The 115343-nt window shown below is 68.4% G+C and carries 65 protein-coding genes and 1 pseudogene (2 of these 66 only partly in view); 37 read left to right on the plus strand and 29 right to left on the minus strand.

Annotated features, from left to right (window positions below):
- The 4 genes from ACWEVR_RS07225 to sucC all read right to left on the minus strand — a co-directional run.
- Positions 1–137 carry the 5' portion of an RNA-guided endonuclease InsQ/TnpB family protein gene (locus tag ACWEVR_RS07225; protein ID WP_452466190.1) on the minus strand. It extends 970 nt beyond the left edge of the window, so the window shows 137 of its 1107 coding nt (coding positions 1–137); it begins with the start codon at positions 135–137; the stop codon falls past the left edge of the window.
- A gap of 189 nt (positions 138–326) precedes the next feature.
- Positions 327–1361, minus strand: coding sequence for a DUF5336 domain-containing protein (locus ACWEVR_RS07230; protein ID WP_452466191.1), 1035 nt, complete (start codon positions 1359–1361; stop codon positions 327–329).
- A 277-nt stretch (positions 1362–1638) separates the two neighbouring features.
- Positions 1639–2556 carry a succinate--CoA ligase subunit alpha gene (gene sucD / locus ACWEVR_RS07235; protein WP_067485390.1) on the minus strand — a complete coding sequence of 306 codons (918 nt, stop codon included), beginning with the start codon at positions 2554–2556 and terminating at the stop codon, positions 1639–1641.
- A gap of 11 nt (positions 2557–2567) precedes the next feature.
- Positions 2568–3734, minus strand: coding sequence for an ADP-forming succinate--CoA ligase subunit beta (gene sucC / locus ACWEVR_RS07240; protein ID WP_067485387.1), 1167 nt, complete (start codon positions 3732–3734; stop codon positions 2568–2570).
- A gap of 514 nt (positions 3735–4248) precedes the next feature.
- Here sucC and ACWEVR_RS07245 point away from each other — a divergent pair.
- Positions 4249–5316: a M23 family metallopeptidase gene (locus ACWEVR_RS07245; protein ID WP_452466192.1), complete on the plus strand. Its 1068-nt coding sequence runs from the start codon at positions 4249–4251 to the stop codon at positions 5314–5316.
- Positions 5317–5372: 56 nt separating this feature from the next.
- Positions 5373–6752, plus strand: coding sequence for a DUF1731 domain-containing protein (locus ACWEVR_RS07250; RefSeq protein WP_452466193.1), 1380 nt, complete (start codon positions 5373–5375; stop codon positions 6750–6752).
- Here ACWEVR_RS07250 and pcrA read toward each other — a convergent pair.
- Positions 6749–9346 carry a DNA helicase PcrA gene (gene pcrA / locus ACWEVR_RS07255; RefSeq protein ID WP_439266859.1) on the minus strand — a complete coding sequence of 866 codons (2598 nt, stop codon included), beginning with the start codon at positions 9344–9346 and terminating at the stop codon, positions 6749–6751. The two genes, ACWEVR_RS07250 and pcrA, sit on opposite strands and share 4 nt — an antisense overlap.
- A 335-nt stretch (positions 9347–9681) precedes the next feature.
- On the opposite strand from pcrA, the gene ACWEVR_RS07260 reads away from it, so the two are divergent.
- Entirely contained in the window at positions 9682–9975 is a 294-nt protein-coding gene (locus tag ACWEVR_RS07260) for a chorismate mutase (protein ID WP_133733847.1), read from the plus strand.
- Positions 9976–10068: 93 nt separating this feature from the next.
- Here the strand turns inward: ACWEVR_RS07260 and ACWEVR_RS07265 are convergent, their stop codons facing one another.
- Positions 10069–11526 carry an NAD-dependent succinate-semialdehyde dehydrogenase gene (locus tag ACWEVR_RS07265; RefSeq protein WP_357148218.1) on the minus strand — a complete coding sequence of 486 codons (1458 nt, stop codon included), beginning with the start codon at positions 11524–11526 and terminating at the stop codon, positions 10069–10071.
- A gap of 303 nt (positions 11527–11829) precedes the next feature.
- Here ACWEVR_RS07265 and pgi point away from each other — a divergent pair, with 303 nt between their 5' ends.
- Positions 11830–13470: a glucose-6-phosphate isomerase gene (pgi, locus tag ACWEVR_RS07270; protein ID WP_067641789.1), complete on the plus strand. Its 1641-nt coding sequence runs from the start codon at positions 11830–11832 to the stop codon at positions 13468–13470.
- Here pgi and ACWEVR_RS07275 read toward each other — a convergent pair.
- The 4 genes from ACWEVR_RS07275 to ACWEVR_RS07290 all read right to left on the minus strand — a co-directional run bounded on the left by ACWEVR_RS07275 (position 13439) and on the right by ACWEVR_RS07290 (position 17229).
- The gene (locus ACWEVR_RS07275; protein ID WP_067641790.1) at positions 13439–13987 is read right to left on the minus strand and encodes a potassium channel family protein; all 549 of its coding nucleotides are present in this window, start codon (positions 13985–13987) and stop codon (positions 13439–13441) included. The genes pgi and ACWEVR_RS07275 overlap by 32 nt on opposite strands.
- Positions 13988–14081: 94 nt before the next feature.
- Positions 14082–14741 carry a nucleoside/nucleotide kinase family protein gene (locus ACWEVR_RS07280; protein WP_452466194.1) on the minus strand — a complete coding sequence of 220 codons (660 nt, stop codon included), beginning with the start codon at positions 14739–14741 and terminating at the stop codon, positions 14082–14084.
- A gap of 236 nt (positions 14742–14977) precedes the next feature.
- Positions 14978–16606, minus strand: a complete 1629-nt coding sequence (locus ACWEVR_RS07285; protein WP_452466195.1) for an acyl-CoA dehydrogenase family protein — start codon at positions 16604–16606, stop codon at positions 14978–14980.
- A gap of 17 nt (positions 16607–16623) precedes the next feature.
- Positions 16624–17229: a TetR/AcrR family transcriptional regulator gene (locus tag ACWEVR_RS07290; protein WP_452466196.1), complete on the minus strand. Its 606-nt coding sequence runs from the start codon at positions 17227–17229 to the stop codon at positions 16624–16626.
- Positions 17230–17293: 64 nt separating this feature from the next.
- Between ACWEVR_RS07290 and ACWEVR_RS07295 the strand changes: the two genes are divergently transcribed.
- A complete protein-coding gene (locus ACWEVR_RS07295; RefSeq protein ID WP_452466197.1) occupies positions 17294–18082 on the plus strand; it encodes a crotonase/enoyl-CoA hydratase family protein in 789 nt (262 codons plus the stop codon).
- Entirely contained in the window at positions 18082–19362 is a 1281-nt protein-coding gene (locus ACWEVR_RS07300) for a hypothetical protein (protein ID WP_452466198.1), read from the plus strand. The genes ACWEVR_RS07295 and ACWEVR_RS07300 overlap by 1 nt, the downstream gene beginning before the upstream one ends.
- Before the next feature lie 28 nt (positions 19363–19390).
- On the opposite strand, the gene ACWEVR_RS07305 is transcribed toward ACWEVR_RS07300, so the two are convergent.
- On the minus strand, positions 19391–20080 hold the full coding sequence (locus ACWEVR_RS07305; protein ID WP_452466199.1) for a TetR/AcrR family transcriptional regulator: 690 nt from the start codon (positions 20078–20080) through the stop codon (positions 19391–19393).
- Between the two features lie 93 nt (positions 20081–20173).
- Positions 20174–20908, minus strand: a complete 735-nt coding sequence (locus ACWEVR_RS07310) for a pyridoxamine 5'-phosphate oxidase family protein (RefSeq protein ID WP_452466200.1) — start codon at positions 20906–20908, stop codon at positions 20174–20176.
- 79 nt (positions 20909–20987) lie between these two features.
- Between ACWEVR_RS07310 and pdxR the strand changes: the two genes are divergently transcribed.
- From pdxR to ACWEVR_RS07325, 3 genes are all read left to right on the plus strand, one after another.
- Complete coding sequence (gene pdxR, locus ACWEVR_RS07315) at positions 20988–22370, plus strand: MocR-like pyridoxine biosynthesis transcription factor PdxR (protein ID WP_452466201.1); 1383 nt, start codon at positions 20988–20990, stop codon at positions 22368–22370.
- A gap of 71 nt (positions 22371–22441) precedes the next feature.
- A complete protein-coding gene (locus ACWEVR_RS07320) occupies positions 22442–22687 on the plus strand; it encodes a DUF2630 family protein (protein WP_452466202.1) in 246 nt (81 codons plus the stop codon).
- Positions 22684–24117 (plus strand): dihydrolipoyl dehydrogenase family protein, encoded by a 1434-nt coding sequence (locus ACWEVR_RS07325; RefSeq protein ID WP_452466203.1) that lies wholly within the window; start codon positions 22684–22686, stop codon positions 24115–24117. The genes ACWEVR_RS07320 and ACWEVR_RS07325 overlap by 4 nt, the downstream gene beginning before the upstream one ends.
- Here the strand turns inward: ACWEVR_RS07325 and ACWEVR_RS07330 are convergent, their stop codons facing one another.
- Both ACWEVR_RS07330 and cobF read right to left on the minus strand, forming a co-directional pair.
- Positions 24118–24987: an Fpg/Nei family DNA glycosylase gene (locus ACWEVR_RS07330; RefSeq protein ID WP_452466204.1), complete on the minus strand. Its 870-nt coding sequence runs from the start codon at positions 24985–24987 to the stop codon at positions 24118–24120.
- A gap of 14 nt (positions 24988–25001) precedes the next feature.
- Positions 25002–25742: a precorrin-6A synthase (deacetylating) gene (gene cobF, locus ACWEVR_RS07335; RefSeq protein ID WP_452466205.1), complete on the minus strand. Its 741-nt coding sequence runs from the start codon at positions 25740–25742 to the stop codon at positions 25002–25004.
- Between the two features lie 45 nt (positions 25743–25787).
- Here cobF and ACWEVR_RS07340 point away from each other — a divergent pair, with 45 nt between their 5' ends.
- The 6 genes from ACWEVR_RS07340 (at position 25788) to ACWEVR_RS07365 (ending at position 29990) form a co-directional block, all read left to right on the plus strand.
- Positions 25788–26591 carry a thymidylate synthase gene (locus tag ACWEVR_RS07340; RefSeq protein ID WP_452466206.1) on the plus strand — a complete coding sequence of 268 codons (804 nt, stop codon included), beginning with the start codon at positions 25788–25790 and terminating at the stop codon, positions 26589–26591.
- Positions 26588–27079 carry a dihydrofolate reductase gene (locus ACWEVR_RS07345; protein ID WP_452466207.1) on the plus strand — a complete coding sequence of 164 codons (492 nt, stop codon included), beginning with the start codon at positions 26588–26590 and terminating at the stop codon, positions 27077–27079. The genes ACWEVR_RS07340 and ACWEVR_RS07345 overlap by 4 nt, the downstream gene beginning before the upstream one ends.
- A 107-nt stretch (positions 27080–27186) precedes the next feature.
- A complete protein-coding gene (locus ACWEVR_RS07350) occupies positions 27187–27513 on the plus strand; it encodes a cupin domain-containing protein (RefSeq protein WP_067485336.1) in 327 nt (108 codons plus the stop codon).
- Positions 27514–27547: 34 nt separating this feature from the next.
- Entirely contained in the window at positions 27548–28597 is a 1050-nt protein-coding gene (locus ACWEVR_RS07355) for a Dyp-type peroxidase (protein WP_452466208.1), read from the plus strand.
- Positions 28598–28611: 14 nt separating this feature from the next.
- A complete protein-coding gene (locus ACWEVR_RS07360; RefSeq protein ID WP_452466209.1) occupies positions 28612–29409 on the plus strand; it encodes a family 1 encapsulin nanocompartment shell protein in 798 nt (265 codons plus the stop codon).
- A 56-nt stretch (positions 29410–29465) separates the two neighbouring features.
- Complete coding sequence (locus ACWEVR_RS07365) at positions 29466–29990, plus strand: PH domain-containing protein (protein WP_452466210.1); 525 nt, start codon at positions 29466–29468, stop codon at positions 29988–29990.
- Position 29991: 1 nt separating this feature from the next.
- Here ACWEVR_RS07365 and ACWEVR_RS07370 read toward each other — a convergent pair whose 3' ends face one another.
- Positions 29992–30990 carry a GlxA family transcriptional regulator gene (locus tag ACWEVR_RS07370; protein ID WP_452466211.1) on the minus strand — a complete coding sequence of 333 codons (999 nt, stop codon included), beginning with the start codon at positions 30988–30990 and terminating at the stop codon, positions 29992–29994.
- 121 nt (positions 30991–31111) lie between these two features.
- Between ACWEVR_RS07370 and ACWEVR_RS07375 the strand changes: the two genes are divergently transcribed.
- Positions 31112–31933: an alpha/beta fold hydrolase gene (locus ACWEVR_RS07375; protein WP_452466212.1), complete on the plus strand. Its 822-nt coding sequence runs from the start codon at positions 31112–31114 to the stop codon at positions 31931–31933.
- A gap of 36 nt (positions 31934–31969) precedes the next feature.
- On the opposite strand, the gene ACWEVR_RS07380 is transcribed toward ACWEVR_RS07375, so the two are convergent.
- On the minus strand, positions 31970–32629 hold the full coding sequence (locus ACWEVR_RS07380; protein ID WP_452466213.1) for a TetR/AcrR family transcriptional regulator: 660 nt from the start codon (positions 32627–32629) through the stop codon (positions 31970–31972).
- Between the two features lie 216 nt (positions 32630–32845).
- Here ACWEVR_RS07380 and ACWEVR_RS07385 point away from each other — a divergent pair, with 216 nt between their 5' ends.
- The 4 genes from ACWEVR_RS07385 (at position 32846) to ACWEVR_RS07400 (ending at position 38143) form a co-directional block, all read left to right on the plus strand.
- A complete protein-coding gene (locus ACWEVR_RS07385; protein WP_452466214.1) occupies positions 32846–34375 on the plus strand; it encodes an amino acid permease in 1530 nt (509 codons plus the stop codon).
- A gap of 284 nt (positions 34376–34659) precedes the next feature.
- On the plus strand, positions 34660–35394 hold the full coding sequence (locus tag ACWEVR_RS07390) for a DUF1989 domain-containing protein (RefSeq protein ID WP_452466523.1): 735 nt from the start codon (positions 34660–34662) through the stop codon (positions 35392–35394).
- Positions 35391–36008, plus strand: a complete 618-nt coding sequence (locus ACWEVR_RS07395; protein WP_067485316.1) for an urea amidolyase associated protein UAAP2 — start codon at positions 35391–35393, stop codon at positions 36006–36008. The genes ACWEVR_RS07390 and ACWEVR_RS07395 overlap by 4 nt, the downstream gene beginning before the upstream one ends.
- Complete coding sequence (locus ACWEVR_RS07400) at positions 36005–38143, plus strand: 5-oxoprolinase/urea amidolyase family protein (protein ID WP_452466215.1); 2139 nt, start codon at positions 36005–36007, stop codon at positions 38141–38143. Before ACWEVR_RS07395 ends, ACWEVR_RS07400 begins: the two co-directional genes overlap by 4 nt.
- 9 nt (positions 38144–38152) lie before the next feature.
- Here the strand turns inward: ACWEVR_RS07400 and ACWEVR_RS07405 are convergent, their stop codons facing one another.
- Positions 38153–38320 (minus strand): hypothetical protein, encoded by a 168-nt coding sequence (locus ACWEVR_RS07405; protein ID WP_452466216.1) that lies wholly within the window; start codon positions 38318–38320, stop codon positions 38153–38155.
- Positions 38321–38534: 214 nt separating this feature from the next.
- Here ACWEVR_RS07405 and ACWEVR_RS07410 point away from each other — a divergent pair, with 214 nt between their 5' ends.
- From ACWEVR_RS07410 to ACWEVR_RS07425, 4 genes are read left to right on the plus strand one after another with little or no spacing between them, the layout of a single operon-like run.
- A complete protein-coding gene (locus tag ACWEVR_RS07410) occupies positions 38535–38936 on the plus strand; it encodes a hypothetical protein (RefSeq protein WP_452466217.1) in 402 nt (133 codons plus the stop codon).
- Positions 38936–39556, plus strand: coding sequence for a hypothetical protein (locus tag ACWEVR_RS07415; RefSeq protein ID WP_452466218.1), 621 nt, complete (start codon positions 38936–38938; stop codon positions 39554–39556). The genes ACWEVR_RS07410 and ACWEVR_RS07415 overlap by 1 nt, the downstream gene beginning before the upstream one ends.
- Positions 39557–39558: 2 nt before the next feature.
- On the plus strand, positions 39559–45036 hold the full coding sequence (locus ACWEVR_RS07420) for a putative T7SS-secreted protein (protein ID WP_452466219.1): 5478 nt from the start codon (positions 39559–39561) through the stop codon (positions 45034–45036).
- 36 nt (positions 45037–45072) lie between these two features.
- On the plus strand, positions 45073–45405 hold the full coding sequence (locus ACWEVR_RS07425; protein WP_452466220.1) for a hypothetical protein: 333 nt from the start codon (positions 45073–45075) through the stop codon (positions 45403–45405).
- 87 nt (positions 45406–45492) lie between these two features.
- Here the strand turns inward: ACWEVR_RS07425 and ACWEVR_RS07430 are convergent, their stop codons facing one another.
- Entirely contained in the window at positions 45493–45960 is a 468-nt protein-coding gene (locus ACWEVR_RS07430; RefSeq protein ID WP_439269001.1) for a MarR family transcriptional regulator, read from the minus strand.
- Between the two features lie 107 nt (positions 45961–46067).
- Here ACWEVR_RS07430 and ACWEVR_RS07435 point away from each other — a divergent pair, with 107 nt between their 5' ends.
- On the plus strand, positions 46068–47207 hold the full coding sequence (locus ACWEVR_RS07435; RefSeq protein WP_452466221.1) for a GDSL-type esterase/lipase family protein: 1140 nt from the start codon (positions 46068–46070) through the stop codon (positions 47205–47207).
- Here ACWEVR_RS07435 and ACWEVR_RS07440 read toward each other — a convergent pair.
- Positions 47204–48202 (minus strand): NAD(P)-dependent alcohol dehydrogenase, encoded by a 999-nt coding sequence (locus ACWEVR_RS07440; RefSeq protein WP_452466222.1) that lies wholly within the window; start codon positions 48200–48202, stop codon positions 47204–47206. The genes ACWEVR_RS07435 and ACWEVR_RS07440 overlap by 4 nt on opposite strands.
- Positions 48203–48286: 84 nt before the next feature.
- Between ACWEVR_RS07440 and ACWEVR_RS07445 the strand changes: the two genes are divergently transcribed.
- Positions 48287–48928, plus strand: a complete 642-nt coding sequence (locus ACWEVR_RS07445; protein WP_452466223.1) for a TetR/AcrR family transcriptional regulator C-terminal domain-containing protein — start codon at positions 48287–48289, stop codon at positions 48926–48928.
- A 44-nt stretch (positions 48929–48972) separates the two neighbouring features.
- Here ACWEVR_RS07445 and ACWEVR_RS07450 read toward each other — a convergent pair whose 3' ends face one another.
- The gene (locus ACWEVR_RS07450; RefSeq protein ID WP_452466224.1) at positions 48973–49458 is read right to left on the minus strand and encodes a pyridoxamine 5'-phosphate oxidase family protein; all 486 of its coding nucleotides are present in this window, start codon (positions 49456–49458) and stop codon (positions 48973–48975) included.
- Entirely contained in the window at positions 49455–50861 is a 1407-nt protein-coding gene (locus ACWEVR_RS07455; protein WP_452466225.1) for an MFS transporter, read from the minus strand. The genes ACWEVR_RS07450 and ACWEVR_RS07455 overlap by 4 nt, the downstream gene beginning before the upstream one ends.
- Positions 50862–50997: 136 nt before the next feature.
- Here ACWEVR_RS07455 and ACWEVR_RS07460 point away from each other — a divergent pair, with 136 nt between their 5' ends.
- The gene (locus ACWEVR_RS07460) at positions 50998–51927 is read left to right on the plus strand and encodes a LysR family transcriptional regulator (protein ID WP_452466226.1); all 930 of its coding nucleotides are present in this window, start codon (positions 50998–51000) and stop codon (positions 51925–51927) included.
- Here the strand turns inward: ACWEVR_RS07460 and ACWEVR_RS07465 are convergent.
- The 4 genes from ACWEVR_RS07465 to ACWEVR_RS07480 all read right to left on the minus strand — a co-directional run bounded on the left by ACWEVR_RS07465 (position 51893) and on the right by ACWEVR_RS07480 (position 101344).
- A complete protein-coding gene (locus ACWEVR_RS07465; protein ID WP_452466227.1) occupies positions 51893–52609 on the minus strand; it encodes a Uma2 family endonuclease in 717 nt (238 codons plus the stop codon). The genes ACWEVR_RS07460 and ACWEVR_RS07465 overlap by 35 nt on opposite strands.
- Complete coding sequence (locus tag ACWEVR_RS07470) at positions 52610–96694, minus strand: non-ribosomal peptide synthase/polyketide synthase (RefSeq protein ID WP_452466228.1); 44085 nt, start codon at positions 96692–96694, stop codon at positions 52610–52612.
- A 404-nt stretch (positions 96695–97098) separates the two neighbouring features.
- Positions 97099–97848 (minus strand): precorrin-4 C(11)-methyltransferase, encoded by a 750-nt coding sequence (cobM, locus tag ACWEVR_RS07475; RefSeq protein ID WP_452466229.1) that lies wholly within the window; start codon positions 97846–97848, stop codon positions 97099–97101.
- Between the two features lie 28 nt (positions 97849–97876).
- Positions 97877–101344 carry an Ig-like domain-containing protein gene (locus ACWEVR_RS07480; protein ID WP_452466230.1) on the minus strand — a complete coding sequence of 1156 codons (3468 nt, stop codon included), beginning with the start codon at positions 101342–101344 and terminating at the stop codon, positions 97877–97879.
- A gap of 245 nt (positions 101345–101589) precedes the next feature.
- Between ACWEVR_RS07480 and ACWEVR_RS07485 the strand changes: the two genes are divergently transcribed.
- Positions 101590–102795, plus strand: a complete 1206-nt coding sequence (locus ACWEVR_RS07485; RefSeq protein ID WP_452466231.1) for a TerD family protein — start codon at positions 101590–101592, stop codon at positions 102793–102795.
- Between the two features lie 92 nt (positions 102796–102887).
- Positions 102888–103592: a DUF3105 domain-containing protein gene (locus ACWEVR_RS07490; protein ID WP_452466232.1), complete on the plus strand. Its 705-nt coding sequence runs from the start codon at positions 102888–102890 to the stop codon at positions 103590–103592.
- Position 103593: 1 nt separating this feature from the next.
- Here ACWEVR_RS07490 and ACWEVR_RS07495 read toward each other — a convergent pair whose 3' ends face one another.
- Entirely contained in the window at positions 103594–104019 is a 426-nt protein-coding gene (locus ACWEVR_RS07495) for a PPOX class F420-dependent oxidoreductase (protein WP_067485274.1), read from the minus strand.
- An 84-nt stretch (positions 104020–104103) separates the two neighbouring features.
- Here ACWEVR_RS07495 and ACWEVR_RS07500 point away from each other — a divergent pair.
- Positions 104104–104457, plus strand: a pseudogene (locus ACWEVR_RS07500) (hypothetical protein); the annotation flags it as partial.
- Positions 104458–104603: 146 nt separating this feature from the next.
- On the opposite strand, the gene ACWEVR_RS07505 reads toward ACWEVR_RS07500, so the two are convergent.
- The 3 genes from ACWEVR_RS07505 to ACWEVR_RS07515 all read right to left on the minus strand — a co-directional run bounded on the left by ACWEVR_RS07505 (position 104604) and on the right by ACWEVR_RS07515 (position 105979).
- Positions 104604–105038 (minus strand): type II toxin-antitoxin system VapC family toxin, encoded by a 435-nt coding sequence (locus ACWEVR_RS07505; protein WP_452466233.1) that lies wholly within the window; start codon positions 105036–105038, stop codon positions 104604–104606.
- The gene (locus ACWEVR_RS07510) at positions 105035–105289 is read right to left on the minus strand and encodes a type II toxin-antitoxin system Phd/YefM family antitoxin (RefSeq protein ID WP_452466234.1); all 255 of its coding nucleotides are present in this window, start codon (positions 105287–105289) and stop codon (positions 105035–105037) included. Before ACWEVR_RS07510 ends, ACWEVR_RS07505 begins: the two co-directional genes overlap by 4 nt.
- A gap of 96 nt (positions 105290–105385) precedes the next feature.
- Complete coding sequence (locus tag ACWEVR_RS07515) at positions 105386–105979, minus strand: SACE_7040 family transcriptional regulator (protein ID WP_452466235.1); 594 nt, start codon at positions 105977–105979, stop codon at positions 105386–105388.
- A 90-nt stretch (positions 105980–106069) separates the two neighbouring features.
- On the opposite strand from ACWEVR_RS07515, the gene ACWEVR_RS07520 reads away from it, so the two are divergent.
- The 7 genes in view from ACWEVR_RS07520 to ACWEVR_RS07550 are tightly spaced (at most 19 nt apart) and all read left to right on the plus strand, a layout consistent with a single transcriptional unit that may run on beyond the window.
- Positions 106070–107677, plus strand: a complete 1608-nt coding sequence (locus ACWEVR_RS07520) for a carboxyl transferase domain-containing protein (RefSeq protein WP_357148330.1) — start codon at positions 106070–106072, stop codon at positions 107675–107677.
- A gap of 5 nt (positions 107678–107682) precedes the next feature.
- Positions 107683–109875: an ATP-binding protein gene (locus tag ACWEVR_RS07525; RefSeq protein ID WP_452466236.1), complete on the plus strand. Its 2193-nt coding sequence runs from the start codon at positions 107683–107685 to the stop codon at positions 109873–109875.
- Positions 109872–111032 carry an acyl-CoA dehydrogenase family protein gene (locus ACWEVR_RS07530; protein WP_452466237.1) on the plus strand — a complete coding sequence of 387 codons (1161 nt, stop codon included), beginning with the start codon at positions 109872–109874 and terminating at the stop codon, positions 111030–111032. Before ACWEVR_RS07525 ends, ACWEVR_RS07530 begins: the two co-directional genes overlap by 4 nt.
- Positions 111029–111508 carry a MaoC family dehydratase gene (locus ACWEVR_RS07535; RefSeq protein ID WP_452466238.1) on the plus strand — a complete coding sequence of 160 codons (480 nt, stop codon included), beginning with the start codon at positions 111029–111031 and terminating at the stop codon, positions 111506–111508. Before ACWEVR_RS07530 ends, ACWEVR_RS07535 begins: the two co-directional genes overlap by 4 nt.
- Positions 111505–112320 carry an HpcH/HpaI aldolase/citrate lyase family protein gene (locus tag ACWEVR_RS07540; protein WP_452466239.1) on the plus strand — a complete coding sequence of 272 codons (816 nt, stop codon included), beginning with the start codon at positions 111505–111507 and terminating at the stop codon, positions 112318–112320. The genes ACWEVR_RS07535 and ACWEVR_RS07540 overlap by 4 nt, the downstream gene beginning before the upstream one ends.
- Before the next feature lie 19 nt (positions 112321–112339).
- Positions 112340–114283 carry an acetoacetate--CoA ligase gene (locus tag ACWEVR_RS07545; protein WP_452466240.1) on the plus strand — a complete coding sequence of 648 codons (1944 nt, stop codon included), beginning with the start codon at positions 112340–112342 and terminating at the stop codon, positions 114281–114283.
- Positions 114284–114295: 12 nt separating this feature from the next.
- Positions 114296–115343 carry the 5' portion of a TetR/AcrR family transcriptional regulator gene (locus ACWEVR_RS07550; protein WP_452466241.1) on the plus strand. The gene runs 164 nt beyond the window's last position, so the window shows 1048 of its 1212 coding nt (coding positions 1–1048); the start codon lies at positions 114296–114298; its stop codon lies off the right edge, out of view.

A 115343-nucleotide genomic window follows, 5' to 3' on the forward strand; every position in this document is an offset into this window, starting at 1 on the left:
GCGTAACGACGCTGCCGCGCATCCAATGCTCTGTTCCAGACCAGGCGAACACATCCGAACGTGCGCGACAGCTCCGCGGCTTGTGCACCGGACGGGTAGAAGCGGAACTTGTAGGCCCGCTTCACCACCTGCGACATGGCTTACAAATTAGCACATCAGAATGTAAGAGACGGGCACGGAATTGCCGTGTCTCCGCGCGATATGGCCGACGTCAATTCAGCGTGGCAGCTTCCCCGGCGAGCGCGGGTCAGGCGCGCCGCGAGCCCACAGGCACACCTGTGGGCTCGCGATCGGAACCTGGGGCCACAACCAGCCGTCGGTTTTTCCTACTTCTGGTCGTCGCTGGGACGGAACGCGGTGGTCGCGTCGGCCGCCGGGTCGGCGTTCTGCTCGCCACCGAACGGCTGACTCTGCCCGGGCTGCGGGGCCGAACCCTGCTGCACGCCACCGTAATTGGGCGCACCGAACGGCTGAGCGCCCGGCTGACCGGTCGGCTGGCCACCGAAGGTCTGGGTGGCACTCTCATCGGGACGCGGCTGCGCCTGCGGGGCACCACCGTAAGGCTGCTGCTGCGGCGCGGCGCCGTACTGCTGGCCGTAGGGCGACTGCTGCTGCGGCTGACCGTAACCCTGCTGCTGACCCGGCTGACCGTAGGACGGCTGCTGCGCCTGCGGCATCGACGGCGAACTCTGCTGGCCGTAGGGCGACTGCGTGGGGTACTGCCCACCGGTCGAGGCCTGACCGTAGCCACCCTGACCGAAGGACTGCTGCTGACCCGGCTGGCCGTATCCCTGCTGCCCGTAACCCTGCTGGCCGTACTGCCCGTACTGACCCGGCTGCTGCGGCTGCGCGGGCTTGGGCGCAGGCGGCTTGATGATGCCGAGCTGGAACAGCAGCGCGACCACGAGCAACACGGTGACGACGAACGCGAAGACCGAGACGACGAAGGCGCCCCACTGCAGTTCCGCGCTCTCGATGCTGATGAGCGCCACCACGATGCCCACGAATCCGGCCGCGGCGAGAGCGACGGCCACGGGGAGGTTGTTCAGCTTGGGCAGCAGCGACAGACCGGCCACGATCGCGGCGGCCAGGATCAGCGCCGCGTAACCGCCAGCACTGGAATCGAACATGCTGCTGGTCTCGGTCTTCGCCCCGAGGGAGAAGCCGATGAACGGCGCGAAGCCGAGCAGGAAGGTGACAACACCGAGTCCGGCGCCCGCGGCGGTGAGAATGAAGGGCAGCCCCTTGGCGCCACCGTCGTCCACGGACGCAGCCGCGGCGGCTCCGGTGCTCGGGCCCTGGGTGGGCGCGGCGGGTGTCGCGGGTGCGTTGTACCCGGAGCCCCCTGTCGGGTAGGACATGTCGTCGTCTCCTTGTCGAGTCGTGCGCATCGGTCGCGTCGAACTGACTGGTGCCTGATCCGATACCTGACGCTACTGCACGCCACGCCCGCGGTCATCACCTACCGATGCAGGCTGTGGATAAACCACCGCCTGTGGATGAATCGACGAAGGCCGCCCAGGCTAAACCTGAAAGCGGCCTTCGACAGTGTGATTTGCGGGTCAGGCAGTGTTTGATTCGCCTGCCCCGGAGGCCCTGCGTGGTTACGCAAGCTACCGCCTCCGGGCCTTGACCGGGTCAGGCAGAGGCGATGGACGCCTTCTCCAGGATCTCGCGAGCGAGCGCGGCGGTGGCGGACGGCGTCTTGCCGACCTTCACACCCGCTGCCTCGAGCGCTTCCTGCTTGGCCTGCGCGGTGCCACCACCACTGGACACGATCGCGCCCGCGTGGCCCATGGTCTTGCCCTCGGGGGCAGTGAAGCCCGCGACGTAGCCGACGACCGGCTTGGTCACGTTGGCCTTGATGTAGGCCGCGGCGCGCTCTTCGGCGTCGCCACCGATCTCGCCGATCATCACGATGATCTTGGTCTCGGGGTCCTTCTCGAACGCCTCGATGGCGTCGATGTGGGTGGTGCCGATGACCGGGTCGCCGCCGATGCCGATCGCGGTGGAGAAACCGAAATCGCGCAGCTCATACATCATCTGGTAGGTCAGGGTGCCCGACTTCGACACCAGGCCGATCGGACCCTTGCCGGTGATGTTGTTCGGGGTGATGCCGACCAGCGCCTCGCCGGGGGTGATGATGCCGGGGCAGTTCGGGCCGATGATGCGGGTCTTCTCGCCCTTTTCGACGTTGTAGGCCCACGCATAGGCGGAGTCCTGCACCGGGATGCCCTCGGTGATGACCACGAGCAGCGGGATCTCCGCGTCGATGGCCTCGATGATGGCGTCCTTCGAGAAGGCCGGGGGCACGAACGCGATGGAGGTGTCGGCGCCGGTCTTCTCCATGGCCTCGGCCACGGAAGCGAACACGGGCAGCTCGATCTCGTTGCCGTCTTTGTCGGTGTGCTTGACCGTGGTGCCGGCCTTGCGCGCGTTGACGCCACCGACGACGTTGGTGCCCGCCTTCAGCATCAGCGCGGTGTGCTTGGTGCCCTCGCCGCCGGTGATGCCCTGGACGATGACCTTGTTGTCCTTGTTCAGGAAGATGGACATGTTCGCGTTCCTTACTTCGCTGCGGCGAGTTCGGCAGCCTTGTCGGCGCCCTCGTCCATGGTCTGGGCCAGCGTCACCAGCGGGTGGTTGGCCTCGGCGAGGATGCGACGACCCTCTTCGACGTTGTTGCCGTCCAGGCGAACGACCAGCGGCTTGGTGGCCGCGTCACCGAGCACCTCGAGCGCGCCCACGATGCCGTTGGCAACGGCGTCGCACGCGGTGATGCCACCGAAGACGTTGACGAACACGCTCTTGACCTGCGCGTCACCGAGGATCACGTCCAGACCCGCGGCCATCACGGAAGCCGAAGCGCCGCCGCCGATGTCGAGGAAGTTGGCCGGCTTCACGCCGCCGTGGTTCTCGCCCGCATAGGCGACGACGTCCAGGGTCGACATGACCAGACCGGCGCCGTTGCCGATGATGCCGACCTCGCCGTCGAGCTTGACGTAGTTGAGGTCGTTCTCCTTGGCCTTGAGCTCGAGCGGGTCGGTCGCGTCGACGTCGGCGAACTCGAGGTGGCCGGGCTGGCGGAACTCGGCGTTCTCGTCCAGGGTGACCTTGCCGTCGAGGGCGAGGATCTCGTCGTTCGGGGTGCGCACCAGCGGGTTGACCTCGACCAGGGTGGTGTCTTCCTTGGTGAAGACCTCCCACAGCTTCTGGATGGTCACGGCCGCGGCGTCGAGCACCTCGGCGGGCAGGTGGCCCTTCTCCGCGATCTCGCGCGCGAAGGTCAGGTCGACACCCTTCACGGCGTCGACGGGGATCTTGGCCAGACGCTCGGGGGTCTTCTCGGCGACCTCTTCGATCTCCATGCCGCCCTCGACCGAACACATGGCCAGGTAGGTGCGGTTGGAACGGTCGAGCAGGAAGGAGATGTAGTACTCCTCCGCGATGTCCTTGGCCTCGGCGACCAGGAGCTTCTTGACGATGTGGCCCTTGATGTCGAGGCCGAGGATGTTCTGCGCGTGGGTGAACGCGTCTTCCGGGGTGGCGGCGTACTTCACGCCACCCGCCTTGCCGCGACCGCCTACCTTGACCTGCGCCTTGACCATGACCGGCTTGCCGATTTCCTCGGCAATGGCGCGTGCTTCTTCGGCCGTGTCGCAAACACGACCCTCGGACGAAGGCACTCCGTGCTTAACGAAGAGCTCCTTCGCCTGATATTCGAAGAGATCCATGTACTCACCGTCTCGTCTGCGTTGCTATGACAACGTCTTTGTTGGCGGCCCGACTTGCCGTAGCGACTGGTTGCAGGTCGCTCGAGGGGTCAGCTAGCGGGTCGGTCGGACTCTAACTAGTCACGGGGAGGGCTAAACGACCACATTCATCCTAAGTGGCGCAGGTCACGACGGGTGCGGGGAGGTCACCAAAACCGCTGGCCAAGGCTACTGGCGAGTAGTTTTTCGGTGCCGTGGCAGGTCGGAACACCTAAAGGGGGAACGCCCCGCCATCTACTACGTTATGTCGTCGATCGACCTCACCCGAAGTGTCGCGAATCGGTGAGTTATTCTGCAGCATTACGGTGACGAATCTCACAGACAAGTGTAGGTTCTCGACCAGCGCTTGCCACTCTGCAATCGCTTCGTTACCGTCAATGCGGTCGATGTCACAACCAGGTCACGACAACCAGGTCACGACTGGCAGGTCAGGACTGAGGAGGACGACAAGCTTGAGGAACGTCAGGCGTAGCCGATGAACCACCGCTCCACCTTCCCAGTTGAAGATCGCAACAGCTCAGGCCACCGTTACCGGTACGCCGACGAGTTCACCTCGCACCCGCGAAGCCCCCGCGCCGCCGCGCCACAGCCGCAGCAGCCTGCCTGGCCGAGCACCGATTCCTGGCACACCGAGAACTCCTGGTCCGGGAACGACGCCTGGTCCGACAACGCCGCGTGGACGCCCGCCGAGGACGAATGGACCGCCGACGAGTCGGGCTCCTACGACTCCGGCACCTACGAAACAGACTGGGCGCCCGCCGAACCCGAGACCCCGGCACCCGAACCGCGTCGCGCCGAGCGGCGTGGCGGTGCCCACCGCGTGCCCGCACCGCCCACCGCGCTGAAGGGCCGCGCCGCCGTCATCGCCGTCGCCGCCGGCGCGGTCGTCGCGGCCGGCCAGGCCGCGATGGCCTCTCCGCAGCAGCCCGACACGGGTGTCGACTACGAAGCCGCGGGCCAGATCCACGAGATCGCCGCCCAGTCGATGAGCACCACCGAGGTCGCCGACCACGTCACCGGCTCGTCGCCGCAGGTACTCGACGCCACCACCGTGGCCGACCGGAGCCACTTCGACGACATCCTCGCCAAGGGCCAGAAGTTCGCCGAAGACCTGGCCGCCCAGGAGTCCGCCAAGCTGCGGCCCCTGTTCGCCAAATTCACCACCGGTAACTACACCTCCGGGTTCGGCGCCCGTTGGGGTGTGCAGCACCTCGGCATCGACGTGGCCGGTCCGATCGGCACCCCGATCTACGCGGTCGCCGACGGCACCGTCATCGAAGCGGGCCCCGCCTCCGGTTTCGGCATGTGGGTACGCATCCTGCACGACGACGGCACCGTCACCATCTACGGTCACATCGACACCGCGACGGTCTCGCAGGGTGAACGCGTGATGGCAGGCGACCAGATCGCCACCATGGGCAACCGCGGCTTCTCCACCGGCCCGCACGTGCACTTCGAGGTGTGGCAGAACGGCACCGACAAGATCGACCCCATCCCGTGGCTCGCCACCCGCGGCATCAGTCTGGGCGCCCAGCGCGACTGAGTACGGGTGACCAGCAGCACGGTTCCGCTTTCCCGTTAGCGGGGTAGCGTTTTCGTATGGCTGGTACGACGAAGTACACGCAGTTCATTGCCCTGCCACCGGAATCGGTGTGGGCGGTGCTGGGGGATCTCACGCAATGGCCCGAATGGAATCCGGGTGTGCGTGCGGTGCGGATGCACGGGCCTGTCGCCGTCGGGGCGACCGGTGACTATGTGCCCAACGGGAAACTCGCCTCCCGTGTGCACGAGCGGTTCGGCGCCCCGTTCACCGTGACAACTCTTGTGCCCGAACGTGAACTGACCATCGAGCAGCCCGAACCCGCCGGGACCATGGTGCTCACCTGGCGGCTCGAACCGCGCGCGGGCGGAACAGAGGTCACTCAGGAACTGCGCTTCAGCGGTGTTTCCGCAGCGGCGATGCGGGCGGCGGCCGGACCGTTCATCGAAACCGGTGCCCGCGTGAACTTCTCGCGCCTGGCCCGGCTCGCCGGCCTCGTCCCGGCCGACGACGCCTTGAACGTGGTGATCGCCGGTGGCACCGGAGCGCTCGGCGTGCAGATCGCCGCCGACCTCACCTGCCGCGGTCAGCGCGTCACCCTGCTCACCCGGCGCCGTAACCCCGGAATACCGTTCCGGCAGACCGAATGGGACGGCCGCTCGGTCGGCGCCTGGGCCGCCGAACTCCGCGAACCCGGCCGGATCGCGGTCGTCAACCTGGCGGGCAAACTCGTCGACTGCAGGCCGACCGAACGCAATATCGCCGAACTGCGCAGCAGCCGCGTCGATTCCACCACCGCGCTGGTCGCCGCCGCCCGCACGCGTGACACCCCGGTCGACTACTGGGTACAGGCCAGCACCACCGCCATCTGGTCGGACGCCGGCGAAACGCGCTGCACGGAAACAACACCCGTGCCCGAAGGACTGCCGCAGATGACCGGCGTCGCCGAGCCGTGGGAGCAGGCATTCGACCCGGCCCAGGCCGAGCACTGGACCATCCTGCGCACATCGATCGTGCTCGACCCGGACGCCCCGGCGCTCAAACGCCTGAGCCAGCTCACCAAGGCGGGGCTCGGCGGACGGGTCGGCCCCGGCGACCAATGGTTCAGCTGGATCCACATCGAGGACTGGCTGCGCATCGTGCGGGCCTGTCTCGGACTCGATCCCGAGGTGAGCATCCCCGACGGCATCCTGGTCGCCGCCACCGAGAACCCGGTCCGCAACACCGAACTCATGGCGACGCTGCGCCGAACCCTGCATCGCCCGGCGGCCCCGCCCACGCCGAAAGCGATCCTGTCGGTGGGCGCGGTCGTGCTGCGCTCGGATCCGGCACTCGGTCTCACCGGCCGTCACGCCACCTCGGAGGTACTGCCGAAAACCGGCTTCACGTTCCGCTACCCCACCCTGGACAAAGCCCTAACCGACCTGCTGCCGAATTAGAGCTTGACGATGGTCCGGCTGAATTGGGGAATCAGCCGGATCTTTCCGGCGGTGCCGAAGTCGATGGTGACGGTCGCCAGTGGGCCGACGCCGTCGGCGGCGACCACTCGGCCCAGGCCGTACTTGTCGTCGGTGACCCGGTCGCCCACGGCGAGAACGAGGTCGGTGTTGTTGCGCTTCACCGCACCGCCGGGCGCCGGCCTGCGGGTGCCGGTGCCGCCGCGCACGCCCGGCCGCTGGTCCCAGCCGTCGCCGCGCGTCCAGTCCCGGTCGAACCCGCTGTCCTCCCCGCGCCTGCGACCACGTTGTACCGGCGACACCACCGGTTCGAGCCTGCGCCAATCCAGCAGATGCTGCGGAATCTCCTGCAGGAACCGCGATTCCGGGTTCGACACCGGCTGTCCCCAGCCCGACCGGACCACGGCTCGCGACAGGTACAGCCGCTGCCGGGCGCGGGTGATGCCCACGTACGCCAGCCTGCGTTCCTCGGCCAGCTCGTTCGGATCGCCGAGCGCCCGCATGTGCGGGAACTGCCCGTCCTCCCAGCCGGTCACGAAAACGACCGGGAACTCCAGGCCCTTGGCGGTGTGCAGGGTCATCATGGTGACCACTCCGGAGCCCTCGTCCGGGATCTGATCGGTATCGGCGACCAGCGACACCCGTTCGAGGAACGCCGCGAGCGAACCGGGTTCGGGTTCACCGTCGCCCACCTCGGGCAGCAGGCCCTCCTCGCGCGCGGCCTCGGCGTTGTTGAACGCCTCCGAACTGAATTCGCGGGCGACGCTCACCAATTCGTTGAGGTTGTCCAGCCGCGCGCCGTCCTGCGGGTCGTCGGAGGCCTCGAGTTCGGCGCGGTAGCCGGTGCGGTCGAGCACCGCGTCCACCACATTGCCCACATCGGGGTACTCGCTGTCGGCGCGCTGTCCGGCCGCCCGGATCTCGTCGAGCAGGTCGAGGAAACCGGCGATGGCCCGCTGCGCGCGGGTATTGAGCAGCGCGACCTTGCCGTCGGCCGCGTCGCGCAGGGCCGCCGCGAAACCGATGTCGCGCTGCTCGGCGTGCACCGCGACACAGGCCTCGGCGCGGTCACCGATGCCACGGCGCGGGGTGTTGAGAATGCGGCGCAGGCTCACGGCGTCGTCGGGGTTCTCCAGCACGCGCAGGTAGGCCACCACATCGCGCACTTCCTTGCGCTCGTAGAAGCGGACACCGCCGACCACCTTGTACGGCAGCCCCATGCGGATGAAGATCTCTTCCAGCGCACGCGAATTGTTGTTGGTGCGGTAGAACACCGCCACATCGCCGTAGGTGGCCTCACCCGCGTCGACCAACCGGTCGATTTCCTTCGCGACGAACGACGCCTCGTCGTGTTCGTTGTCGGCGACGTAGCCGGTGATGAGCTCGCCCTCACCGGAATCGGTCCACAGCTTCTTCTCACGCCTGCCCTCGTTGCGGGCGATCACGGCGTTGGCCGCCGACAGGATGTGCTGGGTGGAGCGGTAGTTCTGTTCCAGCAGAATGGTTTCGGCATCGGGGAAATCGCGTTCGAATTCCTCGATATTGCGGATGGTCGCGCCGCGGAAGGCGTAGATGGACTGGTCGGCGTCGCCGACGACGCACAGCTCGCTGGGCGGCACCTGCTCGTCGCCGGAATCGCCGTGGTGGCCGACGAGTTCGCGCACCAGCACGTACTGGGCGTGGTTGGTGTCCTGGTACTCGTCGACGAGGACGTGCCGGAACCGACGCCGGTAGTACTCGGCCACCTGCGGGTGGTTCTGCAGCAGCGCGACCGTCTCACCGATCAGGTCGTCGAAATCGAGGGCATTGGCCGCGCGCAGCCGCTTCTGGTATTCGCCGTACACGCGGGCGACCAGCGCGGGCAGTTCGGTGTCGTCGGCCTCGGCGTCGCGGGCGGCTTGTTCGGGCCCGATCAATTCGTTCTTCAAATTGGAGATGGCCGTCGACAGCAACCGCGCCGAATATTTTTTGGTGTCGATGTCGAAATCGCGGCTGATCATCGTGAGCAATCGGCGCGAATCGTCGGCATCGTAGATGGAGAAATTCGAATTCAGACCCGGCAGCAAAGCCGCCTGCATACGGAGAATACGCACACAGCTGGAATGGAAAGTCGACACCCACATGCTCGCGGCGCGCGGACCGACGAGCCCGGCCACCCGCTCCCGCATCTCGGCAGCAGCCTTGTTGGTGAACGTGATCGCCAGGATCTGTCCGGTCTGCACTCCGCGTGCGGCGAGCAGGTAGGCGATGCGGCGGGTGAGCACGGCCGTTTTGCCCGAGCCCGCTCCCGCCACGATCAGCAGCGGCGAACCGGCGTGCACCACGGCGGCGCGCTGCTGCGGGTTGAGCCCGTCGAGCAGCCGCTCGGTTTCCTCGGCGCGACGCTGTTCGCGCTCCTTGCGGCGCTGTTCCTGTTCGGCGCTGTGCCGGGCAGCCGCCTCGGCAAGACCGCTGCGAGCCGCACCACCGCCACCGCCGTCACCCTGCGGTGCGGCGGTGCTGTCTGGTGCCGCGACCGGGGTGTTCGGCGCGGTGGACGACGTTTCGTCTGCGGAGGGAGCGACCGTGATATCCATCGTCTGTCCACGCTACCGGCGGGCACCGACAAGCGGCCAACCGCCGTCGGCGCGGCCACCGGCGGGCAAACCGCGAGTGAACCGGACGACGACCGGTGTCGTAGCCACCCGTGTGAATGTTCTCAGCGGATTCACAAACACAACTGTTTTGCATACCTACCGACCCGTGGCAGACTGGGCCGCGTGGTCAGCGCCGCTTCGCCTGTCCGGATCGGCAATCGATCCGATATCGTGGCGGCAGGCGCCCAGCCGGAAAGTTTTTCAGGGTGAAGGAACAGATCGGTAACACGACGTCCGTATCGACCGATCCCAGTTCTGACACGAGGAGATGAATGATGAGCACCCCTGCTACAACCGCCGGGTCAGAGGCGGCACTGCCGCAATCTGAGGCGGAGATCGAGAAGCTTCGCCTCGAAATCGACGAACTCGACGCCACCATCCTCGCCGCGATCAAACGCCGGAGCGAAATTTCGCGGATCATCGGGCGCACCCGGATGGCCTCTGGGGGTCCCCGGCTGGTGCACAGCCGTGAGATGAAAGTGCTCGAACGCTTCAGTGAGCTCGGCCAGGAGGGTCACACCCTCGCCATGCTCCTGCTCCGCCTCGGTCGCGGACGTCTCGGCCGCTAGGCGGAACTCGAACCACGCGGCGGTCGTCCAGATCGCCGCTCACGAAAAGCCGCCCCGGGTGCGACAACATCCCCGGGGCGGTTATTTTTTCGCTCAGGTGAGGGCGATGTACTTCGTGTCCAGGTATTCCTCGATGCCCTCGGTCCCGCCCTCGCGGCCGAAGCCCGACTCCTTGACGCCGCCGAAGGGCGCGGCCGGGTCGGAGATGACACCCCGGTTCACGCCGACCATGCCCGTCTCCATCGCCTCCGACACCCGAAGCGCACGGTCCAGGTCGCGGGTGTAGACGTAGCTGACCAGGCCGTATTGCGTGTCGTTGGCGGCGGCGACGCCCTCCTCCTCGGTGTCGAAGGCGACGATCGGCGCGACCGGACCGAACACCTCCTCGCGCAGGATGCGGGCGGCGGGCGGCACGTCGGCGAGCACGGTGGCCGGGTAGAACCAGCCCGGCCCGTCGGGAGTCTCCCCGCCGAGCAGCAGCTTCGCGCCGGTGCTCACCGCGTCGTCGACGAGTTCGGCGACGGTCTCGCGCTGCTCGGCGCTCACCAGCGGGCCGAGCGTCGTCGAGGCGTCCGTTCCCGGCCCGAGCACCACCGATTCGGTCATCGCCGCCACCAGCTTCTCGGTGAATTCCGCGACGACACCGCGCTGCACGTGGAACCGGTTGGCGGCCGTGCACGCCTCCCCCCCGTTGCGCAGTTTCGCCTGCATGGCACCGGCCACCGCGCTGTCGATGTCGGCGTCGTCGAACACCACGAAGGGCGCGTTGCCGCCCAGTTCCATCGAGGTGCGCAGCAGCCGGTTCGCCGACGACGAGACCAGCTTCTTGCCCACCTCGGTCGACCCGGTGAAGGTGAGCTTGCGCAAGCGCGGATCGTCGATCAGCGGGCCCGTGACGGCACCGGAACGGCTGGTTGTGACAACCGACAGCACACCGTCGGGCAGTCCGGCCTCGCTGCACAGGCGGGCCAGCGCGAGCATGGTCAGCGGCGTCGCCGAAGCGGGCTTGACGATCATCGTGCAGCCGGCGGCCAGCGCCGGACCGATCTTGCGGGTGCCCATGGCCAGCGGGAAATTCCACGGCGTGATCGCCAGGCACGGCCCGACCGGTTGCTTGGCGACCATGATCCGCCCCGTGCCCGACGGCGCGTGCAGATACCGCCCGTGCACACGCACCGCTTCCTCGCTGAACCACCGGAAGAACTCGGCGCCGTAGCGCACCTCGTTGCGGCTCTCCCCGAGCGCCTTGCCCATCTCGAGCGTCATCAGCAACGCGAACTCCTCGGCCCGCGCCGTGAGCTCGGTGAACACCGCCCGCAGGATCTCACCGCGTTCCCGCGACGGCGTTTCCGCCCACTCCCGCCCGGCCGCCACCGCCGCGTCGAGCGCCCGCATCGCGTCCTCGGGCGTCGCGTCGGCGACCTCGGTGATCACCGACCCGTCGGCCGGATTGTGCACAGGAAATGTGGCCCCACCGGTAGCCTCCACCGGCCCCGACCCGATCCACAAACCCTTTGGTACGAACTCGATCACGTCCCGTTCAGAAACCATGCCCCCACCCTATGCCGACCCCCCGTCCGAGAAGCCGCCAAACGCCAGACGAATAACCCGAAGGACCACCCCGAACCCGCCCTCGGCCGCCAACTCGAATGCCGCCATAACCGCATCCCCAGCCCCGTACATCCCGACCTCGAGGAGGGATCGCCGACGACGTCGGCGGTTCGCGGCCGTCCCGACGATCAGGTGCCGTTGCGTACGCGACGAAGGAGCAAGCAACGGCGCCTGATCGTCGGGACCGGCGGGGCCGCGAACTCGAGCGCGCCAGCGCTCCGACAACCCAGTACTCTCGGGCGGGTGAGCAGCGACATCACCGCGTCGGCGGCCTGGCAGGCACTGCAAACCAATCACCGCACTGTCGCACCTCTGCATCTGCGGCAGTTGTTCGCCGAGGATCCGGCGCGCGGCCGGGAGTTGACCGTGCAGGTCGCCGATCTACACATCGACTACAGCAAACATCGTGTGACCCGCGAAACCTTGCGTCTGCTGGTGGATCTCGCGCGCGCGGCCGGGGTGCCGCAGCGACGCGACGAGATGTATTCCGGCAAGCACATCAACACCTCCGAGGACCGCGCGGTGGGGCACATCGCGTTGCGTCTGCCGGTGGGCGAGCAGCTCGACATCGACGGCACCGACGCCGATGCCGCCGTGCACGACGTGCTGCGCCGGATGGGTGAGTTCGCCGATTCGGTGCGCTCGGGTGCGTGGCGCGGGGCGACCGGTGAGCGCATCACCACGGTGGTCAATATCGGTATCGGCGGCTCGGATCTGGGGCCGGACATGGTGTATCGCGCGTTGCGCCACTATGCCGATCCGGAGATCGAGGCCCGGTTCGTGTCGAATGTCGACCCGGCCGATCTGGTGTCCAAGCTGGCGGGTCTCGATCCGGCGCGCACGTTGTTCATCGTCGCGTCGAAGACGTTCTCCACCTTGGAAACCCTCACCAATGCGACGGCGGCGCGGCGCTGGCTGGTCGCGGCGCTCGGTGAGGACGCGGTAGCCAAGCATTTCGTCGCGGTGTCGACGAACGCGGAGCGGGTGGCGGCTTTCGGTATCGACACCGCGCACATGTTCGGTTTCTGGGATTGGGTCGGCGGCCGCTACTCCGTGGATTCGGCGATCGGTCTCTCGGTGATGGTGACCATCGGCAAGGAACGGTTCGGCGAGTTCCTCAGCGGAATGCACGCCGTGGACCGGCATTTCGCGTCGGAGCCGTTGGAGTCGAACGGTCCGGTGCTGCTGGCGATGCTCGGCGTCTGGTATTCGAACTTCTTCGGCGCGGAATCACGTGTGGTGCTGCCGTATTCGAACGATATGGCGCGGTTCCCCGCGTATCTGCAGCAGTTGACGATGGAGTCCAACGGCAAGTCGGTGCGCGCCGACGGTACTCCGGTCACGTCGTCGACGGGTGAGATCTTCTGGGGTGAGCCGGGTACCAACGGCCAGCACGCCTTCTATCAGCTGCTGCACCAGGGCACCCGGCTGATTCCGGCCGATTTCGTCGGTTTCGCCCGGTCGACCGACGACCTGCCGACTCGCGACGGCACCGGCAGCATGCAGGACATCCTGATGAGCAACCTGTTGGCGCAGACCAAGGTGCTCGCGTTCGGCAAGACCGCCGAGGAGATCGCGGCCGAGGGCACCGATCCGAAGCTGGTGCCGCACAAGGTGATGCCCGGCAACCGGCCGAGTACCACGATCATGGCGCCGGAGCTCACGCCGTCGACGATGGGTCAGCTGATCGCGCTGTACGAGCACCAGGTGTTCGTCGAAGGCATCATCTGGGGCATCGACAGTTTCGATCAGTGGGGTGTGGAGCTGGGCAAACAGCAGGCGCTGGCCCTGATGCCGTTGCTCAGCGGGTCGGAAAACCCTGAGTCGGTGGGTGACTCGTCGACCGACGCGCTCATCGAGTGGTATCGCGCGCGGCGGCGCTGACCTCGTTCGCGGCGCGGATCCGGCTGGTGACGCTGGTGGTGACGATGGCGAGCAGGGTGCCGAGCACCACCAGGTCGAACACGATCTGCACCATGGTCACGATGCGGGCGGCCTGGCCGGTGGCGTGGATGTCGCCGTAACCGATGGTGCCGAGGGTGACCAGCGTGTAGTACAGCGCGTCGGTCCTGGTCTCGAGCCCGGTGAACTGGTTCGGGTGTAGCTGCTGCATGCGGTAGTAGACGAGCGCGAACACCACGCACACGATGCACAGCACGAGCAGCACCCCGTCGACCCGCTCCCCCAACGCGGTCGACTCCTCGAGGAGGTGCTCGATCCGCTGCCAGACGAGCCAGCCGAGTCCGGCGACGCTCGCGACGAAGGCGACGACCCCGACGACCTGCCCCGGCCACGCGTCGAGTTCGAACACCCATCCCACCGGGACGCTGTAGTACAGCAGCAGCGCGCAGACCGCTGCCGCGCCGTTGCGGACCGCGTGCACGGGGACTCGTCGCTTCATCAGTCCATGATTGCGCCGAGTCCGCCGCTTTCCGCGCGACACACGCCCGGCGTGCCGCGGCCGGCAACCGATGCCGCGCGGCGAAGGAAGGCGGTCAGGCCAGCGCGTAGCCGCGGCCCGTCGCGAGCAGGACGCGATCCGCGCGGCTTCGGGTGGCGGCGATGAGGTCGGCATTGCGCAGGTCGCTGTCCCTCACTTTCACCCGCGCCTCATCCGGGGTGCGCCCGCCCGCGGTGTGCCGGTCGAGCAGGCGTTCGGTGAGCACCTGCCGTGGCGCGTCGAGATACCAGCATTCGTCGAGCAGTCCGCGTACCGGCGCCCAATCCGGTACATCGGTGAGCAACAGGTAGTTCCCCTCGACGACGACCACGCGCTCGTCGCGCACCACCACACCGCCCTCGGTCGGTTCGTCGACGGCCCGGTCGAACAGCGGCCACGGCACCGGTTCGCCGACGGGTGTCTCCCGCAGCAGGCGAAGATCGGCGACGAACGCGTCCGCGTCGAAGGTGTCGGGCGCGCCTTTGCGGGCCAGCGCGCCCCTGGCTCGCAACACGTCGTTGCGCAGGTGATAGCCGTCCATCGGCGCGACGACCGCACTGCGCCCGAGACGATTCAGCTCGTGGCAAAGACGCTGCGCGAGCGTCGATTTACCGGCACCCGGCGGGCCCGCGATGCCGAGGAGAAACCGGTCCGCGCGCGCCGGCACCAGCCCGGCGAGGTCCCCTACCGTCAACACATCGTCCGCTCGAGCCACGCGGTCACGGTACCGCCGGCCCGGCCATGCGAAGGATCGGCCGGGCCACACCGCTGTCCCCGGGCAGCACTGGCGGATACCTCTCGACCACACTCTGCCGGTTCGTGAATCGGGCGAGCTCGAGCAGTTCCCGCAGCGGCAAGATGCGTGCACCAGCGGCTGGGTGCGGGCACCCGCCGGACCGCCCGCGATGAAGCGCGCTCAGGTCAGGATGACCGGCACTGCGCGGCGCCGCCTCAGTGCGTATCGACGAACCCTCGTTCGAGAATCGCACCGGTATCGACACCCACCGGCAAGGTGCCGTAAGCGATCCCCCAGTCGCCGCTCAGCCGGGTCGCGCAGAACGCATCGGCGACGGCCGGATGACCGTGGCGTACCAACTGCGCACCCTGCAACACCAGCGCCATCAACTCGACCACCCGGCGCGCCCGGTACTCGATATCGGACAGGTCGGTGAGTTCCTTGCCGACCCGGTCGATGGCGTCGTCGAGCCGCGGATCCGCGCCACGAGCCAGGCCGACCTCGGCGAAGTAGGCCTCGACCGTCTCCGGCTGACGTCCCATGGCGCGCAGGGCATCCAGCGCCGCCACATTGCCCGACCCCTCCCAGATCGACATGAGCGGTGCCTCCCGGTACAGGCGCGGCATCCCCGATTCCTCGGCATACCCGTTGCCGCCGAGGCATTCCAGCGCTTCGGCGGCGTGCGCGGGCGCCCGCTTGCACACCCAGTACTTGGTGATGGCCAGCGCGATCCGGCGCAGCGCCGCCTCGGCCGGGTCGCCGCCCGCGCGGTCGGTGGCCCCGGCCAGACGCATCATCACCGTGGTCGCCGCGTCGGATTCGACGATCAGGTCGGCGAGCACGTTGCGCATGGCGGGCTGGTCGATCAGCTTCGCGCCGAACGCTTCTCGATGCCTGGCGTGATGCACGGCGGTGACCGCACCGACCCGCATGCCGGTGGCCGAGCCGATCACGCAGTCGAGGCGGGTCATATTGACCATCTCGATGATCGTCTTCACCCCGGCACCCTCGGCGCCGACGAGCCACCCGGTGGCGTTCTCGTATTCGATCTCCGAGGAGGCGTTCGACTTGTTGCCGAGCTTGTCCTTGAGCCGCTGGATCCGGATCGGGTTGCGGGTGCCGTCGGGCAGCACGCGCGGCAGCAGGAAGCACGACAGCCCGCCCGGCGCCTGCGCGAGGGTGAGGAACATGTCCGACATGGGCGCCGAGGTGAACCACTTGTGCCCGACGATGCGGTACGACCCGTCCGGTTGCGGTGTGGCGGTGGTGGTGTTGGCGCGCACGTCCGAGCCGCCCTGCTTCTCGGTCATCGACATGCCCGCGATCAACCCGGCTTTCGTCGAGGGCTCACGCAATCCGAAATCGTAAGTGCGCGAGCCGAGCAGCGGCTCGAAGCGGGCGGCGAGTTCGGGGTTGTGACGCAGCGCGGGCACCACCGCGTAGGTCATCGAGATGGGACACATGTGCCCGGCGTCGGCCACACCCCAGGTGTAGAACTTGGCCGCGCGGGCGGTGTGCGCACCGGGGCGCTCGTCGAGCCACGGGGAGCCGTGCAGGCCGTGCGTGACCGCCACATTCATCAGGTCGTGCCAGTGCGGATGGAACTCGACCTCGTCGACGCGATGTCCCCACCGGTCGTGGGTGTGCAGCACCGGCGGGTACTCGTTGGCCAGCCTGCCCCACTCCTGTGCGGCGAAACCGCCTGCGAGAGCACCGAGCTCACGCACCTCGGCCTCGGCCCAGCCCGCACCTTCCCGGTGCAGGCCCTCGATGAGCGCGGGATTGCGCGAGGCGTCGAAGGGGACGAGCGGTGGTACCTGATTGAACACGTCATGGGTGATCACGGCGGAACTCCTTAGGGCTACAACGATTCCGGGCGCGCACCGAGCGCGCGAACGGCGAAAGCGACCAGCTCGGGAACGACGGACTCGGCGGGCGGGGCCGTGGCGAGGGGACCGACGAGCACCTCGCCGATGGCGCCGACGAGCGCGGCGGCGGACAGATGCGAATCCTGCGGTGGCAGTGCGCCTTCGGCGACGCCGTGGGTGATGGCGGCTTCGAACGAGGCGGTGAAGGCGCGGCGGAATTCCAGGCGTTGCACGTCGACGGCGGCGTCGACGGGTTCGGCCAGCAATACGTAGGCGAGTCTCGGGTTCTTGAGCGCACGCCCGGCGAAGGTCTCCACGGCCGCGCTGACCCGCTGCACCACGTCGCCCTCGGCGACCGCCGCGCGCACCGCGGCGACCTCGCGGGCGACCACCTTCTCGAACACGGCCGACACCAGCGCGGCCTTGTTCTCGAACTGCTTGTACACCGTGCCGGTGGCGATACCCGCCTCGGCGGCCACCGCGGCCATCGACAAGCCGGCGAACCCGTCGCGCGAGAGCACGGCCGTCGCGCCCTGCACGATCAGCGCACGTTGCGCGTCGAGCCGGGCCTGCACGGCGGGCGTCCTCCGGTACACCATACGAAGAAGTGAACCACTGATTCACCTCTTCACACAAGGGTGGGTTTCGTCGTATGGTCGAGCTATGAGCTCAGGTCCCGCGTCCGATCCGGTGCGTGTCGAGAAGGCGGGGCCGGTCACCACGGTGATCCTGAACCGTCCCCACGCGCGCAACGCCGTCGACGGGCCGACGGCCCGCGCCTTGGCCGAGGCTTTCCGCGCGTTCGACGCCGACCCGACCGCCTCGGTGGCGGTGCTGTGGGGCGAGCACGGCACGTTCTGCGCGGGTGCCGACCTGAAATCGCTCGGCACCGATCGCAGCAACCAGGCGACGCCCGACGGTGACGGACCGATGGGCCCGACCAGGATGCGGCTGTCCAAACCGGTGATCGCCGCGGTGTCCGGGCACGCGGTAGCCGGTGGGCTCGAGCTGGCGCTGTGGTGCGACCTGCGGGTGGCCGAGCAGGACGCCGTGTTCGGCGTGTTCTGCCGCCGCTGGGGTGTGCCGCTCATCGACGGCGGCACGGTGCGTCTGCCGCGCATCGTCGGCGAGGGGCGGGCGCTGGACATGATTCTCACCGGTCGGCCGGTGAGCGCGCCCGAAGCATTGCAGATGGGGCTGGTCACCCGGGTGGTTCCCACCGGGGATGCGCGCCGGGTGGCCGAGGAGCTGGCCGGGCAACTCGCGGCGCTCCCGCAGACCTGCCTGCGTTCCGACCGCGAATCCGTGTACGACCAGGTCGGTCATTCCGAGGACGAGGCGCTGCGCATCGAATTCGCGCACGGCGTCAAGGCTCTCGCCGACGGTGCGTTGGAGGGTGCGGCCCGCTTCGCCGCGGGCGCGGGCAGGCACGGCGCCGCCTCCACGTCGTAATGGACCGCCTGACCGTCGTCGACGAGATCTTCCTGCGTACCCATCGAGGAATGGGCACGCCGATCGCCCTGCAGGGACTGTGGCGAACGCCGGACACGATGGATCCGGCTCTGCTGCGACAGATCCACCACGAGCTGAGTCGTGGTCCGCTGGGCCGCAGAGTCGTCCGCGCCCGCGTCCCCGGCGCCCGCCGTACCTGGCAGCCCACCGTCCGCGCCCACCCGCTCGACTACGTCGCGGCCGATGCCCACCGTGAGCCCCTGCGTGCGGTGGAAATCCTGCCGTGGGCCGATACGCTCGGCACCGACCTCGATCCCGAGTTCTTCCCCGGTTGGCGGTTGTCGGCGGCGCCTCTGGCAGACGGCGGAACCGTTGTCGCCCTGACCTGTTCGCACGCCCTTGCCGACGCACGCGGACTGATCCACGCCGTCGCACTGGCCTTGCGATCGCTCAACGGCGCACCTACGGAAGATGCGTCGACTGCGGTCGCCTCCATCTCACGACACCAGCGCCGCGAACGGTCCGCGGACGAGGCCCGTTCGGACTGGGCCGATGCTCGGACGCAGTGGGCAACGGTGCTCGGCGGGACTGCGCGAGCACTGCGCAACGGGGTTCCCCGACCGCCCGAGACCATCGTTCCCTCGGCAGCTCCAGGTCGCACCGTCCGCAGCTCCCTGCTGGCTTTCGATGCGGCACAATGGGATTCCGTCGCGGCGGAAGCGGGTGGCACGCCGAACAGCCTGTTCATCCACCTGGTCGCGAGCATTCTGTGGGAGAACGGCTTCGGTGACGACACCATCACCGCGAGCCTGCCGGTGGACACCCGGGACGAACCACGCGTGGACAACGACCTCGCCGTGACCGAGATCCGGATCGACCACGCCGACACCCCGGAGACGATCCGCGTCAAAGCCCGCGACGCCTATCTACGCCGCATGTCGGCGCCCGCCGGGCTGCCCGAGGAAATCCTGCAGGTACTCCCTGATCGCTTGGCGTACAAGCTCAGCAAAGGTGCTGGTGAGCGCGACATCCTGTGCTCGAATATCGGCACAATGCCCGACGCCCTGAGTACCGTCGGCCCGCACGAATGCACTCGCGTGGCCGCCCGCGCGATCCATCCGGGCATCACGGATTTTCCACGTACTCGCCTCTCGGGTTACCTCTCGCGCCTCGCCGACACCTACACGCTGGCGCTGGTCAGCTTGGATACACACGAATCACTCACCGCGGCTGCGGATCGCGTGCTGTCGAAGGCCGGGTTGCCCGCCGAGACCTGGTGAGATCGCATGGCCTCCGGGTTGCGGGAACTCATTTCGCCGTCATACCCACGAGCAAAACCCTCAGCCCCCAGACGAATTGGTCGACGGATGTCCACGCCGCGATCTCGTCCACATGCGCGGCGGTACGCGTCCAGCGATCCACGTCCAGGTCCCTGAGCTGCTCGCGGCGCCGCGCGATCCGTTCCGAATCAGTTGGCAGCGGCGGTATTCCGTCGGTCTCCGCGATATCGAGCGCCGTGGAACCGAGGACATAGACGAGCACCGCGTACACGCCGTGTGCCCGCATCTGCGTATGCAGACCGCCGCGCGCGAAGCAGGCGAACAACGCCTCCTCGATATCGCGTGCGGCGGGCCCGTCCGCCGCCGGACCGTCGTGCGGACCCGACATCATCAGCACCGCGACCGCCGGATGCTCCCACAGCCGCGACCGCATACTCAGCGCCAACTGGATCACCGCCGAGACCCACTCGACACCCCGGTCGTAGAGCGGCCCGAGCCGCACCTTCGAGAGCACGCGTTCGATGGCTGCCCGTTCCAGCCCGCTCCGATCGCAGGCCAGCGCGGCCGGGTCGACGCCGAGGCGCGCGGCCACCGCCTCGACCGTGAGCGCACCCGCCCCACCCTCGTCGAGCACTGCCAGGGCCGCGTCCACCACCCGATCCTCGGTGCACGACAACTGTTCGGGCGGCTCGCCCCCGCTGAGCGGACTCGACGGCATAGGCCGGACTGTACCGAGCGCGCGCCCGCCCACCGAGGTGCCACGACGAGCGAATCGCACGACTCCATCGCCGCACTGCGCGACCTGATCGAATCACCGACGTCCCGCCGCAGCGGCCTGTGGAACGTCGACACCTTCCCTACCGAAGCGCGACCGGCTCGCCGAATCCACGCGGTCGGCGACTCCGGCGGGCACCTCGATCCCAGGCTCCAGGTCCGCCGACGGCACCGGCGCACCCCACACCTGCCGCAGCGGTAGCTCCCCGGCCCATACCCCACCTGCGGCGATGTCGTCCTCGTCGTCCTTCGGCCCGCCGGTCCGGACTTTCACCGACGCCTCGGTGAGGTCGAGGGCCAGCACCATCGTGGCCGCCATCTCCTTGCGGCTGGGTGGGCGGACACGGTCCCAGGACCCGGGCGCCGCATGCTCGACGATCACCCGCAGCGCTTCGAGACGTTCGTCCTCGTCGGTGACGAGTTCGGCCTGCCCACGCACGACCGCCGACCGGTAGTTCATCGAGAAGTGCATGGCGGAGCGGGCATAGATCAGGCCGTCGACGTGGGTCACCGCGATGCTGATGTCGGCGCCGATGGCGGCGCGCATATTGCCCGCGCCGGTGGAACCGTGCAGGTAGATCGTGTCGCCAGCGCGGCCGTACACGGTCGGCAGCACCACCGGCGAACCACCGAGCACCACTGCGAGGTGGCAGATCAGTCCCGCGTCGAGCACCGCGTCCAGTTCGGCCCGATCGCTGCGGGCGCGTTCCTTGGATCTGGTCACCGTGGTGCGCGGGGTCGGGGACAGCGGCGTTCTGGTGTGCGTGCTCATAAGATGAGCATCGCCGCACGATTGGCCCTCGCACAGGTCCAATTCGATGCGGGAACAACAGTCCAATCAAAGGTGGGCGATGCTCGACGACTTCCCGATCCCGCTCGACCGCTCCGCCACCGAACCCCTGTCGGTGCAGGTGGCCGAGGCCCTGCGCACCGCCGCGACCACCCGCGTCCTGCGCGTCGGCGACCGGCTCCCGCCCTCGCGCACCCTCGCGCAACGGCTGGGCGTGAGCCGGGCCGTGATCGCCGCCGCCTACGACCAATTGCACGCCGAAGGCTGGCTCACCGGTCGACGCGGCTCCGGCACCTACCTGAGCACCGCCCCCGCGACAGCACCGCCGAGCACCGTCGCGAGGAAGGGCATCGAGGACGAACCGACCCTGCTCGACCTCGCCGCGGGCGCACCGTGCATCGAGGCACTCGACCGCGCGGCCTGGCGCCGCGCGTGGCGCTCGGCCGGTGACCGCGCACCCGAGGCGCGCAAGGATCGAGCGGGCGAGCCCGGCTATCGCGCTGCCGTCGCCGAGCATCTGCTCCGGCATCGCGGACTGGCCGCGGGCGCGGCGTCGGTGGTACTGGCGACCGCGGGCACGAGCACCGCCGTCGGCGAACTCGCCGCGGCCCTGCTCAGTCCCGGCGACACCGTGGCCATCGAAGACCCCGGCTATCTGCGGGCGGTCGGTGCGTTCCAGGCTGCGGGGATGAGGGTGCTCCCGGTGCCCGTCGACGCGCACGGGCTGTGTGTCGACCGCATTCCGGCGGGTGTCCGTGCCGTGTATTGCACACCGGCACATCAGTTCCCGATGGGCGCGCGGATGCCTGCCGGGCGCCGGGTGGAACTGGTCGAATTCGCCCGCAGCACCGGCACTCTGGTCATCGAGGACGACTACGACGGCGAATTGCGCTACGACACAGCGCCCTTGCCTCTGCTGGCAGCGATGGCGCCGGACGTGGTGGTCCACCTCGGCACCACGAGCAAGATCATCGCCCCCACCCTCGGTGTCGGCTGGCTCGTCGCCCGTCCCGACATCACCGAGGCCGTCCTCGCGCACCGCGCCCGCATCGGCAGTTCACCGAGCCCGGCCGGCCAACTGGTGCTCGCCGAATTCGCCCGCAACGGCGACCTCGCCCGGCATCTGCGTCGCCTGCGCCGGGTGGTCCCGCCACGGCGCGCTCTGCTCGTCGGTGAGCTCGCCGACCGGGGCCTGCCGGTCCTCGGTGACGATGCCGGGTCGCATGTGGTCGTCGAACTGCCCGACGCCGCCGCCGAGGCCGCCGCGGTCGAGGCCGCCCGAAACCGCGGAGTCCTGCTCGACGGGCTGGCCCGCCACCACCTCGCCACGCCGCACAGGTTCGGTGTCGCCCTCGGCTACACGGCCCTGACCAGCACCGAATTGGCCCGGGCCGTCCCGATCGCGGCCGACTGTCTCGCCGCCCATGTCACCCGGCGGTCGTAGCATGGACCACGACCCCGCGCGGGTCGCGGTTCGCCCGGCACTACCCCTCCGAGAATCGAAGTGGTGAGCACATGACCGATCAGGACATCCTGGCCAAGATCAAGCAACTGGTCGACGAAGAACACGAACTGCGGTCCAAGGCGACGGCGGGCGAGATCGACCCGGTCAGCGAGCGCAAGCAGCTCGCCCAGCTGGAAGTGATGCTCGACCAGGCCTGGGATCTGCTGCGGCAGCGCCGCGCCCGCGCAGGCGCCGACGCCTCTCCCGATGACACCCAGATGCGCTCGCCCCGTGAGGTCGAGGGTTACTTGCAGTGACCGACGAGTACGACGTCATCGTGATCGGTGGCGGCCCGGCGGGCGAGAACGCCGCCGCGTACGCCATCGCGGGCAGCGACCGCACCGCCGCGCTCGTGGAACGGGAACTGTTCGGCGGCGAATGCAGCTACTGGGCGTGCATTCCCAGCAAGACACTGCTGCGCACAGGCGCCGTGCTCGATCTCGCCGCCGGGTTGCCCGGGCTGACGGCGAGCGGCCCCGAGGTGGCCGATGTGCTGGCCCGCCGCGATACCTTCGTCCACCATCGCGACGACACCTCCCAGGTCGACTGGGCGAAATCCGCCCGCATCGACCCGATCCGCGGTGCGGCCAGGCTCGCCGGGGAGCGGCGGGTCGAAGTGCACACCGATGCGGGGGTGCGGGAACTGCGCGCCAGGCACGCCGTCGTAATCGCCACCGGAACAACAGCCGCGATTCCCGACATTCCCGGTCTGCGCGATGCCCTGCCTTGGACCTCGCGCGACGCCACCAATCTGACGGTCGTACCGCGCCGGGTCGCGATCATCGGCGGCGGTGTCGTCGCGTGCGAGGCGGCGACCTGGCTGATCGAACTCGGCGCGGCCGAGGTGACCATGCTGGTGCGCGGTGACCGGCTGCTGCCACGGGTGGAGCCCTTCGCCGCCGAGCTGGTGCTGCGAGGTCTGCGCGACAAGGGCGTCGAGGTTCGCTTGAACACCGAGCCGCTGATGGTGTCGCGTCGCGACCCCGCCGACACCGGGGTCGGCCGCATCCACGGCGGCCCGGTCACCCTGGTGCTCGACAACGGTGAGCTGGAGGCCGACGAGCTGGTCGTCGCGACCGGCCGCGCACCCGCGACCGACGACCTCGGCCTGGATACCGTCGGCCTGTCGGCAGGCTATCTCGACGTCGATGATCACCTGACTGTCCGCGATGTTCCCGGTGAATGGCTGTACGCGGTGGGCGATGTGAACCACCGTGCGGCACTGACACATATGGGCAAATACCAGGCCCGCGTGTGCGGGGATGTCATCGCCGCTCGCGCACAGGGATCGCCGCTGGACAAGAGCCGCTACACCGCGAGCGCCGACCACGAGCAGATTCCCCAAGTCGTCTACACCGCACCGGAACTCGCCGCCGTCGGACTCACCGAGCAGCAGGCCCGCAAGGCCGGATACGCGGTCGACACCGTCGAAATGGATATCTCGGTAGCCGGTTCCGCATTGTCGCGCGACGATTTCCACGGCCGCGCGAAGATCGTCGTCGACACCACCGAAAACCGCCTTCTGGGCGCCACTTTCGTCGGGCCCGACATGGGCGAACAATTGCACGCCGCCACCATCGCGGTGGTCGGGCGGGTCCCACTGGACACCCTGTGGCATGCGGTACCCGCGTTTCCCGCGGTCAGCGAATTCTGGTTACGGCTGCTGGAAACCTGGCGGGACCGCTGACTACTTGAGCAACCGCGACATCCGCCGGTCGGCGAGCACCTTGCCGCCGGTCTGACAGGTCGGGCAGTACTGAAAAGAGCGCTCCGCGTAGGACACCTCGCGTACCGTGTCGCCACACACCGGACACGGCTGCCCGGTCCTGGCGTGCACCCGCATGCCGGATCGCTTCTCCCCCTTCAACCGGGCCGCGTCCTGCCCGGTCGAACGGTCGACGGCGTCGAGCAATACCGAACGCATGGCCGCGTACAACTGCGAAACAGTTTCCGCGGGCATCGTTTTCGTATTCGCGAACGGCGAAATGCGTGCGGTGTGCAATATCTCGTCGGAATAGGCGTTGCCGATCCCGGCCAGCAGGGTCTGATCCACCAGCGCGGTCTTGATGCGTTGCGATGTGCCGTGCAGCAGGGCCGCGAATTCGTCCTCGGTCACCGCGAGCGCGTCGGGACCGAGCCGGGCGATGCCCGGAACCGACTGCGGATCTTCCACGACATACACCGCGAGGCGTTTCTTGGTTCCCGCTTCGGTGAGGTCGATGGCGGGTGTCGCGCCTTCGGGAGTGAAGAAATGCACGCGCAAGGCGAGCGGACTTTTGCCGCCGGGCTTGGGCGGCAACGGATTCGGTTCGTCGACCCACCGCAACCAGCCGCCACGTGACAGATGGGTGATCAACCACAGCCCACCACAATCCATTCCGAGAAACTTGCCCCACCGGCCCGCACCGGTCACGTCCCGGCCGGACAGCGCGGTCACCGGCGGATCGAATGTTTTCACCGCACTCAACGCGGCCACGTCGACGCGACCCACCACCGCACCGACCGCATGATCCCGGAGGAACTGCGCCAACGCCTCTACCTCGGGTAACTCGGGCACAAGCGTCAGTCTAGCTATTCGGAACGCAACAGGTAGACGTCCATGATCCAACCCTTTTCGGCGCGCGCTCGCGCACGACGTTCGAGAATGGATTTCTCCACCTCGCGCAGATTGCCTTCGATCAATATCTCGTCGGGCATACCGAGATAGGCGCCCCACCAGATGTGGATATCGTCGCCGGGCACCTCGATGAACGAGCATTCGCCGTCGAGCATCACCACCGTCGAACCCGGACCGAGGCCTTCTTCGCGCAGTTTGCGCCCGGTGGTGATGTGCACGGGTTCACCGATGCGATGCAGCACCACCCGGTGGGCGGCGGCCAGTGCCGCGACGCTGGTGACACCGGGAATCACCTCGTAATCGAACCGAACCCGCCCGCGGTCGAGCACCCGCTCCACCATGCGCAGGGTGCTGTCGTAGAGGGCCGGATCACCCCAGACGAGGATCGCGCCGTCGCCGTCCACCTGCTCGAAGGCCTCTTCCAGCAGCACCGCGCGCCGTTCGTGCCAGTCCTGCACCACACCGGTGTAGTCGGCGGGTGCGCGGTCGCGTGGCGGGTCGGCGATCTCGAGCACCCGGTGCGGGCCGTCGACGTACTCGCGCAGGATCGCGGTGCGCACGTCGACGAGTTCCTGCTTCTCGGCGCCCTTGCCGATCACGAAGAACGCCTCGGCCCGCCGCATGGCCTTGACTGCCTGCATCGTCACCTGGTCGGGGTCGCCGGCACCGATACCGATCACGTAGAGCTTGCGCATACGCGCAGAGCTTGCCAGGTGCGCACAGCAGTAGAATCGGCAGGCGTGGCCACCCCTGATACGCAGTACGAAGATCTGCTCCGGCGCGTGCTCGAACACGGCACGCCGAAAGCCGATCGGACCGGCACCGGCACCCGAAGCATCTTCGGCCATCAACTGCGCTACGACCTGGCCGAGGCGTTTCCGCTGATCACCACCAAGCGGGTGCACCTGAAGTCCATCGTCTACGAGTTGCTGTGGTTCCTGCGCGGCGACTCCAACGTGTCGTGGCTGCGCGAGCACGGCGTCACCATCTGGGACGAGTGGGCGGACGCGGACGGCGAGCTCGGCCCGGTGTACGGCGTGCAGTGGCGTTCCTGGCCGACACCCGACGGCACCCACATCGACCAGATCGCCCAGGTGCTGCACACCCTGCGTACCGACCCGGATTCGCGCCGGATGATCGTGTCGGCGTGGAACGTCGCCGACCTGGACAAGATGGCGCTCGCCCCCTGCCACGCCTTCTTCCAGTTCTATGTCGCCGACGGAAAGCTGTCGTGCCAGCTGTACCAGCGCAGCGCCGACCTGTTCCTCGGTGTGCCGTTCAATATCGCCAGCTACGCGCTGCTCACCCTGATGGTCGCCCAGCAGACCGAGCTGGAGCCGGGCGAGTTCATCTGGACCGGTGGCGACGTGCACATCTACGACAACCACGTCGACCAGGTGCGTGAACAGCTCACCCGCGAGCCCTACCCCTTCCCCAGCCTGCACCTGCGCCCGGCCACCAGCCTGTTCGACTACGCCTACGAGGACATCGAACTGTCCGGGTACCAGCACCACCCGGCCATCAAGGCGCCGGTGGCAGTGTGAGCAACCGCATGATCGGCCTGATCTGGGCGCAGGCCAACGACGGTGTGATCGGCGTCGACAACACCATCCCGTGGCGGCTACCCGAGGACATGGCCAATTTCCGCGAGACGACCACCGGCCATCCGGTGATCATGGGCAGGCGTACCTGGGACTCCCTGCCCGCCGCCTTCCGGCCGCTGGCCGGTCGACGCAATATCGTCGTCACCCGCCAGTCCGACTGGGCCGCCGAGGGCGCCGAACGCGCCGCCTCGCTGCCCGACGCGCTGGCCATGACCGGCACCGCCGACACCTGGATCGCGGGTGGCGGCGAGATCTACCGCCAGGCGCTGCCGCTGGCGACCACGCTGCTGGTCACCGAGGTCGACACCACCGTGGCAGGCGATGCTTTCGCCCCGGTCATCGGCCCGGAATGGCAGGCACCGGACACCCCGTGGCGCACCGCCGAAAACGGCCTGCGCTACCGCATTCGGCACTACGTCCGGCAGTGACAACACGTCGCTAACGGTCGCGGCAAAACGCCCGGGCGCGGGTGTGATGTCGGGCATACTCCCAGGCGAAGACCTGCCCGCGAGAAGCCTGCGAAAGGCGCGTTCCCATGGACAAGAAATCGCTGACCGCGGTGGCCCGTCAACAGTTGAAGCTGGCGGCCACCTCGACGAGTGGTCGGAGTTCGCAAACCCTCATCGGCGGCCACACCCACGCCCTGCGCCAGACCGTCGTCGCGCTGGCCGAAGGGCAGAGCCTGGCCGAACACGACAATGCCGGCGACGCCACGATCCAGGTCCTCACCGGCACGCTCGTACTGATCGCGGGCACCGACGAGTGGAAGGGCTCGGCAGGCGATCTGATCGTGGTTCCGCGCGCCCGCCACAGCGTCAAAGCCATCGACGACGTGACCTTCCTGCTCACCGTCGCCAAATAAGTACCTGTCGGTACGGCGTCGTACTCTGGACGCCATGGGTGAGCCACAACCGATTCTCGATCCACTGTCGCCTGCCGCGCTCTTCCTCGTCGTCACCATCGACGAGGGCGGCGAATCGGTGGTGCGCGATGTGCTCGCCGATATCAACGGTTTACGGCGATCGGTCGGATTCCGGGTGCCCGGCGAGGGCCTGAGTTGCATCACCTCGATCGGTTCCGCCGCGTGGGACCGCCTGTTCGCCGGGCCCAAACCGGCTGAGCTGCACGAGTTCCCGGGATACAGCGGTCCGGTGCACAGCGCGCCTGCCACCCCCGGTGACCTGCTCTTCCACATCCGCGCCGAAACCCAGGGCCCGTGCTTCGAATTGGGCATGGTGATCGCCGAACGGCTGCGTGGCGCGGCGACGGTCGTCGACGAGGTGGTCGGTTTCCGCTACTTCGAACAGCGCGACCTGCTCGGCTTCGTCGACGGCACGGAGAACCCCGAGGGTGGGGCCGCGGCAGCCGCTGCCCTGATCGGTGCCGAGGACCCCGAATTCACCGGGGGCAGTTACGTGATCGTGCAGAAGTACACCCACCCGCTCGACCAGTGGAACGCCCTGTCGATCGAGGAGCAGGAGCGGGTGATCGGGCGCACCAAGCTCGGCGACTACGAACTGCCCGACGATGTGAAGCCCGCCGATTCGCATGTGGCGGTGAACACCATCGTCGACGACGACGGCACCGAACGCCAGATCGTCCGTGCCAACATGCCTTTCGGCTCGGTCGCCGACGGCGAGTTCGGCACCTACTACGTCGCCTACGCCGCCACCCCGAGCGTCACCGAGCGGATGCTCGAGCGCATGTTCCTCGGCACCTCCGAAGCCGCGTACGACCGCATCCTCGACTTCTCCGTCGCGGTCACCGGCACCCTGTTCTTCACCCCGACCGTCGATTTCCTCGACGATCTGCCCGACGCGCCCGCGAACATCGCCGACGAGGCGGAATCCGGACCGTTGCCCGAGATAATTCCGGTGGAACGGGCAAATACCTCCGCAGCGGGTTCCGACGGCGCCCTCGCCATCGGCTCGATGAAAACTCGATGAGAAGGAGTATCCGAATGAACAACCTGCATCGCGAACTCGCGCCGATCACCGACGAGGCCTGGGCCGAGATCGAGGAGGAGGCCACCCGCACGTTCAAGCGCAATATCGCCGGACGCCGCGTGGTCGATGTCTCGGGCCCGCACGGCGTCGGCTACTCGGCGCTCAACCGCGGAAGGCTCACCCCGATCGACTCCCCCGACGACGGTGTGCAGGCACACCAGCGCGTGGTGCAGCCGCTCGTGGAACTGCGGGTGCCCTTCACGTTGAAGCGCTCCGAACTCGACGACATCGAACGCGGCGCCCCCGACGCCGACCTCGACAACCTCAAAGACGCCGCTCAGAAGATCGCCTTCGCCGAAGACCGCGCGATCTTCGAGGGCTATGCCGCGGCAGGCATCACCGGCATCCGCGCCGCCTCCTCCTGCACCCCGATCACGCTGCCGAGCAATGTGGTCGACATCCCCGACGCCATCTCGCGGGCCCTCACCGGTCTGCGCCTGTCCGGCGTGCAGGGCCCCTATTCGGTGCTGCTGAGTGCCGAGCTGTACACCAAAGTCAGCGAGACCTCCGACCACGGCCACCCGATCCGCACCCACATCGAGCGCCTCATCGACGGCGAGATCATCTGGGCACCGGCCATCACCGGTGGTTTCGCCCTCACCACCCGCGGCGGCGACTTCGAACTGGCCATCGGTCAGGACCTGTCGATCGGTTACCTCAGCCACGACGCCGAGACGGTCCAGCTGTACTTCCAGGAGACATTCACCTTCCTGGTCGAGACCTCCGAAGCAGCGGTATCGCTCGGGTCGTGAGCCCGATCGCGTGACCGGCGCTAGGGTTGGCCACGAATCGTGAGAGGGAGGTCCGCATGGCCGACGTGCGTGCCGGGGTCGTGCCCGCGAGCAGGAGCCTGTTCTACTGCCTGATCGGGCTGCTGGTCACCATCGGGATCGCCGGGCTGATGGTGGCGATGTTCGGCGCCAACCGGGTGGTGACCGGCCTGCTGGTCGGCGCCGTCGGCGGGGTGGCGGCGGGTGTCGCACTGTTCGTCCGCGATGTCGTCGAGCTCACCGAGCACGGCATCTACGTGCGAACCCCGTTCCGGTCGGCCACGGTGCCGTGGGACCGGGTGGTGGCCGGGCGGTTCACCCTCGACGAACGCGGCCGCTGGACACTCGCCCTGGACCTCACCGCGAACGGCGACGAACTCGTGCTGCTCTCGATCCCACCGGTCATGGGCCCGGTCTCGGGCGCCTACGACATGCGCAAGCGGGAACAGGTGAACGAGATCCGGGAGATGTTGCGAGCCAAGCGGATTCCGATCACGGTGCTACCCGAGATCGCCGCCGCCCTCAACGAGCACTGGCAGATCGCCCCGCCGACCTCCCGCTGACTCAGGCGCTGAGCCCCGAGGTGAACCGCCGCCGGTAATCCGACGGCGACACACCGAGCCGCGCGATGAAAGTGCGCCGCAGCGCCTCGGGGCTGGTGAAGCCCGCGTCGGCGGCGGCCCGTCGCACCGAGCTGCCCGCCTCGAGCTGGGCGCGGGCCAGATCGAAGCGCATGTTCGCCGCGTATTCGGCCGGGCTGAGCCCGACCTCCTCGGTGAAGAGCCGGGTGAGGTGGCGTGGGCTCACGTTCACGTGCCGGGCGAGTTCCTGCACGCTGTGCCGTCGTGACGGGTCGTCGGCGATCAGGTCCGTCACCGCGCGCACCGGGCCCGGCGGTAGCGCCACCGCGCGCAACGGGGTCGAGAACTGTGCCTGCCCGCCGGATCGCTGGAGGTAGACCAGCAGACCCTGGGCGACCTGACGAGCCACGGCGCTGCCGAGATCCTCGGCGACCAGCGCCAGCGCGAGGTCGATGCCCGCGGCGACACCGGCCGACGTCGCGATATCGGCCTCGCGGACGAAGATGCGATCCGCCAGCACCTCCACGCGCGGATACCGGCGGGCCAGCTCGGGGGCGAACTTCCAGTGCGTCGTCGCGCCGCGCCCGTCCAGCAGCCCGAGTTCGGCGAGCACGAACGCACCGCTGCAGATCGACACCACCCGCCTGCTGCGCGCGGCGAGGGCACGTGCCGCGTCGAGTAGTTCAGGACGGACGAACTGGGCCGGTCGCACCTCGCTGCCCGGCACGACCAACGTGTCGAGCGCGAGCACATCGGCGGCCGCCGCGTCCACAGCAACTCCCCCGCCTACCGAGGTCTGCACGGGTGCGCCGGTGGGTGAGAGCAGAACGATCTCGTAGGCGTCGGCGAACTGATTCGCCTCGACGAACACCTCGGCCGGGCCGACGTAGTCGAGTGCCTTCACCCCGTCGAACAGGAGAAACCCGATACGCCGTGTCCCAGTAGATGCGTTGTGACGTGGGCGATCCGGGGCTACAGACATAGCCACAAATCTACTGTTCGTCCGAAATAGCGGGATTCGCGGCCGTTCCGGTAGGCGACAGCACACCCGCGCTCGACAACTATGAGCAACCTATCCATCCACCTCGTTCGACAGGATCGCCATGCCCTACTTCACGACATCCGACGGCACCGAGATCTACTTCTCCGACTGGGGCACCGGGCAGCCCATCGTCTTCAGCCACGGCTGGCCGCTGAGCTCCGACGCCTGGGCGCTCGAGCGGAAGACCTTCGCCGACGCGGGCTTTCGCGTCATCGCCCACGACCGGCGCGGACACGGCCGCTCCGCGCAGCCGTGGCAGGGCAACGACATGGACACCTACGCGCGTGACCTCGCCGAACTCGTCGAATCGCTCGATCTGCGCGACGTGATCGTCGTCGGGCATTCGACCGGTGGCGGCGAGGCCGTTCGCTACGCGGCGCGCCACGGCCGGGACCGGGTCGCCAAGGTCGTCACCATCGGCGCGGTGCCGCCGATCATGGTGGCCACCGAGGCCTACCCCGACGGTCTGCCCCTGTCGGTGTTCGACAACATCCGCGCCGGGGTGCTGGCCGACCGATCCAACTTCTACCAGGAGCTGGCCCCGTCGTTCTTCGGCTTCAACCGCGAGGGTGCCGCCGTGTCCAAGGGCGCCATGGACGACTTCTGGCGGCAGGGCATGCTCGCGGGCATCCAGGCCGCCTACGAGTGCGTCGCCGCGTTCTCGGCGACCGACTTCACCGAGGACCTGCGGGCCCTCGAGGTACCGATCCTCATCGCGCACGGCGACGACGATCAGATCGTGCCCATCGCGAACTCTGCGCACAAGTCGATCGAGTTGGTGAAGGAGGGCACGCTGAAGGTGTACCCCGGTGCGCCGCACGGCATCTTCGGCTCCTACCAGCAGGAGCTGATCAGCGACATCCTCGCGTTCATCAAGGGCTGAGGGGTTTCCGGCGCGGCCTCGCGCCGCGCCGGTCACTCAGTCCGACAGTCGGTCCAGCAAGGCGTCGGCGGCGGATCGCACCGCATCCATCGCCCCGTGATGACCGACGATGCGCACGATCGCATCCGGGATGACGCGCTCGGCCTCCTCGCCCGCGGCCCCTTGGTCGGACCTGATCGCGATCACCGTCTCGACCAACCGAAACGGCAGAATCCGCGCGTCGTCGGATTGCCCTGCCGCAGCACAGGATTCGGCGGCGAGACGCTCGTAGTGTTCACGCAGTTCGTCGCGGCGGCGGCGGAAGGCGACGAAACGCTCGGTGCGCAGTTCCGGCAGCAGGTACAGGGCGCCGAGATTCCAGCGCGCGCCGCGCAGTTGGCGCACATCGAACAGGGCGAGCGCGTAGAGCTTGGTCGTGGCGTCCTCGGGCTCGGCGTGTAGCTTGTGCGCCAATTCCACCGGGCCCGCGACGGTTTCGGCGAGCAGCGCGTCGAGGATGTCGTCCTTGGCCGCGAAGTGGTGATACAGCGAGGCCTGCCGGATGCCGACCGCGTCGGCGACCGCGCGGGTGGAGGTGTTGGCATACCCCTTGGTGGTGAACAGCTCCGCCGCGGCGTCGAGGATTTCCGCGCGCGGCGTCGTCCCGCGCCGACGGCGCTGTTCCAGCCGGGGACGCCCGGGTCCGAGGTTTGCCACTCGTCGATTGTGTCACCGGTACGTCACCACTCCCGCAATGGGCACCTCACCAGGTGCGATGCGGAACCGTTCAATTTCTGTCATTCGACAGAAACGTAGGCAACACAGAAGTTACGGCACGCCTCGGAGTCGATACACGCACGACACCGTTCGAGCGATCGCGAGCGCAAAACTATCGACTGATAGATATTGGCCGCACCGCCGAAGGACTCCGACATGGCCACGACGCTCGCCACCCCAGCCCCGCCCGACGCCGCGCGCGACGGCGCCGACCTCGCCCAGTTCGGCTACGAACCCGTCCTGCACCGCAAGCTCGGGCGCTACGCGTCCTTCGCGGCGGGCTTCTCGTTCGTCTCCATCCTCACCACCATCTTCCAGTTCTTCGGTTTCGGCTATTCGTTCGGCGGTGCCGCGTTCTTCTGGACGTGGCCGCTGGTTTTCGCCGGGCAGTTCCTCGTGGCCCTGAACTTCGCCGAGCTCGCCGCGCGGTATCCGATCTCGGGCTGCATCTATCAGTGGTCGCGCCGGTTGGCCGGTGGCCTCGTCGGCTGGTTCGCCGGCTGGATGATGGTGATCGCCCAGGTGGTCACCGCGGCGGCCGCCGCCATCGCCCTGCAGGTGGTGCTGCCCACGATCTGGAGCGGCTTCCAGATCATCGGCTCCGACACCGCGCTCACTTCACGTGACGGGGCGATGAACGCGGTGCTGCTGGGCAGCGTGCTGCTGGTGGTCACCACCACCATCAACGTGATCGGGATCGATCTGATGGCGCGGATCAACTCGATCGGGGTCACCATCGAGATCGTCGGTGTGCTCGCCATCATCGGGCTGTTCTTCGCAGGTTCCGAACGCGGTCCGGCCGTGGTGTTGCAGACCGATCAGGCCGCGCCCGGCCCGTTCTGGGCCGCGTTCCTGATCTCGGGCCTGATGGCTGCGTACGTGATGGTCGGATTCGATTCCGCCGGTGAGCTTTCCGAGGAGACGAAGAATCCGCGCCGGGTCGCCCCGCGCACGATTCTGCTCGCGCTGTCGGTGTCGGCGCTCGGCGGTGGGCTCATGCTGCTGGGCGCGCTGATGGCGGCACCGAGCCTCACCGACGGCGAATTGGCCTCCGGTGGACTGGCTTACGTCATCATGGCCAAGCTCGACAGTCCCGCCGGGTCGGTGCTGCTCGGCTGTGTCGCGGTGGCGGTGGTCGTGTGCACGCTCGCGATTCAGACGGCCGGCTCGCGGTTGATGTTCTCGATGGCACGTGACGGCAAGCTGCCCTTCGCCAAGGCCCTTTCCACCGTGCATCCGAGGTTCGGTACGCCCGTGTGGCCCGCCGTGGTGATCGGTGCGCTCGGCATCGGGCTGCTGGTGCTGAACCTGGGCAACCCGGCCATTTTCGCCACGCTGGCCAGTGTGTGCATCGTGAGCCTGTATCTGGCGTATCTGCTGGTCACGGTGCCGCTGCTGGTGCGGCGGATCAAGGGTCTGCCCGCGCCCGAGGACGCGACGTTGTTCACCCTCGGCCGCTGGGGCGTTCCGGTCAACGCGCTGGCGGTGGTGTGGGGCATCGCGATGGTGATCAACCTGGCCTGGCCGCGACCCGAGGTGTACACGCCCGCCGGTGGTAGCTGGTGGCAGTTGTGGGCGGGACCGCTGTCGGTCGGCGTGATTCTCGCCGTCGGTGCGGTGGTGTACCGGGTCGTGGTCACCAGATCCGAGGCGGTCGAACCGGCGGTCGCACCAGCTCCCGCCTGAGCGCCGGGATCACGATCACCACGCTCTGGTGGCGGCATCGCCCGAGAAGCCGACGCCACCAGAGCGTGGTGATCAACCGACCAGCACCTCAGCCCTGCCTGGTGGCCGCCACAACCCGGTCGCTGCGGTGCAGAGGTCGACGAATCACCCTGTCGATCAACCGTTTTGCCGAGAAGTCTCGGCCTGCATGTACGGAGGAGATCCTGATGACGGCTACCCCATCCGCAGACGCCGCGCGGACTCAGGACACCGCACCCACTCCCGCTCTTACGGAGGAAATCGCCATAGCGACCGGATCCACCGACGGCGCGCGAGCCCACGCGCGGGCCCAGGCTGCGGCGGCCACGATCGCCCGCCCGGAGATACCGTCGGGCGTCGAACCGACTCTGGCGCTGCGCATTCCGTCCGGCGGCTATGCGAATGTCGTCCTCGGCCGCGGAACCAGGGTTCGCTTGTCCGACCCCGCCGGGGCAACGTGCGCGCATCTGTTCCTGCTGCGCGCCGAATCGCCCTGGGAGCGCTTGAATGTCGCCGACACCGTGAAGGTCCCGTGGCAGGCGTATCTGAGCGCCGGTCATCCACTGTTGTCGGATCAGGGGCGCGTGCTGGCCACCGTGCTCACCGATACCTCCGGGCACCACGACACCCTGTGCGGTCCGACCGGCGAAGCCCGCCACCAGCTGCACCTGGCCGCAGCCAAGCAGGGGCTCGAGCCGCGCGATGTCGGGCCGTCGATCGCCTTGTTCCGTGGGGTGGGGGTGGGGGCCGACGGTGCCCTCACGGCGACCGGCAACGGTCCGGCGGGCGGGGCGATCGACCTGTTCGTGCATCTTCCGGTGACCCTGCTGGTCGCCAATGCTGCCCACCCGCTCGACGATCGCCCTACCGGCGACCTCGATCTGATCGCCTGGGCCGCAGGCACTGTCGACTCACCGAACGACGACCCCGAGTACCGACGGGCCGTGGAGAACACCGAGGCCGCGTGGGCGGCCGCACAGCACACGGAGGTTCCGGCATGACAACGTCCACCCGCACCGTCGTCCTGGACGAGACTGTTCCGGCGCGGGCGCCGTGGTCGGCGATCGTCCGGGCCGGCGAGCAACTCGAGATCATCGACCTGCACGGCAACCAGGCCGTCGACTGCCTGCTGTACTCGGCTGCCGACCACACCGACCGCTACAGCGCCCAGGCAACCATCGCCGCCCAGCGCAATATCTTCCTCACCACCGGCAGTGTGCTGCGCACCGAACGCGGCACCGCGTTGATGACCGTGGTCGCCGACGAGGTCGGTAACCACGACACCATCGCGGGTGCCTGCTCCCAGGAATCCAACACCCTCCGCTACGGCCACCACACCCGCCACCAGCACGCCTGCGTGGAGAACTTCCTCACCGCCGCCCTCGAATGGGGCCTCGGCAAGCGGGATCTGGTGTCCAACATCAACTGGTTCATGAATGTGCCCGTGGAGGCGGACGGCACGCTCGGCATCGTCGACGGACTGTCGGCGCCGGGCAAGAAGGTGACCTTGCGCGCGGAGATCGACACCCTCGTCCTGGTCTCCAACTGCCCCCAGATCAACAATCCGTGCAACGGATTCGATCCCACTCCCGTCCGAATGGTGGTGACCCGATGAGCCGCACCCTCACAGATTCCGGTGTCACCGCGGCCCCGACCGACGCCATCTTTCCGACCACGGGTGCCGAGGCCGTCCAGGTCTCGAAGTCGGCGCCCGCGTCGGACACCGCAGACCAGGAGCCGTCCGTCCAGCGACGGATCGAGGTCCTCCGGCCCGGGATGCAGACCACCGTGCAGGACTGGCCGGGGCGAATCGGCTACTGGCACATCGGGGTTCCGCCGTCGGGGCCGATGGACGACCTCTCGTTCCGGCTCGGTAACCGGGTGCTCGGCAACGCCGAAGGGGCGGCCGGGCTGGAATGCACGCTCGGCGGGCCCGCGTTGCGGTTCGGTGCGGCGACGTGGGTGTGTGTCACCGGAGCGGTCGCCGAGGTACGGGTCGACGGTCGTCCGGTCGAGCAATGGCGCACGGTCGAGGTGCCCGCCGGTGGCGTGCTCGACATCGGGGCGATCCGTGGGCCCGGCATGCGCACCTACGTGCTGGTTTCCGGGGGCATCCAGGTCGAGCAGTTCCTCGGCAGTGCGGCGACGTTCACCCTTGGCAAGTTCGGTGGCGGCACCGGTGCGGCTTTGCGCGCCGACGACACTCTCGAGCTGGGCGAGCCGAGAACCCGCCTGGCCGCCGCCGTTCCCATGACCGACATCCCCGCCTTCGGCAAGCGCTGGGAACTGGCCGTCACCGAAGGACCGCACGGCGCACCGGAGTTCTTCACCCGCAGGGACTTCGACACCATTCTCGGCACCGACTACGAGGTGCATTTCAACTCCGACCGCACCGGTGTACGCCTGATCGGCCCGAAACCGGAGTGGGCGCGCACCGACGGCGGTGAAGCGGGACTGCACCCGTCGAACATCCACGACAACGCCTACTCGATCGGTGCGCTCGACTTCACCGGTGACACCCCCATCCTCCTGGGCCCCGACGGACCGAGTCTCGGCGGTTTCGTCTGCCCGGTGACCGTGGTTGCCGCCGACCGATGGAAACTCGGCCAGCTCACTCCGGGCGACACCGTTCGTTTCGTGGCGATTCGGTCCGAACATGCCGCTCCCGCACGAGCTTTGGGACCGCAGCGACGCGCATCCACAGGCACGGTCGTCTCGGCGGGACGCGACGGCGACAACGGCATCCTGCGCCGCACCGAAGCCGACGACGAAACCAGCGTGACCTACCGCCGCCAGGGCGACGACGGTGTCCTCGTCGAATACGGCACCCTCACCCTCGATCTCGGCCTACGCGCCCGCGTACACGCCCTGCACCAGCACCTCATCGCCCTCAACGCCCGTGGCGTCCTCGAACTCACCCCCGGCATCCGCTCGCTGCAGATCCGCGTCGACCCAGCCCTGCTTCCCGTCCCGACGCTCCTCGACCTGCTCACCGAAGCCGAAGCGCAACTCCCGAATTCGGATCAGCTCGTCGTCCCGAGCCGCACCGTCCACCTCCCGCTCTCCTGGGACGATCCGGCCACCCGCGAAGCGATCACCCGCTACATGCACGGCGTCCGCGCCGACGCCCCCTGGTGCCCGTGGAACATCGAGTTCATCCGCCGCATGAACGGACTCGCCTCCGTCGACGACGTGTACCGCACCGTCTTCGACGCAGAATACCTGGTGCTCGGCCTGGGCGACGTCTACCTCGGCGCCCCCGTCGCCACCCCCACCGACCCCCGCCACCGCCTGGTCACCACCAAATACAACCCCGCCCGCACCTGGACTCCCGAAAACGCCGTCGGCATCGGCGGCGCCTACCTGTGCATCTACGGCATGGAGGGCCCCGGCGGCTACCAGTTCGTCGGCCGGACCACCCAGGTCTGGAACCACCGGGCAAGACCGTCCGGCACGGCCGGACCCGGCGTCGACCGGTTCGCCGAGGAAGCCGAAACACCATGGCTGCTCCGGTATTTCGACCGCATTCGCTGGCACCCCGTGGAAGCGGACGAGTTGCTCGACCTGCGCGCCGACTTCGCTGCGGGGAAGGTAACGATCACCGCGCAGGACGGAGAATTCCGCCTCGCCGACTACCGGCGCTTTCTCGCCGACAACGCCGACTCGATCGCGACATTCCGGTCCACCCAGGCCGAGGCGTTCGACGCCGAACGCCAATCCTGGCGCACCACAGGCGAACTCTCGGACTGAGGTTCCGGTTCAGAGCCCGTACTTGCGGACGAAATCCTCGGTGACGTCGATGACAGGAAACCCGTGATCGGTCGCTTTGATATCGGTGGCGGTTTCCTCGATCAGCCGCTCGGGCTCAGCGGGCAGATGGCGCCACCGTGCTCGCGGGTCGGATTGTTCGGCAGGCTTGCTGGTCATTGTCCCTCCCGGGTCCTCAGGTTCAGGATACGTCGGCAGACTCCGTTGTCGATGTCGCTGACGGATTGGTCGCATCGCGGAGGATGCGGAGGCCGGTGACCAGGCCGTCGAGTCACTTGTAGCTGACGCCGGTGACTGACGGCACGGTGGAGGTGGCGCCGTTCGTTCGCTACCGTGGGTGCCTGATTTGTCCGAGGGAAGATCGGGAGCGGACATGACGATGGTCGAGGTCGATTCAGCGCGCCTGCGTTCGGAGATCGCCGCCTTCTACGCCGGATTCGGCGTGCCGAACGCACTGACGGCGGCGTTCGACGCGTCGACGCTGCTGGTGCCCCTGGTCGGCCCCGAAGACCGGGTCTTCACGATGGAGTCCGGCGGGGTTGCGTGGTTGTGCGCATTCACGGGTCTGCCGGAGTACGCGCGGTTCATGAGTGCCCGCGGTGTGGTCGCGGATCAGGAGTACCGGTTCCACACCTTCCTCGGTCGACGTCTGCGTGAGTTCGCCGAGGGGCAGCAGGAGCCGACCGGTGTGGCAGTCGACATGTCGGGTGCGGCGCCGATGGTATTCCCGCCGGTCGTGACGGAGGAACCAGCGGCTGATGGTGGGCGTCGCTGATGTCGGATCTGAATGTCGATCCGGCCCTGCTCACTCAGGCCGCGAACGGAATCAACACCATCATCAGCGAGCTCAAAGAATTCGGTATCGAGGAGACCGCTGCGGCCGGGCGTGGGTTCGCGGAGTTGACGATGTCGGCGATGGAGGCAGGTAAGGCGAATGTACAAGCCTCCTTCGAAACGTTCGCCGAACGCTGGTCGTGGGGTGTACGGGCGTTGGTGCAGTCGGGTAACGCCATCGCCGAGATTCTCGACTTGTCCGCAGGTCGTTACCACCTGATCGACGACCAGGTCTCTACCTCGTTCAAGCAGATGTTCACCCACCTCGCGGGGAATCCGCATCTGAGCAAAGCGGAGATCGAGGCGATGGACTGGGGCGAGGTGTTGTCGAACAACACCTGGAATCTCGCCACCCAAGCCGACTACAGCGCGGATTCTTTCGGCAAAGCGTTCTCGCATATGGGTGACAACGTCTCGACGTTGGGGCAGGTGGGCGAGTACCTGGTGTCCGGTGACACGCCTGATCAGAGCGGTTTGGGCAGCATGTTCCTGCCGGATACCGGTGTCGCGGCCAAGGTCGCAGAAATTCAGCGAGCAAAGCAATCCGCCGGGGGGCAGTAGCTGTGGGTATCGGCGATTTCATCAACGATCTCGGTGACTCCATCGAAGAGGGTCTCGAGTCCGCGACCGAAAAGGTCGGTCAGGCCTACAACTCTGCGTTGGACACGTGGTCGGGCGCGGCGAAAGCAGTTGGTGCGGACGGGTTGTCGGAGTGGCTCGACGACGCGGGCGACAAGATCGTCGACGCCACCGGTGGCGCGGTGCCGGAGAAGGAGCTCGGTGAAACCACCGATCCGAAAGAACTGATCCGCGGTGAGCCGGCCAAGATCCGAGAGGTTGCCGAACAACTCGGTCAGATCGGTACGGCGATAGACCAAACCGGTGACGCTCTCCGAAAGATCGATGTCTCCGACTGGACCGGTGACGCATCCACGGCATTCCACGAGGAATTCGCCAAGCAGCCGAAGCTGTGGTGGGACGGCGCAGATGCGATGGGCAAGGCCAAGGGCGCTCTGGATGCCTGGGTGCACGAGGTCGAGGCCGCGCAGACCAAAGCCGCCGAGGCGATCGCGAAATGGCAAGCCGCCGACAACGAGGAACGCGACCGGAAAAACGAGTGGAACGCCAAGTCCGACGAGGATCGCAAGGACAAGAGCCTGACCGACACATGGACCGCCATGCGCGACGAGGCCCGATCCATTCTCAACGGTGCTCGTACACAACGGGATAATGCGGCGAACACAGCCGTCACGGCAATCACCGCCGCCACGGAGACCGCGCCGGAAGAGCCGCCTTTCCTGTCTCGATGGGGAAGCAATTTCGAAGACCTCGGCGCGATGATGGAGCACGCTCAGGCAAACATCACGACCGGGCTGCTGACCTCGCTGACCGGCCTGGTGCAATTCGTGCGGTCGATCAATCCGCTGGATCTGTACAACGCGACGCACCCCGCCGAGTACATGTCGAAGATGTCGGACATGAGCACGGGGATGATCCTCGCGGCCGCAGACCCGAAAGCGACTGCCTCCGCGATGCTCGCCGGGTTCAAGGCGAATCCGACCGAGGCATTGGGAGCCCTCACCGGCGATGCCCTGACGACCCTCGCGACGGGTGGCGCCGGCGGCGCCGCGAAGCTGACTGCCAGCACCGTGAACCGGGTCACCGATGTGGCGGATGCGGGCAACACCGCCCGCAACGTCCTCGACAACGCCGCCGGTGCAGGCGGGCGAAACGCGCCCGAGGCGCCGTCCGCGCCTGCCCAGTCGGTTGCCGATCCCCCGGACAATCCCCCCGCACCGGCAACGAACCCCGCGGCCACTGTCGGCGATCCACCGGCAGCCAACCCGCCCGCCACGCCCGAAGCTCCCGCCGCGAACCCGGCAGGCACCTCTCCTGACGCGCCACCGACCAACCCAGCCGCGCAAGCGGGCGACCCGGCCCCCACCAACCCCGACGGGCAATCGGGCGAGCCTGCTGTGGTGAACCCCGCTGAAAAACCGGGCGACGGCACGAACTCCGCTGACAACCCGTCGACCCTCACCGGCGATTCCACACCCGACAACAATGGTCCCGAGAACGGGAAGCCGGAACCACCCGCCGCTGCGACACCGGACAACGATGCGCCCAACGAACCGGCACCGAACCCGAACAACGCTGACGAGCCGCCTGCCGGCCAACCGAAGCCGGATACAGACGAGTCGTCCCAGAGCGGCGACGACACCACGCCGGACGGACATGACAACACTCCTCCCAAACAAGAGGGGGCACCCTCCCCCGATGCCGACGATCCCGCTACCGCCAATGACGGCGACCCGTCCCACAGCACCGAACCGGGTGGTCAAGATGGCTCGAACAACAACGGTGATCCGCACGTTCGCTCCGAGGTAGACGCCGGTGGCGACGGCAAACCCAGTGTGGGCGAAGAGGCGGGCGACGGCGGTCCCGCCAGTAACAGCACGCGCGACCAGACTTCAGAAGGCGGCGATCCGGTCAACTTGGCCACCGGCGAATTCCTCCTTCCGCTCACCGATCTCGATCTGCCCGGCGTCCTTCGGTTGGTGCTGAAACGCGCCCACCATTCCAACTACCGGTTCGGCCGCTGGTTCGGCCCTTCCTGGTCGGCGACGTTGGACATGCGTGTCGTCGTCGAAGACGAGTGCGTCACGGTCGTTTTCGACGACGGCATGCTTCTGCCTTATCCACATGCCGAGGTCGGTGTCGGCGTCGAGCCGATCACCGGTGGTCAGCGCTGGAAACTCACTCGCACCGAGACGGGTGGATACCGTCTATGGGACCCCGACCGCGAGTTGGTGTGGCACTTCGCACCCGAACCCGCGCTCGGCGGTATCGATACTCTGCTCGGCAATTTCGCGATCTCTGCGATAGCCGACCGCCACCAGAATCGAATCAGGTTCCACTACAACAGCAATGGTGATCCGGTAGAGGTCACCCATTCCGGTGGCTACCGAGTTCTTCTTGATACCGACAACGGTCGCGTCACCACAATCTCTGTGGCAGACGAAGTAGCGGACACCGTTGTGCCGGTGCGTGAATTCGGCTACGAGAACGGCGAATTGACCTCGGAGGTCAACGGAGTCGGTGGAATCACCCGCTTCGCCTACGACGAACATCACCGGATGATGTCGTGGACGGATTCCAACGGCAGCTGGGTGGTCAACACTTACGACGAAGCAGGCCGCGTCATCACCCAGCGCGGCGCCGACGGTGTGTTCAACGCGGATTACGAATACCTCGAACTCGGCGACGGCACGGGCCGTCTCACCCGGCTCACCGACTCACGTGGCGGTGTCACCGGCTACGGATTCGACAACGACCTACGCCTGCGCGACTTCCGCGCTGCCGACGGGGGCCGCCGTCATATCGACTACAACACCGCCCGAAAACCACTGAAGGTCACTGAACCTGACGGTGCGATCACCCGCTACGAATACACCTCTGACGGTGACGTAGCAAAGATCATCCGCCCGGACGGCACCGATATCACCGTCGAGTACGCCTATGCCAACCGTCCCACCGCCATCTCCCAGCCAGACGGCACGACCGTGCATCGAGAGTGGGACAAAGCAGGCAACCTCGTCGCCATCATCGATGCCGCCGGTGCCCGCACCGAATACAAACACCATGCCTGCGGGGCGGTCAGTGAAGTACGTGACCCGGACGGTGCCGTCACCCGCATCGACGTCGACGCGGCAGGTCTGCCGGTCACCATTACCGATCCCTACGGCGCGACTACCGAAATCCGCCGCGACCCCTTCGGCCGTCCCGTCGAGGTCACCGACCCACTAGGCCAGACGACCCACTACGAGTGGACGCCCTCGGGTCGCCCCGCCCGGCGGATCGACCCCGACGGCTTCGCCGAAACCTGGACCTACGACGGCGAGAACAATCTCCTCACCCACACCGACCGCAACGGCGGCATCACTCGCTACACCTACGGCGGCTTCGACAAAGTCTCCACCCGCACCGACCCCGACGGCTCGACCACCCGCTACCTCTACAACACCGAACGCCAGCTCATCGCCGTCATCAACCCGCTCGGCCAACGCTGGACCTACGAATACGACCTCGCGGGCCGGCTGATCGCCGAAACCGACTACACCGGCGCCACCACTACATACACCCACACCATCACCGGCCGCGTCGCGACGGTCACGCCCGCCACCGGCGTCACCCGCCACCACCGCTACGACATCCTCGGCAATCTGACGTCCATCATCGCCGACACAGGCGAATTCCTCTCCTACACCCACGACCCCGCGGGCCGCGTCCTCACCGCCGTCAACGGCACCGACGAAACCGTCACCCACACACTGCGATTCACCTACACCCCCACCGGCCAAGTCGCCACCCAACAACTCGACGACCAACCACCCCTGGTCAACGACTACGACCACCGCGGCCGCCGCATCCGCCGCACCACTCCCACCGGCTCCGTCACCACCTGGCGCCACAACACCCTCGGCCAGGTCACCGCCCTCCACGCCGACGACACCGAGATCTCCTTCAACCACGACCCCGCAGGCCGCCTCACCGGCTGGCGCGTAGGCGAAGTCCAAGTCGACCGAACCTTCACACCCACCGGCACCATCGCCACCCAACAAGTCACCGGCTTCCCCGCCGAAGAATTCACCCTCGACCTCGGCGACTTCGGCCCTTCGACCGCAAACCGCCCCGCCCCCTTCACCATCCGCCGCGACGACTACACCTACCGCCCCGACGGCTACCTCACCCACCACACCACCACCCGCCCCGACACACCCCCCACCCACGCCACCTACACCCTCGACCCCATCGGCCGAGTCAACACCATCACCCGCGACAACACCCTCACCGAAGCCTACGAATACGACCCCCTCTCCAACATCACCGCCAGCCTCCCCACCCCTTCGCCCGATCCCGCCGAACCAGCCGCCCCCCAGCGAATGGAAGGCCGCGAATACCACAACAACCTCCTCGTCCGAGACGGCCGCAACCACTACTACTACGACCCCGCTGGCCGCCTCATCCGCAAAGTAACCACCCGAATCTCCCGAAAACCGGCCGTCTGGCACTACCGCTACAACGCCTTCGACCAGTTGACCGATGTCTATACGCCCGACCAGAACTGGTGGCGATACAAATACAATGCTCTCGGTAATCGCACTTCCAAGGAGCGCGGCGTTGCAAACGGGCAGATTATCGAGTTCTACACCTTCTTTTGGGAATCCAATCGACTACTAGAACAACAAATGGGCGGTGAGAGTACACGGTGGACCTACCTACCCAACTCGTTTACACCGATCGGGCAACACAGTAGGCGAGCAGAACAGATACACTTCAACGCGATCGTCACCGAGAATGTCGGCACGCCGGCAGAATTGATCGAACCGAAAACCGCCAGGACATTATCTCGCGCGACAATACAATTATGGGGCAAAGCGAACTGGTACGGAGAAACGGAAACCCTCCTGCGTTTCCCTGGACAATATTATGATGAGGAAACAGATCTTCACCAAAATTGTCATAGATACTACGATGCCAATACGGGACGCTACCTCACACCGGATCCATTAGGTTTGATCCCGACACCGAACCCAATGATTTATCCGCACAATCCGACTGGGTGGTGCGACCCATTAGGTCTCATGCCCGACGGCTGCGAAGGGGGCGATTCCGAGGCAGGTCCCGGACCATGGAACATGGCTGGACGCGACCCGATGAGTGTCGTTCCCGACCATGCGCAGGTTCGCGAGCTGACTCCCGATCCTAACGGTGGCGCACAGTACGGCCTTGAATATAAATGGGTCGACTCCGAGGGGCGGACGGTGCGATTGAGAATCCATGGTCCTGATGGCAACGCCCCTGAGGGCTCCAACGCAGCTTCCGGTGACACCTATAGAATCCAGTTCGGGCAGAAATATCAAGATGATACCGGCACCCTGCACCCTCGCAATGTTCACAATCCAAATAGTCCACACTACAACCCGAATGCCGCAAATGATTCGCACATCCCGTGGCCGTCAGAATACCCAGGGCTGTAGGCTATAGAGAAGGACCGAACATAGACGGAGGATACCTTGACGATCGGAGAAACCAGAGAGCTGGAACTCATAAGGCGGTTGACTTCGCCGTCGCCCGACATCCGTGAAGACGCTTGCGGGACGGTGACGGACTGGATCCACTCGTTTTCGCCGGAGGAAGTTCATACTCTTTCATCCCTTATCGCAACCCTTGCCGTGGTCGAGCAGAATCCAAAGTGCCGAGAAAGCCAATTGCACGCATTATCCGAACTGGTCGATTCCGGCCATCTCCGGGCGAGCGATTTGTTCGTACTCAAAGTGTTGGATCAAAATGCTCTCACAAATTCCGAAAATGAGTACCTGGAGTACCTTCAAGAAGAATTGCTTTAGAGGCGTCTCCAGGTGAATGAGGTCATGATATGAGAGACGACCCACATGGAGGCGATCGGCGCCAGCGGCAGGAGGCCCGGCGCGATATCACTCCCCGATGGCGGTTGCTGACGGGTTGGTTGCGTCGCGGAGGATGCGGAGGGCGGTGACCAGGTCGTCGAGTTGGGTGGGGGTCAGTACGTCGATGAGCCAGGTGTCGAGGGCTGAGAGGTAGTCGGGGAGGACCTCTTCGAGGCGGTGGAGGCCGGTGGGGGTGAGGGATGCGTAGGCGATGCGGCGGTCGGTGGGGTCTAGTTGGCGTTCGACGAGGTCGGATTTTGTCAGGCGGTCGACCAGGCGGGTGACTCCGCTGGTGGAGAGTTCGGTTTGGGCTGCCAGGTCGGACATGCGTAGGCGGCGGTTGGGGGATCGGCTCAGGCGGAGCAGCGCGTTGAGGTCGAGGCCGGACAGGCCGTGGGCGTGCCAGGTGGGTTCGAGCTTTGCGATGAGTCCGCTGTGTGCCTCGAAGAGCAGGCCGGAGATGGTCAGCCGGGGGTCGTCGAACAGTTCGGACATGTGAAGCACCCTAGTCGATGTTTGCTGCAGGGATTGTTGACATGAGGAATATCTCCGCGTAGACCTATGCATACGCAATATTCCGCGCAGCAAGTATTGGAGTGGGCATGCAGAACAACTGGGTCGCCGGGTTCCGGAACGGTGTCATCAGCCCCGATGAGCAGATCAAGCTCGCCGAATCACGCGAGTTCGCAGACGAGACGGTGCGCCATGTCCTCCACATGGCGGGCGGCGGTACGGCGGTCAGGGTGCGACTGACCAACCGCTACGGCACGACGCCTCTGCACATCGGCGCCGCTCGGGTGGCGCTGCGCAAGGCAGGCTCGGCGATCATCTCCGACGCCGATCATGAGATTCGCTTCGGTGGAGAGCCGAGCGCGGTCATCGAGCCGGGTGCGGATCTCGTGAGTGATCCGATCGACCTGTCGGTTGCCGCTGGTCAAGACCTGTTGCTCAGCCTGTACCTGCCTGAATCGACGGGGCTGGCGACGTTTGCCCATCAACCGGGCGAGATCTCCTATCTCGTCACCGGCGACCGGACCGCTGATGTGGAACTCCCCGATGCGCAGGAAGTCCCGTTCCGGTTCTTCGTCACCGGCGTGGACGTTCTCGACGCCTCCCCGCCCCCGATCGCGGTGGCGTTCGGCGACTCCTGGTTCGAAGGGGTCGGCACTACAGTGAGCGCCAATCGTCGTTCAGTCGATGTCCTCAACGACCGACTCACTCATGGATGGGTGGTCAACAACGGCATCGCGGGCAACCGGCTCACCGCTACCGAGATCGGCGAATCCGGTATAGCTCGTTTCGATTCCGATGCGATCGCGGTACCCGGGGTCACCGACATCCTGGTGAATTTCGGCATCAACGACCTGATTCTCGGTGCGATGGGCGGGCAGCCCTCGGCGACGGCCGACGAACTGATCGCCGGCTTCACCGATCTCGCGAACCGCGCGCACGCCGCAGGCCTACGCATCCACGTCGCGACTATCGGCCCCTACGCCGGCTGCGTCTATCCCGGCATGCCACTCGTGGAGACACAGCCCACCCGTCACGCGGTCAACGAATGGCTGCGCCGGACAGACATTTTCGACTCCGTCTTCGATGTGGACCGTGCGGTGGCCGACCCCGCGCGCCCCGACTTCATCCGCCCCGAATTCGACAGTGGTGACGGTATGCACCTCAACGATGCGGGTGCCGCGGCGATGGCACACACCGTGGACCTTGCCGCTCTCTTCCGCGCGGACTAAGGCACGGTGAGGATCGTCTTGCCCGAGGCATGCCCCGCTTGCAACGCCTGGATCGCCAACGGTGTGTCGGACAGAGCGAAACTCCGTTGGATCACCGGTCGCACCTGGCCCTGGGCGACCAGCTCGGCCAAGTAGGCCAAATCGGCGGCGGTGGGGCGCATAAGGAGTGGTTTGAGGGTTTGACGGGTGAAAAGGTTGGCGACGAGGACCGAACCGAGCCAGCGGATCGGGCCGAACCAGTTGCCACCCGGTGCGCCTGCCGAGGAGATGAAGACGCCTTCCGAGTCGAGGGCGCGGCGGCAGTCGCGGAGTTTCCGGTTGCCCGCGAGGTCGAAAATGATGTCGTAGACCTCGCCGGTGGCAACGAAATCGGTTGTGGTGTAGTCGATGACGCTGTCGGCGCCGATTTCGCGGACCATCTCGATGTGGCGTGTGCTGCAGACGGCGGTCACGTGGGCGCCGAGCGCTTTCGCTATTTGCACCGCGAAAGTTCCCACACCGCCGGATGCGCCGTTGACGAGCACCCGGTGCCCCGGTGCGATCTTGCCGATATCGTGTAAACCTTGAAGCGCGGTCATGCCCGAATCCGGGATGGCGGCCGCTGTTTCCATATCGAGGCCGTCGGGCACGAAGGCGAATGCGTGGGTACCGGCGCGGACGTATTCGGCGAACGCACCACCGGGCACTTCACCGAAAACCCGGTCCCCTACCTGGAATTCGGTAACTCCGGAGCCGACGGCGACAACCTTGCCGGCCAGGTTCTGGCCGATCATCCGATGCTTCGGCCTACGAATGCCGAAACCCAGCCGGATCAAATACGGTGTCCCACTGAGCAAATGCAGGTCACCACTACACAGCGAGGCCGCCTGCACCCGGACAACCAGCTCCCCCTCACCAGCCACCGGCCGAGGCACGATTTCCGTGCGCAGCACTTCCCCACCGCCGTAGCGCGGCGCCACCCATGCCGTCATCCGTTCGGTATCCACATCGGTCATGAGCGACCCCTCCTTCGCACTTACAGCGTAAGTCGCTGACCTCAGACGGTACGCTTACGCCGTAAGTAGGTCAAGGAGGAAAGCATGCCGCCACGTATCCCACTGAACAGGGAACGAATCCTGCGGGCGGCGATCGCCCTGGCCGATGCGGAGAGCCTCGACGCGTTGTCGATGCGCAAGCTCGCCAAGGCGCTCGGCGTCGAAGCCATGTCGCTGTACAACCATGTCGCCCACAAGGAGGACATCCTCGACGGGCTCATCGACCTGGTGGTCGAGGAGATCTACGTGCCCGAGGCGGGTGGTGACTGGCGGGAAGAACTACGCCGTCGCGCGATTTCGGCCCACGAGGTCCTGCTCCAGCACCGATGGGCCACCGGCCTGCTGGGCTCCCGGGTGAATGTCGGTCCCGCGATGCTGCGCTATGTCGAGGCGACCCTGGCCTGCCTGATCGCCGCGGGCTTCACCTACGAGCAAGCCGACCGGGCCTGGAACGCCCTCGACAGCCACATCTACGGCTTCACTCTCCAAGCCATCAATTTCCCCCTCGACCCGTCCGAATACGCCTCGTCCGCAGAGGAATTCCTTCCGCTCATCCCCACCGAAACGCATCCACACATGCACACTCTGGCCTCCCTCGTCATCGACGGAAAGCATTCGGGTACAGCTGATTTCACCTTCGGTTTGAATCTACTTCTCGAAGGACTCGCCGGCCTGCTCCCTCGCTGACAACCCGGATCCACCCCGACAATCGCCGGGGTGGATCACCGAATTCATTGTGTAACAGCGGGCTTCCAGATCCTGCTACGCAGATCCATGCCACGAATGACCTGCACCCGCCACGGCGTCAACCGCAGCACATGCAACCGTGGATCACTCGGTGAGTGCCAGAAGGCGCCGAGGTTGTAACCGGCGCCGCGTGGGCTCGTCTTGCGATACAGGCGCCACACATGAGCTTTGACGTCCACGTCGTCGACCCATTCGGCGTTCGCGTCGACCGCGACGGAGTTGTTCCTCGGCTCCCAGTACGAAAAGCTGGTGTACGGATTGCCCGCGATGTGAGCCGCCTTGACCCGGGTCTTGAAGGTGGCCAGCCAGCCGAGCGGTTGCCCGTCGACCACCTCCCAGACGGGAATGAGCACCCGCGTCCGTGGCCGGTTCTTCGCGTCGACGGTGACCATGGTCGCCGAGACGATGGCGCCCACGTAGGCGTTGAATTCCTCCTCTATCGCGGCGAAGGAGTCCACTGTGATCGTCATGCGGTCACCCGCACCGGCGAGCGAAGCCCGAAGACCATGACCAGCGCACCGAGACCCGCGGCGACCACCGGCACCAGCAACGCCGTCCGGTAACCGTCCAGAATCGCGCTCGGCGCCGTGGCCGCCCCGATCGCGGCGGTGCTGACCGCGGTGACGATCGCCAGGCCGAGGCCCGCGCCGAATTGGAACGAGGTGTTGAGCAGCCCACCGGCCAGACCCTGTTCCTCCTCGACGACACCGTCGGTGGCGGCGATCGTCAACGGCCCGTAGACCAGCGCGAAGGCCAGGCCGAGCAGAATCATGCTGGGGAACATGGCGACGTAGGTCCAGTCGAGACCGATCGGCTGGAACAGCGCGTAGGCCAGCAGGGCGGTGAGCAGGCCACCGAAGATCACCCGGACATTGCCGAACCGGTTGACCAGCCACGGCGTGAGCGTCGGCGCGAGGACGGCATCGATGCCGATGGCCAGCAGGGCCAAACCGGTCTGCAGCGGCGACCAGCCACGCAACTGCTGCAGGTACAGCACCGCGATGAACTGGAAGGCGAAGAACGAACCGGAGAACAGGATCGCGGTGAGATTGGCGCGCACCAACGGACCCGACGCGAGAATGCCGAGCCGCACCAGCGGCGAACGCGAGCGCTGCTCCGTGAGCACGAACACCGTGAGCAATACCGCGCTGATCACCAACATGGCGACGGTCTGCACCGCGCTGACATGGGTCGACCGCTCCACCGCGAGGACGAGCAGCAACACGGCGCCGGTGACGCTCACCGCACCGGTCACGTCGAATCCGCCCGAAGAACGGTCGGCCGGTTCGTCTTTCGGTACCAGCACGATGGCTGCGGCCAGCACGGCGGCCGTCAGGAAGACCGGCGCGATGAAGACCCACCGCCAGTCGATCGAGGTCAGCAGACCACCGACGACCAGACCGAGCGAGAACCCGGCCGCGGCCGTTCCGGCGTAGACGAGCAGCGCTTTGTTGCGCAATCGGCCCTCGGGAAAGCTGGTGGTGATGATGGACAGGCCCGCCGGGGTGAGGAACGCGGCGGCGATGCCCTTCACCAGCCGGGACAGGATCAGCACCCAGCCGTCGGCGGCGAAGGCACCGAGGCCGGAGAAGACCAGGAACATCGCCAGCCAGAACAGGAACATCCGGCGCCTGCCGAGCAGGTCGGCGGCACGTCCGCCCATCAGCATGAAACCGCCGTACCCGAGCACATAGGCGCTCACCACCCATTGCAGTTCACCGGTTGTCATCCCCAGGTCGGCCTGAATCGCGGGGAGCGCGACGCCCATCATCGACACATCCACGCCTTCGAGGAAGATCGCCGCGCACAAGACGAGCAACATCCCCCACACGCGACCGCTCATGCGGGCGCTGTCGGCTTCTAACAGAACCATTTTCATCCGTTCCTCGACACGCGGCCACCCTGGAACGGGTGGCAGGAATCAAGCTTCGACCAGCGGTGATGCCGGGAACAACGGTAAAGTTCTAACGCGTCGGTTAGGCAGACTAACCGATCGTGGAGGGTGGTAGATGGACTGGCAAGAGCTCGAGGCTTTCCGGATCCTCGCGCGGGAGTTGCATTTCGGGCGGACCGCCGAGCGGCTGCACCTGTCGCGTGGCCGGGTGAGCCAGCTGATCAAAACGCTCGAGCACCGCATCGGCGCGCCGCTGTTCGACCGCACCAGCCGCCGGGTCTCGCTCACACCGATCGGCAAGCGTCTGTTCGCCGATCTGGAACCGCATCACCTCGGCATCGTGGCATCGCTCGCGCGGGCCACCGACGCCGCACGCGGTATCGGCGGCACCCTGGCAGTCGGGTTCTCCAGTCCCTTGGCCGGCGAGGCGATCCTGCGGATCGCGGACGCGTTTCGCACCGACCATCCCGACTGCGAGGTGGTGGTCTGTGAGGTTCAGCTGTCGGATCGCTACGGCCCGTTACGCGCGGGCGACCTCGATCTGGCTCTCATCGAATTCCCGGTGGACGAACCGGATCTCGTCTCCGGGCCCGCGATCTTCTTCGACCAGCGGGTCCTCGCCGTGTCGACCGGACATCGCCTGGCCGACCGCGACGCGGTGAGCGTGGAGGATCTGAAAGGCGAAACCAGCATGACGATCGCTGGTCTGCCCCAGTACTTCCTGGACGAGTTCATTCCGTCGCCGTCGGACGGCACCCGGCCGATCGAGGCCGCCACGTCGTGGCAGGAACTGCTCACGCTGGTCGCGGCGGATCGCGGTGTCGCGGTATGTGCGGCGCAGGGGGCCGACTACTACGCCCGGCCCACACTCACCTATTTGCCGTTCGCCGACATACAACCGGTCGCCTACGGTTTGATCTGGCGCAGCAGCGGCGAGACAGCAATGGTCCGGGCCTTCACCCAGACCGCCATCGAGACCACCGGAACCGCAGGCGAAGCAACAGCGCTGGCTAGTGCGGCAGCAATGCACCAGGGTCGAAGGTGACCTCGAAGGGCGCTCGTACTGTCACCGAGGCACCCGCTGACGCGCGGTGGGTCAGTGTGTATTCGCCATCGGCGCCGAGCGAATACGCGAACAGCACCGGCAACCGTTCGTCGGCCAGGCGGCTCTTGAACGGGTTGATCTCGAAACGCCAGTACGTGGGGATGCCTGCCTGTGCGTACAACACCGGCTTCACCATCCGATCCTGCAATGTCGTCGACTTCGACACCACTTCGACGGCGAGTTCGACCTGCCCGACCGGCACCCCACGACCGTGCCAATCGATCGGACCCGCGACCACCATCAGATCGGGAATCGGCTCGTCATCACCGATGAGCATGCCGACGCCGTCCAGCACCAACCGGTCGTCTGGAACAACCGCGTCGAACACCTGCGTGAGCCGCTTGATCAACCACTGATGCATCGGCTTCGGGGCGGCATTCACGACGAGCTGACCATTGAGCACCTCATATCGCAAACCGTCATCGGGCAACTGATCGAGATCAGCGGCAGTCCAATGATCGGAGCGCGGCACAGGCATCGCCATACATACACCTCCGACCTCGTCGAATGCACCGCGCGCCGCCCGCGTCGGCCGATTCGAGTCTAGACGCTGCGAGAAGCATTCGGCAGGTTCGCGCCGTTCGCCCAGCAGGTGTGATCCCGCTGGGCGAACGGTCGTCACCTACTCGGCGATGATCACCGTCACCTCGCCATCGGCGGCGTCGGTCGCCTCGCCTGCCACCACGAACCAGTGGGTGACCTCGCCGTCGGCCAGGTCGTCTTCGACCGAGGCGTCGGGCAGGACCGACAGGGCGCCTGCGGTGGCCGAGACCAGGAATTCCTGGATGGCGGCGGGGCCGGAGGCGTGGGTGGTGTAGGTGGTGCATTCGTAGTCGATGCCGTGTTCGTCGCGCAGGCGTTCGGCCAGGGCGACGGCGTCGGACTGGGTGAGCACCGTTGTGGTGTCGCCGGCGACCTGGACGAAGGCCGGGTGGTCTTCGGCCAGGGGGCGGATGCGGTCGGCATAGGAGACGGGATGCGCTGCGGCTGCGGCGATCTCGTCTTCCACGTCGGGCAGGACCAGCCACTCGCCTGCCACCCCGGCGACCGGGGCCGCGCTGATGCCGAACGCCGAACCGGCGGCGGCCAGCTCGACTCCGGTCAGGTCACCCGCGAACAGCACCGCGGCACCGGCCTTCTGCACCGCCCAGGCGGCGAGCACCGAATCCACGCCACGCGGCAGCGACACGGCGACCACGTCGCCCGGACCGGCACCGCGCGCGATGAGCACGCGGGCCAGCTGCGAGGACTTGCGATCCAGGGCGCTGTAGGCGATCTCGCTGTCACCGCGCAGCAGAGCGGGTGCCTGCGGGTCGGCTTCCACGACCTCGGCCAGCACCTTGGCCACCGTCTGCGCGCCGACACCGGTCACCGAAGCGGGCGCCGAACCGGCCGCTGTCACACCGGATTCGGCGAGCAGCTTGGCGCGTTCGGTGGCATCGAGGATGTCGATGTCACCGACCAGGCCGGTCGGGTTCTCGAGCAGTTCGTCGAGCACCCGCAGCAACCGGGCGGACAGGGTGCGGACCTCGTCCTCGGTGAAGGTGCTGCGCAGGTAGCGCATGGTGATCTCGATGGTCGACTCGGCCATCACCACCAGCGTGAGCGGGTAGTGGGTGGCGTCGTCGAGGCCGACACCGGTGACCTGCATGCCGTCGATCGAGCTCGCCGCGGTGACGGCGTCCTTGTCCATCGGATAGGACTCGAACACCAGCAGCGTGTCGAACTGCGAACCGGCACCGGCCACCCGCTGGATGTCGGACAGGCCGACGAAGTGGTGGCTGAGCAGTTCGGCCTGCTCGGACTGCACCTTCTGGGTGAGCTTCTCCGCCGTCATCCGGTCGTCGATCTGGATGCGCACCGGCAGGGTGTTGATGAACAGGCCGACCATCGACTCCACGCCGGGCAGCTCGGCCGGGCGACCGGAAACGGTGGCGCCGAACACCACGTCGTCGCGGCCGGTGAGGCGCCCGACGACGATGCCCCACGCGGTCTGCAGCAGCGTGTTCACGGTGACACCGAGCTCGCCGGCGAACTTGCCGAGCGCCCGGGTGCGGTCGTTGTCGATCTCGACGACGACCTTGTCGATCTCGAACCGTTCCTCGGTGCGCGGCGGCGGCGCCAGCTGGGTGGGTCCTTCCACCCCGGCCAACGCGTCGGCCCACGCCCGCAGCGACACTTCGCGATCCCAGCCCGAGAGCCAGGACAGGAAGTTGCGGTAGGACGCCACGCGCGGCAGGGCGGTGAGGTCGCCGTGCACCGCGTAGAGCACGAGCAGGTCGCGCATGAGCAGCGGCATCGACCAGCCGTCGACCAGAATGTGGTGCACCGTGATCGACAGGTGCGCCTTGTCCTCGGCGGTCTTGAACAGACCGAAGCGGATCAGTGGCGCGGTCGCCATGTCGAACTGGTTGGCCCGGTCGGCGGCGAGCAGTTGCTGCATGCGCGGCATGCGCACGTCCTCGGGCAGCTCGGTCAGATCGACCTCACGCCACGGCACCTCCAGCTCGCCCAGCACCACCTGCACCGGCTGACCGGCCGAGTCGGTGACGAAGGCGGTCCGCAGGTTCGGGTAGCGGTCGAGCACGCCCTGGGCGGCCTTGCGCAACCGCTCGGCGTCGAGGGTGCCGGTCAGGTCGAGCACGGCCTGCACGGTGTACACGTCGACGGTCGCCGAGCTGATCATGGCGTGGAACATCAGGCCCGCCTGCAGCGGCGAGAGCGGCCACACCTCCGACAGCGCGGGGTACTCGCGTTCCCACACATCCAGATCGGACTGGTCGACGCGCACCAGCGGCATGTCGGACGGGGTGAAACCACCCGCGTCGGACCGCTGCGCGTGTGTGGCGAGCGCGGTGAGCGCGGCCACGAACAGGTCGGCGAACTCCTGTGCCCGCTCGGCGGAGAGCAGTCCGGTCGGGAAGGCGATGTTCGCGCCGAGCTGCGGGCCCTCGTCGCCGTCGTCGACGATGGCGTTGATGTCCAGCGTCGCGTTGGCCGGCATGTCGAGGTCCATCTCGGCGTCGAGCTGACCGAGGTCGGCCACCGGGATCCAACCGAGTTCGGCGAGTTCGGCGGGGATCTCGCCCGTGCCCGCCCGGCCCAGGTAGTTGAAGCTGATCTGGCCGACGCTCGGCAGATCGGCACCCTGCTCGGTGAGGTACTTGAGCATGCCGTAGCCGATGCCCTTGTCGGGCACCGCGAGCATCTGCTCCTTGACCGACTTGATCACGTCACCGAGCACGGCGCCGCCCGCGAAGGCGTCGTCGAGGTCGGCGCCCGCCAGGTCGAGACGCACCGGGAAGGCGGTGGTGAACCAGCCGACGGTGCGCGACAGGTCGGCACCGGCGACGATCTCTTCCTGGCGGCCGTGGCCTTCCAGCTTGATCAACGCCGCGGTGCCGGATTCGTCTCCGCGCCAACGGGATACAGCCAACGCCAAAGCGGTGAGCAGACCGTCGTTGACACCGCCGTGGTACAGGCCGGGGATCGCGGTGAGCACCGCGTCGGTGACCTCCGGCGACAGGGTGACCTGCACCCGGTCGACGGTGGCGAAGGTGTCGACCTTCGGGTCGAACGGACGCGAACCCAGCAGCGGGTCGGGCGTGGTGGACACCTCACGCCAGAACGGCAGTTCCGTGCGACGGTCGGCGGCCTGCTCGACCAGGCTGTGCGCCCAGCGCCGCATGGACGTGCCGTTGGCGGGCAGGTTCACCGGCTGACCCGCCGCGATCTGACCCCATGCCATGCCGAGGTCCGGGATCAGGATGCGCCAGGACACACCGTCGATCACGAAGTGGTGGCCGACGATGAGCAAGGCGTCGCGACGGCGCGGGCTCTGTGTCGGCGCGCCGAAGGCGAACCACACGAACTGCACCATCGCGGCACCGGCCGGGTCGAGGCGACCCATGGCCTGGTCGTACTCGGCGCTGGCCAGGGCGGACAGCTCCTCGTCGGTGACGTCACCGGACACCTCGACGCGACGCACCAGGGCGCTCACATCGACCGCGCCCGGCGCCAAAGCCTCGAACTCCCAACCGTTCTCACCACGGGCGACCCGCGAGCGGAGCACATCGTGGTGATCGAAGACCGCACCGATGGTGGCGTGCAGCACCTCTTCGGAGATGTTCTCCGGCAGGCGCAGCACCATCGACTGGGAGAACCGGTCGTAGGTGGAGCCGCTGCTGAGGATCTGGCGCATGATCGGCAGCATCGGGATGTCGCCGACACCGCCGCCGGGCAGTTCCTCGAGCACGATCTGCTCGGTGTCGCCCGCCAGTACCGCGATCTCGGCCAGGCCGGCCACGCTGCGCTTCTCGAACACGTCGCGCGGCTTGAACAGCACGCCACGGTCCTTGGCCCGCGAGACCAGCTGGATGGACAGGATCGAGTCACCGCCGAGAGCGAAGAACGAATCGTCCAGGCCCACCGCGTCGACACCGAGCACCTCGGCGAAGACGGCGGCGATGATCGCCTCGATATCGCTTGTCGGCGTGCGGAACTCGCGCGGGGCGAGCACCGGTTCGGGCAGGGCGCGACGGTCCAGCTTGCCCGCGGGGGTCAGCGGGATCTCGTCGAGCACAATCACCGAGGCGGGGACCATGTGCGCGGGCAACTGCTGCGCCACGAACTCGACCAGGGCGGCGGGTTCGACGGCACGGCCGGGGACCGGGCGCACATAGGACACCAGGATGGTGGCGCCCGCGTCGGTGGTGCGGCCGATGGTGGCCGCGAAATCGACGTCGTCGTGTGCGGTGAGCACGGCGTCGATCTCGCCCAGTTCGATGCGGAAGCCGCGGATCTTCACCTGGAAGTCGTTGCGGCCCACGTATTCCACGACGGGCTTGCCGTTGACGGTGCGCCAGGCGACCACGTCACCGGTGCGATACAGGCGCGAGCCCGGTTCACCGTAGGGGTTGGCCACGAAGCGTTCGGCGGTCAGGCCGAGGCGGTCGTGGTAGCCGCGTGCCAGCGGCACGCCACCCAGGTACAGCTCACCGGAGACACCCTCGGGGACCGGATGCAGGCGGCTGTCGAGGACCAGCACGGTCGCCCCGGCGATCGGGCCACCGATGTTCATGGTGTCGCCGGGCAGCAGTGCGTCGGACAGGTTGGTCGCGATGGTCGCCTCGGTGGGGCCGTAGGCGTTGTAGAACCGGTGGTGCGCCGGGTCGGTGCCCGCGCTGTGCCAGTTCGCCACCAGGTCGACCGGCGCCTTGTCGCCACCGACGATCAGGGCCTCCAGCCCGGCCAGCGCCGACGGTTCCATCGACGCCGCGACGAGCGGGGTGAGGAACACGTGGGTCAGGCCCTGGCCGACGATGATCTCGGCCAGTTCCTCACCACCGACCACGCCGACCGGCGTGATCACCAGGGTGCCCGCCGACCCGACGGCCAGCAGGAACTCGAGGATCGACGCGTCGAACGACGGCGAGGCGAACGCGAGGGTCCGCGCGTCCTTGCCGAGCCCGAACTGCGCCACCTCGGCGGCGGCGAAGTTGGCCACACCGGTGTGGGTGACGACGACGCCCTTGGGCAGACCCGTCGAACCCGAGGTGTAGATCATGTACGCCGTGTTGTCCGCGCGGACGGTTCCGCGACGGTCCGCGTCGGTGATCGGCTCCGCCGACTGCGCGGCGACCTGCGTGTGCAGTGCCGCGTCGTCGAGGACGAGCCAGTCACCCAGCGCGGGCGCGGGCAGGTGATCGACCTCGGCCGACACCGTAATACCAAGGGCCGCACCCGAATCCGACATCATGTGCGCGATGCGCTCGGCCGGGTACTTCGGGTCGACCGGCAGGAACGCCGCACCCGACTTGATAACCGCCCAGATGGCGAGGGTGGTTTCCAGGGACCGCTGCATGGCGATGGCGACGACCGTCTCCGGTGCGGCGCCGCGCTCGATGAGCACCCGGGCCAGACGCGAGGACGCGGCGTCGAGCTCGGCGTAGGTCAGCGAGCGGACATCGCCCGAATGCCCTGCCGAGAGCGCGCGGAGCAGGCCCGTGTCGACGGACTCGCCGGGGGCGACGATCGCCTGACCGGTCGGGTTGGCCGCCACAGCCTGGGCCAGCAACTCGGGCAGCGTGCTCGTCGCGAGCGCGGGACCGCCGGTGCGGGTGAGCAGTTCGGTGCGCTCGACGCTGTCGAGGAGTTCCAGATCGCCCACCGGGGTGGTGGTGTCGGCGACGACCTCGGCGAGCAGGCGGCGGAACCGCTGCGCGAACTTCTCCACCGTCGACTGATCGAAAAGAGCACTCGCGTAGGAGAACTCGGCGTAAGCACCGGCCTCGTCAACTGCCCCGGCCTCGCGGACGGTGAGCAGCAGGTCGAACTTGGCGGTGTCGACGTCGAAATCGACCGCCGAGACCGAAAGTCCGGGCAGTTCGAAGCCGGCGTCGGGCAGGTTCTCGAACGACAGCGCCACCTGGAACAGCGGGTGCCGCGCGGTGGAGCGCTCGGGGTTGAGCAGTTCCACCAGGCGCTCGAACGGGATGTCGGCGTGGGCGAAGGCGGCCAGGTCGGCCTCCTTGGCCTGGGCCAACAGGTCGCCGAAGCTCTGCTGTCCGCCGACCTGCGTGCGCAGGGCGAGGGTGTTGACGAACATGCCGATCACGTCGTCGAGCTCCGCCTCGCCACGACCGGCGATCGGGGTGCCGATGACGATGTCCTCGGTGCCCGACAGGCGCGCCAGGAAGATCGCCAGCGCGGTGTGCACGACCATGAACAGCGTCGCGTTCTGCTCGCGGGCGATGGCGGTGAGCCCGGCGTGGACGTCACCGTCGATCGGGAACAGCACCCGGCCACCGGCGAAGGACTGCGTGCTCGGACGCGGCCGGTCCAGCGGCAGGTTCAGCTCGTCGGGCACACCGGCAAGCGCGCGCTTCCAGTACGCGGCCTGCTGGGAGAGCAAGCTGTTCTCGTCGGTCTCCGAGCCCAGCACCTCGCGCTGCCAGATGCTGAAGTCGGCGTACTGCACCGCCAGCGGCGCCCAGCCGGGCGCCTCGCCTGCCGCGCGGGCGGCGTAGGCGATCATCACGTCGCGGGTCAGCGGACCCATCGACCAGCCGTCGGCGCTGATGTGGTGGGCCACGAACACCAGGACGTACTCGGTGCTCGCGTCGGTACCGACCGGCGACACGACCCGCATCAGCTTGGCGCGCAACGGCACTTCACCGATCACGTCGAAGCCGGTGGTGATCAGTTCGGCGATCTTGTCCCGAACCTGGTCGGGCACAACGTCTTCCGGCGTCAGGTCCGGCACATTGCCCTCGACCGGCAGGATCACCTGGTGCGGGGTGCCATTGGCCGACGGGTACACCGTGCGCAGCGTCTCGTGCCGCGCGAGCACGTCGGCGACGGCGAGTTGCAGCGCCTCGACATCCAGCGCGCCCGACAGGCGGACGGCCACCGGGATGTTGTTCACCGAGGAACTGGTGTCGAACTGGTTGAGGAACCACATGCGCTGCTGAGCAAGCGACAGCGGCACCTGATCCGGGCGCGGCCCGGCGACCAGCGCGCGACGCCCACCGGCACCGGCACCCTGCTCGACCTTCACCGCGAGCCCGGCCACCGTCGACGCCTCGAACAGCAGGCGCACGGGCACCCGGCTGTCCAGGGCGGCGCCGAGGCGGGCCGCGACCTGGGTGGCCAGCAGCGAGTTGCCGCCGAGGGCGAAGAAGTCGTCGTCGGCACCGACGCGCTCGACGCCGAGGACGTCGGCGAACACGCCCGCCACGATCTCCTCGATCGGGGTGGACGGTGCGCGGAACGCCTGGGCCTCGAACTCCGGCTCCGGCAGCGCCTTGCGGTCGAGCTTGCCGTTCACATTGAGCGGCAGCGCGTCGAGCACGACGAACGCGGCGGGCACCATGTACGACGGCAGGCTCGCGGCCAGCGTCGACTTCACCTGCGCCACATCCACATCCGCACCGACCAGGTAGGCGACGAGACGGTCACCGGTGCGCGGATCGGACTTGGCGATGACGGCCGCCTGCGCGATCTCCGGCAGCGCGAGCAGCGCGGCCTCGATCTCGCCGAGCTCGATACGGAAGCCGCGGATCTTCACCTGGAAGTCGGTGCGGCCCCGGTAGTCGAGTTCGCCGTTGTGCCAGGCCACCAGGTCACCGGTGCGGTACATGCGGGTACCGGTACCGAACGGGTTGGCGACGAAGCGGTCGGCGGTCAGATCGGCGCGGCCGAAGTAGCCGCGGGCCAGCTGGGCGCCCGCGAGGTACAGCTCGCCGGCGACACCGTCGGGTACCGGGCGCAGCCGCTCGTCGAGCACGTAGACCTGGCTGTTCCATTCGGGCGAACCGATGGACACCGAACCCTGGTCGGCCGCGTTCACCCGGTGCGAGGTGATCGAGACCGCGGCCTCGGTTGGGCCGTACAGGTTGAACAGCTCGGTGCGCGGGAACGCGGTGCGGAACCGCTGGGCCAGCGAACCGGGCAGCGCCTCACCGATGGCGAGGACCCGCCACAGCGAATCCGGCATGCCTGTGCTGAATGGCGCCGAGCCCGAGGGCCCTGCGTGGTCACGCTTCGCTACCGCCTCCGGGCCCGCCAGGCGCGGCGCGGAGGCCAGCAGCGCGTCCAGCATCGACGGCACCACGTGCAGCGTGGTGACCCACTCGCGGATCATCAGCTCGTTGAGGTAGGCCGGGTCGCGATGCCCGTCGGGCGCCGCGATCACCAGGCGACCACCGCACACCGCCGCGGACCAGAACTCCCAGACCGAGAGGTCGAAGGTGGCCGCGGTCTTGAGCAGCACCGCGTCGGCGGCGTCCATGCCGAATTCGACCAGCTTCCACTGCAACTGGTTGGCGATGGCGCCGTGCGGCACCGCGACACCCTTCGGGCGACCGGTCGAACCGGACGTGAAGATCACGTACGCGGTGTTGTCCGGGCGCAGCGGCTCGGTGCGCTCGTCGTCGGAAACCGGTGCGGCGCTGAGGTTCTCCAGTGCGAGTTCGTCGATACGCACGACCGGTGCGGCGTCGGTGGTGAACTCGTCGTTGGTGAGCACGCAGACCGGTGCCGCGGTGGTGAGGATGTAGTCGGTGCGCTCGGCCGCCTGATCGGGATCGACCGGCACGTACGCGCCACCGGACTTGGCCACCGCGTACATCGCGACGATCAGATCCACCGAGCGGCGCATGGCGAGCGCCACCCGTGCCTCCGGGCCGACACCGAGCGAGATCAGGTGGCGCGCGAGGCGGTTCACCTTCGCGTCGAGTTCGGCGTAGGTGAGCTGGTTGCCGTCGTCGGTGACCAGGGCGGTCGCCTTCGGATCGGCGGCCACGGTGGCGTCGAGCAGCGAGACAAGGGTGGCCTCGGTGTCGACCGGGTTGGCCGTGTTGTTGCGGCCGTCGAGCAGTTCGGCACGCTCGGCGGGGGCGAGCAGTTCGATATCGCCCACGGCGGTGCGCGGCGTGGCGACGATCGCCTCGAGCAGGCGCTCGAAGCGGCGCAGGAATCCCTCGACCGTGGCGCGGTCGAACAGATCGGTGGCGTAGGTGAGCAGACCCGAAATGCCTTCGGGCTCACCGGTTTCGTCGTAGACGTCGCTGATGATGAGGTGCAGGTCGAACTGCGACAGGTTGCTGTCGATGTCCAGGCCCGCGACCGTCAGACTCGGCAGTTCCAGGGTGGCGCGGCTGAGGTTCTGGAACGACAGACCTACCTGGAACAGCGGGTGCCGGGCGGTGGAGCGCACCGGGTTGAGCACCTCGACGAGCCGCTCGAACGGCACGTCGGCGTTGGCGAAGGCGGCGATGTCGTCTTCGCGCTGGCGGGCCAGCAGGTCGGTGAAGGCCTCACCGCTGTCGACCTTGGTGCGGAACACCAGGGTGTTGACGAACATGCCGATCATGTCGTCGAGCACGGCCTCGCCACGACCGGCCATCGGGGTGCCGATGGCGATGTCGTCGGTGCCGGACAGGCGCGCGAGCAGTACCGCGAGGGCGGTGTGCACGACCATGAACAGCGTCGCGCCCTCCCCACGGGCCAGCTCGACGAGCGCGCGGTGGGTCTCGGCGCTGATCCGCACGTCGACCTTGCTGCCCGCGAAGCTCTGCACGGCCGGACGCGGCCGGTCGGCGGGCAGGTCGAGCTGGTCGGGCAGCTCGGCGAGGGCCTGCTTCCAGTAGGCCACCTGCTTGCTGGCCATCGAGTCCGGATCGTCCTCGCTGCCGAGCAGCTCGCGCTGCCAGATGCTGTAGTCCGCGTACTGCACGGGCAGCGGCGCCCAACCGGGTTCGGTTCCGGCCGCACGGGCGGCGTAGGCGGTCATCAGGTCACGGGTCAGCGGGGCGACCGAGGAACCGTCACCGGAGATGTGGTGCACGACCATGGCCAGGACGAAGTCGTCGCTGTTCTCGACACGGAACAGGGCGACCTTCAGCGGCACCTCGACGGTGACATCGAAGATCGTCGACAGCAGCTCGCCGACAGCGGATTCCACCTCGTCGGCGGCGACGGTGCGCTCGAGCAGTTCCGGCGCGGCCTGCGCGGGCGACAGGATCACCTGCGCCGCACCGGCTTCGGTCTGCGGGTAGACCGTGCGCAGGATCTCGTGGCGGCTCACCAGGTCGAGGATCGCGGCGCGCAACGCGGCCACGTCGAGCTCGCCGGACAGGCGGACCGCGACGGGCACGTTGTAGGCCGCCGACTGGGTGTCGAAGCGGTTGAGGAACCACATCCGCTGCTGGGCCAGCGAGAGCGGGATGTGCTCCGGACGCGGACCGGCCTTCAGTGCCTTGCGGTCACCGGTCTCGGCGTGCTGCTCGATGCGGTGCGCCAGCGCGGACACGGTCGACGCCTCGAACAGCAACCGCACGGGGATGCGGGTGTCGAGTGCCTCGCCGAGGCGGGCGGCGACCTGCGTGGCCAGCAGCGAGTTACCGCCCCAGGCGAAGAAGTCGTCGTCGAGACCGAACCGCTTGTCCTCACCCAGGCGCAAGACCTCGGCGAAGGTGGCGGCCACGAGCTGTTCGCTCGGGCTCACCGGCGCGCGGAACACGGCCTTCTCGACCTCGGGCTCCGGCAGCGCCTTGCGGTCGAGCTTGCCGTTGGCGTTCAACGGCAGGGCGTCGAGCTGCAGGAACACGGTCGGAACCATGTAGGACGGCAGCTCGTCGGCCAGCGCGTTACGCAGCGCGACCTTGTCGATCTCGCCCGCGTCGGCCACGACGTAGGCGACGAGTCGATCGCCGACCACCGGATCGGTGTGGGCGAGCACGGCCGCCGCGGAGATGGTCGGCTGACGCAGCAGCGCCGCTTCGATCTCGCCGAGTTCGATACGGAAGCCGCGGATCTTCACCTGGAAGTCGGTGCGGCCCCGGTAGTCGAGTTCGCCCTCGGCGTTCCAGGCCACCAGGTCGCCGGTGCGGTACATGCGCTCGCCGGTGGTGGAGAACGGGTCGGCGACGAAGCGGTCGGCGGTCAGATCCGCGCGACCGTAGTAGCCGCGCGCCAGCTGGGCACCGGCGAGGTACAGCTCGCCGGAGACACCGACCGGAACCGGGCGCAGACGCGAATCCAGCACGTAGACACGGCTGTTCCACTCCGGGCCACCGATCGACACCGACACCTGGTCGGCCTCGGTCACCGCGTGACTGGTGATCGAGACCGCGGCCTCGGTGGGGCCGTACAGGTTGAACAGCGCGGCCGTGTTGGCGGTGCGGAAACGCTGCGCGGTCGCGGCGGGCAGCGCCTCACCGATCGCGAGCACCCGGCGCAGCGTGCGCGGCAGGGCGGCACCGGACTCGGTGAGCAGCGCGTCGAGCATCGAGGGCACCACGTGCAGGGTGGTGACGCCGGTGGCCCGCATCAGGTCGTTGAGGTAGGCCGGGTCGCGGTGGCCGTCGGCGGTGGCGACCACCAGGCGGGCACCGGCGACGGCGGCGGTCCAGAACTCCCAGACCGACAGGTCGAAGGTGGCCGCGGTCTTGAGCAGCACCGCGTCGTCGGCACCGATGCCGAATTCGGCCGTCTCCCACAGCAACTGGTTGACGATCGCGCCGTGCGAGACCGCGACACCCTTGGGCTTACCGGTGGAGCCGGAGGTGAAGATGATGTACGCGGTGTTCGCGGGCACGAGCGAACGCCCGGTGATCACCTCGGCGCTCACCGCGCTCAGGTCGAGGTCGTCCAGGACGACCACTTCGGCCGCCGCCGTGGTGAATTCGGCACTCACCGTGGTCAGCACGACAGCCGGTGCGGCGGCTTCCAGGATGTAGTCGGTGCGCTCGGCGGGCTGATCGGGGTCGATCGGCACGTAGGCCGCGCCCGTGCGGGCCACCGCGTACATCGCGATGATCAGCTCGGCGGAGCGGCGGATGGCCAGGGCAACCCGGTCCTCGGCGCCGATCCCGCGCTCGATCAGGTACCGCGCGAGGCGGTTGACCTCGGCATCGAGCTCGGCGTAGGTGAACTCGCGACGACCCGAGACGATTCGGCCGGACGCGACAGCGGCGCGTGTGTCCGCGTCGTCGGACTCCGGCTCGTCGACGACCAGCGCGATCGCGTTCGGTGTCGCCGCCACGGTGGCATCGAGCAGCGACACCAGGGTGGCGTCGGTGTCGACCGGGTGCGCGGTGTCGTTCCACGCGGTGACGATCCGCTCGGCCTCCGGCTCGGCGAGCAGGTCGATGTCGCCGACCGGGACGCTCGCGTCGGCGGTGACGGCGTCGAGCACCCGCACGAAGCGGTCGGCGAAGCTCTGCACCGTCGACTCGTCGAACAGGTCGATGGCGTAACCGAATTCGGTGACCAGCTGGGCCGGTGCGCCGTCGTCGGTGTAGCGGTCGTACAGGGTGACGTGCAGGTCGGTCTTGGCCAGCTGCGAGTCGTAGTCGACCGGGCTCACCGTGAGACCGGGGAGTTCGAAGGTGGTCTCGGCCAGGTTCTGGAACGACAGACCGATCTGGAACAGCGGGTTGCGCGCGGTGGAGCGCACCGGGTTGAGCACCTCGACGAGGCGCTCGAACGGCACGTCGGCATTCGCGAAGGCTTCCAGGTCGCGTTCGCGCACATCGGCGAGCAGCTCGGCGAAGGAGGCGCCGGAGTCGACGGCGGTGCGGAACACCAGGGTGTTGACGAACATGCCGATCAGGTCGTCGAGTTCACGCTCGCCACGACCCGCGATCGGGGTGCCGACGGCGATGTCGTCGGTGCCCGACAGACGCGCGAGCAGCACGGCGAGCGCGGCGTGCACGACCATGAACAGCGAGGCGTTGTTGGCGCGGGCCAGGTTGTGCAGGGCGGCGTGCCGGTCGGGGTCGATCTCGAAGCGGATCGCCTTGCCCTGGAACGACTGCGCGGGCGGGCGCGGCCGGTCGGCGGGCAGTTCGAGCTGGTCGGGCAGGCCGGCCAGCGCCTCGGTCCAGTACGCCACCTGCTTGGCGGCCAACGATTCCGGATCGGATTCGTCGCCGAGCACCTCGCGCTGCCACAGCGCGTAGTCGGCGTACTGCACCGGCAGCGGCGCCCACTGCGGTGCCTCGCCCTGGGCGCGGGCCACGTAGGCGGCCATGATGTCGCGCGCCAGCGGGCCCATGGAGGAACCGTCGGCGGACACGTGGTGCACGGTGAACGCGAGCACGTAGTCGGTCTCGCTCAGTTCGAACAGCGCGACCGCGAGCGGCACCTCGCGGGTGACATCGAAGGTGGTCATCGCGAATTCGACAACGGCACCGAGCAATTCGGACTCGTCGACCTCGATGTGGTGCACCTGCGCGCTGATCTGCGAGTTAGGCAGGATCACCTGGCGCGGGCCGTTGGGCGAGGCCGGGTAGACGGTGCGCAGCATCTCGTGACGGGCGAACACGTCGCCGATGGCCTGCTCGAGCGCGGGCACATCGAGGTCACCGGTGAGGCGGACCGCCAGCGGGATGTTGTCCACCGCGGAGGTGGAGGTGTCGAACTGGTTGAGGAACCAGTACCGCTGCTGAGCAGGCGAGAGCGGGATGACCGCGGGCCGCTCCCCCGCCTTCAGGCGCGGGCGGGCGCGGCCGGAACCGGCGTTGTGCTCGGCGCGGGCGGCCAGTGCCGACACGGTCGAGGCCTCGAACAGGTCGCGGACCGCGAGCTGGGTGTCGAGGGCGGCGCCGATGCGGGCGGTGACCTGGGTGGCCAGCAGCGAGTTGCCGCCGAGTTCGAAGAAGTCGTCGTCGGCACCCACGCGGGTCACGCCGAGCACGTCGCCGAAGGTGCCCGCCACGATCTCCTCGATCGGGGTCGAGGGCGCGCGGAACACCTTGGTCTCGAACACCGGCGCGGGCAGCGCCTTGCGGTCGAGCTTGCCGGAGGCGTTGAGCGGGAAGGCGTCCAGGATCACGAACGCCGTCGGCACCATGTACGCGGGCAGGGCGCTGCCGAGTTCGGCGCGCACCGCGTCGATGTCGACAGTGGAACCGGCCGACGGGATCAGGTAGCCGACGAGCTGGTCGCCGAGGCGTTCGTCGCCACGGACCACGACCACCGACTGGGCGATCGCGGGCAGTGCGGTGAGGGCCGACTCGATCTCGCCGAGTTCGATGCGCAGGCCGCGCAGCTTCACCTGGAAGTCGGTGCGGCCCAGGTACTCGAGCTCGCCCTGCTCGGTCCAGGTGACGAGGTCACCGGTGCGGTACATGCGGGCGCCGTCGGTGCCGAACGGGTCGGCGACGAAGCGGTCGGCGGTGAGATCGGGGCGGTTCACGTAGCCGCGGGCCAGCTGCACACCGGCCAGGTACAGCTCACCCGCGACACCGACCGGGACCGGGTGCAGGCGCGAATCCAGCACATACACCTGGGTGTTGAACACCGGCGCACCGATCGGCACCGAGGTGGTGTCGGCGTCGGTGACCTCGTGGAAGGTGACGTCGACCGCGGCTTCGGTCGGGCCGTACAGGTTGTGCACGGCCGCGCCGGTGAGGGCGCGCATCCGCTGGGCGGTCGGCGCGGGCAGCGCCTCACCGGAGGCGAAGACCAGGCGCAGGCTGTCGGCGCGGCCGTCGTCCTCGACGAGTTCGGCCACGAACACCGACATCATCGACGGCACGAAGTGCGCGGTGGTGACGCTCTCGGCGGCGATGAGTTCGGCCAGGTAGGCCGGGTCACGATGACCGTCCGGCTTGGCCACGACCAGGCGCGCACCGAGCTGCAAGGGCCAGAAGAACTCCCACACCGACACGTCGAAGGTAGCGGGCGTCTTCTGCAGCACCACGTCCTCGGCGGTCAGGCCGTACTGCTCCTGCATCCACACCAAGCGGTTCACGATCGCGGCGTGGCTCACCGCCACACCCTTCGGGCGACCCGTCGAACCGGAGGTGAAGATCACGTACGCGGTGTTCGACGGACGCAGCGGGGCGATCCGCTCGGCATCGGTGACCGGCGCGTCCGAGTACCCGGACAGGTCGAGGCTGTCGATGTGCAGGGCGGTGGTCGAGCCCGCGTCGAATTCGTCACGCGCCGTGGTCAATACGCACACCGGTGCCGCGGTCTCGAGCACGTAGTGGGTGCGCTCGGCCGGGTGGTCGGGGTCGAGCGGCACGTAGGCGCCACCGGCCACGCTCACCGCGTACATGCCGATCACCAGGTCGAGCGAGCGGCGCATGCCGAGCGCGACCATGGTGTCCGGGCCGACGCCCTGGGCGATCAGGTGCCGGGCCAGGCGGTTCACCCGGGCGGTGAACCCGGCGTAGGACAGAGTTGTCCCCTCGAAGGTGAGGGCAGGTGTGTTCGCGCTGGTCGCGGCCTGTGCCTGGAACATCGACACCAGGGTCGCGTCCTGGTCGACCGGGTGCGCGGTGGCATTCCAGTCGGCGACGACCTGGCGCTTTTCGACCGGTGCCAGCAGCTCCACGTCACCGATCGGGTGGGTCGGCTCGGCGACGACCGAGGACAGCATCCGCACCAGGCGCTTGGCCAGGTTCGCGATGGTGTCGGCGTCGAACATGTCTGTCGCGTAGGCGAACTCGGCGGTCATGCCGTCGGCGGAACCGTCGGCGCGGTAGCGGTCGGTCAGGTTCAGGTGCAGATCGAACTTGGCCGTCACCACGTCCAGCGGCACGCCAGCGACCTCGAGGCCGGGCAGTTCGAACGATGCCTCGCCGGTGTTCTGGAACGACAGCATCACCTGGAACAGCGGGTGACGGGCCTGCGAACGGGCCGGGTTGAGGATTTCGACGAGCCGCTCGAACGGCAGGTCGGCGTGGCCGAAGGCGGCCAGGTCGAGCTCCCGCGTGGCGGCGAGCAGCTCGGCGAACGACTGCGCCGGGTCGACGGTGCTGCGCAGCACGAGGGTGTTGACGAACATGCCGATGGCGTCGTCGAGCACCGCTTCACCACGGCCCGCGACGGCGGTACCGATGGCGATGTCGTCGCTGTTGGACAGGCGCGCGAGCAGGGCGGCGAACGCGGCGTGCACCACCATGAACAGGCTGGCGCCGTGTTCGCGGGCCAGCGCGTTGAGGCTGTGCGTCAGTGCCGGGTCGATCGAGAACTCGTGCACCCCACCGCGGTTGGAGGCCACGGCCGGACGCGGGCGGTCACTCGGCAGGTCCAGCTGGTCGGGCAGCCCGGCCAGGGTGTTCGACCAGTAGGCCACCTGCTGGGCGATCATCGACGACGGATCCGACTCCGAGCCGAGGGTTTCGCGCTGCCACAGCGCGAAGTCGGCGTACTGCACGGGCAGCGGCGCCCAGCCCGGTGCCTCGCCGCGCGAGCGGGCGGCGTAGGCGATCATCACGTCGCGGGCCAGCGGACGCACCGACCAACCGTCGCCGGAGATGTGGTGCACCACGAAGACGAGCACGTGGGTGTCGGGGTGCGAGCCGTCCATGGAACCGGCCACGCGCAGCAGTTCGGCGCGCACCGGGACCTGGGCGGTCACGTCGAAGCCGGCGAGCACCAGTTCGCTGATGCGGTCGCGGATCTCCTCCTCGCCGATGGTGATCGGATCGATCGTGATCGGCACCTGGGCCGCGGGCAGCACGACCTGCACGCCCTGGCCGTCGGCGGTTTCCGGGTAGACGGTGCGCAGCACCTCGTGCCGCTCCACCACGTCGGCCACAGCCTGGCGCAGCGCGTCGACGTCGAGGTCACCGGTGAGGCGGACAGCGAGGGGGATGTTGTTGACCCCGGTGGCGCTGTCGAACCGGTTGAGGAACCACATGCGCTGCTGGGCGAGCGAGAGCGGCACCTGTTCCGGGCGCGGCCCGGCGACGAGCTCGCGGCGGCTGCCGCTGCCCGCGTGGGTCTCCACCTTGGCGGCCAGCGCCGACACCGACGGCGCTTCGAACAGCACCCGAACCGGAACCCGGGTGTCGAGTGCGGCGCCGAGGCGGGCGACGACCTGGGTGGCGATGAGCGAGTTGCCGCCGAGGTCGAAGAAGTCGTCGTCGCGGCCGACCGGCTGGTCCTCGGACAGGCCGAGCACCTCGGCGAAGGTGGCGGCGACGATCTCCTCGATCGGGGTGCTCGGCGCACGGAACTCGCGGGCCTCGAACACCGGATCGGGCAGGGCGCGGCGGTCGAGCTTGCCGTTGGCGCTCAGCGGCATCTCGTCGAGCACGACGAACGCGGCCGGAACCATGTACGACGGCAGTTGCGCACCGAGATGCGCACGCAGCGTTTCGGTTTCGACGGTCGTACCCGCCGAGGGCACCACGTAGCCGACCAGCTGATCGCCGGTGCGGGCATCCGAACGCACGATCACCACGGCCTGGCCGACGGTGGCGTGCGCGGTGAGCGCGGCCTCGATCTCGCCGAGCTCGATGCGCAGACCGCGCAGCTTCACCTGGAAGTCGGTGCGGCCGAGGTAGGTGATCACACCGTGCTCGTCGCGGCGCACCAGGTCGCCCGTGCGGTACATGCGGGCGCCCGCGGGGCGGCCCGCAGGCCCGGAGGCGGTAGCGGAGCGTGACCCCGCAGGGCCTTGGGCCGCCCCGTCATTGGATTCAGCCGCGAACGGGTCGGCGACGAAGCGGTCGGCGGTGAGGTCGGGGCGGCCGAAGTAGCCGCGGGCCAGCTGGGAACCGGCCAGGTACAGCTCACCCGCGACCCCGGCCGGGACCGGGTGCAGGCGGGCGTCGAGCACGTAGGCCTCGGCGTTCCACACCGGCGCGCCGATCGGGACTGCGCCGTCGACCCGGTCGGCGACCGGGCCGTGCGTGGCGTGCACGGTGAACTCGGTCGGGCCGTACAGGTTGAACAGTTCGGCGTCGCTCACCCGCCGCAGCGCGGCCACGGCGTCACCGGTGAAGGCCTCACCGGCGATCAGCAGGGCGCGCAGTGAGGACAGCGCTTCGCCCTCGACCGCGGCCGCATCGATGCTGCCCGCGAAGACGGTGAGCATCGACGGGACGAACGAGGTCATCGTGACCCGTTGCGCCGCAATGACATCGGCGAGGTACTGCGGGTCGCGGTGCCCGTCGGGGCTCGCGACGACCAAGCTGCCACCGGTGCTCAGCGGGCCGAACAGCTCCCACACCGACACGTCGAAGGTGGCGGGCGTCTTGAACAGCACCACGTCGTCGGCACCGATGCCGTATTCCGCGGTGATCCAGCGGATCTGGTTCACCACCGCCGAGTGCGGCACCGCCACACCCTTCGGGCGACCGGTGGAACCGGAGGTGAAGATGACGTAGGCCGGGTGCTGCGGGCGCAGCGGTGCGATGCGCTCGGCATCGGTGACCGGGGTGTCGGAGTAGGCGGACAGGTCGATCGCGTCGACGACGAGTGTGGTCGGCTCGTCGACGGCGAAACCGTCGCGGGTCGTGGTCAGGACGACCACGGGATCGACGGTTTCGAGCACGTAGGCGATGCGGTCGGCGGGCTGGTCCAAGTCGAGCGGGACGTAGCCGCCGCCTGCTTCCTGCACCGCGTACGCCGCGACCACGAGGTCGATGCTGCGGCGCAGGCCGAGGGCGACCAGCTTCTCCGGGCCGACACCGGCCTCGATCAGGCGGTGCGCCAAACGGTGTACGCGCGAGGCGAATTCGGCGTAGGTGAGGGTTTCGCCGGTGGCCGGGTCGATGAGGGCGACCGCGTTCGGGGTGGCCGTGGCCTGGCGGGCGAACTCGTCGACGAGGGTGCCCGCGCCGGGTAGCTCGTGGGCGGTGTCGTTCCAGCCGCGAACGGCCAGTTGCACCTCGGCGGCATCCAGCAACGGGATGTCGCCCACGGCACGGTTCGGGGTGGCCGCGATGGCATTGAGCAGGCGGGTGAAGCGGGCGCCGAAGCGATGCATGGTCGACGCGTCGAACAGGTCGGTCGCGTAGATCAGCTCGGCGACCATGCCTGCGGTGTCACCGGGCTTCTCGGTGAGCACCACCTGCAGGTCGAACTTGGCGACATCGATCGGCAGGTCGACACCGCTGGCGGTGAGGCCGGGCAGTTCGAGGCTGGTCTGGCCGGTGTTCTGGAAGGCCAGCATCACCTGGAACAGCGGGTGGCGCGCCTGCGAGCGGGCCGGGTTGATGATCTCGACCAACCGCTCGAACGGCAGATCGGCGTGGCCGAACGACGCGATGTCACTGGTGCGGACCTGGGCGAGCAGCTCGCCGAAGCTCGCCGCGCCGTCGACCTCGGTGCGCAGCACCAGGGTGTTGACGAACATACCGATCAGGTCGTCGAGGGCGCGTTCGCCACGGCCCGCGATGGGCGTGCCGATGGCGATGTCGGACTCACCGGACAGCCGCGAGAGCAGCAGGGCCAGGGCCGCGTGCGTGACCATGAACAGCGTCACGCCACGGGTGCGGGCCAGCTCGGCGAGCGCCGCGTGGGTGCGGGCGTCGATCTCGAAGGTGTGGGTGGCGCCGCGACCGCTGGCGACGGCCGGGCGCGGCCGGTCGGCGGGCAGGTCGAGCTGCTCGGGCAGGCCGCGCAGGTGCTCACCCCAGAAGGCGATCTGCTGGGCGATCACCGAGGCCGCGTCGTCCTCGTCGCCGAGCACGGCGCGCTGCCACAGGGCGAAGTCGGCGTACTGGACCTCGAGCGGACGCCAGGCCGGTTCGGCGCCTTCCACGCGGGCGCTGTAGGCGGTCATCACGTCGCGGGTGAGCGGGCCCATGGAGAACCCGTCGGCCGAGATGTGGTGCACCACGAGGGCGAGCACGTGTTCGGTGGGGCTCACCTCGAACAGCGCGGCGCGGAACGGCACCTCGGCGGTGACGTCGAACGCGGTCAGCACGAGCTGCGAAAGACGCTGCGGCAGTTCGGCTTCGGTGGTCTCGATCGGGGCGAGGTCGGGGATGACCTTGCCGGTCGGGACGATCACCTGATGGGCGGCGCCATCGGCTTCCGGGTAGTAGGTGCGCAGCGACTCGTGGCGGGCCAGCACGTCGGCGACGGCCACCTGCAGCGCCTGGCGGTCGAGCAGACCGGACAGGCGAACAGCGGCGGGGATGTTGTCGACGGCCGACTCGGGGTCGAAGCGGTTGAGGAACCACATGCGCTGCTGGGCCAGCGACAGCGGCACCCGCGCGGGGCGCTGCTGCGGGACCAGCGGCGCGCGCCGCTCGTCACCGGAATGTGTCTCGGCCCGCGCGGCCAGCGCGGCGACCGTGGACGCCTCGAACAGTTCGCGCACGCCGATATCGGATTCCAGGGCGGCCGACAGGCGCGCGGCGACCTGGGTGGCGGTGAGCGAGTTGCCGCCGAGGGCGAAGAAGTCGTCGTCGAGGCCGACCCGGTCCAAGCCGAGCACATCGGCGAAGGTGGCGGCGACGATCTCCTCGACCGGTGTGGTCGGCGCGCGGAACACCGCGGCCTCGAACACCGGGGCGGGCAGGGCCTTGCGGTCGAGCTTGCCGGAGGCGTTGAGCGGGAACTCGTCGAGGACGATGATCACCGACGGCACCATGTAGGCGGGCAGGTTGTTGCCCAGTTCCTCACGCGCGTCCTCGATGTCGACCGTGCGGCCGACGGCGGGGATGACGTAGGCGACCAGCTGGTCGCCGGTGTGCTGGTCGCTGCGGACAACCACCACCGACTGGGCGACCTCGTCGAGGCCGGTGAGCGCGGACTCGATCTCGCCGAGCTCGATGCGCAGACCGCGCAGCTTCACCTGGAAGTCGGTGCGGCCCAGGTATTCCAGCTCGCCGTGTTCGGTCCAGGCGACGAGGTCGCCGGTGCGGTACATGCGCTCGCCGTTCTCACCGAACGGATTCGCGACGAAGCGGTCGGCGGTGAGGTCGGGGCGGGCCACGTAGCCGCGGGCCAGCTGGGTGCCCGCGAGGTAGAGCTCACCGGCGACACCGACCGGGACGGGCCGCAGGCGCGCGTCGAGGACGTAGACCTCGGTGTTGAAGACCGGGGCGCCGATCGGCACGGTGTCGGTGTCGGTGTCGACGACCTCGTGGAAGGTGACGTCGACCGCGGCCTCGGTGGGGCCGTACAGGTTGTGCAGCGCCGCACCGGTGAGCTCGCGCAGGCGGTGCGCTGGCTTGGGCGGCAGCGCCTCACCGGAGGCGAACACCATGCGCAGCGAATCACACTGCGCGGCAGCGGCATCCGCGACGAACACCGCGAGCATCGACGGCACGAAGTGGGTGACGGTGACACCCTCGGCCGCGATGATCTCGGCCAGGTAGGCCGGATCACGATGACCGTCCGGCTTGGCCACGACCAGGCGCGCACCGATCTGCAAGGGCCAGAAGAACTCCCACACCGACACGTCGAACGTGGCGGGCGTCTTCTGCAGGACGACATCGGCCTCGGTCAGCCCGTACTGCGCCTGCATCCACACCAGGCGGTTGACGATCGCGCCGTGGCTGACGGCAACACCCTTCGGACGACCCGTCGAACCGGAGGTGAAGATCACGTACGCGGTGTTCGACGGGCGCAGCGGGGAGGTGCGTTCGGCGTCGGTGAGGCGGGTGTCGGCGTAACCGGACAGGTCGAGCAGGTCGATGCGGACCTGCGCGGTGTCGATCTCCAGATCGGTGCCCGAGGTGAGCACACACACCGGATCCGCCGTCGCGAGAATGTATTCCGTGCGCTCGGCCGGGTGATCGGGGTCGAGCGGCACGTAGGCGCCACCGGCCACGCTCACCGCGTACATGCCGACAACCAGGTCGAGCGAGCGGCGCATGCCGAGGGCCACATAGGTTTCCGGGCCGACACCACGGTCCACGAGCCAGCGGGCCAGGCGATACACCTGTGCCGCGAACTCGGCGTAGGACAGACTCGTCCCCTCGAAGGTGAGGGCGGTGGCCTGCGGGGTGCGGGCCAACTGCTCCTCGAACATCGAGACCAGGGTGGCGCGCTGATCCACCTCGTGCGCGGTGGCGTTCCACTCGCGCACGACGAGTGCGCGTTCGGCGGCGTCGAGCAGTTCGATATCGCCCACGGCCACCGTCGGTTCGGCGGTGATCGCGGTGAGCACCCGGATCAGGCGCTCGGCGATGCGGTGCACCGTCGCGGCGTCGAACAGGTCGCTCAGATAGCCGGCGCGGATGCGCAGCTGGGTGTCGAGCTGGGCGATCAGCGAGAGCGGGTAGTGGGTGGCGTCTGCCGCGTCCAGGCCGGTGACGGCCATGCCGTCGATGTCGGCGGCCTGGGCCTTGATGCCCTCGGCGTCGACCGGGTAGGACTCGAAGACCACCAGCGAGTCGAACAGGCCACCGATCCCGGCGGCCGACTGGATCTCGGCTAGGCCGATGTAGTGGTGGTCGAGCAGGTCGGCCTGCTCGCCCTGGGTACGGGTCAGCACGTCGCGCACCGCCTCGGCGGCGTCGAAGCGCACGCGCACCGGCACGGTGTTGATGAACAGGCCGACCATCGACTCCACGCCCGACAGCTGCGCGGGACGACCGGAGACGGTGGTGCCGAACAGCACGTCGTCGCGACCGGTCATCCGGCCGAGCACGATCGACCACGCCACCTGCAGCACCGTGTTCGGGGTGACGCCGAGGTCGGCGGCCAGCGCGACCAGGCGGCCGGTGGTGATCTCGTCCAGATCGAACAGGTACTCGTCCGACAGGGCGGTGATCTCGCGGCTCGCGTCCGGGCGGGCGAGCAGCGTGGGCTCGGTGACCCCGCGCAGCGCATCGGACCAGACGGCCACGGAGGCCGCATGATCCTGCTGGGCAACCCATTCCAGGAAGTGCCGGTAGGAGCGGACGGCGGGCAGCGCGCTCGCGTCACCGTGCAGGGCGTAGAGCGCGAGCAGGTCACGCATCACCAGCGGCATCGACCAGCCGTCGAGCAGGATGTGGTGGTTGGTCACCACGAAACGCCATTCGTGCTCGCCCACCTGGATCAGGGTGAAGCGGATGAGCGGCGGCTCGGCCAGGTCGAAGCGGGCGTTGCGGTCGGCCTCGACGAGGTCGGCGAACTCGCCTGATTCGGTGCGGTCGTGTTCGGCCCAGACCACGCGGGCGTTGTCGAGGACGATCTGCACGGCGTTGCCGTCGTGATCGGTGACGAACGCGGTGCGCAGGGTCTCGTGCCGGTCGAGCAGTGCCTGGGCGGCGGCGCGCAGACGGGTGGCGTCGACATGACCGGTGAGCGTCAGCACCGCCTGGGCGGTGTAGACATCGACCGAGCTCGCGGCGAGGCGGGCGTGGAAGAACAGGCCGGCCTGCAGCGCGGCCAGCGGCCACACCTGGGTCAGCTCGGGGTAGCGGCGCTCCCAGACGTCGATATCGCGCTGGGTGGCGCGCACGAGCGCGAAGTCGGACGGCGTGTGACCGCCCGCGTCGGTGGAATTGGCGTGCCGGGCAACGGCTTCCAGCGCGGTGACCCACAGGTCGGCGAATTCGTGGACCTCGGCCTCGCCGAGCAGGGTGCTCGGGTAACCGATATTGGCGCTGAGCTTGTCGCCGACGACGATCGCGTTGACATCGAGCGGTGCCATCGCGGGCATGTCGGCGTCGTAGGCGCCGCCGAGGGAGGCCAGCTCCGCGGCGGGGATCCAGCCGAAACCGCGCAGCGCGTCGGGGACATCGCTGTCGGCGACCCGGCCGAGGTAGTTGAAGCTGATCTGGCCGGGCAGCTCGGTGGGCAGTTCGGCGGCGGTGTCGGCGTTCATGTACCGCAGCAGGCCGTACCCGATGCCCTTGTCGGGCACCGAGAGCAGCTGTTCCTTGACCGCCTTCACGGCCTGGCCGATCGCCGGACCACCGGCCAGCGCGGCGTCGAGATCGATGCCGGTCAGGTCGAGGCGCACCGGGAAGATCGCGGTGAACCAGCCGACCGTGCGGGACAGGTCGGCACCGGGCGCGACCTCTTCCTCGCGGCCGTGGCCTTCCAGGCGCACCAGCAGGGCGTCGTTCGCGTCGTCCGACTTGCCGGGGACGCGACGGGTGCGCCACTTGGCGGCGGCCAGCGCGAGCGCGGTGAGCAGACCGTCGTTCACGCCGCCGTGGAAGAGGGCGGGCACGGTGGTGAGCAGGGCCTTGGTGACCTCGGCGGACACCTCCACCGGCAGCTTCTCGATCACACCGGAGACGTCGACGGCCGGGTTCATCGGCCGCTCGGTGAGCAGCGGGTCCGGCGTTTCGACGACCTCACGCCAGAAGTCGAGCTCGGCGAGGCGGTCGGGGTTGCGTGCCTCGTCGGCCAGGGCGTGCGCCCAGGCGCGCATGGACGTGGCGGGCGCGACCAGCTCCGGTTGCTGGCCCGAGGACAGCTGACCCCAGGCGGAGACGAAGTCGGGCACCAGGATTCGCCACGACACGCCGTCGACGACGAGGTGGTGAGCGACGACGATCAGTCGTCCGGCCCGGCGCGCGGGCTTGGTTCCCGCAGACTCTGCACTCTGCGCGACATCACCGGCCGACGCGGCGCCACCGACGGACGCGACGCCACCCGGCACCACATCGCCTGCCGACGCGGCGGCACCAGCGGACGCGGCATCGGCGGTGGCGGCGTTGCCCGGCAGCGAGATGGTCGGGGTCGTCGACTCGCTGGGCTCCAACCATACGAAGCGGACGACGACACCGTTGGCCGGATCGAGGCGGTCCAGACTGGAATCCAGTGCGGCCGAGGCGATCTCGAACAGTTCGGCGTCGGAGACGTTCGGGTCGAAGGTGGTGTGGTCGATCAGGGTGTCGGCGTCCACGCTGCCCGCGGGGCCGGTGGTGACGACCCAGCGGCCGTCGACCTGGTGCAGGCGCGAGCGCAGCATGTCGTGGCGGTCGACGACCGCGCCGACAGTGGCCGCGATCCCCGCCCGGTCGATGCCGACGGGCAGCTCGAGGGCCATGGTCTGGTTGAACCGGTCGAACGAACCCGACCGCTCGGCCATGAATCGCACCACCGGGGTCAGCGGCATCTCACCGACGCCACCGCCGGGCAGCTCCGCCAGGGTCACGGCAGAAGCCGCTGCCACATCGGCGGTTTCGGCGACCGAGGACAGACCGGCGACGGTGCGCTGCTCGAACACGTGGCGCGGGGTGAACAGCACGCCGCGGGCCTTGGCCCGGGAGACGAGCTGAATGGAGACGATGGAGTCGCCGCCCAGGGCGAAGAACGAGTCGTCCACACCCACGCGCTCCACGCCGAGCACCTCGGCGAACACCTCGGCGATGGTCTGCTCGATCGGGGTGCGCGCGGCCCGGAAGGAGACCTCGGTGGCGAACACCGGCTCCGGCAGGGCCTTGCGGTCGAGCTTGCCGACCGGGGTGAGCGGCACCCGGTCGATCACCATGATCGACGACGGAACCATGTAGGCGGGCAGGCGTTCCTCGACGTGCGCGGTGAGCGCGGCGACGTCGATCGAACGGCCAGGCGCGGCAACGACATACGACACCAGCGAGACGGCGCCCGCGGTGCTCTTGTGGCCGAGGGTGACGGCGAAGTCGACCGTGTCGTGCGAGGCGAGGGCGGAGTCGATCTCGCCCAGTTCGATACGGAAACCGCGGATCTTCACCTGGAAGTCGGAGCGGCCGACGTACTCGACGGTGCGTTCCGGCGTCCAGCGCACGACGTCACCGGTGCGGTACATCCGCTCCCCCGGGACGAACGGGTCGGCGACGAACCGGTCGGCGGTCAGGCCGGGGCGGGCGTGGTAGCCGCGCGCCAGCTGGATGCCCGACAGGTACAGCTCACCCGCGACACCCACCGGAACGGGCTGGAGCTGGGCGTCCAGGATCAGCGAGCGCATGCCGCGCGTGGGTCCACCGATGGTGACCAGCTCGCCCGGCACCAGCGCATCGCTGATGTTCGTCATGATCGTGGTCTCGGTCGGACCGTAACCGTTGTGGAAGGCACGAGTCGTGCCGTCCGCCAACGGAACCGCCCACTTCGTCACCAGATCGGCGGGCACCGCTTCACCACCGGCGACCAGCACCCGCAGCGAATCCAGGCCGCTCGGGTCGAAGGTCGCCAGGGCGGCGGGGGTGATGAAGGCGTGGGTGACCCGCTCGGCGCGGATCAGTTCGGACAGTTCGTCACCGCCGTACACACCCGGCGGGACGACCACCAGCGCACCACCGCGCGCCAGGGCGAGCAGCAGTTCCAGGATCGACGCGTCGAACGAGGGCGAGGCGAAATGCAGTGCGCGCGTGGACGAATCGAGGTGGTAGCGCTGCGCCTGCTCCTCGCCGAAGTTGGCGAGACCGGCGTGGGTGACCACGACGCCCTTGGGCACACCGGTGGAACCGGAGGTGTAGATGACGTAGGCGGGTTGCTCGGGGGTGGTCGCCCGGACCAGCTCGTCGTCGGCGATCGGGCTGCCGTCGAAACGGTCGAGGTCGAGCTCGTCGAGGACGAGCCAGCCCGCCGCCGACTTGCCGGCCACCTGCGCACCACCGGCGACGATGTCGGACTTCTCCGCCTCGGCGGCAGCGCTGGCGGCGGAATCGAGCGTCTGCGCGGCAGTGGAAGTACGCGAGCCGGTCGCAATGTCGGGCAACCCACCGAGCACCGATGCCACCGTGATGCCCAGCGGCGACCCGGAGTCGGTGACCATGTGGGCGATGCGGTCGGCGGGGTAGGTCGGGTCGACGGGCACGAAGGCGGCGCCGGTCTTGGCGACGGCCCAGGCGGCGAGCACCGAGTCGGCCGAGCGCGGAACGCCGATGGCGACGAGGTCTTCGGCGCCGATGCCCTGCTCGATCAGCAAGCGCGCCAGGCGGTTCGAGCGCTCGTCGAGCTCGGCGTAGGACAGAGTTGTCCCCTGGAACACGACGGCATCGCCGGTCGGGTTCTGGACGACGGCGTCGGCGAGCAGGGCGCGCAGGGTGCGGGCGGGCACCGGCGGGGCGCCGACGCGGAACACCAGGTCGGCCCGTTCGGCGGCGTCGAGGACGTCGATGGCGCCGATGGTCACCGAGGCGTCGGCGGCCACGGCCTCGAGCACGCGCTCCCAGCGGGTGGCGATGGTGTCGACCGTGGACTCGTCGAACAGTTCGGTGGCGTAGTTCAGCGCCAGCGCCATCCCGCCGTGGCCGGGTTCGCCCAGCTCGGACAGGGTGAACTGCAGGTCGAAGCGGGCGACGCTCTCGTCGAGATCGAGCGCCGACACGGCCAGACCGGGCAGTTCCAGGGTGGTGCGGTCCAGGTTCTGGAAGGCCAGCATCACCTGGAACAGCGGGTTGCGGGCCTGCGACCGCTCGGGTGCGAGCAGTTCGACCAGGCGCTCGAACGGCACGTCGGCATTGCCGTAGGCATCGAGGTCGGTCTTGCGGGCCTGCTCGAGCAGGTCGGTGAACGACTCACCGGGGCGCACACCGGTGCGCAGCACCAGGGTGTTGACGAACATGCCGACGAGGTCGTCGAGGGCCTGTTCACCGCGGCCGGCGATGGGGGTGCCGATGGCGATGTCGTCGGAACCGGACAGCCGGGCCAGCAGCACCGCGAGCGCGGTGTGCATGACCATGAACAGCGAGGCACCCTGGCGACGGGCCACCTCGTCGAGGCGGGCGATCAGCTCCGGCGAGAGCTCGCGGTGCACCGAAGCGCCGCGCAGCGAGGCGACGGCCGGACGCGGCCGGTCGAAGGGCAGGGTCAGTTCGTCGGGGACTCCGGCGAGCTGACGCTGCCAGTAGGCCACCTGACGCGCCATCAGCGAGTCGCTGTCGTCCTCGGTGCCGAGGACGGCGCGCTGCCAGACGGCGAAGTCGGCGTACTGCACCGGCAGCGGCGCCCAGCCGGGCGCGGTGCCCTGGGCACGAGCCGTGTAGGCCAGCATCACGTCGCGGGTCAGCGGGGCGATGGAGAAACCGTCGGCGGCGATGTGGTGGACCACCACGACAAGCACGTGCTCGTGCTCGTCGACGCGGAACAACCGGGCGCGCAACGGAACCTCTTCCGCCACATCGAATCCGGTGGAGACGAACTCGGTGACGGTTTCGAAGAGCTGATCGGCGGCGACGGTGACCGGGCGCAGATCCAGCGAAATGCGTTCGGCCGCAACGACTTGCTGCACCGGGGTGCCGCCGTGCTCGGGGTAGCGGGTGCGCAGCGATTCGTGCCTGCGCACGAGGTCGGCCAGCGCCAGCGACAGCGCCTCGACGTCGAGGTCGCCGGTGAGGCGGATCGCGACGGGCAGGTTGTAGGCCGAGGAGGTGGTGTCGTACTTGTTGAGGAACCACATCCGCTGCTGGGCGAACGACAGCGGGACCAGTTCGCCGTCGGTGCGTTCGCGGGCGACGAGCGCCGCGCGGGCGGTGCCGCCGGTGTGCGATTCCACCCGGGCCGCGAGGGCTTCCACGGTCGACGCTTCGAACAGGGCACGCACGGGCACCGTCGCACCGAGCGCCGCGCCGATGCGGGCGACGACGCGGGTGGCGATCAGCGAGTTGCCGCCGAGGTCGAAGAAGTCGTCGTCGACACCGACCCGGTCCAGGCCGAGCACGTCGGCGAACACCGCGGCCACGGTTTCCTGCACCGGGGTGACCGGGGCGCGGAAGGCACGCGCCTGCACCGCCGGGGCGGGCAGGGCACGGCGGTCGAGCTTGCCGTTGACGGTGAGCGGGATCCACTCGAGCCGCACGAGCGCGGCCGGAACCATGTAGGCGGGCAGCTGCTCGGCGGCGCCGGTGCGCACGGCGTCGAGATCGGGTTCGATGTCGGCGTCGGCGACCACGTAGGCGACGATGCGCTGGTCACCGGGGGTGTCCTCACGCACGATGACCGCCGCCTGCGCGATGCCGGGCTGAGCGAGCACGGCGGCTTCGATCTCACCGAGCTCGATGCGGAAACCACGCACCTTCACCTGGTCGTCGGCGCGGCCGAGGTATTCGAGCTCGCCGAAACGGTTCCAGCGCGCGAGGTCGCCGGAACGGTACAGCCGCGAACCGGCCTGGTTCGGGCCCGCAAGGGGGTTGGCGACGAAGCGGGTGGCGGTCAGGTCCGGCCGACCCAGGTAGCCACGCGCCAATTGCGGTCCCGCGACATACATCTCACCCGCGACACCCACCGGCACCGGGCGCAGACGCGAGTCGAGCACGAACACGCTCAGGCCCGCGATGGCCCGGCCGACGACCGAACCGGCCGCCGCCGCGATGGTCTTCGCGTCCAGCGCGCGGAACGACACGTGCACCGTGGTCTCGGTGATGCCGTACATGTTCACCAGCGTCGGCGACGAATCACCGTGGCGGGCAACCCAATCCGACAGGCGGCGCAGCTCGAGCGCTTCACCGCCGAACACCACGTAACGCAGGGCCAGCGGCGCCACGCCCGGTCCGGCGTTCCGGTCGGCCTCGGCCAGCTGATAGAACGCCGACGGCGTCTGGTTGAGCACCGTCACCTGCTCCACCCGCAGCAGTTCCAGGAACTGCTCGGGCGAACGCGAGGTGTAGTAGTCGACGACGATCAGTGAGCCGCCGAACAGCAGCGGACCCCACAGCTCCCAGACGGAGAAGTCGAAGGCGTAGGAGTGGAACAACGTCCACACGTCGCGCGGGCCGAAGCCGAAGTCGCGATCGGTATTGGCGAACAGCCGCACCACATTCCGGTGCGCGACGGCGACGCCCTTGGGGCGACCGGTCGAGCCGGAGGTGTAGATGACATAGGCGACATTGTCCGGCGACAGCGGCGCGAGGCGGTCGGCATCGGTGATGGGCGCGTCGTCGGCGTCCTCCACATTGCCGGTCTCCACGGCGAACCCGTCGAGGACCACCGAGGGCAGATGCGCGGGCACCGTCACCTGGACGGTGGAGTCGAGCACGACGCTGGTCGGGCGCGAATCCTCGAGCACGTAGGCGATGCGCTCGGCCGGATACGTCGGATCGACCGGCACATAACCGGCACCGGTCTTCACCACCGCGAGCAGGGCGACGACCAGATCCAGCGAACGCGGCAGAATCACCGCGACCAGCGACTCCGGACCGGCACCGTCGTCGATCAGCCTGCGCGCCAGCACATTCGCGCGCCGGTCGAGCTCGGCGTAGGTGAGCGATTCGACGCCGAACTTGGCGGCGATCCGGTCCGGGTAGGCGGCCGCGGCCGCGTCGAACAGGTCGACGAGGGTGGTGTGCCGGTTGCCGAACAGCCCGCGCCGGTAGCCGGCGGGGGTGCTGGCATCGTGCACCACGGGCAGGGCGATGGCGTCGGCGCCCGAGGACACCCAGCGCTGGGCGACATCGCGCTGTTCGGCCTCACCGAGCAGGTCGATGTCACCGACGATCACGTCCGGGTTCTCGGCCACCGTGCGCAGGATGCGGACCAGGCGGTCGCCGAAGGCGGCGACGGTCTCGGCGTCGAACAGATCGGTGGCGTAGTTCCAGGACATGGCGAGCGAGCCGTCGGCGGCCTCGCCGACGGTGAGCTGCACGTCGAACTTCGCTGTGCCCGGGTCGAAGTCGACCACGTCGAGGTCGAGACCCGGCAGCGCGACGGTACCGGTGTCGGCGGCGGTGGCCGCCTCGAAGGTGAGCGCCACCTGGAACAGCGGGTGGTGCGCCTGTGAGCGGGTGGGGCTGAGCACCTCGACGAGCCGTTCGAACGGCACGTCGGCGTTGGCGAAGGCCGACAGGTCGACCTTGCGGACCTGCTCGAGCAGGTCGCCGAAGCGCCCGCCGAGGTCGACCTCGCTGCGCAGCACCAGGGTGTTGACGAACATGCCGACCAGGTCGTCGAGCGAACGTTCGCCACGGCCGGCGATCGGGGTGCCGATGGCGATGTCGGTGCTGTTGGACAGTCTCGCGGCCCAGGTGGCCAGGGCCGCGTGCATCACCATGAACAGGGTGACGCCACGGGCGCGGGCGATCTCGGTGAGCGCGCGATGCAGCTCGGCATCGATCGAGAACCGGTACAGGTCACCGGCATTGGTCGCGATCTCGGGACGCGGCCGGTCGGCGGGCAGTTCGATCTGGTCGGGCAGGTCGCGCAGCTGCTCGGTCCAGTAGGCGAGCTGACCCGCGGCGACCGAATCGGGATCGGACTCCTCGCCGAGCACCTCACGCTGCCACAGCGTGTAGTCGGCGTACTGCACCTCGAGGGGCGCCCACGCGGGCACCTCACCGCGAGCGCGTTCGGTGTAGGCGACCACCACGTCACGCAGCAGCGGACGCAGCGAGAAACCGTCACCGCTGATGTGGTGCATCACCAGGACGGCGACATGCGTGCGCTCATCGATCCGCAGCAGGCTCGCGCGGAACGGCACCTCGCGGGTGACATCGAACTGCACGCTCGCCAGCTCGACCACGCGGGCGACGACATCCTCGGCGGCGACCGGCTGGGCAGGCAGTGCGAAACGGACCTCGTCGACGGGCAGGATCTGCTGGTAGCCGGCGCCTTCGATCTCGGGATAGAAGGTGCGCAGCGACTCGTGCCGGGCCATCACGTCGGCGATGGCGGATTCCAGTGCGGCCGTGTCGAGTTCACCGGTGAGCCGGACGGCGATCGGGATGTTGTTGACGGCGGTGCGGTTGTCGAAGCGGTTGAGGAACCACATCCGCTGCTGGGCTTGCGACAGCGGGACCAGCTCGGGACGCGGACGCGGGGCAAGCGGCACACGGGCGCCACGGCCGGACGCGGTCTCCACACGGGCCGCGAGCGCGGCGACGGTCGGCGCCTCGAACAGCGCGCGCAGCGGCACCTGGGCGTCGAGGGCCTCCGACAGGCGCGCGGCGACCCGGGTGGCCACCAGCGAGTTGCCGCCGAGTTCGAAGAAGTCGTCGTCGAGGCCGACCTGGCCCGCGCCGAGCACCTCGGCGAAGGTGGCGGCGACGATCTGCTGCACCGGGGTGACCGGCGCCTGGAACACCCGCGCGGCGAACACGGGGGCGGGCAGTGCCTTGCGGTCGAGCTTGCCGGAAGCGTTGAGCGGGAAGGCGTTCAGCACCATGAACGCGGCGGGCACCATGTACACCGGCAGTTCGGCCGACAGGGCGGCCTTCGTCGCGTCGGTGTCGACACTCTGCCCGGTCTCCGGGATCACGTAGGCGACCAGCTGGTCGCCGGTGTGCTCGTCGGCGCGCACCACCACGACCGCCTGCGCGATCTGCGGCAGCGCGGTGAGCGCGGACTCGATCTCACCGAGTTCGATGCGCAGACCGCGCAGTTTCACCTGGAAGTCGGTGCGGCCCAGGTATTCCAGCTCGCCGTCGGGGGTCCAGGTGACGAGGTCACCGGTGCGGTACATGCGCTCGCCCGGGGTGAACGGGTCGGCGACGAAGCGGTCCATCGTGAGGTCGGGGCGACCGACGTAGCCGTGGGCCAGCTGCACGCCCGCCAGATACAGCTCACCCGCGACACCGACCGGAACGGGTCGCAGCCGCGAATCCAGCACGTACAGACGGGTGTTGAACACCGGCGCGCCGATCGGCACGGTGTCGGTGTCGGCCTCGGTGACCTCGTGGAAGGTCACGTCGACCGCGGCCTCGGTCGGGCCGTACAGGTTGTGCAGCGCGGCACCGGTGAGCTCGCGCAGGCGCTGCGCGGTCGGCGCGGGCAGCGCCTCACCGGAGGCGAACACATTGCGCAGCGAAACACAGTCGGCCGCAAGCGGTTCGGTGACGAACACGGCCATCATCGACGGCACGAAGTGCACCGTGGTGACCTGCTCCGCCACGATCAGCCGGGCCAGGTAGGCGGGGTCGCGATGCCCGTCGGGCTTGGCGACGACCAGGCGCGCACCGACCTGCAGCGGCCAGAAGAACTCCCACACCGACACGTCGAAGGTGGCGGGCGTCTTCTGCAGCACCACGTCGTCGGCGGCCAGACCGTAGGCGGCGTGCATCCACACGAGGCGGTTGACGATGGCCGCATGGCTGACCGCGACGCCCTTGGGGCGACCGGTCGAACCCGAGGTGAAGATGACGTAGGCGGTGTTGCCCGAGCGCAGCGGGCGATGCCGGTCGGCGTCGGTGACCGGCTCGGCCGAGTGGCCGGACAGGTCGAGCTGGTCGATGCGTACCTCGCGACCGGCGGCCGCGGGCAGGCTCTCCCCCGACGTCAGCACGCACACCGGCTGGGCGGTGTCGAGGATGTGCTCGATGCGCTCGGCCGGGTGATCGGGGTCGAGCGGCACGTACGCGCCACCGGCGGCGGACACGGCGTACATGCCGACCAGCAGGTCGATCGAACGCCGCATGCCGAGGGCCACATACGATTCCGGGCCGACACCGGCGTCCTTGAGCCAGCGGGCGAGCTTGCGCACGCGGACCGCGAACTCGGCGTAGGACAGACTCGTCCCCTCGAACGTGAGAGCCGTCGCGTCGGGCGTGCGCGCGACCTGCGCCTCGAACAGGGCGTTGAGGGTGGCCGGGTCGTCGTCGCTCGGGGTGCTCAGTGCCGCGTCGACCGCGAACTCGGTGTCGTTCCAGCGGTCGAGCACCAGGGTGCGCTCGGCGTTGTCGAGCAGTTCGATGTCGCCGACGGGGGCGGTCGGGTCGGCCACGATCGCACCGAGCACACGCAGCAGGCGGGCGCCGAAGGTGGCGGCGAACTGCGAGTCGAAAAGGTCGGTGGCGTAGACGAGTTCGGCGTCGAGGTGGCTGTCGTCGTCGGCCGGGACCTCGCTCAGCGCGAGCTGCAGGTCGAACTTGGCGGTGTGCTGGTCGATGCCCAGCTCCGACACGGTCAGACCGGGCAGTTCCAGGGTGGTGCGGCCCAGGTTCTGGAACGACAGCATCACCTGGAACAGCGGGTGCCGCGACTGCGAGCGGGCCGGGTTGAGCACCTCGACGAGGCGCTCGAACGGCACGTCGGCGTGGGCGAAGGCCGCCAGATCGTTCTCGCGCACCTGGCCGAGCAGCTCGGTGAAGGTGACGCCGGGGTCCACCTCGGCGCGCAACACCAGGGTGTTGACGAACATGCCGACCAGGTCGTCGAGTGCCTGCTGGCCACGACCGGCGACCGGGGTGCCGATGGCGATGTCGGAGGTGCCCGACAGGCGCGCGAGCAGCACGGCGAAGGCGCTGTGCACGACCATGAACAGGGTGGTGCTGTGCTCGTGAGCGACGCGGTTGAGGGCGTCGACGAGTTCGCCCGGCACCTCGAAGCGGTGCGTGCCCGCCTGGTAGCTGGCCTGCGCGGGCCGCGACTTGTGGCCCAGGCGCAGCTCGTCGGGCAGGTCGGCCAGCGCGGTGCGCCAGTGGTCGAGCTGCTCGGAGATCAGCGAGGTGGGGTCGTTCTCGTCGCCGAGGACCTCGCGCTGCCACAGCGCGTAGTCCACGTACTGCACGGCGAGCGGCGGCCAGCCGGGCTCGGCGTTGGCGGTGCGGGCGACGTAGGCGGTCATCAGGTCGCGCACCAGCGGGCGCAGCGAGAAACCGTCGGAGGCGATGTGGTGGACCACCATCACCAGCACGTGCTCGCGTTCGCTCAGCTCGTAGACCCGAAGGCGCACCGGCGGATTCGCGGTGACGTCGAAACCGCGACGGGCGAACTCGTAGAGCGAAATGGCCATGTCGGTCTCGTCGGCCTCGACCAGTTCCACGTCCGGAATGGCGGCCGCGGCGGCGAGCACCTTCTGGTAGGCGGTGCCGTCGTGGGACGGGAAGACCGTACGCAGCGACTCGTGGCGGGCGATCACGTCGGCGACGGCCCCGCGCAGGGCGGGGAAGTCGAGCAGGCCCTGCAGGCGCACCGCGACCGGGATGTTGTAGGTGCCGGTGTCCTCGGCGTCGAAGCGGTTGAGGAACCACATGCGCTGCTGTGCCAGCGACAGCGGCGGGTACTCCGGACGCGGACGCGCGGTGAGTTCGGCGCGCAGACCGCTGCCCGCGTGCGATTCCACCCGCGCGGCGAGCGCGCCGACGGTCGGCGCCTCGAACAGGGTGCGCACGCCGACCTCGGCGTCGAGCGCCTTGCTCAGGCGGGCCGCCACCTGGGTGGCGACCAGCGAGTTGCCGCCGAGGGCGAAGAAGTCGTCGTCCACGCCCACGCGCTCGGCGCCGAGCAGGTCGGCGAAGATCTCGGCGACGATCTCCTCGATCGGCGTCGAGGGCGCGCGGAACACCTTGGCCTCGAACACCGGGGCGGGCAGCGCCTTGCGATCGAGCTTGCCGGAGGCGTTGAGCGGGAACGCTTCGAGCACGACGAGCGCCGAGGGCACCATGTAGGCGGGCAGCTCGGCGGCGAGCCCGGCCTTGACGGCGGCCACATCGAGAGCCGAGCCCGGTTCGGGCACAACGTAACCCACGAGCTGATCGCCCGCGTGCGCGTCGGCACGGACAACGACGACCGACTGCGCGACACCGGGCTGGGCCAGCAGCGTCGCCTCGATTTCACCGAGCTCGATGCGCAGACCGCGCAGCTTCACCTGGAAGTCGGTGCGGCCCAGGTAGTTCAGTTCACCGTCGCGGGTCCAGGTGACCAGGTCGCCGGTGCGGTACATGCGCGAACCGGCGGGGCCGTAGGGGTTGGCGACGAAGCGGTCGGCGGTGAGGTCGGCCCGGTTGAGGTAGCCGACGGCGAGCTGATCGCCCGCCAGGTACAGCTCACCCGCGACACCGGAGGCGACGGGGTGCAGGCGCGAATCCAGCACGAACACCTTGGTGTTCCACACCGGACGGCCGATCGGCACCGACTCCACGTCGGCGTCGACGACCTCGTGATAGGTCACGTCGACGGCGGCCTCGGTGGGGCCGTACAGGTTGTGCAGGCGGGCGCCGGTCAGCTCACGCAGGCGCTGCGCGGTGGGCGCGGGCAGCGCCTCACCGGAGGCGAACACCTGGCGCATGCGCACCGCGTCGCCGTTGCCGTTGTTGCCGAGGGTCGACACGAACACCGACAGCATCGACGGCACGAAATGCGCTGTGGTGATGGACTGTTCGGCGATGATCTGCGCCAGGTACACCGGGTCGCGGTGACCGTCGGGCTTGGCGACCACCAGGCGCGCACCGGTCTGCAGCGGCCAGAAGAACTCCCACACCGACACGTCGAAGGTGGCGGGGGTCTTCTGCAGCACCGCGTCGGTGGCGTCGATCGGGTACTCGTGCTGCATCCACAGCAGCCGGTTCACGATCGCGGCGTGGTCGACGGCGACACCCTTGGGGCGGCCGGTCGAACCGGAGGTGAAGATGACGTAGGCGGTGTTGCTGTCGCGCAGCGGACGCACCCGCTCGGCGTCGGTGATCGGGGCACCGCTGAAATCGGCGGGCGCCTCGATGTTCTCGACGGCGTGCACGGTGACGCCCTCGGCCTCGAAACCGTCGCGACGGCTGGTGAGCACCAGCTGCGGCTCCGCGGTCTCGATGATGTGGCCGATGCGGTCGGCGGGCTGATCGGGGTCGAGGGGCACGTAGGCCGCACCCGTCTGCAGCACCGCGTACATCGCGACGACGAGTTCGGTGGAACGCCGGGTGGCAAGGGCCACATGCGAACCCGGGCCGACACCGTCGGCGATCAGCCTGCGGGCGATGCGGTTGGCGCGCTCCTGCAGCTCACGGTAGGTGAGCTGTTCGGCTTCGAAGACCAGCGCGACCGCGTCGGGGGTGCGCTCCACCTGGGCGTCGAACAGCGAGACCAGGGTGGCGTGCGGCACCGCGTGCGCGGTGTCGTTCCAGTCGACCAGGACCTGCGCGTGCTCCTCGGGCGCGAGCAGGTCGATGTCGCCGACCGGCACCTCGGGGTCGGCGACGATCGCGGCGAAGATGTTGTCGAGGCGGCGGGCGAACGCGGCGACCGTCGATTCCCCGAACAGGTCGAGCGCGTAGGAGAACTCGGCCGACATGCCGCCGACCTCGCCGTCGGTGTCCTGCACCTCGGTGAGCGTCAGCTGTAGGTCGAACTTGGCCAGCTGGGCGTCGTAATCGATACCGCTCACCGAAAGGCCGGGCAGCTGCAGCGAGGCCTGCTTGGTGTTCTGGAACGACAGCATCACCTGGAACAGCGGGTGCCGTGCCTGCGAACGGGCGGGGTTGAGCACCTCGACGAGCCGCTCGAACGGCACGTCGGCGTGGGCGAAGGCCTGCAGGTCGGTCTCGCGGGCCTGGTCGAGCAGGGTCGCGAAGGCGGTGGCGCCGTCCACCTCGGTGCGCAGCACCAGGGTGTTGACGAACATGCCGACGAGATCGTCGAGCGCCTGGTCGCCACGACCGGCCACCGGGGTGCCGATGGCGATGTCGGACGATCCGCTCGAGCGCGCGAGCAGCACCGCGAGGGCGCTGTGCATCACCATGAACAGCGAGGCGTTGTAGCGGCGGCCCAACTCCATCAGGGCACGCTGTGTTTCGCCCGCGATGACGAAGCTGTAGGTGCCGCCTCGGTAGCTGGCGGCGGGCGGACGCGGGTGATCGGCGGGGAGCACCAGCTCGTCGGGCAGATCGGCGAGTTCGCGCTTCCAGTAGTCGATCTCGGAGGAGATCAGCGAGGTCGGGTCGTCCTCGGAACCCAGCACCTCGCGCTGCCACAGCGCGTAATCGGCGTACTGGACCGGCAATTCGGCCCAGGTCGGCGCCTCCCAGGAGGTGCGCGCGGCGTAGGCCATGATGACGTCGCGCGAGAGCGGCGCCATCGACCAACCGTCGGCGGAGATGTGGTGCACCACCATGCCGAGCACGTACTCGGAGTCCGAGATCTCGAAAAGCCGTGCGTGCAGCGGCACTTCGCTGGTCACGTCGAAGGCCATCGAGGCCAGGTCGATCAGATGATCGATGAGGTTTTCCTCGGTGACCCGGTACGGGGTGAGGTCGGGCACGATCTGGGCGGCGTCGAGCACCACCTGCACCGGGCCGTTGCCGGAGTCGGGGAACACGGTGCGCAGCGACTCGTGCCGGTCGATGACGTCGATGACGGCCACCTGCAGGGCGGCCACGTCGAGGTCACCGGACAGGCGGATGGCGACCGGGATGTTGTTGACCGCCGAGGCGGTGTCGAAGCGGTTGAGGAACCACATGCGCTGCTGAGCCAGCGACAGCGGCACCTGCTCGGGCCGCTCGCGCGCCACCAGGGCCTTGTGGGCGCCGTCGCCCGCCTGCGATTCCACGCGCGCGGCCAGGGCGGCCACGGTGGACGCCTCGAACAACATCCGCACCGGAACGCGGGTATCGAGGGCGATGCCGACGCGCGAGACCACCTGGGTGGCGATCAGCGAGTTGCCGCCGAGTTCGAAGAAGTCGTCGTCGACGCCGATGCGCGGCAGATCGAGCACGTCGGCGAAGACCTGCGCGATGATCTGTTCGATCGGCGTTGTCGGAGCACGGAATTCGCGCACCTCGAAGACCGGGGCGGGGAGGGCGCGGCGGTCGAGCTTGCCGTTGACGGTCAGCGGGATGGCGTCGAGCTGGACGAACGCCGAGGGCACCATGTAGGCCGGGAGCTGGTCGGCGGCGAACTGGCGGACCTCGTCGAGGTCGAGCTTGTGCGATTCGGCGACGACGTAGGCGACGATGCGCTGGCCGCCGGGCTGGTCCTCGCGCACGATGACCGCGGCTTGGGCGATCTCCGGGTGCGACAGCACGGCGGCTTCGATCTCGCCGAGTTCGATGCGGAAACCACGCACCTTCACCTGGTCGTCGGCGCGGCCGAGGTATTCGAGCTCGCCGAAACGGTTCCAGCGCGCGAGGTCGCCGGAACGGTAGAGGCGTTCGCCGTCACCCATCGGGCTCGCGACGAACCTAGTCGCGGTCAGATCGGGGCGACCGAGGTAGCCACGAGCCAATTGTGGTCCCGCTACATACATTTCGCCTGCGACACCCACCGGAACCGGCCGCAGACGTGAGTCGAGCACATACACGCTCAGGCCGGCGATGGCGCGGCCGACGATGGAACCCGAAGCGGCGGCGATCGTTTCGGCATCGAGCGCGCGGTACGACACGTGCACCGTGGTCTCGGTGATGCCGTACATGTTCACCAGCGTGGGCGACGAATCACCGTGGCGGGCAACCCAATCCGACAGGCGACGCAGCTCGAGCGCCTCACCGCCGAACACCACGTAGCGCAGGCTCAGCGGCTCGACGCCAGGACCGGCATTTCGATCGGCCTCGGCCAGTTGATAGAAGGCCGACGGGGTCTGGTTGAGCACCGTCACGCGTTCGGTGCGCAGCAGATCGAGGAACTGCTCCGGGGAGCGCGAGGTGAAGTAGTCGACGACCACCACGGTGCCGCCGAACAGCAGCGGACCCCACAGCTCCCAGACGGAGAAGTCGAAGGCGTAGGAGTGGAACAGTGTCCACACGTCGTCGGGGCCGAAACCGAAATCACGATCGGTGTTCGCGAACAGCCGCACCACATTCCGGTGTGCCACCGCCACGCCCTTGGGACGGCCGGTCGAACCCGAGGTGTAGATGACGTAGGCGACATTGTCCGGCGACAACGGTGCACGGCGATCGGCGTCGGTGATCGGGGCGCCGTCGGCGTCGTCGAGCTCGCCGAGCACCAGCACCGGCAGATCGTCGGCCAGCTCCACCTCGGAGTCGGCATCGATCACCACACTGGTCGGGCGCGAGTCCTCGAGCACGTAGGCGATGCGCTCGGCCGGGTAGGTCGGATCGACCGGGACGTAACCGGCACCGGTCTTCACCACCGCGAGCAGGGCGACGACCAGATCCAGCGAACGCGGCAGAATCACCGCGACCAACGACTCCGGTCCCGCGCCGTCGGCGATCAGCTTGCGCGCCAGCGCATTCGCGCGGCGGTCCAGCTCGGCGTAGGTCAGCGACTCCGCGCCGTAGCGGGCCGCGACGTTGTCCGGATGCGCCGCGACGGCGGATTCGAACAGGTCGACCAGGGTGATCTCCCGGTCGGCGAACCGGCCGGTGCCGCCGTCGGGGGCGAAACTCACCCACTCGCGCGACACATCGAGGCGTTCCTGCTCGCCGAGCAGATCGATGTCACCGACGGCCACCGACGGGTCGACGGTGATCGCGCGCAGGATCGACAGCAGCCGGTCGATGAACGACTGCACGGTCTCGGCGTCGAACAGATCGGTCGCGAACTGCGCGACCGCCGCCAGGCCCTGCGGGGCACCACCGCTGCTGTGCTGCTCGGTGATGGTCCACTGCAGGTCGAACTTGGCGATCGCGACCTCGAGCTCGTCGGCGCTGACCGTGAGACCGGGCAGCTCCAGCTCGCCGTGCGCCATCTCCTGGAACGACAGCATCACCTGGAACAGCGGGTGGCGCGCCTGGGAGCGGGTCGGGTTGAGCACGTCGACGAGACGCTCGAACGGCACATCGGCATTGCCGAACGAGGCCAGGTCGGTGTCGCGGGTGCGAGCCAGGAAATCGGCGAACGACAGGCCGGGATCCACGTCGGAACGCAGCACCAGGGTGTTGACGAACATGCCGATCAGGTCGTCGAGCGCCTGCTCACCACGACCGGCGATGGGGGTGCCGACCGCGATGTCGCGGGTGTTGGACAGCCGCGACAGCAGCACCGCGAGCGCGGCGTGCAGCACCATGAACAGCGTGACGCCCTTGGCACGGGCCAGGGCGATCAGGTCCGCGTGCAGGTCGGGGTCGATGTCGAAGGCCAGCTGCGCACCACGGAAACTCTGCTGCTGCGGGCGGATCCGGTCGGCGGGCAGGTCGAGCTGATCGGGCAGGCCGTCCAGCGCCCGGCGCCAGTAATCGATCTGGCGGGCCGCGATGGACTCCGGGTCCGACTCCGAACCGAGCAGCTCACGCTGCCACAGCGTGTAGTCGCGGTACTGCACCGGCAGCGGTTCCCACGCCGGAGCCAGCCCCGCCGCGCGGGCGAGGTAGGCGGTGGCGACATCGCGGGCCAGCGGGCCGAAGGAGAAACCGTCGGCGGCGATGTGATGGACGACGAACGCGACCGCGTATTCCGGTGTGCCATTGGTGCTTCCGCCGGTGACCCGGTAGATCCGCACCCGGATCGGCAGCTCGAGGGTGACGTCGAAACCCCTGGACGCGAAGTCGACCAGCTCGGCGGGCAGCTCGGCCTGATCGATCGAGGACACGGTGATGCCGAGGTCGAACTCGTCGGCACCCAGTACCCGCTGGAAGCCGCCGTCGGCATCGGGGAAGATCGTGCGCAGCGACTCCTGGCGCACCACAACATCATTGAGCGCCGCGATGAGCGTGTCGACCTCGACCCGGCCCTTCATCTGCACCACGAAGGGCAGGTTGTAGGTGGGCGCGGCGGGGTCGAACTGGTTGATGAACCACATCCGCTGCTGAGCCAGCGACAGCGGCACCCGATCCGGATGCTCCTGGGCGACCAGCGGCGGGCGAGACGAGATCTCGGCGGGCGCAACGGCTTCCGCCCGCGCGGCCAAGCCGGCGACGGTCGGGGTCTCGAACAGGGCGCGCACGCCCAGCTGGATGCCGAACGCGGCGCCGATGCGGGCCACGACCTGGGTGGCGACCAGCGAGTTGCCACCGAGTTCGAAGAAGTTGTCGTCGGCGCCGACCCGTTCCTGGCTCAGCACATCGGCGAAGATGCCCGCGACGATCTGCTCGGCTGCGGTACGCGGAGCTCGGAAATCGCCCGCGGCGGCGGTGAACACCGGCTCGGGCAGGGCCTTACGGTCGAGCTTGCCGCTGGTGTTGAGCGGGAACGCGTCGAGCACCATGATCGACGCGGGCACCATGTAGCTGGGCAGCTTCTCGGCGACGAACCTGGTCAGGGTCGCCGGGTCGGCGGACTGACCCGGCGCGGGCACCACGTAGGCCACCAGCTGCTGACCGGTCGCGGTGTCGACCACGAGCACCGCCGCCTGGCTGACGCTCGGGTGCGCGAGCAGGTCGGTCTCGATCTCGCCGAGCTCGATGCGCTGACCACGGAACTTCACCTGGAAGTCGGTGCGGCCGATGTACTCGAGGACGCCGTCGCCGTTCCAGCGCACCAGGTCACCGGTGCGGTACATGCGCTCGCCGGGGCCGCCGACCGGGTTGGCGACGAAGCGGTCCGAGGTCAGGTCGGGGCGGCCGCGGTAGCAGCGGGCCAGCTGACGACCGGCCAGATACAGCTCACCCGGTGCACCGATCGCGGCCGGGCGCAGCCGCGAATCCAGCACGTAGACTTCGACATTCCATTCGGGGATACCGATCGGCACCGTGACGGTGTCGGCTTCGGTTGCCTCCCAATAGGTTACGGAGACCGCGGCCTCGGTGGGGCCGTACAGGTTGTGCAGTCCGGCGCTGGAAATGGCGCGCAGACCGGCGGCGGTCTCCGGCGGCAGCGCCTCACCGATCACGAAAACCGCACGCAGCGAAGCACATTGGGCGGCGGTGGCGTGCGAGACGAAGACGGTGAGCATGGACGGCACGAAATCCGTCACGGTGACGCCGTGGCGTTCGATCATGTCCGCGACATACAACGGGTCGCGGTGCCCGTCGGGCGAGGCGATGACCAGCTTGGCGCCGACCATCAGCGGCAGGAAGTAACCCCACAGCGACACGTCGAAGGTGGTCGCGGTCTTCTGCAGGTACACGTCGTCGGCGGTCAACCGGTACTCGTCGAGCATCCACAGCTCTTGGTTGACGATCGCGTGATGGGTGACCGCGACGCCCTTGGGGCGGCCGGTGGAACCGGAGGTGTAGATGACGTAGGCGGTGTTGTCCGGGCGCAGCGGGGCGAGCCGGTCGGCATCGGACACAGGTGTGGCGTCGAAACCGGTGGTGTCGAGTCGATCGATCTCCACCCGAGCGACATCGGCGGGCAGGTCGAGCTCGTCACGGCTGGTGGTGAGCACGCAGACCGGTGCCGCGGATTCGAGGATGTAGGCGGTGCGGTCGGCCGGGTGATCCGGGTCGATCGGCACGTAGGCGCCACCGGCGCGCAGCACGGCGTGCATGCCGATCACCAGCTCCAGCGAGCGGCGCATGCCGAGGGCGACGAGGGATTCCGGGCCGACACCGTCGGCGATCAGGTAACGCGCGAGCCGGTTCACCCGGTCGGCGAACTCGGCGTAGGTGAGCGTTTCACCCTCGAAATCCAGGGCGATGTTGTCGGGGGTGCGCGGGACCTGGGCGTCGAGCAGGGCGGGCAGCGTGGTCGCGGGGACCTCGTGCGCGGAATCGTTCCACTCGGTGAGCGAGCGTTCCAGTTCCTCGGCGCCGGTGACGGGCAGCGCCCACACGGGCAGTTCGGCGTCGGCGGCGAGGAAGCGGTCGAAGAACTCGAGGAAGCGGGCGTGGTGGGTGCGCGCTTCCTCGGCCGAATACAGGTTCGGGTTGGTCTCGAAGTCGATGTGGGAGCGGGTGCCGCCGTGCGACTGGTAGAAGTTGACGCCCAGGTCCTCGATGCTGCCGGTGGACAGCACGTTGAGCGTGCCCTCCATGTCACCGAAGCGCAGCTGGTTGTCGAACAGCATGATGTTGACCCACGGACCGAAGAACTCCGTGGAGACCATGCCGTCGCCCGCCGAATCACGGCGGATGTCCTCGTGCCGGTAACGCTGGTGACGCAGCGCGCCCGACACCTCGGTGGTGACCGAACGCAGCAGCTGGGCGACCGTGGTGTCGTGTCCGACGCGCAGGCGCAGCGGCACGATATTGGAGGTCGCGCCACCGGAGCGGCGCATGGTCGCGGTGGTGCGGGCGGTGACCGGCAGGCTGAGGATGACGTCCTCGGTGCCGGTGATCTGGGCCAGGTAGGCGGCGAAGCCGGCGATCAGCAGCGGGGCGGCGGTGCTGTCGTGGCGGGTGATCGCGGCGGCGAGCAGGTCGTCCTGGTCCTGCGACAGCGCGGCGCTCGTGATGTCGTTGACCGGCGACGGCGGCGCCGACCGACCGGTGAGGCTGCTGCCCTCCTCCAGACCGGCGACGCGCTGGGCCCAGTGCTCCTTGTCGGACTGGAATCGGGTGCTGTCGCGGTAGGCGATCTCGGACTCGTAGAGCGAGCGCAGATCGGCGGCCTTGTTCGGCGGGGCCGGGATGCCGGTGACCTCGGCGGTGTAGAGCTGTGCCGTGCGGTTGACGAAGTTGTTGGCGCCGAAACCGTCGAGCACGATGTGGTGGACGCGGGCGTACCAGTACCAGCGCTCGTCCTCGAGCTGCAGCGCGGCGGCCTGCACCAGGCGGTCGGCGACGATGTCGAGCGGGCGGCTGTACTCGGCGCGCATCCACTCGGCGGCGGCGGCCTCCGGGTCGGCCTCACCACGCAGATCGACATAGATCAGCGTCGCGTCCTGGGTGGGGTCGATGGTCTGCATCGGCTCGCCGTCGATCTCGACGATGCGCAGCCAGCCCGATTCGAGGTCGGTGGCGGCACCAGCGCTCGCACGCTCGAGCGCGGCCACATCGAGGCGGCCACGCAGGTCGACGTACTGGGCGATATTGATCGGCACCAGCGGGTCGACGTGCTGCGCGTACCAGATACCCAGCTGTGCGGGCGAGAGCGGGAAGTACTCCGAAGAGCCTCCACGTCCGTCACCAGTTTCGCCGTTTCCGCCGAAATCCAGCCGGTCCAACCCAAACCTCGCTTCCGGAACACCCGTTCCAGGCGCTCCCCGACGACACCGGAACGCAGACGCCCAGCCAGATCCAGCGGTGGCGCCTGCGTCTCGGGTTCAATTCTCGAAATCAATCAGGCAAAAATGTCCATAGGCACTATCTGTCGGCTCAGCCGATCTCGTTACATGGCCGAGACCATGCTTCGGACCGTCCGGCCGACCGCGCCGGTGTGCTCGTCGCAAACCATCGCACCAATCTACCGGTGCCGCTGCCCCGCAACCAACCACCTCCATAGCTGGCGGGCATCGACCCAGGTAGATCCGTCGCACCCGGTTTGCTGACTGTTCCGTGCACCTCACATCCCGACTCTCGCGGTCGTGCGCGCAGCGATTGAGTGATGGGTCACATGTCCGGGCGCGGATCACTCGCCGCGCTGACGGGCCGGGTCGTAGAGGTGTGACTGGGCGCAGGTGGCGGGGATGTTCATCGCACGGCCGACGAGGATGACGGCGGCTTGCCGCAGGCCCGCCGATTCGACCTGGGCGGCGATGTCGGCGAGGGTGCCGCGCAGGACCACTTGTTCGGGCTGACTGGCTCGGTAGACGACGGCGACCGGGCAGGAGGGGCCGTATTCCTCGGCGAGCTCGTCGGCGAGGGTTTCGATCCTCGTGATGGCCAGGTGCAGAACGAGGGTGGCGCCGGTGGCGGCGAAGTTCGCCAGGGCCTCGCCCTCGGGCATCTTCGTCGAGCGGGCCTGGGTGCGGGTCAGGACCACCGACTGCACCACCTCGGGGATCGTGAGTTCGGTGCCGAGGACGGCCGCGGCCGCCGCGTAGGCGGGGACGCCGGGGGTGATGTCCCAGGGGACGCCGTGTGCGTCGAGGCGGCGGGTTTGTTCGGTGAGTGCCGAATAGATGGACGGGTCGCCCGAGCACAGGCGGGCGACGTCCTTACCCGCCTCATGGGCCTGCACGAGGTGGGCGGTGATCTGGTCCAGGTCGAGGCGCTGGGTGTCGATCAGTTCCGTGCCGGGCGCGCAGTGGGCCAGTACCTCGGGGTCGAGGTAGGTCCCCGCGTACAGGCAGACCGGGCTGTCGCGCAGGAGGTTCACCGCGCGCACCGTGAGCAGGTCGGCAGCGCCGGGGCCCGCCCCGATGAAATGCACCGTCATGGCAGCAGCGTAGAACGCTGGGGAGGTCTCAGCTCATTCGCGCCCGAACGAAGGTCGAGGCGAGGTGCAGGTTGTTGGCCGGGTTCATGTCGGTGCTCGCCGTCGACGCGTGCAAGAACGAGGTGATCAGCGCCAAGCGCTGTGGTGCTTCGAGGACCACGGTGAAGGTCCGCGTCTCACCCGCTTCGAGGGTGGGGAGCCGGAATCGGACGTGGGTCGACCGCACCTCGCCGCCACCTGGATCGACCAGGCGGTGCCAGCCCTGGGTCGACAACCGGGCTTCGACGTCGGTGGCTTGTCGGCCGCCGACATTGGTGACGGTGACGGTCGCGGTCACCCGTCCGCCGGGGTCGGCGGTGCGGGGAAGGTCGAGGTGCACGCCGACATCGCTGGGATGGTCGCCCGGCGAACCACCGACCCTCAGCACCCACAGCGTCATCGTGCCTCGGCTGGGCGCCACACCGGAGTCCACGTCGCCGGAGTAGTCGGCAGTGATCAGGTGGGTGCCGAAGCCCAGGTGGGCGACGTCGACATCACGGGCGATGGCGAGCCCGGCGTCGACCGGGACCGGTGCGCCGAGCGGCTTGCCGTCTGCGGAGAACTGGACGGAGCCGGTGTCGATCTCGCCTGCGGGGTCACGGGTGACCGTCGCGGTGAGGTCGAGTTGCTCGAAGTAGGTGACCGGGTTGTGGCTGGCGCTCACCTTCGTCGTCGTGGTGGCGGTGTACACGGTGAGCTCGGCCCGGCCGGTCGACTGTTCGTAGACCTCGTCACCGGAATAGTGCGCCTCGACCGTGCCCGAGCCTGCCCGCAACGGCGGTGAACTCGCCGTGCCGTCCGGGCCGAGTGCCACCGGATCGCCCAGTGCGGAACCGTTCTGGGAGAACTGAATCGCGCCGGTGGGTTTCGGCGCGTCCGGCTTCGGCGTCGGCACGGTGACGGTGGCGCCGACGACCGCACCGGCGAGTACCGGCGGTGGCGGGAGGGTCAGATGGACCTCGGTGGGCACCTTCTCCGTCTGCACCAGCACTCCGACACTGCCGAAGACCGGTGCGAACACCCTGGTCGGGTCGTCGGCCAGATAGGTCGCGAGCACGTGGTGGGTGCCTGGCCGCAGGCCGTCGACCGGCGGCAGGGTCGCCACCCCGTCGACCAGCTCGACGGGTCCCGGTGTCGCGACACCGTCGATCTCGAAGCGCACATGCCCGGTGGGTGTCCCGAACGCCGGTGTGGTTCCCGGTTTCTGGCTCACCTTCGCGCTGAAGCCGACCGGTTCACCGACCTGGGCGATGTGGTTCGGCGCGGTCGTCGTCACCTCGATCTCGGTCGGTACCTGGTCGTCGTGCAGCCGGAACACCGCGCCGCCGATCAGGTGGGCCGGATCGTCGGTGGCCGACGCGTCGACCAGGAACCCGCCGGGCAGTTCGCCCTGCCGCGTCGCGGGCAGCGCGGTCAGGTTCACCTGGGCGTAGCCGTCGGCGTCGGTGGTCGCCCGGATCGTGTCGCGGCCGTTGTCGAACCCGGCGGCGGGCGGCTGACCGGCGGGCATGGCGAAGGTGATCGATTTGCCCGCCTGCGGTCCGTGGATCGCGTCGACGAAGCGCACCCGCAGCGGTTCGGCGAAGGGCTGTCCTGAGTAGGCGCTCTGGCTGTTGCCGGAGATCAGTTCCACCCGACTGCGTTTCGACGGGATGGGGACGATCAACTGGACCTTGCCGTCGTTGAGCCGGTCCCGGTTCCCATGACTGCCGTCGGGCCCGTTGTAGAAGTGCGGTGGCTGGTTCGCGACGCTGTCGACGGTCGACTCGCCGCCGCCCCCACCGCCACCGCCACCGTCGTTGCCGTCCTGCGCGCCGTGGCCCTTGCCGCCGCCGTGGCTACCGCCGCCACCGCCACCACCCCCACCGCCGGTGGAGCTGCCGGTGGCGTGGCCGCCGTGCACGCCACGCTCGCTGCCGCCCACACCGCCGAAGCCGCCGCCGAAGCCGCCGCTGGTGCCGTCGCCGGGCTGGGGCCCGCCGTCGCCACCGTCGCCACCGTCGGCGCTGAAGCCGTTGCCCCCGCCACCGCCACCGCCCCCGGCGACGATGATCGGCCGGTTGTCCGAGGACGGTCGCGTGCCGCAGTCGGCGGCGTTCTGGCTCACCGCCGACGCCCCACCACCACCTGCCCCGCTGTAGGACGCGCCGGAGTCGGCGGTGCCACGCGCCCCGCCGGTCCCGTATCCCCATCCGCCGCCGGGCCCGCCGTAGTGCCCGACATCGATCTTCAGCTGTTTGCGTTCCTGCACCGCGATCACCGCCTGCACACCGCTGCCCGCGCCACCGGTACCCACATCGCCGAAGTCGTGACCGCCGCCCGCGCCGGACCCGCCGAGTACGTCGGCGAAGATCTCGTCCACGCCGTCGCCGACGCAGTAGTACTGCGCGGATTCGCCGTGCACACCGAAGGTCGTCGTACGGACACCGTCGGCCGAGGTGAGGAACAGGACGTAGCCGTCACCGGAGACCGACGCGGTGGTCACGCTCGCCTTCGAAAGGCTCGGCGACGCATACGAAGTCCCGCCACCACCACCCGCCCCACCGGCGCCCGGCGCGGCGTGCGGACCGTGCGTGATCGGTGTCTCCGGTGCGGCCGCCCCACCGCAGCCGCCGCCCTGCCCGGCACCGCCCAGGTAGCCACCGCCCCCGCCGCCACCGCCACCACCGCCGCCGGTCTTGTCGAAGGTGTGGCCCGCACCGCCCGCGCGGGTGCCGCCGCAGGTCAGGCCGCTCGGCGTGGTGCCCGCCGGGTTGTTCTCCCCCGCTCCGCCGATCCACGGCGGGCCTTCCTGCCAGCCGACCGCCGCGCTGCCGTCGCCACCGTCACCGCCGTCGCGTCGGGAGCCGCCACCGCAGTAGAAGAACGTCGAATCCTGCACGGGCGACACGGAATAGCAGTCCGGGGCGTTGCCACCCGCGCCCCCTCCGCCGCCCGCGACCAGCACGGGCTCGTTGTCGGGCCCGAGCACGGCCGACGCGCCGCCACCACCACCGCCGTCCCAGCCGCTCGAGTAGACAGTGCCGAAATTCGTGAGCTGATCGACCGCTTCACCCCGGGCACCACCGGAGGCGTACGGCGAGAAGCCGCCGTTCTCGCCACCCGCGCACCCGACCTGGACCTGGAACTCCTGCTGCGGGCTCACCCGCAGCCCACCGCTGACCTGTCCGCCCAGCCCGCCGATGCCGGTGAAGTTCGGGTTCGGCGTCTGACCCTGCCCACCGACCGCCTCGATGTAGAGGCTCGTCGTACCCGGTGGGACCCGGTAGGTCTGGGTTCGGTCGCTGCAATAGAACACGTCGATCGAAAGGCCGGATTCCGGATCCTCGAAATGGTCGGACGTGCGCTGGGCAGCCGGGCCCGGCGGCTGGGCCGACGCGTGCGTCGCGGTGCCGACCACGAGCACCACACCGAGAAGCGTGGCGACCCACGCCTGGGCCGCAGTCCGTCCGGCCATGCCAGAACTCCGTTCGCCGGCCTCGTCGCTTACGAAACTTGTCGAAACGGTAGCCCCGGTTGCCGCCCCGCCCTGCCAACGACGCGCGTATTTCTGCTGGTCATCGGGGTTGTCGATGGGTCTGGCGGAGAAAGGAATCCGGGTTCCTTGCGCTCGCTCGGCTGGATGCCCGCCGGGCACGGCAGTAGGTTCGGTGGCGACGAAGGCCGTTGCGACGACGGGCTCCCGATGAGTTGAGGTAGACCATGGAGTTGTCCAAGGGCGCGAACGCACCGGTGCCGTCGAGGGAAGTGCGGGTCACGGTGGCGGCCGACACGGGAGCCGACCTCGCCGCGCTTTTGCTGACCGCCGCCGGAAAGGTGCGCTCCGACAGCGATTTCGTCTTCTACAACCAACCGGTCGCCCCGGGCGTCGAGGTCGTCTCGGCCGAGGCCGTCCGTGTGTCGTTCGGTGCGTTGCCCGCCGAGATCGACCGGATCGCTTTCACCGCCAGCCTCGACGGCACCGGACCCGCCGATTGGGGCCGGGCTGGACCGCCCCGGATCACGGTGACCGACGAATCGACCGGCGCCCTGCTCGCCGCGTTCACACCGACGGGGCTCGGGCCGGAGACCGCCTTGATCGCCTGCGAGCTGTACCGGCGCGGGGACGGGTGGAAGGTCCGTGCGGTCGGTCAGGGGTACGCGCAGGGGCTGGCGGGTATCGCGACCGATTTCGGCATCAGCGTCGATGACGAACCTGCCCAGGAATCGGCAGCCGGGGCGCAACCGCCGTCACCCGCCGAGGTTCAGCCTGCCCCAGCGCCCGAGGTTCGATCGGCGCCGACCTCCCCCGAACCACCGCGGTTCGGACGCCCGACGGTCGACCTGTCGAAAGGGCATGTGACCCTACGCAAGAGCGAAACGGTGTCGCTCACCAAGGCCGGTGCACCGCCACTCGCCCAGGTGCGAATGGGCTTGGGCTGGGACCCGGCGACCCACGGCACCAAGATCGACCTCGATGCCTCCGTCATCGCCTACGACGACCGGGCCAAGAAACTCACCAACGTCTGGTTCCTACGTCGCGAGGCATTCGACGGCGCCATCAAACACTCCGGGGACAATCTGACCGGCCACGGTGACGGCGACGACGAGGTCATCACCGTCGACCTGACGGCCCTACCCCCCGAGGTCTACGCCCTGATCTTCACCGTCAACTCCTTCGCGGGCCACAAGTTCGATCAGGTCGGTCGCGCACACTGCCGCCTCCTCGACGACCACACCGGCTCCGAACTGGTCCGCTTCGAACTGTCCCAGGGCGAACCGACCACCGGCGTCTTCCTCGCCATGCTCACCCGCGACGCACACGGCTGGAATATGACCGCGCTCGGGGAGTATTCGAAAGGCGCGACCGTGCGCAAGATGGTCGACCCTGGCAAACAGTTCGTCTCGACCAGTCGTTCCAACACCTGATCGCACCGCCGGAGCCGAGTCCACGGCGGTGTGGGCGGACTGCCAGTAAGTTCGTCTCGGACGGCGAGCGCCGGCACGACGAGGAGGGGCCCATGCGGGTACGGAACAGAGTGAGCGCTTGCCTACTGGCGGTCGCGTCGGTCGCGCTCGCGGGTTGTGGTGACGATGCCGTCGAAGGTCATCCGATGATCGCCGTGGACAGCTTCGCGCCTTCCGAGGACAACCAGGACCCGGCGAAGGACATCCCCGGTGTCGTCACCGCCGAATACCCGCTCGGCAATCATGTGCCGAGCACGCAGCGGGTGGCGTACACGTCCGTCCCGCCGATGGGTGGCACGCACGACGCGGTGTGGGCGGCCTGCGACGGTGTCGTCTATCCCGAGGGCATCCGGACCGAGAACGCGGTGCACTCGATGGAACACGGCGCGGTCTGGATCGCCTACAACCCCGCGCGGGTGAGTGCCGACGATCAGGCGACGCTGCGGAACAAGGTGCAGGGCAGGACATACACCTTCATGTCGCCCATCCCGAACATGGCCGATCCGATCTCGCTGCAGTCGTGGGGCCACCAGCTCGTCCTCGACAGCGCGACCGACGCGCGCGTCGACCAGTTCATCACCGCCCTGCGCAACAACCCTTACACCACACCGGAACCGGGCGCTTCCTGCAGCAATCCGATCTTCGACCGCGATCCCGCGCCGTACGACCCGTCCACTCCCGGCCCGGACGCCGCACCGATGGACAACGAGCCCGTCTTCCCGACCGAACTGCCCGAGCTCCCGCTCGCGCCCCGCTGACCTACCCGGTCATGTCGAAATGCGCGATGACCTTCGTCGGCCGCACCCGCACCACCAGCTCCCCCGGCACCCCGTTGCGCTTGCCGAACTCCTCGGCCCGGTCCGCACCCATGTACCGGGCGGCGATCGCGGTCGCGGTCCGCACAAGCTCCGCCGGATCCTCCGACAACTCGACCGTCCCCTGCACCTCCACCAGCCCATAGGGTGGCTCTTCCAGATCCACACAGACCGCAACCCGGGGATCCCGCGCGAACGCCCGTCCCTTCGCGGTCTCCTTCCCGGTGTTGAACACCAGCTCATCGCCTTCCACGATGAACCAGATCGGCGTCACCAACGGCCGCCCGTCCTTGGCCGTGAACGCCACCTTGCCCGTCCGTGTGCCGTGGGAAAGGAACTCTCGCACCTGAGGATCCGTCAGGGAAGTCATGAGCCCAGCGTAGGCCCCTCCCCTGCCGCCACCCAGGAACCCGCGAGGCCTGTCGCTCCTCGCGGAAGGGGGCAGACTGGGCTGATGGACCAGCTGATCGTCGTCGATGCGGCCAACGTCATCGGTTCGCGCCCCGACGGATGGTGGAAGGACCGTGCCGGTGCCGCCCGGCGATTGCTTGCCGAACTCGCCGGCCTCACCGACACCACCGATGTCATCGTGGTGCTCGAAGGTGCCGCGAAAGCAGGCGCGGACGCGGCATCCGCCCCGCTGAAAGCCGTTCTCGCCGAAAGGTCGGGCGACGACACGATCGTCGACGTGGTCGCCACCGAGGACTACGCCACGATCATCGTAGTTACCGCCGACCGGGAGTTGCGCTCGAGAGTCGCAGCGCATGGCGCCGAGACAGTCGGCCCGAGCTGGCTGTGGAATCAGATCGCCGACAGTCGGGATCGGGCCGCCCGCCTGAGCATGGACGATGACGACATCGATTTCGAACCGACTTCGCTCGACATAGACCCGCAGATCCCCGACCTATGACCTGACTAGTCGAAGGTGGATCGGTCTCCGATCGACTGATCGCGCTAGTCGTCAGGTGCGTTCGAATCGAATGTCGTGATTCCCAAGGACTTCCAGGCGGCGAGCAACTTCCCGTCACCAGATGCCGCAACTAGGTCAGGGTCATCGAGTTGTGCGGCGACCGCGCAATGGACGGCGTCGTAACCCCGCATCGCATAACGCTCCGCGAAGACCGCCGCAGTTCGGACCAACTTCTCATCTACCTCGGTCACGTCGAGTTGTTGCCACAGTTCGTCCCGCAAACGCGAAGCCGTGCGAAATGCCGAGGTGTCGAGCCTGCCCATCCGGTGCGCTCGAGCCAGTGCCGCTGCCGATTCGACATAGAGCAGCCGACTTGCGACGACGTCGTCAGCGAGGTCCCAGAACCGTCTACATGCGGCACTGCTGGGCTCTACGACCAGCAGCGGAATGAACGCCGACGTATCGAAGTAGCCGATCACCGGCGCTGATCATCGATCAGATCGGACACGATTCCACTGCCCTGAACCGGTTCCGGTGCGGGTTGCTTACGCTTTCGAGCCGGCTGAATTCGCCCCTCCGCCCGCAGCTGCTCCAGTGCGGTCAGCCGATCAACAGGGACGATCCGGGCGATCGGCTTGCCGTGATCGGTCACTGTCACCGTCCGGCCCGCTCGCACCTCAGCCAGATAGCTACTGAGATGGTCCCGCAGGCCCCGCACACCGATCTCCATGACGCTCCTTTTTGTGGCGACAAATCTGATACCAATTGTAGCCACCACTTCCGGACAGCGATAGAAGCCGCGCCGACGATCTCAGCCATTGAGCAACTACTCAGCCGATAAAGCCGCTAAGGCCATCTGCCGTAGCACCGGGCGGGCACGGGAAGCACTCGCGGCCGACGCGCTGTGGGGTGTGGAGTTGATGAGGCCGAAGGCGGCGTGGGCTTTGATGCGGGCGGTTTCCTCGGCGAGGCCGGGGCGCAGTTCGCGGAGCACTTCCACCCAGACTTCGACGTACTGGCGCTGGGTGCGGCGCAGGACTCGGCGTTCCGGAGTGGGGACCTTGTCGAGGTCGCGGTCCTGGATGCGGATGAGTTCGGGGTTGCCGAAGGCGAAGTCGAGGTGGAAGTCGACCAGGCCGGCGAGGGCTTCGGCGGCCGTCGACGAGTCGGCGACCACGGCGCGGCCGCCTGCGAGCAGATGCTCACTGATGCCGACGAGCAGTTCGACCAGCAGTGCCTCTTTGTTCGCGAAGTGCCGGTAGACGGCGGGGCCGCTGATACCGACGGCGGCGCCCAGGTCGTCGAGGCGCACACCGAGGAAACCCCGGTCGGCGATCAACCGGGCGCCTGCCGTGAGCAACTGTTCCCGGCGCTGGGCCTTGAGTTGCTCGCGCCGGGTCGCCTGGACGGGTTCGGCCACCGGCGCTCCTTCCACCTCTGGACAACTTGGTTAATCAACATTAACCTGAATTTCAGTTATTGGCGATTAACCGGATGGCAGGATGGCCCGATGACGGTGACACACGACCTCGGCAATGACACCGAGGCCGCCACGAGCAATCGAGACGCGCACCTCGCCCTGGTGGCGGACCTGCGGCAACGACTGGCCACGACCGCCCTCGGCGGCCCGCAGAAGTCGCGCGAACGCCACGTCGCCCGGGGCAAGCTCCTCCCCCGCGACCGCATCGACGAACTGCTCGACCCGGGCAGCCCCTTCCTCGAGCTGGCGCCGCTGGCGGGCAACGGCATGTACGACGACGAGTGCCCCGGCGCGGGCGTGATCGCGGGCATCGGCCGGATCGCGGGCCGGGAATGCCTGGTGCTGGCCAACGACCCGACGGTCAAGGGCGGCACCTACTACCCGATCACGGTGAAGAAGCACCTGCGCGCCCAGGAGGTGGCCGCGCAGAACAACCTGCCGTGCGTGTACCTGGTGGAGTCCGGCGGCGGGTTCCTGCCCCGCCAGGACGAGGTGTTTCCCGACCGCGACCACTTCGGCCGCATCTTCTACAACCAGGCGAACATGAGCGCGCGCGGCATCGCGCAGATCGCGGCGGTTCTCGGCTCGTGCACCGCCGGTGGCGCCTATGTACCCGCGATGGCCGACGAGGCCGTGATCGTGCGCGACCAGGGCACCATCTTCCTCGGCGGCCCGCCGTTGGTGAAGGCGGCGACCGGTGAGGTCGTCACCGCCGAGGAACTGGGCGGTGGCCTGCTGCATTCGCGCACTTCCGGCGTGACCGATCATCTCGCCGACGACGACCGCGACGCGCTGCGCATCGTCCGCAATATCGTCTCGACACTCGGCCCGCGCCCCGAGGCCCCGTGGGAGGTGCTGCCGAGCACCCCGCCAGCCAAGCCCGAGGACGAGCTCTACGACGTGGTCCCCGTCGACCCGCGCACACCGTACGACGTGCGCGAGGTGATCGACCGGATCGTCGACGGCGAGAGCGGATTCCAGGAATTCAAGGCCGAGTACGGCAAGACCCTGGTCACCGGTTTCGCCCGCATCCACGGTCATCCGGTTGGCATCGTCGCCAACAACGGCGTGCTGTTCAGCGAATCCGCCATGAAGGGCGCGCATTTCATCGAACTGTGCGACAAGCGCAAGATCCCGCTGCTGTTCCTGCAGAACATCACCGGCTTCATGGTCGGTCGCGACTACGAGGCCGGCGGTATCGCCAAGCACGGTGCGAAGATGGTCACCGCGGTGGCGTGCGCGCGGGTGCCGAAGCTGACGGTGGTGATCGGCGGTTCCTACGGCGCGGGCAACTACTCCATGTGCGGGCGCGCGTATTCGCCGCGCTTCCTGTGGATGTGGCCGAACGCGCGCATCTCGGTGATGGGTGGCGAGCAGGCCGCCTCGGTGCTGGCCACGGTGCGCGGCGACCAGCTCGACAGCGCGGGCAAGCCCTGGTCGGCCGAGGATCAGGAGGCGTTCAAGGCCCCGATCCGCGAGCAGTACGAAACCCAGGGCAACCCCTACTACGCGACGGCGCGCATCTGGGACGACGGCGTGATCGCCCCGACCGACACCAGAACCGTGCTCGGACTTGCCCTTTCGGTGTGTGCGCAAGCGCCACTCGAACCCGTTTCCTACGGCGTCTTCCGGATGTGAGCGACATGCTGAACAAATCTCAACCCGTCGAATTCGACACCGTCCTGGTCGCCAATCGCGGTGAGATCGCGGTGCGCGTCATCAAGACGTTGCGTGCCATGGGCATTCGTTCCGTCGCGGTGTACAGCGACGCCGACAAGAACGCGCGCCATGTGCGCGAGGCCGACTTGGCGGTGCGACTCGGCCCGGCGCCCGCGCGCGAGAGCTACTTGTCGATCGAGAAGGTCGTCGACGCCGCTGTTCGTTCGAGCGCGCAGGCGGTGCACCCGGGTTATGGCTTCCTGTCGGAGAATTCGGCGTTCGCCGCCGCCTTGGCCGACGCGGGCATCGTCTTCCTCGGACCGCCCGCCAAGGCCATCGAGGTGATGGGCGACAAGATCACCGCGAAGAAGACGGTGACGGCATTCGGGGTGCCGGTGGTTCCCGGCATCGCCGAACCGGGCCTCACCGACGACCAATTGATCGCCGCCGCAACCGATATCGGCTACCCCGTGCTGGTGAAGCCGTCGGCCGGTGGTGGCGGCAAGGGCATGCGCCTGGTCGAGCGGGCCGAGGACCTGCCCGCCGCGCTGGTGAGCGCCCGCCGCGAAGCCGGTGCCGCCTTCGGTGACGACACTCTGTTCCTCGAACGTTTCGTCACCCGGCCACGGCACATCGAAGTACAGGTGCTGGCAGACGCTTTCGGCAATGTGGTGCACCTCGGTGAGCGCGAGTGCAGTTTGCAGCGCAGGCATCAGAAGGTCATCGAGGAAGCACCCTCACCGCTGCTCGATGCCGCCACCCGGGCGCGGATCGGCACCGCGGCCTGCAATACCGCGCGCAGCGTCGACTACGTGGGCGCGGGCACCGTGGAGTTCATCGTCTCCGCCGACCGGCCCGACGAGTTCTTCTTCATGGAGATGAACACGAGACTGCAGGTGGAACACCCGGTGACCGAGATGGTCACCGGCATCGACCTGGTGGAATGCCAGGTGCGGGTGGCCGCCGGGCAGAAGCTGGCCCGCACCCAGGACGAGATCCACCTGGTCGGGCACGCGATCGAGGCCCGCGTGTACGCCGAGGACCCGGGCCGAGGCTTCCTCCCGACCGGTGGCACGGTGCTCGCCCTGACCGAGCCGGAAGGCGAAGGCATCCGGGTGGATTCGGGGCTGTCCGTGGGAACCGTGGTCGGCAGCGATTACGACCCGATGCTGTCGAAGGTGATCGCCCGCGGCAACACCCGCGCCGATGCGCTCGCCGCGCTCGACCGGGCGCTGGAACAGACGGTGTTGCTCGGTGTCACCAGCAATATCGAGTTCCTGCGCTTCCTGCTGGCCGACGACGATGTGCAGGCGGGCCGCCTCGACACCGCGCTGCTCGACCGCCGCGTCACCGACTTCGCCCCCGCCGAGCCGACCGATGACGAATTCATCGCCGCCGCCACATATCACTGGCTGCGTCGTTGGCCCAAGCCCGATGCCGACCTGTGGTCGATTCCGTCGGGCTGGCGACTCGGAACGCCGGCGCCGACCGCGATCCGGCTCGCTTCGGGCGATCAGGTGCGCCACGTATTCATCACGGGCACACCGGATTCCGCGCGCGTGCGGCTGGCGAACGACGCCGCCGCTGCATCGGGCGCGCGACAACACCGAGGCGAGACACAACACCCAGCCGCCTCACAACACACAGGCACGACGCAGCACCCTGGCGACCCGGTGACGACCGCCGGAACACACTCGGAGGAGCCCGCGGATCCAGGGACCAGCTCACTGACCGGCGCCCTGCTCGACGACGGCCTGGTCTTCACCATCGACGGCCTGCGCCGCAAGGTGCGGGTGGCCGAGGCCGACGGCCAGCTGTGGGTGAGCGGCAACGGGCGCGTCTGCGTGCTGCGCGAAGTGGCGGAGGCAAGCGTTCGTGGCGATGCGGCGCACGTCGGCGACGCCGAAATCCGCAGCCCCATGCCGGGTTCGGTGATCGCGGCACCGGTCGCGAACGGTGCGACGGTCGCCGTGGGCGATCCGGTGATCGTGATCGAAGCTATGAAGATGGAGCACACCCTCACCGCACCGGTAGCGGGCACGGTGGAAGTGCTCGCCTCGCCTGGCACCCAGGTGAAGCTGGACCAAGTGCTGGTGCGCGTCGTCGCCCATCCCGCCGAAACCGACGACGCGAACACGGCCGACGCCGACATCGAACGTGAAGGAACCACCGCATGACCGACTACCTGTCCACCGGTTCCCTGCCGGAGGAATACCGTCAGCTCGCCCTCACCGTGCGTGACTTCGCCCAGCAGGTCGTCGCCCCGGTGTCGGCGAAACACGATGCCGACCACAGCTTCCCGTACGAGGTCGTGGCAAGCATGGCCGACATGGGTCTGTTCGGCCTGCCGTTCCCCGAGGAGTTCGGCGGCATGGGCGGCGACTACTTCGCCCTGTGCCTCGCGCTGGAGGAACTCGGCAAGGTCGACCAGAGCGTGGCCATCACCCTCGAGGCGGGTGTGTCGCTCGGCGCCATGCCGATCTACCGGTTCGGCAACGACGACCAGCGCGCGGAGTGGTTGCCCCAGCTCACCAGCGGGCAGGCGCTGGCCGGTTTCGGCCTCACCGAGCCCGACGCGGGCAGCGATGCCGGTGGCACCAGGACCACGGCCGTCGAGGACGGTGACAGTTGGGTGATCAACGGCAGCAAGCAGTTCATCACCAACTCGGGCACCGACATCACCCGCCTGGTCACCGTCACCGCGGTGACCGGCAACAACGGCGGCAAGAAGGAGATCTCCACGATCCTCGTGCCGACCTCGACGCCGGGTTTCGTGGCCGAGCCCGCCTACAACAAGGTGGGCTGGAACGCCTCCGACACCCATCCGCTGAGCTTCACCGATGTGCGGGTGCCGCGCGAGAACCTGCTCGGTGAGCGCGGCCGCGGGTACGCCAATTTCCTGCGCATCCTCGACGAGGGCCGCATCGCCATCGCCGCGCTCGCGGTCGGCGCCGCGCAGGGTTGCGTGGACGAGAGCGTGCGGTACGCGGGCGAGCGGCAGGCGTTCGGCCAGGCCATCGGCCGCAATCAGGCCATCGCGTTCAAGATCGCCAGGATGGAGGCCCGCGCCCACACCGCGCGCACCGCCTACTACGACGCGGCCGCCCTCATGCTGGCGGGCAAACCCTTCAAGAAGCAGGCCTCGATCGCGAAGATGGTGGCCAGTGAGGCGGCGATGGACAACGCCCGCGACGCCACCCAGATCTTCGGCGGCAACGGGTTCATGAACGAGTACGTGGTCTCCAGGCACTACCGTGACAGCAAGATCCTGGAAATCGGTGAGGGCACAACGGAGGTGCAGCTGATGCTGATCGCAAGGGAGCTCGGCCTGTGACCGAGAAGCGCGTGGTGCAGCGCGGCCTGTGGTTCGAGGAGTTCGAGATCGGCACGATCTACGAGCACCGGCCCGGCCGCACCATCACCGAGGCCGACAACGTCCTGTTCACCACCCTCACCATGAACACCCAGGCCCTGCACCTGGACGCGGCGTTCGCCGACGGCCAGCCACCGTTCAACCAGCGGCTGGTGAATTCGATGTTCACGCTGTCGACACTGGTGGGGCTCTCGGTGGCCCAGCTCACCCAGGGCACGCTGGTCGCCAACCTCGGCTTCTCCGAGATGACCGTGCCCGCCCCGCTGTTCCACGGCGACACCATGTACGCCGAAACCCTGGTCACCGGCAAACGCGAGTCCAAGAGCCGTCCCGGCGAGGGCATCGTCAGCCTCACGCATACCGCGCGCAACCAGAACGGCGTGGTGGTGGCGACCGCGGTCCGGCAGACGCTGGTGCGTAAGGCGCCGACCACATGAGCGCCTGGCAGCCGACGGGTCCGGCCTGGCTGTTCTGCCCCGCCGACCGTCCCGAACGCTTCGCCAAGGCGGCCGCGGCCGCCGACGTGGTGATCCTCGACCTCGAGGACGGCGTGGCCCCCGCCGACAAGGCCGCCGCTCGGCAGGCGCTGCTGGACACCCCACTGGACCCGCAGCACACCGTGATCCGCGTGAACGCGGCGGGCACCGACGACCACACCGAAGACCTGGCGGTGCTCGCCAAGACCGCCTACCGGCGGGTGATGCTGCCCAAGTGCGAGTCCGCCGAGCAGGTGCGCAACCTCGCCGAGTGCGAGGTGATCGTGCTGGTCGAATCTCCCCTGGGCGCCGTGCGCGTCGCGGAAACGGTGCAGGTGGACAACGCCATCGGGGTGATGTGGGGCGCGGAGGACCTGATCGCGGGGCTCGGCGGCAATGCCAGCAGGCACGCCGACGGCAGCTACCGCGACATCGCCCGGCACGTGCGGTCCACCAGCCTGCTCGCCGCCAAGGCGTTCGGCCGGTTCGCGCTGGATTCGGTGTATCTGAACATCAAGGACCTGGACGGCCTGGCGGCGGAAACGCTCGACGCGGTCGCGGTCGGCTTCGACGGCAAGGTCGCCATCCACCCGAGTCAGGTTCCGGTGATCCGCTCCGGGTACGCACCTTCCGAGGCCGAAACCGACTGGGCGCGGCGGGTTCTCGCGGAAGTCCCGAACCACCGTGGCGTATTCGCCTTCGAAGGGCGCATGGTGGACGCACCGGTATTGCGTCATGCCGAGCAGATCGTGCGCCGCGCCGACCTGTCCTGAACCGAGGAGGACCACGCCAGTGCAACCACAATGGGTACCGACCGACGACGACATCGCGGCTGCCCGGATCACCGATTTCGCCGCGTTCGTCACCGCCCGCACCGGCGTCGCCTATCCGGACTACCGAGCCCTGTGGCAGTGGTCGGTCGACGACCTCGCGGGGTTCTGGCAGGCGCTGTGGGACTACTTCGAACTCGGCGAGACGGCGGGTGAGGTCCTCGGTTCCCGGGAAATGCCGGGGGCACAGTGGTTTCCGGGCACACGGTTGAACTACGTCGACCAGATCATCCGAATGGCCCAGTTCGGCAGGCCCGCGATCATCGCCCTGCACGAGGACGCCGAACCGCGCGAGATCCTGTGGTCGGACCTCATCGAGCAGGTCACCGTCTTCGCCCGCACCCTGCGCGAACAGGGGGTCGAGGCGGGTGACCGGGTGGTGGGTTATCTGCCCAACATCCCGGAGGCGGTCGTCGCCTTCCTCGCGACCGCGAGCATCGGCGCGGTGTGGAGCGCCTGTGGACAGGACTACTCCGCCAAGGCCGCGCTCGACCGGCTCGGGCAACTCGACCCGACGGTGCTCGTCACCGCCGACGGCTACCGTTTCGGCGGCAAGGACCACGACAAGCGAGCCGATATCGACGCGCTGCGAGAAGGGCTGCCCGGTCTGCGCGCGACCGTCGTCGTGCCTCGGCTCGGTCTCTCGGTGCCGGACGCACTGGCCTGGGCCGACACGGTCACCGACGAGAATTTCGGCATCATCGAAACCACCCCGGTCGATTTCGATCATCCGCTGTGGATCGTGTTCTCCTCCGGCACGACGGGACTGCCCAAGGGCATCGTCCACGGCCACGGTGGCGTGCTGCTCGAGCACCTCAAAGCGGTTGCGCTGCAATCCGATATCGGCACCGATGACGTCTTCTTCTGGTACACCAGCCCGAGCTGGATGATGTGGAACTTCCAGGTCGCCGGGTTGCTGGCGGGCGCGACCATCGTCACATACGACGGCAGCCCCACCGCGGGCGGCCCGGATGCGTTGTGGCGCATCGCCGCCCAGGTCGGTGCCACCGTATTCGGCACCAGCCCAGGGTATGTGCTCGGCTGCATCAAGGCCGGTGCGGTGCCGCGCACCGATCACGACCTGTCCGCCCTGCGCACCGTCGGCATCACCGGTTCGGCGCTGCCGGAGACGAGCGCGCTGTGGCTGAGCGAGAACGTCGGCCCGCGTGTGCAGGTGAGTTCGATCAGCGGTGGCACGGATGTGGTATCGGCCTTCGCCGGTGGCGCGCCGACCGTACCGGTGTGGCCGGGTGAGCTGTCGGCCCCGTATCTCGGGGTGGCTCTCGACGCGTTCGACGAACAGGGCAAGCCGGTGCGCGGCGAGGTCGGTGAGCTCGTGGTGACCGAGCCGATGCCGTCGATGCCGGTCCGTTTCTGGCGTGACGAGGACGGAAAGCGTTACCGCGACGCCTATTTCGACACCTACCCCGGCGTGTGGCGCCACGGCGACTGGATCACGCTCACCGAACACGGCAGCGTGGTGGTGCACGGACGCTCCGACTCCACCCTCAACCGGCACGGTATCCGCATGGGCAGCGCCGACATCTACCAGGTGGTCGAGCAGTTCCCGGAGATCGCCGAGGCACTGGTGATCGGCGCCGAACAGCCCGACGGCGGCTACTGGATGCCGCTGTTCGTCGTGCTCGCACCCGGCGCCGAACTCACCGACGACCTGAAAGCCCGGGTCGATGCCGCCATCCGGAGCGAGGTCTCGCCCCGGCACGTGCCCGACGAGATCCGCGAGGCGCCGGGCATTCCGCACACCCGCACCGGCAAGAAGCTCGAGGTGCCCATCAAGAAGCTCTTCCAGGGCGCCGATCCGGCTCGCGTCGTGGAACGCAGCGCGGTCGACGACCCGGCACTGCTCGACTGGTATGCCCGGATCACGCCCTCCGACACCGTTTAATACACTTCGGGTATGAATGTCGGCGAGTCTCGTGTGGCACGTGGGTCGGTAGTCGATGGTGTGCGGCGCAGGCCGAAGAATCGGCGCGCGCAGATCGCGGCCACCTCGGCGGCGGCGTTCGGGGCCGCCGGGTATCACGGGGTGAGCATGGAGGACATCGCGGCCGCGCTCGGCATCAGCTCGGCCGCGCTGTACCGGCACTACCCCAGTAAGTACGCGTTGTTCCGGGAGGAATTGCTGCGGGTCGGCCAGGCTTTCACCACGGCCGTCGAGGTACCCGCCGAGGTCCGGTCGGCGCCGGAACGGTTGCGGCACAGGCTCGCCGGGCTCATCGGTGCCACCCTCGAGAACCGGGCGACCGTCACGCTGGTGCGCTGGGAGGGTCGCTATCTCGAGCCCGCCGACCGGGCGGTTCTCGATCGGCAGCAGAGTTCCGTCCTCGCCGGGTTCGACCGTGAACTCGCCGTCCTGCGTCCGGAACTGAGTGCCGAGGAACTACGGCTGGTGTCCACGGCCATGTTCGGCGTGGTCACCAGCCTCGCCGACCACCACGCCGCCCTCCCCGCGCGGGCGGTGCACAAGCTGCTCGGCTCGGCGTGCATGTCGTTGCTCGAGTGTGAACTTCCGCCCGCCGCAACGACTTCCGAGCAGTCGGTGCGGGCACAGATTCCCGCCGCGTTCAAACACGAACTGCTGCTGCGCAAAGCGGTCGAGCTGTTCCACGAACGTGGCTACCCGAATGTGAGTGTGGAGGACATCGCCTCTGCCGCCGGGCTTTCCGCCGCTTCGGCGGTCTACCGCTTCTACCGTGGGAAGAGCGACATCCTCGCCGCCGCGTTCCGCCGCGCCGCCGACCGGGTGTCCGGCGCCATCGGTCCCGCCGTCGCGAGCACCCCACACAGTGCCGCCGCCCTCGATGTGCTGATCGACCAGTTCGTCGCCGACACCTTCGACGAACGCGCCCTCGCAGTGGTCTACTACGCCGAATTCGGCCATGTTCCGGCCGAGGAACGCGCCGTCCTGCGCAATATCCAGCGCCTCAGCGTCCAGGAATGGGCCC

This window comes from Nocardia sp. NPDC003979 (assembly GCF_053605015.1).

What these genes read in the sequence shown, in the direction of transcription:
- ACWEVR_RS07230 (WP_452466191.1), bottom strand. Translation starts at nt 1,361, where the DNA reads ATGTCCTACCCGACAGGGGGCTCCGGGTACAACGCACCCGCGACACCC.
- sucD (WP_067485390.1), bottom strand. Translation starts at nt 2,556, where the DNA reads ATGTCCATCTTCCTGAACAAGGACAACAAGGTCATCGTCCAGGGCATC.
- sucC (WP_067485387.1), bottom strand. Translation starts at nt 3,734, where the DNA reads ATGGATCTCTTCGAATATCAGGCGAAGGAGCTCTTCGTTAAGCACGGA.
- ACWEVR_RS07245 (WP_452466192.1), top strand. Translation starts at nt 4,249, where the DNA reads ATGAACCACCGCTCCACCTTCCCAGTTGAAGATCGCAACAGCTCAGGC.
- ACWEVR_RS07250 (WP_452466193.1), top strand. Translation starts at nt 5,373, where the DNA reads ATGGCTGGTACGACGAAGTACACGCAGTTCATTGCCCTGCCACCGGAA.
- pcrA (WP_439266859.1), bottom strand. Translation starts at nt 9,346, where the DNA reads ATGGATATCACGGTCGCTCCCTCCGCAGACGAAACGTCGTCCACCGCG.
- ACWEVR_RS07260 (WP_133733847.1), top strand. Translation starts at nt 9,682, where the DNA reads ATGAGCACCCCTGCTACAACCGCCGGGTCAGAGGCGGCACTGCCGCAA.
- ACWEVR_RS07265 (WP_357148218.1), bottom strand. Translation starts at nt 11,526, where the DNA reads ATGGTTTCTGAACGGGACGTGATCGAGTTCGTACCAAAGGGTTTGTGG.
- ACWEVR_RS07275 (WP_067641790.1), bottom strand. Translation starts at nt 13,987, where the DNA reads ATGAAGCGACGAGTCCCCGTGCACGCGGTCCGCAACGGCGCGGCAGCG.
- ACWEVR_RS07290 (WP_452466196.1), bottom strand. Translation starts at nt 17,229, where the DNA reads ATGGTGTACCGGAGGACGCCCGCCGTGCAGGCCCGGCTCGACGCGCAA.
- ACWEVR_RS07295 (WP_452466197.1), top strand. Translation starts at nt 17,294, where the DNA reads ATGAGCTCAGGTCCCGCGTCCGATCCGGTGCGTGTCGAGAAGGCGGGG.
- ACWEVR_RS07300 (WP_452466198.1), top strand. Translation starts at nt 18,082, where the DNA reads ATGGACCGCCTGACCGTCGTCGACGAGATCTTCCTGCGTACCCATCGA.
- ACWEVR_RS07305 (WP_452466199.1), bottom strand. Translation starts at nt 20,080, where the DNA reads ATGCCGTCGAGTCCGCTCAGCGGGGGCGAGCCGCCCGAACAGTTGTCG.
- ACWEVR_RS07310 (WP_452466200.1), bottom strand. Translation starts at nt 20,908, where the DNA reads ATGAGCACGCACACCAGAACGCCGCTGTCCCCGACCCCGCGCACCACG.
- pdxR (WP_452466201.1), top strand. Translation starts at nt 20,988, where the DNA reads ATGCTCGACGACTTCCCGATCCCGCTCGACCGCTCCGCCACCGAACCC.
- ACWEVR_RS07320 (WP_452466202.1), top strand. Translation starts at nt 22,442, where the DNA reads ATGACCGATCAGGACATCCTGGCCAAGATCAAGCAACTGGTCGACGAA.
- cobF (WP_452466205.1), bottom strand. Translation starts at nt 25,742, where the DNA reads ATGCGCAAGCTCTACGTGATCGGTATCGGTGCCGGCGACCCCGACCAG.
- ACWEVR_RS07350 (WP_067485336.1), top strand. Translation starts at nt 27,187, where the DNA reads ATGGACAAGAAATCGCTGACCGCGGTGGCCCGTCAACAGTTGAAGCTG.
- ACWEVR_RS07355 (WP_452466208.1), top strand. Translation starts at nt 27,548, where the DNA reads ATGGGTGAGCCACAACCGATTCTCGATCCACTGTCGCCTGCCGCGCTC.
- ACWEVR_RS07360 (WP_452466209.1), top strand. Translation starts at nt 28,612, where the DNA reads ATGAACAACCTGCATCGCGAACTCGCGCCGATCACCGACGAGGCCTGG.
- ACWEVR_RS07365 (WP_452466210.1), top strand. Translation starts at nt 29,466, where the DNA reads ATGGCCGACGTGCGTGCCGGGGTCGTGCCCGCGAGCAGGAGCCTGTTC.
- ACWEVR_RS07370 (WP_452466211.1), bottom strand. Translation starts at nt 30,990, where the DNA reads ATGTCTGTAGCCCCGGATCGCCCACGTCACAACGCATCTACTGGGACA.
- ACWEVR_RS07375 (WP_452466212.1), top strand. Translation starts at nt 31,112, where the DNA reads ATGCCCTACTTCACGACATCCGACGGCACCGAGATCTACTTCTCCGAC.
- ACWEVR_RS07385 (WP_452466214.1), top strand. Translation starts at nt 32,846, where the DNA reads ATGGCCACGACGCTCGCCACCCCAGCCCCGCCCGACGCCGCGCGCGAC.
- ACWEVR_RS07395 (WP_067485316.1), top strand. Translation starts at nt 35,391, where the DNA reads ATGACAACGTCCACCCGCACCGTCGTCCTGGACGAGACTGTTCCGGCG.
- ACWEVR_RS07400 (WP_452466215.1), top strand. Translation starts at nt 36,005, where the DNA reads ATGAGCCGCACCCTCACAGATTCCGGTGTCACCGCGGCCCCGACCGAC.
- ACWEVR_RS07405 (WP_452466216.1), bottom strand. Translation starts at nt 38,320, where the DNA reads ATGACCAGCAAGCCTGCCGAACAATCCGACCCGCGAGCACGGTGGCGC.
- ACWEVR_RS07410 (WP_452466217.1), top strand. Translation starts at nt 38,535, where the DNA reads ATGACGATGGTCGAGGTCGATTCAGCGCGCCTGCGTTCGGAGATCGCC.
- ACWEVR_RS07415 (WP_452466218.1), top strand. Translation starts at nt 38,936, where the DNA reads ATGTCGGATCTGAATGTCGATCCGGCCCTGCTCACTCAGGCCGCGAAC.
- ACWEVR_RS07430 (WP_439269001.1), bottom strand. Translation starts at nt 45,960, where the DNA reads ATGTCCGAACTGTTCGACGACCCCCGGCTGACCATCTCCGGCCTGCTC.
- ACWEVR_RS07435 (WP_452466221.1), top strand. Translation starts at nt 46,068, where the DNA reads ATGCAGAACAACTGGGTCGCCGGGTTCCGGAACGGTGTCATCAGCCCC.
- ACWEVR_RS07440 (WP_452466222.1), bottom strand. Translation starts at nt 48,202, where the DNA reads ATGACCGATGTGGATACCGAACGGATGACGGCATGGGTGGCGCCGCGC.
- ACWEVR_RS07445 (WP_452466223.1), top strand. Translation starts at nt 48,287, where the DNA reads ATGCCGCCACGTATCCCACTGAACAGGGAACGAATCCTGCGGGCGGCG.
- ACWEVR_RS07450 (WP_452466224.1), bottom strand. Translation starts at nt 49,458, where the DNA reads ATGACGATCACAGTGGACTCCTTCGCCGCGATAGAGGAGGAATTCAAC.
- ACWEVR_RS07455 (WP_452466225.1), bottom strand. Translation starts at nt 50,861, where the DNA reads ATGGTTCTGTTAGAAGCCGACAGCGCCCGCATGAGCGGTCGCGTGTGG.
- ACWEVR_RS07460 (WP_452466226.1), top strand. Translation starts at nt 50,998, where the DNA reads ATGGACTGGCAAGAGCTCGAGGCTTTCCGGATCCTCGCGCGGGAGTTG.
- cobM (WP_452466229.1), bottom strand. Translation starts at nt 97,848, where the DNA reads ATGACGGTGCATTTCATCGGGGCGGGCCCCGGCGCTGCCGACCTGCTC.
- ACWEVR_RS07480 (WP_452466230.1), bottom strand. Translation starts at nt 101,344, where the DNA reads ATGGCCGGACGGACTGCGGCCCAGGCGTGGGTCGCCACGCTTCTCGGT.
- ACWEVR_RS07485 (WP_452466231.1), top strand. Translation starts at nt 101,590, where the DNA reads ATGGAGTTGTCCAAGGGCGCGAACGCACCGGTGCCGTCGAGGGAAGTG.
- ACWEVR_RS07490 (WP_452466232.1), top strand. Translation starts at nt 102,888, where the DNA reads ATGCGGGTACGGAACAGAGTGAGCGCTTGCCTACTGGCGGTCGCGTCG.
- ACWEVR_RS07495 (WP_067485274.1), bottom strand. Translation starts at nt 104,019, where the DNA reads ATGACTTCCCTGACGGATCCTCAGGTGCGAGAGTTCCTTTCCCACGGC.
- ACWEVR_RS07510 (WP_452466234.1), bottom strand. Translation starts at nt 105,289, where the DNA reads ATGGAGATCGGTGTGCGGGGCCTGCGGGACCATCTCAGTAGCTATCTG.
- ACWEVR_RS07520 (WP_357148330.1), top strand. Translation starts at nt 106,070, where the DNA reads ATGACGGTGACACACGACCTCGGCAATGACACCGAGGCCGCCACGAGC.
- ACWEVR_RS07525 (WP_452466236.1), top strand. Translation starts at nt 107,683, where the DNA reads ATGCTGAACAAATCTCAACCCGTCGAATTCGACACCGTCCTGGTCGCC.
- ACWEVR_RS07530 (WP_452466237.1), top strand. Translation starts at nt 109,872, where the DNA reads ATGACCGACTACCTGTCCACCGGTTCCCTGCCGGAGGAATACCGTCAG.
- ACWEVR_RS07540 (WP_452466239.1), top strand. Translation starts at nt 111,505, where the DNA reads ATGAGCGCCTGGCAGCCGACGGGTCCGGCCTGGCTGTTCTGCCCCGCC.